At 71.9% G+C, this 111,956-nt stretch carries 106 protein-coding genes and 2 tRNA genes (1 of these 108 only partly in view); 48 read left to right on the forward strand and 60 right to left on the reverse strand.

Annotation, left to right across the window (positions count from 1 at the left end):
- Positions 1-409: 409 nt before the first annotated feature.
- From BSZ37_RS17030 to BSZ37_RS17060, 7 genes are all read right to left on the reverse strand, one after another.
- Entirely contained in the window at positions 410-1,822 is a 1,413-nt protein-coding gene (locus tag BSZ37_RS17030; RefSeq protein WP_095511704.1) for a hypothetical protein, read from the reverse strand.
- Between the two features lie 34 nt (positions 1,823-1,856).
- Positions 1,857-2,564: a hypothetical protein gene (locus BSZ37_RS17035; protein WP_095511705.1), complete on the reverse strand. Its 708-nt coding sequence runs from the start codon at positions 2,562-2,564 to the stop codon at positions 1,857-1,859.
- 27 nt (positions 2,565-2,591) lie between these two features.
- The gene (locus BSZ37_RS17040; protein ID WP_095511706.1) at positions 2,592-3,281 is read right to left on the reverse strand and encodes a hypothetical protein; all 690 of its coding nucleotides are present in this window, start codon (positions 3,279-3,281) and stop codon (positions 2,592-2,594) included.
- Positions 3,282-3,441: 160 nt separating this feature from the next.
- Complete coding sequence (locus BSZ37_RS17045; protein WP_095511707.1) at positions 3,442-5,406, reverse strand: GspE/PulE family protein; 1,965 nt, start codon at positions 5,404-5,406, stop codon at positions 3,442-3,444.
- Between the two features lie 51 nt (positions 5,407-5,457).
- Positions 5,458-6,816, reverse strand: coding sequence for a type II secretion system F family protein (locus BSZ37_RS17050; protein WP_095511708.1), 1,359 nt, complete (start codon positions 6,814-6,816; stop codon positions 5,458-5,460).
- A 449-nt stretch (positions 6,817-7,265) separates the two neighbouring features.
- Entirely contained in the window at positions 7,266-7,697 is a 432-nt protein-coding gene (locus tag BSZ37_RS17055) for a hypothetical protein (RefSeq protein WP_095511709.1), read from the reverse strand.
- Between the two features lie 116 nt (positions 7,698-7,813).
- On the reverse strand, positions 7,814-8,260 hold the full coding sequence (locus BSZ37_RS17060) for a hypothetical protein (RefSeq protein ID WP_095511710.1): 447 nt from the start codon (positions 8,258-8,260) through the stop codon (positions 7,814-7,816).
- A 374-nt stretch (positions 8,261-8,634) separates the two neighbouring features.
- On the opposite strand from BSZ37_RS17060, the gene BSZ37_RS17065 reads away from it, so the two are divergent.
- Together BSZ37_RS17065 and BSZ37_RS17070 are read left to right on the forward strand one after the other, a co-directional pair.
- Positions 8,635-9,090, forward strand: coding sequence for a DUF4342 domain-containing protein (locus BSZ37_RS17065; protein WP_095512438.1), 456 nt, complete (start codon positions 8,635-8,637; stop codon positions 9,088-9,090).
- 61 nt (positions 9,091-9,151) lie between these two features.
- Positions 9,152-9,925, forward strand: coding sequence for a TIGR02757 family protein (locus BSZ37_RS17070; protein WP_095511711.1), 774 nt, complete (start codon positions 9,152-9,154; stop codon positions 9,923-9,925).
- 163 nt (positions 9,926-10,088) lie between these two features.
- Here the strand turns inward: BSZ37_RS17070 and BSZ37_RS17075 are convergent, their stop codons facing one another.
- The 8 genes from BSZ37_RS17075 to nth all read right to left on the reverse strand — a co-directional run bounded on the left by BSZ37_RS17075 (position 10,089) and on the right by nth (position 17,527).
- Positions 10,089-10,634, reverse strand: a complete 546-nt coding sequence (locus BSZ37_RS17075; protein WP_095511712.1) for a flavin reductase family protein — start codon at positions 10,632-10,634, stop codon at positions 10,089-10,091.
- Between the two features lie 95 nt (positions 10,635-10,729).
- Positions 10,730-11,905, reverse strand: a complete 1,176-nt coding sequence (dnaJ, locus tag BSZ37_RS17080; protein WP_095511713.1) for a molecular chaperone DnaJ — start codon at positions 11,903-11,905, stop codon at positions 10,730-10,732.
- A 50-nt stretch (positions 11,906-11,955) separates the two neighbouring features.
- Positions 11,956-12,522: a nucleotide exchange factor GrpE gene (locus BSZ37_RS17085; protein WP_179299721.1), complete on the reverse strand. Its 567-nt coding sequence runs from the start codon at positions 12,520-12,522 to the stop codon at positions 11,956-11,958.
- 115 nt (positions 12,523-12,637) lie between these two features.
- Positions 12,638-13,702: a heat-inducible transcriptional repressor HrcA gene (gene hrcA, locus BSZ37_RS17090; RefSeq protein ID WP_095511715.1), complete on the reverse strand. Its 1,065-nt coding sequence runs from the start codon at positions 13,700-13,702 to the stop codon at positions 12,638-12,640.
- Positions 13,703-13,778: 76 nt separating this feature from the next.
- Complete coding sequence (locus BSZ37_RS17095; protein ID WP_095511716.1) at positions 13,779-14,273, reverse strand: DUF2231 domain-containing protein; 495 nt, start codon at positions 14,271-14,273, stop codon at positions 13,779-13,781.
- A 94-nt stretch (positions 14,274-14,367) separates the two neighbouring features.
- Positions 14,368-15,888 (reverse strand): 2,3-bisphosphoglycerate-independent phosphoglycerate mutase, encoded by a 1,521-nt coding sequence (gpmI, locus tag BSZ37_RS17100; protein WP_095511717.1) that lies wholly within the window; start codon positions 15,886-15,888, stop codon positions 14,368-14,370.
- A 60-nt stretch (positions 15,889-15,948) separates the two neighbouring features.
- Complete coding sequence (gene mscL / locus BSZ37_RS17105) at positions 15,949-16,485, reverse strand: large conductance mechanosensitive channel protein MscL (RefSeq protein ID WP_218830544.1); 537 nt, start codon at positions 16,483-16,485, stop codon at positions 15,949-15,951.
- 199 nt (positions 16,486-16,684) lie between these two features.
- Positions 16,685-17,527, reverse strand: a complete 843-nt coding sequence (nth, locus tag BSZ37_RS17110; RefSeq protein ID WP_218830545.1) for an endonuclease III — start codon at positions 17,525-17,527, stop codon at positions 16,685-16,687.
- Between the two features lie 270 nt (positions 17,528-17,797).
- Here nth and BSZ37_RS17115 point away from each other — a divergent pair, with 270 nt between their 5' ends.
- On the forward strand, positions 17,798-19,012 hold the full coding sequence (locus BSZ37_RS17115) for an Lnb N-terminal periplasmic domain-containing protein (protein WP_095511719.1): 1,215 nt from the start codon (positions 17,798-17,800) through the stop codon (positions 19,010-19,012).
- A gap of 48 nt (positions 19,013-19,060) precedes the next feature.
- Positions 19,061-19,486, forward strand: a complete 426-nt coding sequence (locus BSZ37_RS17120) for a BLUF domain-containing protein (protein ID WP_095511720.1) — start codon at positions 19,061-19,063, stop codon at positions 19,484-19,486.
- Positions 19,487-19,584: 98 nt separating this feature from the next.
- Here the strand turns inward: BSZ37_RS17120 and BSZ37_RS17125 are convergent.
- The 4 genes from BSZ37_RS17125 to BSZ37_RS17140 all read right to left on the reverse strand — a co-directional run bounded on the left by BSZ37_RS17125 (position 19,585) and on the right by BSZ37_RS17140 (position 22,577).
- Positions 19,585-19,657, reverse strand: a tRNA-Glu gene (locus tag BSZ37_RS17125).
- Between the two features lie 33 nt (positions 19,658-19,690).
- Positions 19,691-19,764 (reverse strand) — tRNA-His (locus BSZ37_RS17130).
- An 89-nt stretch (positions 19,765-19,853) separates the two neighbouring features.
- Positions 19,854-21,125, reverse strand: a complete 1,272-nt coding sequence (locus tag BSZ37_RS17135; protein ID WP_095511721.1) for a M16 family metallopeptidase — start codon at positions 21,123-21,125, stop codon at positions 19,854-19,856.
- 93 nt (positions 21,126-21,218) lie between these two features.
- The gene (locus BSZ37_RS17140; RefSeq protein ID WP_095511722.1) at positions 21,219-22,577 is read right to left on the reverse strand and encodes a M16 family metallopeptidase; all 1,359 of its coding nucleotides are present in this window, start codon (positions 22,575-22,577) and stop codon (positions 21,219-21,221) included.
- Positions 22,578-22,737: 160 nt separating this feature from the next.
- Here BSZ37_RS17140 and BSZ37_RS17145 point away from each other — a divergent pair, with 160 nt between their 5' ends.
- Positions 22,738-23,181, forward strand: coding sequence for a glutaredoxin family protein (locus BSZ37_RS17145; RefSeq protein WP_179299722.1), 444 nt, complete (start codon positions 22,738-22,740; stop codon positions 23,179-23,181).
- Between the two features lie 40 nt (positions 23,182-23,221).
- Here the strand turns inward: BSZ37_RS17145 and rfbC are convergent, their stop codons facing one another.
- From rfbC to BSZ37_RS17170, 5 genes are all read right to left on the reverse strand, one after another.
- Entirely contained in the window at positions 23,222-23,764 is a 543-nt protein-coding gene (rfbC, locus tag BSZ37_RS17150; protein ID WP_218830546.1) for a dTDP-4-dehydrorhamnose 3,5-epimerase, read from the reverse strand.
- Between the two features lie 22 nt (positions 23,765-23,786).
- Entirely contained in the window at positions 23,787-25,067 is a 1,281-nt protein-coding gene (locus BSZ37_RS17155) for a class I SAM-dependent methyltransferase (protein ID WP_095511724.1), read from the reverse strand.
- Positions 25,068-25,107: 40 nt separating this feature from the next.
- Complete coding sequence (locus tag BSZ37_RS17160; RefSeq protein ID WP_095511725.1) at positions 25,108-26,187, reverse strand: NAD-dependent epimerase/dehydratase family protein; 1,080 nt, start codon at positions 26,185-26,187, stop codon at positions 25,108-25,110.
- Between the two features lie 171 nt (positions 26,188-26,358).
- Positions 26,359-26,649 (reverse strand): hypothetical protein, encoded by a 291-nt coding sequence (locus BSZ37_RS17165; protein ID WP_095511726.1) that lies wholly within the window; start codon positions 26,647-26,649, stop codon positions 26,359-26,361.
- Positions 26,650-26,860: 211 nt separating this feature from the next.
- Positions 26,861-27,619 (reverse strand): WecB/TagA/CpsF family glycosyltransferase, encoded by a 759-nt coding sequence (locus BSZ37_RS17170; protein WP_095511727.1) that lies wholly within the window; start codon positions 27,617-27,619, stop codon positions 26,861-26,863.
- Positions 27,620-27,790: 171 nt separating this feature from the next.
- On the opposite strand from BSZ37_RS17170, the gene BSZ37_RS17175 reads away from it, so the two are divergent.
- From BSZ37_RS17175 to BSZ37_RS17195, 5 genes are all read left to right on the forward strand, one after another.
- Positions 27,791-28,918, forward strand: a complete 1,128-nt coding sequence (locus BSZ37_RS17175; protein ID WP_179299723.1) for a glycosyltransferase family protein — start codon at positions 27,791-27,793, stop codon at positions 28,916-28,918.
- Positions 28,919-29,174: 256 nt separating this feature from the next.
- Positions 29,175-30,491, forward strand: coding sequence for an aminotransferase class I/II-fold pyridoxal phosphate-dependent enzyme (locus tag BSZ37_RS17180; protein ID WP_095511729.1), 1,317 nt, complete (start codon positions 29,175-29,177; stop codon positions 30,489-30,491).
- A gap of 78 nt (positions 30,492-30,569) precedes the next feature.
- On the forward strand, positions 30,570-31,700 hold the full coding sequence (locus tag BSZ37_RS17185) for a GNAT family N-acetyltransferase (protein WP_095511730.1): 1,131 nt from the start codon (positions 30,570-30,572) through the stop codon (positions 31,698-31,700).
- 52 nt (positions 31,701-31,752) lie between these two features.
- The gene (locus BSZ37_RS17190; RefSeq protein ID WP_095511731.1) at positions 31,753-32,928 is read left to right on the forward strand and encodes an NAD(P)/FAD-dependent oxidoreductase; all 1,176 of its coding nucleotides are present in this window, start codon (positions 31,753-31,755) and stop codon (positions 32,926-32,928) included.
- A gap of 9 nt (positions 32,929-32,937) precedes the next feature.
- Positions 32,938-33,489, forward strand: coding sequence for a hypothetical protein (locus BSZ37_RS17195; protein ID WP_095511732.1), 552 nt, complete (start codon positions 32,938-32,940; stop codon positions 33,487-33,489).
- On the opposite strand, the gene BSZ37_RS17200 is transcribed toward BSZ37_RS17195, so the two are convergent.
- Entirely contained in the window at positions 33,423-34,118 is a 696-nt protein-coding gene (locus BSZ37_RS17200; protein ID WP_179299724.1) for a response regulator, read from the reverse strand. The genes BSZ37_RS17195 and BSZ37_RS17200 overlap by 67 nt on opposite strands.
- Positions 34,119-34,343: 225 nt before the next feature.
- Here BSZ37_RS17200 and BSZ37_RS17205 point away from each other — a divergent pair, with 225 nt between their 5' ends.
- The 3 genes from BSZ37_RS17205 to BSZ37_RS17215 all read left to right on the forward strand — a co-directional run bounded on the left by BSZ37_RS17205 (position 34,344) and on the right by BSZ37_RS17215 (position 36,870).
- On the forward strand, positions 34,344-35,504 hold the full coding sequence (locus BSZ37_RS17205; protein ID WP_095511734.1) for a sensor histidine kinase: 1,161 nt from the start codon (positions 34,344-34,346) through the stop codon (positions 35,502-35,504).
- A gap of 13 nt (positions 35,505-35,517) precedes the next feature.
- On the forward strand, positions 35,518-36,132 hold the full coding sequence (locus BSZ37_RS17210; RefSeq protein ID WP_095511735.1) for a response regulator: 615 nt from the start codon (positions 35,518-35,520) through the stop codon (positions 36,130-36,132).
- A gap of 126 nt (positions 36,133-36,258) precedes the next feature.
- Complete coding sequence (locus BSZ37_RS17215) at positions 36,259-36,870, forward strand: hypothetical protein (RefSeq protein ID WP_095511736.1); 612 nt, start codon at positions 36,259-36,261, stop codon at positions 36,868-36,870.
- Positions 36,871-36,971: 101 nt separating this feature from the next.
- Here the strand turns inward: BSZ37_RS17215 and BSZ37_RS17220 are convergent, their stop codons facing one another.
- Positions 36,972-37,601, reverse strand: a complete 630-nt coding sequence (locus tag BSZ37_RS17220; protein ID WP_095511737.1) for a DUF6992 family protein — start codon at positions 37,599-37,601, stop codon at positions 36,972-36,974.
- 46 nt (positions 37,602-37,647) lie between these two features.
- On the opposite strand from BSZ37_RS17220, the gene BSZ37_RS17225 reads away from it, so the two are divergent.
- Entirely contained in the window at positions 37,648-38,157 is a 510-nt protein-coding gene (locus tag BSZ37_RS17225) for an FxsA family protein (protein WP_095511738.1), read from the forward strand.
- A gap of 102 nt (positions 38,158-38,259) precedes the next feature.
- On the forward strand, positions 38,260-39,177 hold the full coding sequence (locus BSZ37_RS17230; RefSeq protein ID WP_095511739.1) for a DMT family transporter: 918 nt from the start codon (positions 38,260-38,262) through the stop codon (positions 39,175-39,177).
- A 56-nt stretch (positions 39,178-39,233) separates the two neighbouring features.
- On the opposite strand, the gene BSZ37_RS17235 is transcribed toward BSZ37_RS17230, so the two are convergent.
- The 6 genes from BSZ37_RS17235 to BSZ37_RS17260 all read right to left on the reverse strand — a co-directional run bounded on the left by BSZ37_RS17235 (position 39,234) and on the right by BSZ37_RS17260 (position 46,238).
- A complete protein-coding gene (locus BSZ37_RS17235; RefSeq protein ID WP_095511740.1) occupies positions 39,234-39,833 on the reverse strand; it encodes a signal peptidase II in 600 nt (199 codons plus the stop codon).
- Positions 39,834-39,883: 50 nt separating this feature from the next.
- Positions 39,884-43,150 carry an isoleucine--tRNA ligase gene (gene ileS / locus BSZ37_RS17240; protein WP_095511741.1) on the reverse strand — a complete coding sequence of 1,089 codons (3,267 nt, stop codon included), beginning with the start codon at positions 43,148-43,150 and terminating at the stop codon, positions 39,884-39,886.
- A gap of 121 nt (positions 43,151-43,271) precedes the next feature.
- A complete protein-coding gene (locus BSZ37_RS17245; protein WP_095511742.1) occupies positions 43,272-44,108 on the reverse strand; it encodes a purine-nucleoside phosphorylase in 837 nt (278 codons plus the stop codon).
- 68 nt (positions 44,109-44,176) lie between these two features.
- Positions 44,177-45,184, reverse strand: coding sequence for a DivIVA domain-containing protein (locus BSZ37_RS17250; RefSeq protein ID WP_095511743.1), 1,008 nt, complete (start codon positions 45,182-45,184; stop codon positions 44,177-44,179).
- Positions 45,181-45,468, reverse strand: coding sequence for a hypothetical protein (locus BSZ37_RS17255; RefSeq protein ID WP_095511744.1), 288 nt, complete (start codon positions 45,466-45,468; stop codon positions 45,181-45,183). Before BSZ37_RS17255 ends, BSZ37_RS17250 begins: the two co-directional genes overlap by 4 nt.
- A 44-nt stretch (positions 45,469-45,512) precedes the next feature.
- Positions 45,513-46,238, reverse strand: coding sequence for a YggS family pyridoxal phosphate-dependent enzyme (locus tag BSZ37_RS17260; RefSeq protein WP_095511745.1), 726 nt, complete (start codon positions 46,236-46,238; stop codon positions 45,513-45,515).
- Positions 46,239-46,396: 158 nt separating this feature from the next.
- Between BSZ37_RS17260 and BSZ37_RS17265 the strand changes: the two genes are divergently transcribed.
- Entirely contained in the window at positions 46,397-46,579 is a 183-nt protein-coding gene (locus BSZ37_RS17265) for a hypothetical protein (protein WP_143537708.1), read from the forward strand.
- On the opposite strand, the gene BSZ37_RS17270 is transcribed toward BSZ37_RS17265, so the two are convergent.
- Positions 46,576-47,172: an AMIN-like domain-containing (lipo)protein gene (locus BSZ37_RS17270; protein WP_095511747.1), complete on the reverse strand. Its 597-nt coding sequence runs from the start codon at positions 47,170-47,172 to the stop codon at positions 46,576-46,578. The two genes, BSZ37_RS17265 and BSZ37_RS17270, sit on opposite strands and share 4 nt — an antisense overlap.
- 94 nt (positions 47,173-47,266) lie before the next feature.
- Here BSZ37_RS17270 and BSZ37_RS17275 point away from each other — a divergent pair, with 94 nt between their 5' ends.
- Positions 47,267-48,064 (forward strand): TIGR00266 family protein, encoded by a 798-nt coding sequence (locus BSZ37_RS17275; RefSeq protein ID WP_095511748.1) that lies wholly within the window; start codon positions 47,267-47,269, stop codon positions 48,062-48,064.
- Between the two features lie 27 nt (positions 48,065-48,091).
- Here BSZ37_RS17275 and BSZ37_RS17280 read toward each other — a convergent pair whose 3' ends face one another.
- Together BSZ37_RS17280 and BSZ37_RS17285 are read right to left on the reverse strand one after the other, a co-directional pair.
- Complete coding sequence (locus BSZ37_RS17280; RefSeq protein ID WP_095511749.1) at positions 48,092-49,243, reverse strand: tRNA-queuosine alpha-mannosyltransferase domain-containing protein; 1,152 nt, start codon at positions 49,241-49,243, stop codon at positions 48,092-48,094.
- Positions 49,244-49,293: 50 nt separating this feature from the next.
- Positions 49,294-49,527 (reverse strand): hypothetical protein, encoded by a 234-nt coding sequence (locus tag BSZ37_RS17285; protein WP_095511750.1) that lies wholly within the window; start codon positions 49,525-49,527, stop codon positions 49,294-49,296.
- Positions 49,528-49,590: 63 nt separating this feature from the next.
- Between BSZ37_RS17285 and BSZ37_RS17290 the strand changes: the two genes are divergently transcribed.
- Positions 49,591-50,307: a ComF family protein gene (locus BSZ37_RS17290; protein WP_143537709.1), complete on the forward strand. Its 717-nt coding sequence runs from the start codon at positions 49,591-49,593 to the stop codon at positions 50,305-50,307.
- 27 nt (positions 50,308-50,334) lie between these two features.
- Here BSZ37_RS17290 and BSZ37_RS17295 read toward each other — a convergent pair whose 3' ends face one another.
- Positions 50,335-50,946 (reverse strand): ABC transporter ATP-binding protein, encoded by a 612-nt coding sequence (locus tag BSZ37_RS17295; RefSeq protein ID WP_218830547.1) that lies wholly within the window; start codon positions 50,944-50,946, stop codon positions 50,335-50,337.
- Positions 50,947-51,018: 72 nt separating this feature from the next.
- Between BSZ37_RS17295 and BSZ37_RS17300 the strand changes: the two genes are divergently transcribed.
- From BSZ37_RS17300 to BSZ37_RS17355, 11 genes are all read left to right on the forward strand, one after another.
- Positions 51,019-51,612: a superoxide dismutase family protein gene (locus tag BSZ37_RS17300; RefSeq protein ID WP_095511752.1), complete on the forward strand. Its 594-nt coding sequence runs from the start codon at positions 51,019-51,021 to the stop codon at positions 51,610-51,612.
- Positions 51,609-52,439, forward strand: coding sequence for a DUF5715 family protein (locus BSZ37_RS17305; RefSeq protein WP_095511753.1), 831 nt, complete (start codon positions 51,609-51,611; stop codon positions 52,437-52,439). The genes BSZ37_RS17300 and BSZ37_RS17305 overlap by 4 nt, the downstream gene beginning before the upstream one ends.
- A 77-nt stretch (positions 52,440-52,516) precedes the next feature.
- Positions 52,517-53,452 carry a DUF5715 family protein gene (locus BSZ37_RS17310; RefSeq protein WP_095511754.1) on the forward strand — a complete coding sequence of 312 codons (936 nt, stop codon included), beginning with the start codon at positions 52,517-52,519 and terminating at the stop codon, positions 53,450-53,452.
- A gap of 78 nt (positions 53,453-53,530) precedes the next feature.
- Positions 53,531-55,873 carry a DNA polymerase domain-containing protein gene (locus BSZ37_RS17315; protein WP_095512442.1) on the forward strand — a complete coding sequence of 781 codons (2,343 nt, stop codon included), beginning with the start codon at positions 53,531-53,533 and terminating at the stop codon, positions 55,871-55,873.
- A gap of 334 nt (positions 55,874-56,207) precedes the next feature.
- Positions 56,208-56,771, forward strand: coding sequence for a fasciclin domain-containing protein (locus BSZ37_RS17320; RefSeq protein ID WP_095511755.1), 564 nt, complete (start codon positions 56,208-56,210; stop codon positions 56,769-56,771).
- 102 nt (positions 56,772-56,873) lie between these two features.
- Positions 56,874-57,554, forward strand: a complete 681-nt coding sequence (locus BSZ37_RS17325) for an NAD-dependent epimerase/dehydratase family protein (protein ID WP_095511756.1) — start codon at positions 56,874-56,876, stop codon at positions 57,552-57,554.
- 125 nt (positions 57,555-57,679) lie between these two features.
- Positions 57,680-58,213, forward strand: a complete 534-nt coding sequence (locus BSZ37_RS17330; protein ID WP_095511757.1) for a fasciclin domain-containing protein — start codon at positions 57,680-57,682, stop codon at positions 58,211-58,213.
- 195 nt (positions 58,214-58,408) lie between these two features.
- The gene (locus BSZ37_RS17335) at positions 58,409-59,848 is read left to right on the forward strand and encodes an undecaprenyl-phosphate glucose phosphotransferase (protein WP_095511758.1); all 1,440 of its coding nucleotides are present in this window, start codon (positions 58,409-58,411) and stop codon (positions 59,846-59,848) included.
- A 64-nt stretch (positions 59,849-59,912) separates the two neighbouring features.
- Positions 59,913-60,923, forward strand: a complete 1,011-nt coding sequence (locus BSZ37_RS17340; protein ID WP_179299725.1) for an SGNH/GDSL hydrolase family protein — start codon at positions 59,913-59,915, stop codon at positions 60,921-60,923.
- Positions 60,924-60,968: 45 nt separating this feature from the next.
- Positions 60,969-61,796 (forward strand): hypothetical protein, encoded by an 828-nt coding sequence (locus BSZ37_RS17345; RefSeq protein ID WP_095511760.1) that lies wholly within the window; start codon positions 60,969-60,971, stop codon positions 61,794-61,796.
- A gap of 658 nt (positions 61,797-62,454) precedes the next feature.
- Positions 62,455-64,509, forward strand: a complete 2,055-nt coding sequence (locus tag BSZ37_RS17355) for an ABC-F family ATP-binding cassette domain-containing protein (RefSeq protein WP_095511762.1) — start codon at positions 62,455-62,457, stop codon at positions 64,507-64,509.
- Between the two features lie 66 nt (positions 64,510-64,575).
- On the opposite strand, the gene BSZ37_RS17360 is transcribed toward BSZ37_RS17355, so the two are convergent.
- The 5 genes from BSZ37_RS17360 to BSZ37_RS17380 all read right to left on the reverse strand — a co-directional run bounded on the left by BSZ37_RS17360 (position 64,576) and on the right by BSZ37_RS17380 (position 69,388).
- Positions 64,576-65,499 (reverse strand): FAD-dependent oxidoreductase, encoded by a 924-nt coding sequence (locus BSZ37_RS17360; protein ID WP_095511763.1) that lies wholly within the window; start codon positions 65,497-65,499, stop codon positions 64,576-64,578.
- A gap of 259 nt (positions 65,500-65,758) precedes the next feature.
- The gene (locus BSZ37_RS17365; RefSeq protein ID WP_143537711.1) at positions 65,759-66,223 is read right to left on the reverse strand and encodes a hypothetical protein; all 465 of its coding nucleotides are present in this window, start codon (positions 66,221-66,223) and stop codon (positions 65,759-65,761) included.
- A 188-nt stretch (positions 66,224-66,411) separates the two neighbouring features.
- Positions 66,412-67,464, reverse strand: a complete 1,053-nt coding sequence (locus BSZ37_RS17370; RefSeq protein WP_095511765.1) for a beta propeller repeat protein — start codon at positions 67,462-67,464, stop codon at positions 66,412-66,414.
- Positions 67,465-67,528: 64 nt separating this feature from the next.
- Positions 67,529-68,251 carry an SDR family oxidoreductase gene (locus tag BSZ37_RS17375; RefSeq protein WP_095511766.1) on the reverse strand — a complete coding sequence of 241 codons (723 nt, stop codon included), beginning with the start codon at positions 68,249-68,251 and terminating at the stop codon, positions 67,529-67,531.
- Between the two features lie 294 nt (positions 68,252-68,545).
- Positions 68,546-69,388, reverse strand: a complete 843-nt coding sequence (locus BSZ37_RS17380; RefSeq protein ID WP_179299726.1) for a hypothetical protein — start codon at positions 69,386-69,388, stop codon at positions 68,546-68,548.
- Positions 69,389-69,458: 70 nt separating this feature from the next.
- On the opposite strand from BSZ37_RS17380, the gene BSZ37_RS17385 reads away from it, so the two are divergent.
- Positions 69,459-70,238 (forward strand): TrmH family RNA methyltransferase, encoded by a 780-nt coding sequence (locus tag BSZ37_RS17385; protein ID WP_179299727.1) that lies wholly within the window; start codon positions 69,459-69,461, stop codon positions 70,236-70,238.
- Positions 70,239-70,310: 72 nt separating this feature from the next.
- A complete protein-coding gene (locus BSZ37_RS17390; protein ID WP_095511769.1) occupies positions 70,311-71,588 on the forward strand; it encodes a hypothetical protein in 1,278 nt (425 codons plus the stop codon).
- 36 nt (positions 71,589-71,624) lie between these two features.
- Here the strand turns inward: BSZ37_RS17390 and BSZ37_RS17395 are convergent, their stop codons facing one another.
- The gene (locus BSZ37_RS17395; RefSeq protein WP_095511770.1) at positions 71,625-73,511 is read right to left on the reverse strand and encodes a DUF294 nucleotidyltransferase-like domain-containing protein; all 1,887 of its coding nucleotides are present in this window, start codon (positions 73,509-73,511) and stop codon (positions 71,625-71,627) included.
- A 128-nt stretch (positions 73,512-73,639) separates the two neighbouring features.
- Between BSZ37_RS17395 and BSZ37_RS17400 the strand changes: the two genes are divergently transcribed.
- Entirely contained in the window at positions 73,640-74,884 is a 1,245-nt protein-coding gene (locus BSZ37_RS17400; RefSeq protein WP_095511771.1) for a hypothetical protein, read from the forward strand.
- Positions 74,885-74,963: 79 nt separating this feature from the next.
- Positions 74,964-75,635, forward strand: coding sequence for a uracil-DNA glycosylase (locus BSZ37_RS17405; RefSeq protein ID WP_095511772.1), 672 nt, complete (start codon positions 74,964-74,966; stop codon positions 75,633-75,635).
- A gap of 4 nt (positions 75,636-75,639) precedes the next feature.
- Here the strand turns inward: BSZ37_RS17405 and BSZ37_RS17410 are convergent, their stop codons facing one another.
- From BSZ37_RS17410 to BSZ37_RS22195, 4 genes are all read right to left on the reverse strand, one after another.
- The gene (locus BSZ37_RS17410) at positions 75,640-76,968 is read right to left on the reverse strand and encodes a M24 family metallopeptidase (protein ID WP_095511773.1); all 1,329 of its coding nucleotides are present in this window, start codon (positions 76,966-76,968) and stop codon (positions 75,640-75,642) included.
- A 115-nt stretch (positions 76,969-77,083) separates the two neighbouring features.
- A complete protein-coding gene (locus BSZ37_RS17415) occupies positions 77,084-77,278 on the reverse strand; it encodes a hypothetical protein (protein WP_095511774.1) in 195 nt (64 codons plus the stop codon).
- 42 nt (positions 77,279-77,320) lie between these two features.
- The gene (locus tag BSZ37_RS22190; protein ID WP_179299728.1) at positions 77,321-77,752 is read right to left on the reverse strand and encodes a type I restriction enzyme HsdR N-terminal domain-containing protein; all 432 of its coding nucleotides are present in this window, start codon (positions 77,750-77,752) and stop codon (positions 77,321-77,323) included.
- Entirely contained in the window at positions 77,749-78,198 is a 450-nt protein-coding gene (locus BSZ37_RS22195) for a hypothetical protein (RefSeq protein ID WP_179299729.1), read from the reverse strand. Before BSZ37_RS22195 ends, BSZ37_RS22190 begins: the two co-directional genes overlap by 4 nt.
- Before the next feature lie 411 nt (positions 78,199-78,609).
- On the opposite strand from BSZ37_RS22195, the gene BSZ37_RS17425 reads away from it, so the two are divergent.
- On the forward strand, positions 78,610-79,755 hold the full coding sequence (locus tag BSZ37_RS17425; RefSeq protein ID WP_095511776.1) for a S66 peptidase family protein: 1,146 nt from the start codon (positions 78,610-78,612) through the stop codon (positions 79,753-79,755).
- On the opposite strand, the gene BSZ37_RS17430 is transcribed toward BSZ37_RS17425, so the two are convergent.
- The 7 genes from BSZ37_RS17430 to BSZ37_RS17460 all read right to left on the reverse strand — a co-directional run bounded on the left by BSZ37_RS17430 (position 79,752) and on the right by BSZ37_RS17460 (position 88,070).
- Positions 79,752-80,357, reverse strand: a complete 606-nt coding sequence (locus BSZ37_RS17430) for a DUF421 domain-containing protein (protein WP_179299730.1) — start codon at positions 80,355-80,357, stop codon at positions 79,752-79,754. The two genes, BSZ37_RS17425 and BSZ37_RS17430, sit on opposite strands and share 4 nt — an antisense overlap.
- 55 nt (positions 80,358-80,412) lie before the next feature.
- The gene (locus BSZ37_RS17435; RefSeq protein ID WP_095511777.1) at positions 80,413-80,925 is read right to left on the reverse strand and encodes a metal-dependent hydrolase; all 513 of its coding nucleotides are present in this window, start codon (positions 80,923-80,925) and stop codon (positions 80,413-80,415) included.
- Between the two features lie 93 nt (positions 80,926-81,018).
- Entirely contained in the window at positions 81,019-82,941 is a 1,923-nt protein-coding gene (gene murJ / locus BSZ37_RS17440) for a murein biosynthesis integral membrane protein MurJ (RefSeq protein ID WP_095511778.1), read from the reverse strand.
- Positions 82,941-83,396 carry a type II 3-dehydroquinate dehydratase gene (gene aroQ, locus BSZ37_RS17445; protein WP_095511779.1) on the reverse strand — a complete coding sequence of 152 codons (456 nt, stop codon included), beginning with the start codon at positions 83,394-83,396 and terminating at the stop codon, positions 82,941-82,943. The genes murJ and aroQ overlap by 1 nt, the downstream gene beginning before the upstream one ends.
- 324 nt (positions 83,397-83,720) lie before the next feature.
- Positions 83,721-84,599: an MBL fold metallo-hydrolase gene (locus tag BSZ37_RS17450; RefSeq protein ID WP_095511780.1), complete on the reverse strand. Its 879-nt coding sequence runs from the start codon at positions 84,597-84,599 to the stop codon at positions 83,721-83,723.
- Positions 84,589-84,885, reverse strand: a complete 297-nt coding sequence (locus BSZ37_RS17455; RefSeq protein ID WP_095511781.1) for a hypothetical protein — start codon at positions 84,883-84,885, stop codon at positions 84,589-84,591. The genes BSZ37_RS17450 and BSZ37_RS17455 overlap by 11 nt, the downstream gene beginning before the upstream one ends.
- Before the next feature lie 83 nt (positions 84,886-84,968).
- Positions 84,969-88,070 (reverse strand): Rne/Rng family ribonuclease, encoded by a 3,102-nt coding sequence (locus BSZ37_RS17460; RefSeq protein ID WP_095511782.1) that lies wholly within the window; start codon positions 88,068-88,070, stop codon positions 84,969-84,971.
- A 638-nt stretch (positions 88,071-88,708) separates the two neighbouring features.
- Between BSZ37_RS17460 and BSZ37_RS17465 the strand changes: the two genes are divergently transcribed.
- The 5 genes from BSZ37_RS17465 to BSZ37_RS17485 all read left to right on the forward strand — a co-directional run bounded on the left by BSZ37_RS17465 (position 88,709) and on the right by BSZ37_RS17485 (position 93,893).
- Positions 88,709-89,860 carry a citrate synthase gene (locus tag BSZ37_RS17465; protein ID WP_095511783.1) on the forward strand — a complete coding sequence of 384 codons (1,152 nt, stop codon included), beginning with the start codon at positions 88,709-88,711 and terminating at the stop codon, positions 89,858-89,860.
- Positions 89,861-90,125: 265 nt separating this feature from the next.
- Entirely contained in the window at positions 90,126-90,530 is a 405-nt protein-coding gene (gene sdhC / locus BSZ37_RS17470) for a succinate dehydrogenase, cytochrome b556 subunit (RefSeq protein WP_095511784.1), read from the forward strand.
- A 55-nt stretch (positions 90,531-90,585) separates the two neighbouring features.
- Entirely contained in the window at positions 90,586-91,170 is a 585-nt protein-coding gene (locus BSZ37_RS17475; protein WP_095511785.1) for a succinate dehydrogenase/fumarate reductase transmembrane subunit, read from the forward strand.
- Between the two features lie 81 nt (positions 91,171-91,251).
- Complete coding sequence (gene sdhA / locus BSZ37_RS17480) at positions 91,252-92,994, forward strand: succinate dehydrogenase flavoprotein subunit (protein ID WP_095511786.1); 1,743 nt, start codon at positions 91,252-91,254, stop codon at positions 92,992-92,994.
- Between the two features lie 188 nt (positions 92,995-93,182).
- Entirely contained in the window at positions 93,183-93,893 is a 711-nt protein-coding gene (locus BSZ37_RS17485) for a succinate dehydrogenase iron-sulfur subunit (protein ID WP_095512443.1), read from the forward strand.
- Here BSZ37_RS17485 and BSZ37_RS17490 read toward each other — a convergent pair.
- Both BSZ37_RS17490 and BSZ37_RS17495 read right to left on the reverse strand, forming a co-directional pair.
- Positions 93,877-94,494, reverse strand: a complete 618-nt coding sequence (locus BSZ37_RS17490; RefSeq protein WP_095511787.1) for a transposase — start codon at positions 94,492-94,494, stop codon at positions 93,877-93,879. The genes BSZ37_RS17485 and BSZ37_RS17490 overlap by 17 nt on opposite strands.
- Before the next feature lie 45 nt (positions 94,495-94,539).
- Positions 94,540-94,758: a COG3415 family protein gene (locus BSZ37_RS17495; RefSeq protein ID WP_095511788.1), complete on the reverse strand. Its 219-nt coding sequence runs from the start codon at positions 94,756-94,758 to the stop codon at positions 94,540-94,542.
- A gap of 167 nt (positions 94,759-94,925) precedes the next feature.
- On the opposite strand from BSZ37_RS17495, the gene BSZ37_RS17500 reads away from it, so the two are divergent.
- Together BSZ37_RS17500 and BSZ37_RS17505 are read left to right on the forward strand one after the other, a co-directional pair.
- Positions 94,926-97,616, forward strand: coding sequence for a hypothetical protein (locus tag BSZ37_RS17500; protein WP_095511789.1), 2,691 nt, complete (start codon positions 94,926-94,928; stop codon positions 97,614-97,616).
- A 136-nt stretch (positions 97,617-97,752) separates the two neighbouring features.
- Complete coding sequence (locus BSZ37_RS17505; protein ID WP_095511790.1) at positions 97,753-98,244, forward strand: hypothetical protein; 492 nt, start codon at positions 97,753-97,755, stop codon at positions 98,242-98,244.
- 203 nt (positions 98,245-98,447) lie between these two features.
- On the opposite strand, the gene BSZ37_RS17510 is transcribed toward BSZ37_RS17505, so the two are convergent.
- Positions 98,448-99,449 carry a lytic transglycosylase domain-containing protein gene (locus BSZ37_RS17510; protein ID WP_095511791.1) on the reverse strand — a complete coding sequence of 334 codons (1,002 nt, stop codon included), beginning with the start codon at positions 99,447-99,449 and terminating at the stop codon, positions 98,448-98,450.
- A 192-nt stretch (positions 99,450-99,641) separates the two neighbouring features.
- On the opposite strand from BSZ37_RS17510, the gene BSZ37_RS17515 reads away from it, so the two are divergent.
- Entirely contained in the window at positions 99,642-101,057 is a 1,416-nt protein-coding gene (locus BSZ37_RS17515) for an adenylate/guanylate cyclase domain-containing protein (RefSeq protein WP_095511792.1), read from the forward strand.
- Entirely contained in the window at positions 101,054-104,569 is a 3,516-nt protein-coding gene (locus BSZ37_RS17520; protein ID WP_095511793.1) for a two-component regulator propeller domain-containing protein, read from the forward strand. The genes BSZ37_RS17515 and BSZ37_RS17520 overlap by 4 nt, the downstream gene beginning before the upstream one ends.
- Before the next feature lie 4 nt (positions 104,570-104,573).
- On the opposite strand, the gene BSZ37_RS17525 is transcribed toward BSZ37_RS17520, so the two are convergent.
- Positions 104,574-105,329 (reverse strand): hypothetical protein, encoded by a 756-nt coding sequence (locus BSZ37_RS17525; RefSeq protein WP_143537713.1) that lies wholly within the window; start codon positions 105,327-105,329, stop codon positions 104,574-104,576.
- 94 nt (positions 105,330-105,423) lie between these two features.
- Between BSZ37_RS17525 and BSZ37_RS17530 the strand changes: the two genes are divergently transcribed.
- The 5 genes from BSZ37_RS17530 (at position 105,424) to BSZ37_RS17550 (ending at position 110,226) form a co-directional block, all read left to right on the forward strand.
- Entirely contained in the window at positions 105,424-105,954 is a 531-nt protein-coding gene (locus tag BSZ37_RS17530; protein ID WP_095511795.1) for a cyclic nucleotide-binding domain-containing protein, read from the forward strand.
- Positions 105,947-107,077, forward strand: coding sequence for an AI-2E family transporter (locus BSZ37_RS17535; RefSeq protein ID WP_095511796.1), 1,131 nt, complete (start codon positions 105,947-105,949; stop codon positions 107,075-107,077). Before BSZ37_RS17530 ends, BSZ37_RS17535 begins: the two co-directional genes overlap by 8 nt.
- A gap of 80 nt (positions 107,078-107,157) precedes the next feature.
- Entirely contained in the window at positions 107,158-107,976 is an 819-nt protein-coding gene (locus BSZ37_RS17540) for an MBL fold metallo-hydrolase (protein WP_179299731.1), read from the forward strand.
- A 141-nt stretch (positions 107,977-108,117) separates the two neighbouring features.
- Positions 108,118-108,291, forward strand: coding sequence for a hypothetical protein (locus tag BSZ37_RS17545; RefSeq protein ID WP_218830549.1), 174 nt, complete (start codon positions 108,118-108,120; stop codon positions 108,289-108,291).
- A 225-nt stretch (positions 108,292-108,516) separates the two neighbouring features.
- Complete coding sequence (locus BSZ37_RS17550; protein WP_095511799.1) at positions 108,517-110,226, forward strand: acyl-CoA carboxylase subunit beta; 1,710 nt, start codon at positions 108,517-108,519, stop codon at positions 110,224-110,226.
- A gap of 66 nt (positions 110,227-110,292) precedes the next feature.
- Here the strand turns inward: BSZ37_RS17550 and BSZ37_RS17555 are convergent, their stop codons facing one another.
- The 3 genes in view from BSZ37_RS17555 to BSZ37_RS17565 are tightly spaced (at most 59 nt apart) and all read right to left on the reverse strand, a layout consistent with a single transcriptional unit that may run on beyond the window.
- Positions 110,293-110,700: an AtpZ/AtpI family protein gene (locus BSZ37_RS17555; RefSeq protein WP_095511800.1), complete on the reverse strand. Its 408-nt coding sequence runs from the start codon at positions 110,698-110,700 to the stop codon at positions 110,293-110,295.
- 2 nt (positions 110,701-110,702) lie between these two features.
- Entirely contained in the window at positions 110,703-111,155 is a 453-nt protein-coding gene (locus tag BSZ37_RS17560; RefSeq protein WP_179299732.1) for a bactofilin family protein, read from the reverse strand.
- A 59-nt stretch (positions 111,156-111,214) separates the two neighbouring features.
- Positions 111,215-111,956, reverse strand: partial view of a M23 family metallopeptidase gene (locus BSZ37_RS17565; RefSeq protein WP_218830550.1) — the 3' portion only. The gene runs 161 nt beyond the window's last position; 742 of the gene's 903 nt are visible here — the last part of the coding sequence; the start codon falls outside the window, past its right edge — the gene reads right to left on this strand; its stop codon occupies positions 111,215-111,217.

A 111,956-nucleotide genomic window follows, 5' to 3' on the forward strand; every position in this document is an offset into this window, starting at 1 on the left:
CGGAGGGGGCCGAGGAGAAGGTGGGGGACGAACTCACGGGGGTAGGGGGGCGTCGCTGGGGCCGTCGCAAGCGCCGCGCCAGCGGCACGGGGCCCCCAAACGGCCCGTCCGGTATCGTCCTGCCCCCTGTGCCGACGTGCTTTCGACCCATCGGCGGCACGATTGGTAATCCCGGCGTGCCCCTCCCCCGCCCCATTCCGTCTCAGGAAGGGACGCCGGTCCCGTTCTGAGAGCGCGCGCCTTCCGCCCCCCGGCGACGCGGCGTCTCGTTTCCAGAGCGCGGACGCATTCCGACTCCGGAGGAGTCCGGCCTGGACCACATCACGCGCACGGGCCCCTACGCACGTGGGGGCGGCCGGGCGATGCCGGCCGCCCCCACGGGGTCAGGCGTCGGAGGCGGGAGGCCTCGCTAGTTCGTCCGGCACGCCAGCACGATGTCGTTGTGCTTCCGGAGGTGCGTGTTCGTAGCCGGGTCGGGCAGGCAGAGGAGTTGCTCGTTCGACTCGTTGCCCGGCGGCCGGTGGAGCACGGGGTTCTTCCAGTTTTGGCGGCACTGGCAGGCGAAGTCGTTCGTCGGGTCACTCGGCGGCGGCTCGGTCGGCGGTGGCTCGGTCGGCGTCGGCTGGGTAGGCGGCGGCTCGGTCGGCGGCGGCTCCGTGGGCGGGGGCGTCGTCGGCTCGTCGTCGGGGTCGTCGTCGGTGGGCGGCGGCGTGACCGGCTGGTCGGGCACGTCGTCGTGCTCCTCCCCGCAGTCGTCCTGCGTGTTGTAGTACTGGTTGAGCTTGCCCTGGTAGTTCGCGTCATACGGGCTGATCACGCCGACCTCGATGACTTGATCGGAGAAGTCAGGGCGGTTGCCGTAATCACGGAGGACGCGGTAGCCTTTGCCGTCGACGTCGGGCCAACCGAGGCCGTCGTAGCCGTACATCTTGAGCGCCTGGAGGCTCTGCACCGGGTTGTCGGAGCCGGGCCGGTCCCACGACGTGTTGTGGATGTCCTCCCAGCCGACGCGCCAGACGTTCCGCTTGTTCGGACGCTTCTCGACGAAGGCCCAGATGTCCTCGTGGGCCTGGTCGAGGTTGCCCGCCTCGACGTCGAGCGCGCGGTGGATGTAGTCGAAGCCGGTCAGGCCGTAGGAATACTCTCGGGCGTACTCCCGGAGCTCGCACTCCGACATGCGCGACGACGGGCGCATGGAGCAGTTCTGGTCGACGGCGATGTAGAAGTTGAGCTGGGTCCCGGGCTCGGCCCACACAAGACGGGCCGGACGGGCCGTCCGACGGTCCCGGTTGTCGGGCGCGAAGAGCATGATGGGCTCGGGCACGTCGCCGTCCTCCATGTCCATGGTGTACATCTCAAGGAACACGGCCGAGCAGTAGCCCGCCATCGACTCGAGGAACGAGACGTCGACGATCCCGCCGCGCTCGGCGATCATCACGTACACCCGGTACTCGTCGTGCATGGTGTACTCGGCGTCGCCGAATTTCCCAGTCGCCACGATGCGGACGCTGTGCCCCGACGTCGGGTCGGCTCGGACCGTGTACTCGCCGCCGGCGAACCGGCCCGTCGAGTACGTCCCGCTCCGGCCGGCGTTGCCCGGGCCATTAAAGGCGTGAGCCCCGGCCAGGAGTTCGTCGCCATACGCCCGGAGCTCGCCCATGCCGACGTTGAACGCGGACGCGGCGATCTCGCGCGCGATGACTTCTTCCTGGTACGCCCGCTGGTCCTTGGACGTCCGTTCTTCTGTGATCGTGGTGTTGTACAGTTGCTTGGTCAGCACGAGGCCGGAACCGAGCACCAGTACGAGAAGAGCCTTGCCCATGGTGGGGATGGTCTATGAGGAAAGGGAAGCGCGCTCAGTTCTCGAGCGATGGCGGCGGCGTCCAGTACGGACGCACTTTGAGGGTTTTCACCCAGTACAGTTCGCGCAGGTAGTTGTCCGGCTTCAGCACGTACTCGGGGACGACCCCGAACCGGACCCGGATGTAGTCGACCTTGTAGACGTCGATGTCGTTGGCCGGGTCGTCGTCGATCCGGGGGGTCTCTCCCATCCGATCCAGCAGGTCGATCTGGAAGAAGGAGAGGGTCCCGATGCTCCACGTGTTGTGGACCCAGTCGTCGTCGGCGATGCTCGCCAGCGGGGGCGGGACGTCGTGCGCCGGGAAGTCCACGACGACGGAGTCGCGGTGGACCTGGTACATCTGGTACGTCGTGTCGCGGAACGTGGCGAACTCCGTCTCGACCAACCGGTACCGCTTAAAGATTCGGGACTGGTCGCCGTTCGTCGCGGTGGTGTCGCTGTAGAACACCCACTCGGTGGCGTTGCCCGTCTCCGGGTCGACCGTCGGCTCCTCGAAGCGGTACATGTTGGTACCGAAGTTGGCCCCGATGTCCATGATATCGCGCTCGACCCACTGGCCGAACACGAGCGTCTTGGCCTTGACCGAGTGCGAGGCGACCTGCTCGATGCTCGCGTGCTGAGACCGGACCTGCGTGACCTGGAGGCCCAGCAGGAGGACGCATGCGACGACGATCGCGACGAGGTTGTCGAGGATGAACTGCATGGGGGTGGGGGCTCGGGGAGCGAGCGCCTAGGGGTTCGGCGTCTGGTCGTGCGGCCCGCCGCCGCCACCGCCGCCGCCACCCTCTCCGTAGGTCGGGTCGTAGTACGGCGAGTTCTCGTAGTCCATCTCGGCCTTGATCGGGTCGTAGGACACGACGCGGGTGGCCCGGTAGACGCCGTTCTCGTCGCCCGCGAACGGCGAGCGGATGTCGATGAGGATCCGCTTGTGGCGGGTCGGGGCAGACGCCTCGGCCATGCTCTCGGGGTTGTCGACGTAGTAGACCTGCATCCGGACCTCGAACGGGAGCTTCCGGTCGTGCGAGAGGGCGATCTCGACGTCCCGCCATCCGTCATCGTCGATGTCGTTCGGGTCCCAGGCCACGTCGTCGACGTCGTCGCAGTCGGGGGTATTCGCCGGCTTGAGCAAGTCGCACCCGTCGGTCCCGCGGTCCGTCGCGCCGAACGTCGTCCCCTCCGTGAACTCGTCGGGGTCCTCCGGCACGTTCCCGTTCTCGTCGCTGATGGCCGACGGCGTTGACTCCTCGTCGAACGACCGGCCGTCGACGAACGCGAGGACCTCCGAGGCGAGGCCCGCGGCCGCCAGTTCGACCTCGTCCGACACGAGGTTGTTGTGCGACCGGAGCGTGAGCCGCTGCTGGTTGAACGTCAGGAACGACGCGAGGACGAGCGCGAGGAGGGCGAGGAGGGTTTGTGGCATGAGCCTGCCGAGTGAGCCGGCACGAAGGTGACTCGGGGTGTCGGCAGGGCGCTAACCCTTTTGAACCTAACGGGTCAATTTGACGCGCCCGGGTTCCATCTGAGGGCCGGGCAGCGTCTCCCGTTCCTCAGGGAACGCTCCACGGGGCCGAACCGGCGGGCTAGTGCTCGCCCGCCGTGACCCGCATCATCTCCTCCAGCGAGACCTCCCCGCGGAGCACGAGGACGCGAGCCGACGCCTGGAGCGTGAGCATCCCCTCGCTCTCCCCGATCCGCCGGATCTCCTCCTCGTTGATCTCGCCGCCCGCCGACACGATCGAGGCCTGGATGGCCGGCGAGAAGTACAGGGCCTCGGCGCACGCGCGGCGGCCCTTGTAGCCCTTCCCCTTGCACGTCGAGCAGGACGAGCCCGTGTTGGCCTCGTAGATCTGAGCCTCGGCGATCTCCTCGGGCGTGAACCCGAGCTCGGCCATCATGAGTTCGTCGCGCTCGGCCATCGGCTTGCGGCAGTCCGGGCAGAGCGTCCGGATGAGCCGCTGGGCCACGACGAGGTTGATGGCGTAGGCGATGAGGAACGGCTCGAGGCCCATCTTGTAGAGCCGCGACACGGCGCTCGGCGCGTCGTTCGTGTGGAGCGTCGAGAACGTGAGGTGGCCCGTGTTGGCCAGCTTGATCGCGAGCTCGGCCGTGTCCTTATCGCGCATCTCGCCGACCATGACCACGTCGGGGTCGTGCCGGAGGATCGCGCGGAGCGCCTGCTCCAGCGACAGCTTGTGGCTCAGCTTGATCTGGCGGACGCCCGGGATGATGTACTCGACCGGGTCCTCGACCGTGAGCACGTTGACCTCCGGCGTCACGACGTTCGAGAGCGCGGCGACGAGCGTCGTCGACTTGCCCGAGCCCGTCGGGCCGGTCAGGATGACCATCCCGTGCGGCCTCCGGATGGCCTGGTTGAACTTCTCCAGCGCGCCCTCCAGCAGCCCCAGCTTGCCTAGGTCCGTGATGACCTTCCGGTCGTCGAGGATCCGGATGACGATGGACTCGGCGCGGACCTCCGGGTTCGCGTTGGCGATCGGGAGGATCGAGACGCGGTAGCGGATGAGGGTCCCGTCGATCTTGCGCTGGATGAACCCGTCCTGGGCCATGTCGCGCTCGAACCGGTCGACGTTGAGTGAGGCGTCCTTGAACACGGCTAGGAGCGCCTCGGGGTGCCCGCGCGTCTCGGTGTGCCAGTGCGCCAGGCGGCCGTCGACGCGGAAGTGGACCTCCGTCTGGCGCTTCGCGTTCGGCCAGATGTGGATGTCCGAGGCCCCCATCCGGACGCCCTCGACCAGGATGGCCTCCGTCAGGTTGAGGAGCGCCGACTGCGAGATCTCGGCCTCTAGGGCGTCCTCGTCGACGAGCCCCTTCTCCCCGCTCTCGAACGACACGCCGAAGTCGACGTCGGGCGCGTCGGACTCGGACAGCCGCTCGAGGTACTCGTTCTTGCGCGGGAACGCCTCGACCAGCACGCGGTCGACGACGTCGCCGGGCGCGTAGCACAGCTCGAACCGCTCGAGCTCGAGGCTGTTGATGACCTTCTGCAGCTCCGGCCGCATCGGGTCCTCCGTGATGAAGACGAGCTTGAGGATCCCCGACGGCTGGTCCTGCGCGTAGGCGTACGGGACCGCCTTGAGCTCGATGAGCTTGTCGCCGAGCCCCTCGTCGAACGACTCGATGACGGTCTTGGCGAACTCGGCCTCGGGCTCGCGGTCCTTGACCGGCGCCAGCCGGAAGGCGTACGTCGCCGCCGCCTGCTCGAACACGTGGTTCCGGTCGACCCCCTTGACCGTCGTGAGGCTCCGCCAGAGCGGCGTCCGCCCGCCGGCCTGCTTCCGCTCGGCCTCGGCGGCCGTGACCTGCTCGGCCGTGACCAGCCCGCGCCGGAGCAACGCCTGCACGACGCGGTCCTGGACGTGGGAGTAGGCCTGGTCCTGGGCGACCGGAGCGGCCGGCCCACCGACCGTCCGGGCGACCGCTGCGTGGGGCGAGCCCGCGGCGGGGGGGGCACCGGCCACGCGGGCCGCGTCCGGGCGGGGCCCGGGGACGACGGCCGAGGGGCGCGGGGGAGGAGAGAGCGGTGGCATGGGGAGCGTGAGTCGGTCCGGGGGACGGATGGTGGATGGGCGGCTCTGGGGCTAGCCGCCCATGCCCATCATCTCGTTCGAGGACGGGCGGATGAGGGCGGTCTCGGCCGAGAGGACCGTCAGGAACCCGACCATGAGCCCGATGAACAGGCCCACGAACGTCTGGATCGTCTCGACGGCGGTCTTCAGCTTGAGCGACGTCTCGCGCTCGTAGTAGTCGGCCATCTGCTGGGCGCTCTTCCGGACGGCGCCCGTCTCGGCGCCCGTCTTGAAGCGCGACAGCGTCATCGGCGTGAACACGCCGGCGGCCTCCATCGACTCGACGAGGCCGGCGCCCTTGCCCATCATCGCCGGGATCGTGATCGTCTTGATCCGGTGCTCCATGTACGGGTTGCCGGCCGCCTCGGCGGCCACGCGGATGACCTCGAGGTTCTCGCCCGAGCCCGAGTACAGGATGGCGAAGACCCGGCAGAACACCTCGATGTTCAGCTTGTGGAGGAGCTGCCCGATCACGGGGATCTTGATCATGTACTTCGCGATGAGGTACTGGCCCTTCGGCGTCCGCGCCCACGCCACGAAGGCCACGATGGCGACGAGCGTGATCACGCCCATGAGCCCCATCCACTTGTCGAGAAACGCGCTCATTGCCAGCGAGAACGTCGTCAGCGGCGGGAGCTCGATGCCCTCGAACGAGGCGAAGAGCCCGGCCGTCTCCGGGACGATGTACCAGACGTACCAGATGAACACGCCGATCGTGGCGAGGATGGTCACGGCCGGCATGATGAGCGCGCTCTTGACGCTCTTCTTGAACTCGTCGCGGCGCTCGAGGAAGCGGGCCGTGGCCTCGTAGATCTCGGCCATGTTGCCCGACTGGCTCGCCACGCCGAGCATGTACGCCGTGAACTTGCCCAGGCTGTCCTGGTGTTTCATGAAGGCCTGCTTGGCCTCCATCCCGCCCTTCAGGTCGGAGGCGATGTCGCGGAGGATCTGCTTCAGCGACTTCGAGGAGATGTCCGTCATGAGGAGGTTCATGACCTCCGTGAACGCCATCTTCTCCATGAGCAGGTTCGCCGCGAGGCGGACGAACATGATCACGTCGCCCGTCGGCGGCTTCGGGCTGTAGTTGATGAGGTTCTTCTGGATCGAGACGACCTCCATCCCCATCCGCTCGAGCGCGCTCCGGATCTCGTCCTCGGCGTACGCCTTCTGCTCGCCCGTCACGACCTTCCCCGACGGGTGCTTGATCTTGTACTTGAAGATCATCCGCTGCTCGAGGTCCCGGAGCGTAAACGTGTGGCGCTCCGAGAGCGCCTTGACCTTCTTCTGGGCCGCCTTCTTGTTCGGGGCGTAGACCGTCCCCTGGACGGTCTGGCCACCTTGGGCGACGCCGTTGAAACGGAACTCGGGCATGAGGGCTCGGAGGGGGGCCGGTGGTATCGACGGACGACCGCGCCGGCTTAACGGCCCGATGCGGGTCGTCTGGAGGACATCCCCGGCCGGTGAGCCGTCCCGCTCTGAGACGCGGCATCGGTCCCCTCCCCTACTCGTCCGACTCCGGCCCGGGCGCCCCCGAGGCGGGCCAGGGTAGACCGCACGCGCTCGTGGGCCTAGAGCCGGCCGAGACGTCTCGCCATGCGCCACCGCCGTCGCTCCGTCCGCCTCGCGCGCCACGACTACGCCCACCCGGGCGCTTGCTTCGTGACGATCTGCACCCACGGTGGCGCCACCTCTCCCGCCGCGGCGGATGCTTCGCCCCTACCGGGCGCCGCGCGATCGCCGCGCGGCCGTCGGGCACCGGGGTCATCCGCGACCGGGCCGGTCCGCCTCGGACGCCCGCCGAGGCGGGCCGGGCCAGGCGGCTACGCGTCGGTGCCGGGCTCGTCGTCCAAGCCGATCTCGCCGTCGAACGAGATGTCGCTGCCGACCACGTCGTACTGGTCGATGAACATGCGGACGGCGACGCCCTCGTAGCGGTCACTCACGCCGGTAACCTCGAGCCGTGTCGGCGTGGCCTCGGTGATCCGGAAGCGCCCGCGGACTGTGGTCGAGTCGAGCCCGAGCGTCTGTAGCCCGCCCTCCGCCAGCCGTTCGTACGACATGTTGCCGCCGTTGTACGGGTCCTGTGTGATCTTCCACTGGACGGCCGACCCGGTGATGGCAAGGCCCCGGTCGAGGAGCGCGTCCGCCTCGTCCTGCCGGAAGCCTTTGTCGAGCATCGGGAAGGCCGCGGAGATGGAGAGGGCGACGAGGACGACGCCAATGACGAGGAGGAGGAGCTGTTGCTGTCCCATGGGAGTGGGGTCGGGAGAATCGAACGAGACGACGACCTCAGAACCAGTTCGCCCCCGCCAGAACGAGTCTGACGGGGGCGAAGCGAGCCTGGACCCGGGAGGGCTCAGGGGCTGGACTACGCCTCGTTGGCGCAGGTGTCCGAGTTGGTGACCGTGGTCGTGATGTCGCTCGGGCCGGTGCCATCGACGACAGCCTGGACTGTGTTCTTGGTCTCGCTGTTGCAACCGATGATCGTAACCGTAGCGGCATCGCCGGTCCCAGTCACCGTCAAGCCGTAGGAGCCGTTGAGGTTACCGTACGCGCCGGTGGCCGCGTCATTCTGGCCAAGCGTGTAGCCGAGGCTCGTAAGCGTGACGCCCTCGAAGGAGCCATTGCCACCGCCGAACGCCGTCGGCTTGAGGTTCCAGGCCTGCGCGTCGGAAGCGATGCGGATGACGTCGTTCGTGATCGCGTCGGAGTTGGCCTTCTTCTGGTTCTCACCGAAGGCCTGGATGCCCACGACGACGGCGAGGCCGACGATGACGATGCCGAGGACGAGGAGGAGGAGCTGCTGCTGTCCCATGGGAGTGTGGTGTGGTGTTGAGGCGGGGGCGCCCCGGGTGGTTGAGTGCCCCCCTGCGAGAGCGTCGGGGCGGTTGAAGCGGCGGCCTTACAGGACCGCCAGGGGTTCGGTCGGCTCTTCAGCCAGGGCCGTGCCCGTTTGTCGATGGACGCCGGCCCCACCGCTTCACCGTCTGCGTAGCGTCCGCTTTTCTACGGTTTTCGGCCGATTAACCGCCCTCAAGGCCCACTCCGCCCGCCTCGGGGGCGTCGGCGACGCCCGGCCGGCGGTGGTTCGATTCGAAACGGACCGGGAGGAATCCCCTCCCCGAGGGTCCGTTTCGGAACCGTCGGGCCCCGCCAGCCGTGGGCACGCCGCACCCTCTCCACCTGTCCATGCCCGACTCGACCGACCCCCAATCCACCGTCCCCCAGTCCAGCGACGAGCCGACCCTCCAGTCCGAGGCCCAGCGCCTCGCCGACGCCGCCCGCCACCGGGCCACCGAGGCCGTCGAGGAACTGAAGGTGGCGTCCAACCAAGTCGTCGACAAGGTCCGCGAGTACATCGAGGACGCCAACGTCAAGCGCGTCACGATCAAGCGCCAGGGGAAGGTCCTCCTCGAGATCCCCCTGACCGTCGGCGTCGGGGCGGGCGCGGCGGCGCTCCTGCTCAACCCGGTCCTCTCGGCCGTCGGCGCCCTCGCGGCGCTCGTCTCCGACGTCACGCTCGTCGTCGAGCGCGTCGACGGCGCGGCGGCCGACGAGCACGTCGCGAACGTCAACGCGCCCGAGGCGAACGACAACGCCGGCGACGACGCGGCCGACAAGACCGTCGGCAAGCCGAACGAGTAGGCCCTCCCCCGCCCCGTCTCGCCGCGCGGGCCGTTCGTCGGACGGCCCGCGCGTGTTCTGTATGGACCTCGACGACGCCCGCGCCCTCCTCGACCCGCTCGTCGAGCGCTACGAGCGGACGGCCTTCATCGACGACGACCCCGTCTCGGTGGTCCACGCCTTCGACGACCCGGCCGACCGCGAGGTGATCGGGCTGTACGCGGCGATCCTCGCGTGGGGCCGCCGGTCCGTGATCCTCTCGAAGCTGGCCGAGCTCGTCGACCGGATGGACGCGCGGCCGGCCCAGTTCGTCCGCACGTTCACGCCGTCGAAGGCCGACCGCCTCGACGGGTTCAAGCACCGGACGTTCTCCTCCGCCGACGCCGTCGCCCTCACGCGCTCGCTCCGCGCCGCGATCGACCGCTACGGCTCGCTCGGTGATCTCTTCGCAAGCGGCCTCGACCCTGACGACGACGTCGGACCGGCGATCCAGCGCTTTTCCGACACCCTCCTCACCATCGTCCCCGAGGCAGGCATGCGGACGAAGCACCTCGCGCGGCCGTCGACCGGGAGCGCGTGCAAGCGGCTCGCGATGTACGCCCGGTGGATGACGCGGCCCGGCCCCGTCGACCTCAGCGTGTGGGCGGGCGTCCGGCCCGACCAACTCGTCATCCCGCTCGACATCCACACCGGCACGCAGGCGCGGAGGCTCGGTCTGCTGGAGCGACGCTACGACGACTGGCGGGCCGTCCAGGAGCTCACCGACGTCTGCCGGGCGCTCTGCCCTGAGGACCCCGCGCGCTACGACTTCGCTCTGTTCGGATTGGGCGCGTACGGGGGAGAGCCCATCGGGTAATTGGGTGAGGACAGATCGGGTGATTGGAGTGCCATCCGGTCTGCCTCGGCGTCGAGGTGAGCGGTACGGCCGCCCAGTGCGCATTCTGCCAGAGATGACTCGCGACTACCAACAGAGTCCGCAGGCGCCCCGATCACCAATCACCCGATCGCAACTCGCCCATTCAGACCTCGCCGCCGACGCCTCGGTACGTCTGCTGGTAGTAGAGGAGCGGCTCGCGGCCGGCGCCCTCGATCACGTGGGTGACCTCGCCGACATAGACGGTATGGTCGCCAGCCTCGAACCGCGCGTGGGGCTGGCAGAGGAGGACGCCGAGTGAGCCGCGCAGAAGCGGCGGCCCCGCCCCGCGGAGGTGTCCGAACGGGGCCAGCTGGTCCTCCCCGTCGAGGTCGGGCACGGCGAAGTGGGCCGCGACGTCGGCCTGGTCGGCGGCGAGGAGGTGGACGGCCCAGTCCTCGGCCGCGGCGAGCGCGACGTGGAGTTGCGTCCCGTGCGTGACGTTGATCGAGACGAGCGGCGGGTCGAGCGAGACGCTCGTGAACGAGCCGATCGTCGCCCCGCGGGGGCCGTCGTCGGTCTCCGTCGTCACGACGACGACCGGCGAGGGGAGGTCGCGGAGCGCGTGCCGGAGCGCCTCGCCCGTCGCGGGCACGGTCTCCGGGCACTCGGACGCGCGGTCGGCGGGGGGCGGGGTCGTCGCGGTGGCCATGTCGGTGGGACGACCGACCGCGGGCGGGGGTCCCACCCTCCTCCCCTCGACGGCTCCCTGAGCGGAGCCGATGGGCCGAGGCGGCCGGAGGGACGCTAGCCCGCAAAGGCGTCCTTGACCCGACCGAAAAAGCCCTTCTTGTCGCGCGTGCCCGGCGCCGGCTTGAGGTCGGGCTCGAGGCGGAGCTGCTCGAGCGTCTCGCGGAGCGGGCCGGAGACCTGCTCCGGCGTCCAGACGTGGACGCGGACCAGTTGGTCGCCGCGGCGGCCGCCGCCGACCTCGGGGAGCCCGCGGCCCCGCATCCGCAGGACGCGGCCCGACTGGATGCCGGGGTCGATCTGGAGCTTGGCGCGGCCCCGGAGCGTCGGGACCGTGGCCTCCGTGCCGAGCGCGGCGTCGGGGAACGAGAGGTAGAGGTCGTAGACCACGTCGAGCCCCTCGCGCTGGAAGTGCTCGTGCGGCTGCTCGTCGATCTCGACGCGGAGCGCGCCGGCCGCGCCGCCGCGGACGCCCGCGTTGCCGGCGCCCCGGATCTGGAGGTAGTGCCCGCCGGAGACGCCGGCCGGCACCTCGACGGTCACGCTCTCCTCGCCCTTGACGCGGCCCTCGCCCTCGCAGACGTGGCACTTCTCGTCGATCGTCCGCCCCTCGCCCTCGCACGTCGGGCACGGCTGGACGTTGACGAACTGGCCGAAGAACGACGTCGACACCTGGCGGACCTCGCCGGAGCCCTGGCACGTCGGGCACGTCGAGTACCCGCTCTGCTTGTCCTCGGCGCCGGTCCCGTCGCAGTGGTCGCACCCGACGAACTTCCGGAGCTTGAGCTGCCGCTCGACGCCCTCAGCGACCTCCTCCAGCGTCAGCGCGAGGCGGACGCGGAGGTCGGTGCCGGGGCGGCCCTGGCCGCGGCGCTGGCCCGGCCGCCGGCCGAACACGTCCTCGAACCGCCCCTCCCCACCGAAGATGTCGGAGAAGGCCGAGAAGATGTCCGAGATGTCGGTGAACCCGGTGGGGCCCTGGCCGCCCGCGCCCCCGTTCAGGCCGGCCCGGCCGAACCGGTCGTAGCGCGCGCGCTTGTCGGGGTTCGAGAGGATCTCGTAGGCCTCGGCGGCCTCCTTGAAGTTGGCCTCGGCCTCGGCGTCGCCGGGGTTCCGGTCTGGGTGGTACTGGAGCGCCTTCTTCCGGTAGGCCTTCTTGATCTCGTCGGCCGTCGCCGTGCGGGCGACGCCCAGGACGTCGTAGAAGTCTCGCTCGGCGGTGTTGGCGGGCATGGACGGATCGGGGGGACGAAACGGAACGCTACGAGGCGGACACGCGGCGGTTACTCCGCGACGATGACGCGCGCGTGACGGAGGACGCGGTCGCCGAGGCGGTAGCCGGGCTGGATCTCGGCCAAGACCGTGCCGGACTCGGTGCCCTCCGGCGCCGGCTGCTGCATCATCGCCTCGTGCTCGTGCTCGTCGAACGGCTTGCCGACCGCCTCGATGGGCGTCACGCCGACCCGCTGGAGGGCGTCGGAGAACTTCTGGAACACGAGCTCGATGCCCTGGCTGAGGGCGTCGAACGACGGCGACCCGGAGTCCTGCTGCGCCGCGCGCTGGGCCGCGTCGAGCGAGCGCGTGAGGTCGTCGTAGACGTCGAGAATGGGAATCAGGACGGCCCGGCGGCCCTGTCGGACGGCCTCCTCGCGGTCGGTGAGGGACCGGCGGCGGTAGTTGTCGTACTCGGCCGTAAGACGGAGGAGCCGGTCCTGGAGGCGGTCGATCTCTTCGGCGGCACCATCGGAAGCCTCGGGCGCATCGCCGGCGTCGGCGACGTGCGCGTCCGGCTCGGCGACGGCCTCGTCGTCGAAGTGGGCGTCGGAGGGGGAGAAATCGCGGTCGGCCATGCGGGGGGGAGAGTGGACCGTCGCCGGCAACATCGGAAGGTCCGGCGGCGGGGTCGAACGAAACAGGTGGGAAATGGGGGCGAACGCCGGAAGGACGGACCCGCCCGGCGGCGCGCTAGTCCGGGGGCGAGTCGCCGAGGAGCCGGGCCACGTACTCGACGAGGCCGACGGCTCTGGAGTAGTCCATCCGCGTCGGGCCGAGCACGGCCACGGCGCCGACGCTCTCGCCGACGCGGTACGGTGCCGTGACGACGGAGTACGCCGGGCCGTCCTCGACGTCGGGACGCCCCCGCTCGACCTCGCGGCCGATCAGGACGACGGCCCGGTCCGCCTCGGTGGGGTCGACGAGGCGCGGGCGCTCGAGGAGGTGGACCACGACGTCCTCGCTCTCGACGAGCTCGATCACGTCGCGGACCCACTCGGGGCGCGCGAACTCGGGCTGGGCCACGAGGTGCTGCGCCCCACCGATGGCCGCCCGCCGCGCCGGCGTGGACTCGCGAAAGAGCGTCTTCCCATCCCGGAGGACGACGCGAACGATCCCCGTCCGGTCCTCGTCTTCGAGGTCGCGGACGCGCTCGCGGCCGGTCCGCCGGATCTCCTCCAGCGAGTGGCCCGCCAGGCGCTCGTTGAGCCGCCGGACGATGCCGTCGACCGCCTCGGGGCGGACGTCGACGTCGACCTCGGCGGCGACGGTCCGGGCGAGCCCGCCGCGGAGGGCGAGGACGAACAGGACGCGCGCGCCGCCGAGGGGCACGACCTCGATCCGCTCCAGCACGCCCGTCGACAGGCTCGGGGTGAGGACGACGCCGAGGAGCTGGCTCAGGCGCCCGAGCACGCGGCTCGTCTCTCGGGCCACGGCCTCGAGGTCGCCGAGGCGGCGGCGGACGCTCTCGCGCAGGAGGCCCGCCTCGCGCTCCGAGAGCCCCGTCACGTCCATCAACCCGTCGACGTAGAGCCGGTAGCCGAGCTCGGTCGGGACGCGACCGGCCGACGTGTGGGGGTGGCCGAGGTAGCCGGCCTCCTCGAGGTCGCGCATCGTGGCGCGGACCGACGCGCTCGACAGTTCGACCTCGTCGGCCAGCGTCTTCGACCCGACCGGGGAGGCCGTGTCGATAAAGTGCTGGACGACGCGCCGGAGCACGTCTTCCTGGCGGGTGGTGAGCGGGGCGGGGTCGGTCATGGCGGCAGAGAGAACGAATCTAGCCGCTCGCTCGTCCCCTGGAGGTCCGGCCTCCCCGGACGTTTTCACCGACGCCTTACCGAGGCACGCCCCAGACCATGATCCCGCCGAGGTGGGCCGTCCAGGCGACGAGCGCGGCGGCCAGGACCGCGGGCAGGACGACGAGCAGCCGGCCCCACAGCGGCTCCCGCTTCCGGGGCGGCGGGGCCTCCTCCCCGTCCTCGACAGGTTTCGGGCGGCGGAGCCGGGCCGCCGAAACGACGCCGAAGGCGACGGCCGCGAGCGCGCTCGTCCAGATCGTCCACTCCGCCCCCGCCTCGTGCCGCTCGACGACCTCCTCGACGATGGGGTCGCCTTCGACGGCGTTCTCGAGGGCGTGTCCGGTCTCCTGTGCCACCCACGCGCTGACCGTCCCGAGCACGAACAGGATCAGCCCGGCCTGCCGCCATCCCGCCCGCCCGAGCACTAGGTACAGCCCGGCCGCGCCGGCCCCCAGCAGAATCAGCACGAGCGGAAAGTGGACCGCCAGCGGGTGGAGGAACGGGATCTCGTACTGGGCGATGAGGTCCATGGCGCGGGGGGTCTCGATTCCTGCGTCTCGCTCGACGGCCCAGCGTGTGTCGTGTTGCGGAACTGGGCCGCAGGGTCACACAACGCGGACCGTGCTACACGTCGACGAGGGGCGTGCCGGTCATGGCGTCGGGAGCCTCGAGGCCCATCAGCGCGAGGATCGTCGGGGCCACGTCGCCCAGCTTGCCGGGACGGACGGGGCCGTCGAACCCGGGCGCCTCGATGTGGTGCGGGACCGGGACCGTCGTGTGGGCCGTGTGCGGCGTCCCGTCCGGGTTCCGCATCCGGTCGGCGTTGCCGTGGTCGGCGATGACCTCGATGGAGTAGCCCTTCTCCCGGGCCGCCTCGATCACGACGCGGGCCGCCTCGTCGACGGCTTCGACGGCCTGTACGGCCGCCTCGAACACGCCCGTGTGCCCGACCATGTCGGGGTTGGCGAAGTTGAGCACGACGAGGTTCGGCGCCTCCTCGCGGATCGCCGCCGCCACGCGCTGGGCCAGCTCGGGCGCGCTCATCTCGGGCTGGAGGTCGTAGGTCGCCACCTTCGGGCTCGGGACGAGCACGCGCGACTCCCCGTCGTACTGGACCTCCCGGCCGCCGTTGAAGAAGAACGTGACGTGCGGGTACTTCTCGGTCTCGGCCGCGCGGAGTTGCGTGAGCCCGGCGCGCGCGACGACCTCGCCCAGCGTGTCGTCGAGGTTGGCCTTCTCGAACACGACGGGCACGTCGAACGCCGCGCTGTACGGCGTCATCGTGACGTAGTGGAGGTCGAGACGCGGGCCGCGCTCGAAGCCGTCGAAGTCCGCGTCGGTGAACGCGTGCGTGAGCTGGCGGCCGCGGTCGGAGCGGAAGTTGAAGAACACGACGGCGTCGCCGTCGCCGACCCGCGTGCCCACCCCGTCGCCGAGGACGCCGGGCTCGACGAACTCGTCGGTCGTGCCGTCGGCGTAGCTCTGCTGCAGGTAGGCGGCCGGATCGTCGTAGCTCGTCCCCTCCCCTTCCGTGAGGAGCCGGTACGCCTTCTCGGTCCGCTCCCAGCGGTGGTCGCGGTCCATCGCCCAGTACCGCCCGACGACCGACCCGACCACGCCGACCCCGGCCGCCTCGATGGCCGCCTGGACGTCGCGGACGTAGCCGGCCCCCGCCTCGGGCCCCGTGTCGCGCCCGTCGGTGAACGCGTGGACGACGACGCGGTCCAGGCCCTCCTTGGCGGCCAGGTCGAGCAGCGCCGCGAGGTGGGCGAGGTGGGAATGGACGCCGCCCGTCGAGACGAGGCCCATGAGGTGGAGCGTCGACTCGTTCGCCTGGGCGTGCTGGACGGCCGCCCGGAGCACGGCGTTCTCGGCGAGCGCCCCCTCCTCGATGGCCTTGTCGATCCGCGTGATGTCCTGGTACACCACGCGCCCGGCGCCGAGGTTGAGGTGGCCGACCTCGGAGTTCCCCATCTGCCCCGCCGGCAGCCCGACGGCCCGGCCGGACGCCTCCAACGTGGAGCCCGGCGTCGCGGCGAAGAACGCGTCGAGGAACGGCTTCTCAGCGGCGTCGATGGCGGAGACCGACGGGTCCTCGGCGATGCCGTAGCCGTCGAGGATGATCAGGATGTGGTTCTGAGGCACGGGGCGGGGCGGGGATGAGGCGGGCGGAACGCCGAGCGCGCGGACGGGCTCCGTCGGACGCTACGCCGAGGCCGGCGTCCCCGGTGTGAGGGCCGCGTCAGGATTCAGCGGGCCGCCGTCGGTGCCGAGGAACGACGTGCAGTGCGCGCACCGGCTGGCGGCGTACGGGACCGTCTCGCGACAGTAGGCACACTTCTTCGTGGCCGGCTGGTCGGGCGCGTCGGCCTGCCCGAACTCGTCGCGGATCTCCTCCGACGCCCGCCGGACCGCCCGGACCAGGACGAACACGGCGACGGCCACGACGAGGAACGTCAGGAGGTGCGTCAGGAACGCGCCGTAGTTGAGCGTGACCGCGCCCGCCTCGGTCGCCGCCTCAAGCGTGGCGTACGGCCCGGCCGCCGCGTCGCCCTCGCGCAGCAGGAGGTAGTAGTCCGAAAAGTCCGTGTCGCCGAGGACGAGCCCGATCGGCGGCATCAGGAGGTCGTTGACGAGCGACTGGGCGACGGTCGTGAACGCCGCGCCGACGGTGAACCCGATGGCGAGGTCGACGAGGTTGCCGCGGAGCGCGAACGTCTTGAAGTCGGAGAGCAGGGCCATCGGGGGGTCGGGCGAGGCCCGGTGCATCGGGTGATCGGGCGAGGGCAGATCGGGTGATTGGGATGGCGGTCCCTCACCGCGGCTCATCGCAGGACGGACGCCACCAGCCGAGCGCGAGCGCTCACAAGGTGCCTCTGCCGAGGGGGTGGCGCCACCCCGTACCGACGGGCGCCCCAATCATCCATCACCCGATCGCACCTCACCCGATCCGGTAATCTTTGACCTTCCTGGTCGTCCGGCCGGTCCGGGCGTCGAACACGTTCATGGAGCCCGTCCAGGGGTCGGCGATCTGCTCCGTCCCGTAGCGGTCGGTCTTCGTGGCCGGCTCGTCGAAGTAGCGGCCCGCGGTCTTGGAATAGTAGCGGCCCCGCTTCGGGTCGAGGCCGGAGAGCGGGTCGGGCAGCTTCTGGAGGGCGGCGTAGTAGTCGCAGAGGTCCGTGAGCGGGCACCGCTCGCACTTCGGGGCGCGGGCCTCGCAGGTGTAGCGACCGTGGAGGATGAGGAGGTGGTGGGCCTCGCCCCAGTCCTCGCGCGGGATCACGCGGCGGAGGCCCTTCTCGACCGCCAGCGGCGTCGGCTGGTCCTTGACCAGCCCGATCCGGTTCGCCACTCGGAACACGTGCGTGTCGACGGCGATCGCGGCCTCGCCAAAGGCCACCGCGACGACCACGTTGGCCGTCTTCCGCCCGACCCCGGCCAGCGTCGTCAGCTCCTTGTGCTCGCGCGGGACCTCGCCGCCGTACTCGTCGCGGAGCATCCGGGCCGTCTTGGCGAGCGCCTTCGCCTTGTTGTTGGGGTACGAGACCGAGCGGATGTACTCGAAGATCTCGTCGGCCTCGGCCTCGGCCATCGCGGCGGCATCGGGGTAGGCCTCGAACAGGGCCGGCGTCACCAGGTTGACCCGCTTGTCGGTGCACTGGGCCGAGAGGATGACGGCGACGAGGAGTTCGAACTCGCTCCGGAACTGGAGTTCGGTCTCGGGCGCGGGGATCGCCTCGCGGAGACGGTCGAGGACGCGGGCGGTCTTTTCGGTTCGGGTCACGGGCGGATCGAGGGCGCCTCGTCTCCCCATGTCATCCTGAGCGGAGCCGCGCAGCGGCGGCGCAGAGGGATCTCCGCCGAGCACGTCGCCCGGCAGGGCTCCACTGGCCGTGCGCGACGGAGATCCTTCGACTCGCTCCGCTCGCTCAGGATGACATTCGGAGTGGGCGAAGAGCGAAAGGGCTGAGGGTCTGAAGATCCTACCGCAGGGGGTGTTCCGCCGAGGTCCCCGAGGGGACGCCCGCCCCAGCGTCGCCCGGTAGCTTCCGGCATGCGCCTCCTCCCCGTCCTCCTGCTGACCGCCGCACTGGCGTTCACCGTCCGCGCCCAGCCCGCCGACTTCCCCGGCCTCGGCGCCGAGGTGGGCGCGGTCGGGCTGTCGGACTCCGCCCGCGTCTCGCTCCTCACGATGCTGCCGGGCGACGAGGTGTACAGCCTCTGGGGCCACAACGCCATCCGCATCGCCGACCCGGCCTCGGGCATCGACCGGGCCTACAACTACGGGACGTTCGACGCGAGCCAGCCCCACTTCGTCCTCCGGTTCCTGTCGGGCCGACTGAACTACCTCCTCGACACGGCCCCGTTCGACTACGAGCTCCGGCGCTACGCGGCACAGGGGCGGCCCATCGTCGAGCAGACGCTCGACCTCCGCCCCGAGACCGTCCGCGCGCTTTACGACCTCCTCGAGACGAACGCGCTGCCCCAGAACCGGGACTACCGCTACGACTTCCTCCGCGACAACTGCTCGACGCGGCTCCTCGACGTCCTCGACGCCGCGCTCGCCGAGACGGGACGGCCCGTCGTCGCCCTGCCCCCCACCGACACGGCCTCGACCTTCCGCGACGACGTCCGCCGGTACATGGTGGGCGACCCGCTCGTCGACGTCGGCACGGCGCTCGGCCTCGGGCTCCCGATGGACCGGGTGCCGACGCGGCGCGAGGCCGTCTTCCTCCCGCTCGCCCTCGCCGAGGCGCTCGACGGCGCGACCGTCGCCGGACGTCCGCTCGTGACCGAGCGCGACACGCTGTTCTGGATTGAGGGCGCCGGGCTTCCCGAACCCGCCTTCCCCTGGCCAGCCGTCGTCACCTGGGGCCTGCTCGTCGTCGGGCTGGCCGGCGCCGTGTTCGGGTCGCGGCTGCCCACCGGCCTCCGCCGCCTCGGCCGCCTCGCCGACGCCCTCCTGTTCGCCGCGGCCGGATTCGCCGGGACGGTCCTCCTCCTGCTCTGGACGGCGACCGACCACTACGTCACCGAGGCCAACGTCGAGCTCCTCTGGCTCTGGCCGACGCACCTCGCGTTCGCGATCCCGCTCCTCCGCGTCGACCTCCCCCCCGTCTGGCGGCGCTACGCGCTCGCCGCGGCTGTCGTCGCCGCCCTCTCCGTCGTCGTGTGGATCGCGGCGCCGGAGCCCGTCCACCCGGCCACGCTCCCCCTCGCGCTGCTGGTGGCGGTCCGCGCCGGGGATCGGTCACGGGGGAAAGCCTGAAACGGCCTGCAGGACGGACTTCCCAGCCTTCCCGCCCGTTGGCCACACATGTACGCTCTCCTCTACCGCTCCCGCGCCCGCCCTGGCCTTCTGGCGTCGGATCTGAACCACATCATCGAGACGGCGGAGGCCCGCAACTCCGACCTCGACGTGACGGGCCTGCTCCTCTACGGCCAACTCGCGGTCGTGCCCGGCGCCCCTGGCGAGTTCGTCCAGTGGATCGAGGGGACGGAAGAGGCCGTCGAAGGCCTGTACGCCGAGATCGCGACCGACAAGCGCCACTTCGACCCCGAGGTTCTGGCTCGCGGCCCCATCCGAGAGCTCCAGGGCGCGAACGGCGCGTTCGTGCCGTCGGGGCGGCTGTTCCCGACTTGGTCGATGGGACTCGTCCGTCTCTCCGAGTTGCCGGCGACGCTCTCGGGCTTCCTCGAGTTCGCTCGCGACTGGGACCGGCAGGTCGCGACGATGGCGTAGCGGCGGGCTCGTCCGGGGCTCCACGCGGGCCGGCATCCTCCTCGGCGCCGAGGAGGGCTCACAACAAACGCCCGCCGCCAAGGAGGCGCCGGGCGGGGTACCGCGTACGGGATTTGAACCCGTGTTACCGCCGTGAAAGGGCGGCGTCCTAAACCCCTAGACGAACGCGGCAGGGGCCGCTCGCACCCGAAGGCGGAGCGGCGGGGAGACTAGTGGGAATTGAACCCACGACCTCCAGGGCCACAACCTGGCGCTCTAACCAACTGAGCTATAGCCTCCGTGTCCCGTTAAGGAACGGACCGAAAAGGTACGCGCGGCGTCGGCGTCCGCTTTGGGAGCCCGATTGAAAATCCGCGAAGCACGCTCGTCACGACTCCGGGAGCGTACCGGCGATCGTCTCGTGGAGGTCAGCCGGACGGAGGTGGCGGCGGACGGCGGCCGTGACCTCGTCGGTCGTGAGCGCCTGGACGAGGTCCGGGTAGCGGTCGAGGTAGCCGACGTCGAACCCGCGCTCGGCGTTGACGAGGAGCCGCGCAGCGACGCCCGCCGTCGTCGCGAGGGCCACGACGTGCTGGCCGGCGAGCGTCGTCCGCGTGGCGGCGAGGGCCTCCTCCCCCACCCCCTCGTCCACGAAAGCCTCCACCTCGGCGCGCGTCGCGGCGATGCCGCGGTCGAGGTTCTCCTGGCTCAGCGTGACGTTGACACGGAGGTGCCCGTCGTGGCGGACGCTCGGCCCGCCCAGCGACGCGCCGATCCCGTACGTCAGCCCCTGCTCGTCGCGGACCGTCTGCATGAGCCGGCCCGAGAAGTTGCCGCCGAGGGCGAACACGCCGGCGAACGCCGCGAGGAAGTCGTCGCTGTCGCGGCGGAGGTCGACGGCGTGCCCGAGGCGGACGTCGAGGTTGCGGCGGTCGGCCATCTCGACGACCGTCCGGCCCGGCGGCTCAGGGGCCGCCTCGGCGTCGAAGACGGGGGACCGCCCGTGCGGCGGCCAGTCGCCGAGCGACGCCGCGACGGCGGCCTCGACGGCCTCGGGGTCCACGTCGCCCACGAACGCGATCGTCAGCCCGTCGGACCCGACGTGGTCGGCGTGGTACTGGCGGACGGCCTCGGGCGTGACGGCCTCGACGGCCTGGAGCTCGGCCTCCGGCGCGAGCGCGTAGTTGGGGTGGGCCGGACCGTAGAGCCGCCGTGCGAGCGCGCCCGACGCCTGCGACCCCGTCGACTCGAGCGACCGCCGGACGCCCGCGATGGCGCGGACGACGGCCTTCTGGACCTCGTCGGCGTCGAGGGCCGGCGTCCGGAGCTGCTCGGCGAGAATGGCGATGACGTCAGCGAGGTCGTCGCGGAGGGCGCGGCCGGCGAAGCCCATCCGGAGGCCGTCGGAGTAGAACGAGACCTGGGCCCCGCGGCCTTCGAGGGCCTCCGCGATCTCGAACCGGTCGCGGGTCCGGGTCCCCTTGTCGAGGAGGTTCGCCACGAGCGACTGGACCACGTCGTCGGCCGCGCCGAGGTCGGGCGCCGCCTCGAACGAGCCCCGGAAGCTGACCACGTCGCGGACGCCGGTGTGGAGGAGGAGCAGCCGGGCTGAGCCGGCGGTGGCGTCGTGAACGCGGGGGGCGAGGTGGACGTCGGACAAATCAGAGGGGAAAGCAGGAGGGCTACACGCGGCGGGCCGGGCGGTGATCCGGCCGGGACTGCCCGCCTCGGGGGAGCGCGGGCCGAGGCGGGGCTACGCCTCGTCCGGCACGTACCACGCCACCGTCAAGCGGTCGTTGTCGAGGACCGACGCGGCGGCGGCCTGGACGTCGGCGGCGGAGACGGCCTCGATCCGGTCGCGGTAGTCTGCGAAGAGCGTCCAGTCGCCGACGGCGACCGCCTCGTTGATCTGCGAGACGACGGCGTACGGTCCGTCGCGACCGAAGGCCTCGTCGGCGACGACTTGGCGGCGGGCGCGGGCGAGCTCGGCGTCGGTGACCCCGTCGTCGGCGACGGCCTGGAGCGCGGCCTGGAGGGCCGCCTCGGCGGCGTCGTGGGCCACGTCGGGCGCGAGCGTGGCGTAGGCGATGAACAGGCCGGGGTCGCGGAGCCGCGGGAAGTACGCGCTGGCCGACGTCGACAGCCCCGCGTCCGTGAGCGCGCGGTAGAGCCGGCCGCTCTTGCCGGCGGCCAGGACCTGGACGAGCACGTCGAGGGCGTCGGCGGTGTCGTCGAGGCCGGCGGGGGCCTTGTAGGCGAGGAGCACGGCGCCGAGCTCGCCGGCCTGGCGGACCACGACCCGCCGCTCGCCGCGCTGTTCGGGCTCGCGGGTCACGGCCGCGTCGAACGGGCGGTGGACGAGCGGCTCGGGCGCGTCCGGGGCCGCCTCGGGGCCGGCGGCGAGCGGCCCGAAGTGCCGGTCGAGCAGGTCGAGGGCCTCGGCCCGGTCGAACTGGCCGGCGACGGTCGCCGTCGCGTTCTGCGGCCAGTAGTAGGTGTCGTAGAAGTGGCGGAGGCCCTCGGCCGTGACGGTCTCGACGTCGCTCCGCCAGCCGATGACGGGGTGACCGTAGGGGTGGGCGTGGAAGGCCGTCGCGTAGGTCGCGTGGAGCAGCTTCCGGAGCGGCTCGTTCTCGCCCCGGTCGAGCTCGTTGAGCACGACGGTCCGCTCGCTCGCGAGGTCCTCGTCGCGGACGCGCGCGCCGCGCATCCGGTCGGCCTCGATCTCGACGGCCTTCTCGAGGTGCTCGCTCGGGAGGAGCGCGTAGTAGTTCGTCCGGTCGTACCACGTCGTCGCGTTGATCTGGCCGCCGAGCGACTGGAGCACCTGGAACACGCTCGTGCCGAGGTCGCGGTTGAACCGCTCCGAGCCCTTGAACATGAGGTGCTCCAAGAGATGCGTCGCGCCCGTCAGCCCGGCCCCCTCGTTCCGGCTCCCGACGCGGTACGTCACCTGGAAGGCGACGACGGGCACGGCGGCCTCGGGGGCCAGCAGGACCGTCAGCCCGTTCCGGTGGCGGTACTCCTCGACGCCGCCGGCGGCCCGGACGAACTCGAAGGCGGCGTGATCGACGGGGGCGTCGGTCTCGAGGTCTACTTCTGCGGACGGCATGCAGTCGGGGACTGGGGCCGCGTACGACGGTCCGCCTCCGCCGCGGATCCCGGCCCCCCGCCCGACTCGGGTGCGAACGCACGGGGCTGCGTCGTCATATGAGGAGACAAGCCGGGCGGCCTCCCCGCCGATACCTTCTCTCCGACGACCTCCCCCCACCATGCGCGCCCCCCTCCTCTTCGTCCTCGCCCTCGCGGTGCTGGCCGGCTGCAAGCTGGAGCCGAGACAGCCCGTCGGCGCCGCCGAGCCCACGGCCGAGGGCGTCGCCCCGGCCCCGATGCCGGACCGGCCTCCGCCGCCGGGCACCCAGCCCGCGCCTCCCCCCGACGCCCTCGTCAATACGACGACGGCCGACGGGAAGGCCGCCGTCGTCCTCTACGTCACGGAGTGGTGCCCGTACTGCCGCGCCGCGCGTGAGTACATGGCGGCCGAGGACATCCCGCACGAGGTCGTCGACATCGAGAAGGACGAGGCCGGGGCGCGCGAGTACCAGGCCCGCGGGGGCACCGGCGGCATCCCGCTCGTGGCCGTCGGGACGAGCGTGATGGAGGGCTGGAACGAGGACATCGCCCGCGACATGCTCGACAAGGGCGGCTACGACTGATGGGCCGGCCCCGCCCGCCTCGGCACCGAGGCGGGCGGGGTCAGACCCACGGGTAGCCGGCGTCGCGCGGGTGGATCACGCGGACCTCGGCGGGCCACTCGATCCCGAACGCCGGGTCGTCCCACCGCACGCCGCGGCCGGCGTCGGGCGCGTACGGCGCCGAGATCATGTAGAACACCTCCGTCGCGTCCTCCAGCGTGAGGAAGCCGTGGGCGCAGCCCTCGGGCACGTACAGCGCGACGCCGTTCTCGGCCGTCAGCGTCTCGCCGTGCCACTGGCGGAACGTCGGCGAGCCCGGCCGAAGATCCAGGCACACGTCGTAGAGCGCCCCGCGCGTGCAGCGGACGAGCTTCGCCTCTTCGTACGGCGCCGCCTGGTAGTGCATCCCGCGCAGCGTGCCAGCGGCGGCGTTGTACGAGACCGAGCACTGCGCGACCACCCCGTTCAGCCCGGCCTCCGCCAGCACCGCGCCGTCCCACGTCCGCGCAAAGTGCCCTCGGTCGTCCGCGTGCCGCTCCGGACGGACGACGACGCAGCCGGGGATCTTCGTTGGCTCCAGGTTCATGTCTCGGGGGTCGATCATCCGGTGCCCCAGCCCCAGACGATCAAAAGACCTCGATCTCCGGAATCGGCACGACGAACTGGCCGCCCCACTCCCGGATGCCGGCCATCTGGGCCGAGATCTCGTCGCGGAGGTTCCACGGCAGGATGAGCACGTAGTCCGGGCGGGTCTCAAAAATCCGCTCCGGCGCGTGGACGGGGATGCGGGCGCCGGGCGTGTAGGTCCCCTGCTTGTACGGGTTCCGGTCGACGGTGTAGTCCAAGAGATCGGTCCGGATGCCGCAGTAGTTGAGGAGCGTGTTGCCCTTGCCGGGCGCGCCGTAGCCGACGACCGTCTTGCCGTCGCGGCGGGCCCGGATCAGGAAGTCGAGGAGGCCGCGCTTCGTCTCGCGCACCTGCTCCGCGAACCGGGCGTACGTCGCGAGGTCGTCGACGCCCCAGGCCTGCTCGCGGGCTCTGAGTTCGATCGCGCGGGCGGTCAGCGGCTTCGAGGCGTCGGCCGCGTGGCGGGCGTAGATGCGGAGCGACCCACCGTGCGTCGGCAGTTCCTCCACGTCGAACAGGACGAGTCCGTGCCGCTCGAACACGCGCTCAACGGCCGTGAACGACAGGTACGAAAAGTGCTCGTGGTAGATCGTGTCGAACTGGTTGTGGTCGACCAGTCGCACGAGGTGGGGGAACTCGGCCGTGACGACGCCCGCGTCAGCCAGGAGCACCGCGAGGCCGGCGACGAAGCTGTTGAGGTGGGGCGTGTGCGCGAGCACGTTGTTGGCCGCGATGACGTCGGCGCGGAGCCCCTCGGCGCGCATGGCCCGGGCCTCGTCCTCCCCGAAGAAGGCCACGCGGGTGGGCACGCCCTTGGCCCGGGCCGCCTCGGCGACGTTGGCGGCCGGCTCGACGCCGAGGCACGGGATGCCCCGCGCCACGGCGTGCTGGAGGAGGTACCCGTCGTTCGACGCGACCTCGACCATCAGCGAGTCCGTCCCTAGCCCGAACCGCTCGGCGACGGCCGCGACGTAGCGCTCGGCGTGGGCGACCCACGAGTCGGAGTACGACGAGAAGTAGGCGTACTCCCCCTCGAAGATGGCCTCTGGCGGAACGACCTCGTCGATCTGCACGAGCGAGCACTCGTGGCAAACGAAGGCGTGGAGCGGGTAGTACGTCTCGCCCTGCATCAGCTCCTCGGGCCGCACCACATTCTGGCACGGCGGGCTCGACCCGAGGTCGACCATCGAATAGCGGAGCGGCGTCCCGCACGAGCGGCACGGGAAGCCCTGGTCGGGGACGTCGGCGGGGAGCGCACGGACGGAGTCGAGGACTTGCATGGGACCGGGAGGAAGCGACGCGGGGCGAGGGCGGACCGGGCTAGGCGTTGGCGAGGGCGGGCGCCGGGGTGGCCGCGCCGTCGCCCGAGGCGGGCCAGGTCGTCCGGCGGAGGTCGGGCGCGAGCGCGCCGGAGGCCAACAGGCTCTCGAGATGGGCGATCCGCGAGTAGCGCGGCCCCTCGAAGACCTCCGGCGGGAGGTCGAGCCCTTCCAGGGCGTCGCGCACCTGGCGCACGCCGTCGCGGACGGTCCACGTCGGGCGCCAGTCGGGCAGGCGCTCGGCGATCTTGGCGAAGCTCACGCGGTACGAGCGCGTGTCCGGCGAGGCGCCGTCGGCGAACGTGACCTCGCAGCCGGGGACCTCGTCTCCCACGATCGTCGCCACGTCGCGGATCTGGTAGTTCTCGCCCTCGCGCCCCACGTTGAACGCCTCGTCGTGGACGGCCTCGCGGGGCGCCTCCAGCGCCGCGAGCACGGCCCGGCTCACGTCCTCGACATGGACGAGCGGCCGCCAGGGCGTCCCGTCACTTTTCATCCGGATGGCGCCGGTCGACACCGCCCAGGCCGTGAGGTTGTTCACGACGAGGTCGAACCGGAGCCGCGGGCTCACGCCGTAGACCGTCGCGTTGCGGAGGTAGACCGGCGAGAAGCCGTCGCTCGCGAGCGGCCGGATGCCCGCCTCGGCGTCGACCTTGGCCTGGCCGTAGGGCGTGACGGGGCGGAAGGCCGCCGTCTCGGTCACGGCGTCCTGGCCGGCCGCGCCGTAGAGGCTGCAGGAGGAGGCGAACACGAACCGCGACACGCCGGCCTCCCGTGCGAGGGTCGCGAGGCGGACGCTGGCGTCGGCGTTGATGGCCTCCGTGAGGCCGGGCCGGAGGTTCCCGAGCGGGTCGTTCGAGAGGTTCGCGAGGTGCACGACGGCGTCGAACCCGTCGAGGTCGGCGGGGATCGCATCGCGGACGTCGCGACGGACGCCGGGGACGGGATCGGGCTGGAGGCCGAAGGCGCACGCCGAGAACAGACCGGCGTCGAGGCCGCGGACCTCGTGTCCGGCGTCGCGGAGGATCGGAGCGAGGACGGTGCCGATGTAGCCGTCGTGGCCCGTGAGGAGGATGCGCATGAGAACCAGAGGGGACGGCGGGCGCTCGGGCCAAGACCGTTCCACCTGCGGCGCGCGCCCTCTAGTCGCCCCAGACCGAACGCGACCGTTCCCGGACGTCCCACCCGATCCGAAACGAAACGGGGCCGCCCGGATCGTCCGGACGGCCCCGAGGGCTGGGGTCGATCGCGGTCAGGCCCGCGAGATGTGGACCTCGTACTTGTCGTCGTCGACGCGGCGGCTGTTGACCTTGTGCTTGCCCTCGAAGTTGCGCCGCATGTAGTTGCGGACGCCCTGGACCTCGTTCTTGCTCGCCTGGAACGCGAGGACCTTGTCCTCCCCAAGCTCCTTGAACTGGTCGCCGATGGGCGAATACTTGCTACGGCGGGTCCCCCGTGCGCTGCGACGCTCGACGGCCTCCTTCGAGGAGAGGGTCTCGAACTCGAACGGGGTGCTCTTGCGGGATGTGCGGGCTTTCGCCATGGTGATAGGTGGTGTGGAGTGCGGAAGTCCGTGTCGCTTCCGTATTCCATGATACCCCTTCTCTAGCATGTGTTCCCAACGTGCCACGTATCCCGTCCCTACTCTCTCGCTCGACTTCCACTATACCCAGTAGATCCTGGGGCCCTCTCCGACCGTGACAGGAGCACTATTCAAGGGCAAATGAGAGACCGTCCTCCACGGGGCGAGCGTCTCACGTGAGCGACGGAGACGGCTGGAGGACTCGCTCTCGGGCGGTCGAGAGGACGAACCGCGGGACGACGCGGCTGTAGCGGCGCCAGAGCCTCCGGGGCTCCATCGCCAGCCGGAACGCCCATTCGAGCCCCGCCTGCTGGAGGACGGCCGGCGCCTGCCGAAGCAGCCCCGCGTGAAAGTCGAAGGCGGCCCCCACACCGAGGCACACCGCGCCGATGCGGTCGGCGTGGTCGGCGCACCACCGCTCCTGACGCGGACACCCGAGTCCGACGAACACGATCCGGGCGCCGGAGTCGCGGAGCCTCTGGACGTCGGCCTCGTCTTCCTCAGGGCTGAGGGGACGGAAGGGCGGCGAGATGGCCTCGACGATCCGGAGGCCCGGCGCGCGCAGCGGGAGCCGCCGCCGGAGCCGATCGATGACCTCCGGCGACGAGCCGTAGAGCGCGACCGGTACGGCGTCCCCGGCCGCGCGCCGCGCGACTTCCAGCATCGTGTCCGGACCGTAGACGCGGTCCGGTTGGTCCCCGCCGCGCGCGCGCATCTCGCGCACGATGCTCATCCCGTCGGGCAGGTTGAGGTCCGCGCGGTTGAGCGCGTCGGCGAACGAGGGGTCGTCAAGGGCCTCGACGACGCTGTGAGCGTTGGAGAAGCAGGCGTAGCGGGCCTCGCCGGCGCGGGCCCAGTCGAGGATCTGGTCGGCGGACTGGCCGGTCGAGCGCGCGTCGAAGCGGACGCCGAGGATCGAGATGGCGGACATGGGAATCTGTGGGGACGACCCGACACGGGCGAATCCCGGTCCGCAGGCGCCCTGCCCCCCTCCCGAGCCCCCCTGCGTCACGGAGCCTGCCCACCTCGGGGAAGTGAACGACCGGGGCGGGAGATCCCGGAGTTCGATCGCGCCGCCGGAACGGCCCCTCCCGGCGGCGGGTTGATTGACTCCCCTTCTCGCTGCCCCTCTTCCCCGCTGGCCCACGTCGTCTACGCGCTCTGCGGCCACGGCCGCGGGCATTCGTCACGCGCGCGCGCCGTCGCCGAGGCCCTCCGCCCGCGCGGCCACCGCGTCTCGTTCGCCGCCGACACGCCGGCCGCCGACCGGCTGTCGGAGGCGGGCGCCGTCTACCGCGTGCCCGGCCTCCGACAGGTCCTCCGCCGCAACCGCGTTCGGATGCTGGCCACGGCCCGCGCCAACCTCGACCTCACGTGGCGGAGCCCCGAGATCATCGCCGAGGCGGCCCGCTGGCTGGAGCGCGTCGGCGCCGACGTGGTCGTGGCGGACCACGAGCCGTTCGTCGGGCGAGCCGCCGCGTCGGTCGGCGTGCCGGTCGTCGCCCTCAGCCACCAGCTCGTGCTGACCGAGGCCCGGCCGCGCGCACCGCTCCGCCACCTCCCGGCCGCGCTCGGGACGGCCCTCGGCATCGGCATCCTCGCCCCGCCCGGACCGGCCGCACAGGTCGTCCCGTCGTTCTTCTTCCCGCCACCGCGGGCCGGGAGCGACGCCGTGTTCGTCCCGCCGATCCTCCGCAACGACGTGCTGGCGGCCCGGTCGCGCGCCGGCGGCCGGCTCCTCGTCTACGTCAACGAGGGCGACGGCATGACCCCCCTCCTCGACGCGCTCGCCGAGGTCCGCGTGCCCGCCGACGTGTACGGGCTCGACCCCGACATGGAGGCCCCGGAGGGCGTCCGCCTTCGCGCGCCGTCGCGCGCCGGCTTCCTGGCCGACCTCGCCGCGTGCCGCGCCGTCGTCGCCACGGCCGGCTTCACGCTGCTGTCCGAGGCGCTCCACCTCGGCAAGCCCGTGCTCGCCCTGCCCAACGCCGGGTTCTTCGAACAGACCGTCAACGCGCTGGCGCTCCGTGACCAGGGGCGTGGCGAGGCCGTGTTCGGCGACCTCACGGCCAAGGCCCTCCGAGGCTTCTTGGACCGCGCCGAGGCATACCGGCGGGGCGCAACTTCGGATGGGGCCGTCGGCCGTGAGCAGGCCGCCGACGCGATCGAGCGGGTCCTCGGCATCGCCCCCCGCTGCGCCGTTCCCGAACCGCTCGCCGAGGCGGCCTAGCTCGTTCCGCTGGCGGGGATGTGGGCGAGGGAGATGGGACCGTGGCCGAGCAGGCCCGAGTCGTCAGGAAGCTCCCGACTCTGGTCCTGTAGTCAGTTCGTGAGCGCCTCGAGAACCACTCAGGGGCACGGGTACGCGTCTCTGCCCGTTCCCATCTCCCGACCCCACACGCCCCGCCCGGCCCCTTCACCGGGTATTGCGGCGGCCCGGCGGAGGCCGCGGGTATCTTCAGCGGTTGCCGCCCCGGCCCTCGCCCATGACCCTCCCCGACTTCCACGGCCAGCAGCCGACCGGCCCCACGCCCGACCCCGCGTCGCGGCCCAAGGCCTCGGTCTTCGACAAGGCCACCCGCTTCTTCGACCCGGAGGGCGACTACGTCAAGGTCACGGAGGCCGGGCTCTACCCCTACTTCCGGGCCATCGAGGTCAACGAGGGGAGCCGGGCGGTGATGGACGGCCGGGAGACCATCATGGCCGGGTCGAACAACTACCTCGGCCTGACGAGCGACCCGCGCGTGGTGCAGGCGGCGAAGGACGCCGTCGACCGGTACGGGACGGGGTGCACGGGGAGCCGCTTCCTGAACGGCACGCTCGACCTCCACCTCGAGCTCGAGGAGCGCCTCGCGGCGTTCATGCGGAAGGAGGCCTGCGTCCTGTTCTCGACCGGCTACATGACGAACCAGGGCCTGCTGCAGTCGGTGGCCCAGCGCGGCGACGTCATCTTCTCCGACAAGGACAACCACGCCTGCATCCTGGCCGGCCAGCAGGTCTCGGCCGCCGAGACCGTCCGCTACCGGCACAACGACCTCGACCACCTCCGGACGTTCCTCCAGCGGACCTCCGAGGAGCGGCCCGAGGCGGGCAAGCTCATCGTCACCGACGGCGTGTTCTCGATGTCGGGGACGCTCGCGAAGGTGCCGGAGCTCGTGGCCCTCGCCGAGGAGTTCGGAGCGGCGCTGATGCTCGACGACGCCCACGCCGTCGGCGTCGTCGGCGACGGCGGGCGCGGCTCGGCGAGCGTGTTCGGGCTGGAGGACCGGGTCGACCTCACGACGGGGACGTTCTCGAAGAGCTTCTCGTCGCTCGGCGGGTTCGCCGTGGGCGACGAGACCGTGATCGAGTACGTCCGCCACACGGCCTCGACCCACATCTTCTCGGCCTCGATGCCGCCCTCGGCCGTGGCGACGGTCCTGGCCTGCCTCGACATCCTCGAGACGGAGCCCGAGCGGCTCGACCGGCTCCAGGAGATCTCGGACTTCATGCGCGACGGGTTCCGGGCGCTGGGCTTCGACGTGTGGGCCTCGCAGACGCCGATCATCCCGGTCGTCATCGGCGAGATGTACCGGTGCTTCGAGTTCTGGAAGGACCTCCTCGACGCGGGCGTGTTCGCCAACGCCGTGATCCCGCCGGCCGTCCCCAAGGGCCAGTCGCTCATGCGGACGAGCTACATGGCGACGCACACCGACGCCGAGCTCCAGACGGTCCTCGACGCGTTCGAGCAGGTCGGGCTGAAGCACGGGATCATCGCGCCCGGCGGCAAGCCCGGGCCGGCGATGACGAACGGGCGGGCCTAGCTCTGCCCGCCTCGGCCCCGAGGCGGCGGGGGCCGATGGGCGGCGGGCGCTAGCTTCGGGCCGGCTCCCCTCTGCCCCATGCCCGACGTCACCGTCCGCCCCGTCCGCTCTGCCGCCGACCGAAAGGCGTTCCTCGACTTCCCGTACGGCCTCTACGCGGGCGAACGGCACTTCGTCCCGCCGCTGCGGATGGACCAGAAGAACGTGCTGGACCCGACGAAGAACCCCTTCTTCGAGCACGGGGCCGTCGAGCGGTTCCTGGCTGAGCGCGGCGGCGAGGTCGTCGGGCGGATCGCGGCCATCGAGAACGGGCAGCACCTCACGAAGTACGCCGACGGGAACGGCTTCTTCGGCTTCTTCGACGTGGTCGAGGACTACGCCGTGGCCGAGGCGCTCCTCGACGCCGCGGCCGGGTGGCTCCGCGAGCGCGGCCTCACGGGCGTCCGGGGGCCGACGAACCCGACCATGAACGACGTGGCCGGGCTCCTCGTGGGCGGCTTCGACCGGCCCCCGTCGATCCTCCTCCCGTACAACTTCCCGTATTACGAGGGCTTCCTCGAGCGGTGGGGCTTCGCGCGGGCCATGACGATGTGGGCGTTCTACGTCCACGAGGCGTACATCAACAAGGACCGGATGGAGCGGGGGGCGCAGATCGTCCAGCGCCGGAATCCGGGGATCACGGTCCGCTCGCTCGATCCGAAGCAGTTCGACGAAGATGTCGCGGCGGCGATGCGGATCTACAACCGGGCGTGGGCCGAGAACTGGGGCCACGTGCCGTACACCGAGCCCGAGGCCCTCCACCTCGCCAAGGAGATGAAGCCGGTGATCGAAGAGGACCTGTTCCTGTTCGCCGAGCTCGACGGGGAGCCCATCGCGTTCGCCGCCTCGCTGCCGAACCTGAACCAGGCGCTGAAGCACCTGCCGCGCGGCCGGCTCGCCTCGCTGGGTCTGCCGAAGGTGCTGGGCACGTGGAAGCTCGGCGGCGTCTACGAGATCCGGATGGCGCTGATGGGCGTCCTCCCGGAGCACCGGAACCTCGGCCTCGACGCGCTCCTCATCCACCACACGATCGTGAACGGCCAGCGCGACGGGTACCAGGCGGCCGAGCTGTCGTGGGTCCTCGACGTCAACAAGCCGCTCATCAACGCGCTCGAGAAGCTGGGCTGCACGCGGGACAAGGAGTACGCGATGTTCGAGGCGAGCCTGTGAGGGACCGGGGACGCGGGACGCGGGATAGGAGCCCCCTCCCCTCTCTCTCCTGATGCCGACGTTGCTGATCGTCGGCGGCGGCCACGCGAGCCTGCCGCTCCTCGCCCACGCCCGAAAGCTCGCCGAAGCGGCCGGGGCCGAGGTCGTCCTCGTCTCCGACCGGCCGGAGCTGTGGTACTCGGGGATGACGCCCGAGTGGCTCGGCGGCGTCTATACTCGCGCCGACGTGACGGTCCCGCTCGGGCCGATCTGCGAACGCGAGGGCGTCCGGTTCGAGGTCGGCCGCGCCGTCGCCATCGACCGCGACGCCCGAGAGGTCGAACTCGCCGACGGGCGTCGCGAGCGCTACGACGTGTTGGCGATCGACATCGGCGCGGTCAACCCGGGGCGGGACGAGGGAGACGGGACCGTTCGGACGAAGCCGCTGTGGCGGATCGAGGACCTCGGCCGGTTCCTGGAGGAGGACGCCTCGGACGGCGCCGACCGCCGGCTCGTGATCGTCGGCGGAGGCGCGGCGGGCGTCGAGGTGGCGCTCAATGTGACCGCCCGGCCCGGCCTCGGCACACTGGGGGTCATGGTCGTCGAACCGGCCGACCGGCTGTGCTCCGGCCTCCCCGCCCGGTTCGGCGCCTGGGCCGCCGACGCGCTCCGCCAACGCCGCGCCACCCTCCGCCTCGGGAGCCAGGTCGAGACGGCCGACACTGACGGCGTCCGGCTCCGGTCCGGCGAGACGCTGCCGGCCGACGCCGTGCTCTGGGCCACGGGGTCGGTCGGTAGCCCGCTGCTCGGCGAGGCCGGACTGGCCGTCACCGAACGGGGCTTCGCGCGGGTCGACCGCGGCCTCCGGTCCGTGTCGGACGGGCGGATCTTCGTGGCCGGCGACGCCGCAGCGGTGGAGGGCCACGAAGACTTGGCGCGGATCGGCGTCCACGCCGTGAAGCAGGGGCCGGTGCTCCGCGAGAACGTGGCCCGCGCGCTCGCGGCGCTCGCCGACCGGCGCGATCCGGCGGGCGCCGGGCTCCAGCCGTTCCGCCCCTACCCCGTCGCCCCCCTCCTCGTCTCGACGGGCGAGCCGACCGCGTGGTGGCTGGCGGGGCCCGTCGCGCTCCACAACGGGCCCGTCCTCCGCCTCAAGCACGCGGTCGACCGCCGCTGGATCGACCGGTATCGCGGCGGGGCCTCGTACGACGGCCACTGGGACGCCCGGAGCGCGTCCGGCCGGGGCTAGACTTCGGGCATGCCCCCCCGGCTCTCCCTCTTCCTGCTCCTCGCCGTCGCAGCTTGCCAGTCGGGGGACCGTTCGCCCCCCCCGACTGAGGCGGCCGCCCCCGCCTCGGCAGAGGTCCGGACCGACACCCCCCGGGTCGCGACGCCGCCGACGCCGTTCGACGCGGCCGAGGCCGTGTTCGACACGACGGAGCCGCCGGAGACCGTCGTCGAGATTCCTCCGACGCCGCCGTCGAGGCGGCCGGACCCGGCCCCGCGCCCCTCCCCTCCGACGCCCGTGCCGCAGGGCCCCGCCGGAAACTGCGACGTCCGCCGGACCGAGAGCTTCTGCTTCACCTACACCGGCGACGGCTGGACGCCCGAGACCGCCCGCGCCCAGTGCGCGAGCGCGCCCGACGCGTCGTTCTCCGCCGGCGCCTGCCCGACGACCGCGCGCATCGCCACGTGCACGTTCACGCGCGACTCGGCGCCGGGCCGCGAGATCGTCTACACATACTACAGCCCGTACGACCCGACGCTGGCGGCGCTCGCGTGCCCCGGCACGTTCGAGCGGATCGAATAGGCGTGGCCCCGGTCCTCGCTCACGCGGCTGGAGCGGATGAGCCCGAGGCCCCAGCCGTGCGCGAGCGCCTCGTACCACGAGCTGGCGCCGAGCTTGACGTAGAGTCCCGAGAGAACCTCCATGGCTGACTCCGCGCTCGTCCCGAGGGAGAGCGCGAGCGTTTCGGGCCGACCGCCCGTCGCGAAGTGCCGGAGCGCCTCCGACTCGTCGGCCGTCAGGAGCGCAGGCGTGTCGAGGGCAGCGGCGAACCACCGGCTCTCGCCTGCAGCGACTGCCCAAATTGCCTCAGCGATCTCCGAAACGGGCGCCTCCTTCGAGAGGTACCCGGCGGCGCCGGCCCGGAGGAGGTGGGCCACGTGGACGGGGTCGTTGTGGGACGAGAACGCGAGGACGCGACAGGACCCGGCGGCGACCCGCGCGGCCACCTCGACGCCGTCGATCCCGCCGGCCAGTTCGACGTCGAGGACGAGGACGTCGGGCTGGACGGACCGGACGAGGCGGACGGCCTCGGTGCCCGTGGCCGCCTCCCCGACGACCTCGATGCCCGGGGAGGCCCCGAGGGTGGACCGGAGCAGGGCCCGGAGGAGCGTGTGATCCTCGGCGAGGACGACACGGAGTGGGGTGTTCATCGATTCGTGGGCCGATTCGTGCGAGTGCCACAGTGTATCCCGCTGCCCTGGGTGTGCCATGGGCGTGGCCCGGGATCGCGGCTGTGCTTCCTGCACTAGTGCCCTAGCCCCCGGAACAGACGCCCGGGAGGGCGCCGGTCCGACTACCTTCCTCCCCCGACCCCACCCACTGTGCCCCGCCCGGCCCCTCGTCTCCCATCAGTTCGCTGCCTCGCTGCGCTCAGCTTGCTCTTCGCCGCGTGGATCATGAGTCTGCCCGCTCTGGCTCAATCGAGTTCGGGCGGTGTGGTTGTGGCCGGATCCGGTCTCGATGGACAGACAAACACCCTGTTCCGGTTTGAGGTGATCGAGAACGGGGTCGTCCGCATCGAGGATATGGGAAAGGCCACCGGACCGATCGATCCCAGGGACGGGCCGCCTGTGATGCCGGATTCTGCGCGCTCTGAGATGAGCCTATCCGAAGCGACGATGTCGTTGATCCTCGAGCGGATGCAGGAGGCGAACAGCGACGGACCACCTTCACGCCAGTTTGGTTTTCATCTCGAACGTGAGCGTTTGCGGCTCCAATTCGACCAGGGCCTCCCCATCTGGTTGGCAGTCCTAGGGACAATCGCTCTTCTGGGGACTGGCGGCACGGTTGTCGGCATTGCCCTGACGCGGAAGGAACGGAGGCGCTTGGCGGAGGAGGCAGCTTCCCGACAGCGCGCCCTGCATGCTCGTGAAGCCGAGCGGACGCGGATCGCACGCGAGCTCCACGACGGCCCACTCCAAGATGTCCACGCGCTGCGGCTTCTCTCCGGTACACAGAACGATGTGCTCGGGGAGGAGGCAGGCCGCATCGCACGCGAGCTCCGCGCGATCGCTGAGGGGCTACGACCGCCGGCTCTCGGCCGGTTTGGGCTCGCGGCAGCCCTCTCCGCCCACGCGAACCGGGTGAAGGAGCGGCACAAGGACGTGGCGGTCGCCCTCGATCTGGACGAGGACGACACGGGGCCGAACGCGATCCCCGACGTCGCACGCTCGGCCCTCTTCCGCATCGCCCAAGAGTCGATCACGAACGCGATCGAACATGGCAACGCCTCCCGAATCTTAGTCCGCCTCGATCTACCGGAAGCCGGGGGCCCCATCGTGCTCGACATCCAGGACAACGGCGAAGGCTTCCCCTGGGCGACCACTCTGCCGGACTTCGCTGCGCTCGCCGATGACGGCCACTTCGGCCTCGTCGGCATGCACGAACGCGTCGCGGCCATCGGCGGCACCCTCGTCATGGACTCCAACGGACTCGACGGCCGAGGCGCCCACGTTCGCGTCACTCTTCCCGACCTCCGCCGTATGGGCCTCTCGGACCCGCCGGTCCATCGCCCGCGCCACTTCGTCCCCGCCTAGCCCGGTCTGGATCATGTCTGCCGTCCCGCCAGTCCGCACCGTCCTGATCGACGATCACCCCGCCCTCCGCGCCGGCGTCCGCGCCGTCCTCGAGCAGACCGGCCGCATCGAGGTCGTCGCGGAGGCGTCGGATGGGGAGCGCGGCGTGGAGATCTGCCAGCGGCTGGAGCCGAACGTGGTGCTTCTCGACATGGAGATGCCGGGGATGGACGGGATCGCCGTGGCCGAGCGCCTCCGCGAACTCGCCGTCCCGACCCGTGTCCTGGCCTACTCCGCTTACGACGACGCGGCTTACGTCACGGCCATGCTCCAGGCGGGCGCGGCCGGGTACGTCACGAAGGACAAGCCCATGTCGCTCGTGGCCGAGGCCGTCGAGGCCGTCGCCCGCGGCGAGGGCCGGTGGTTCGTGAGCATCACGCCGCCGAACCCCGTCGACATCCCCATCTCGGACCGGGAACTCGACGTCGTCCGGCTGATGGCCCGGGGACGCGACAACAACGAGATCGCCGACGAACTCGGGATCTCCCCCAACACCGTTCGGAACCATGTGTCCGCGGCGTACGAGAAGCTCGGCGTATCCTCTTGGAGGCAGGCCGTCGCCTGGGCGTGGGAGCACGGGCTCGTGTAACCAACCGCCCTGAGCGGGTCTCGTCTCGAGCTTGGTGCGTGGGTACTACGGAAATCACGAGTCGCGCGCCATTGTGTCGGTGCTAGAAGGGGGTAGGCTCTAGTGCCTCACGCTCACGCCCCCACCATGCGCCCACGCTATAGCCTCCTCGCCCTTGCCGCCTTCGGCGTCCTCTTCGCCGGGTGTGACACGGCCCCCACCGCTTCGGACACGGCTGAGACCGTCCGCCTCGACGTCCAGGCCGCGCCCACGGGCGACGTCCTGTACGACCTCACGCCCCTCCGCCAGGGGGAGTCGTTCGACGTCGCGCTCGACGTCGGCGTCGACGACCTGACGCTCCGATCGACTCGCACGAGCGCCGGCTATGAGCTCGCATACGTCCCCGGCGAGATCAAGCCCGAAACCGTCGTGGTCTCCTACTTCGCCCACGGCGTCATGGTCGCCCAGTCGACGACCGACGGTGGCGAGCCAGTCGTCGCTGGCGCGGCCGCGGAGGGCCCCGATTCGTGGCACTACGTCTGGCGCGACGGGTCTTGGATCATCGCCAAGGACTACAACAACGACCTCACCAACGGCGACACCACCCCGTTCACGCTTCCCTCGGGCGAGGTCATCGAGGTCTCCGACGTGACGTTCACGCTGGTCGGCCTCGACACGCCGGCCCCGCAGGGCGTCCGGTTCGACGCGCCGCAACCGGTCGACGTCACCGCCCAGGCCTTCGGGCGCCCGCTCCGGTAACGGCCCCGACGGGCCCACCGCACGGTCTCGCGAGGCCCCGCTGCTCGGCAGCGGGGCCTCGCTCCGTTCTGTCGAGGTCGTCCGCCTCGGCGCCAAGGCGGTCAGAGCGGGAGGACCAGAACGATGCCCGACCCGGACACGGCGAGGTCCACCCGGCTGGCGACCTCGGTCAGCGCGCCGAGGCGGTCGCGGGTGCCGAGATACGCGACGCCGTCGAGGACGAACAGCCCGGCGCCCTGGAGCACGAGTGCGGCGCCGTGCCCACGCCACGCCGCCGGGTTCGCGACGCCACGGCCGGCGACGGCCAACAGCGTGCCGCCGACCGCCGCGTACCCCACGTTGAGACCGAGGTTGAGGAGGAGCACGTCCGCGTAGCCGTTCTCGGTGGCGAACGCCTGCGCCCAGTCTGCCGAGACATCCCCGAGGCCGGACATGAGCCCGACCGTGGCGATGCCTACGTTCACGACGCCCCACGCGCCCGACTGGAGCCCAAACGCCCACCGTCCCGGCTGGTCACCCCGATCCGACGCCAAGACCAGCGTCGCGCCACCGACGGCGTTCGCCAGCCCCCACGCGCCGACGCGCCACAGGTGGGCCTGCTGGTCCGTGCGGAGCGCCTGGGAGAGCGCCTCGACGTCGGGCCCCGAGAGGCCGGACTGGCCGGCGGCGACCGGGACGAACGTCAGAAGAGCGGCCGCAACGAGAAATGGGCGGACCCGGGACGGAGGCACGGAGGTTCGGGGAGGGCGCGTTCGCTCCAACCCCACCTGCCCGCCCGTGTTCGGCCGCCTCCTCCTGCTGTTCCTCATCGTCCCGCTCGTGGACCTCGCCCTGCTCGTCACGGTCGGCGAGCGGATCGGGCTGCTCCCGACCGTCGGCATCGTGGTGCTGACGGCCGTGGTCGGGTCGTGGCTCGCGCGGCGGGAGGGGACGGCGGCGTGGCGGCGCGTCCAGCAGAAGCTGGCGACGGGCGGTGTCCCGGGGCCCGAGCTCATCGACGGGGTCGTGATTCTGGTGGCCGGCACGCTCCTCCTCACGCCGGGATTCCTGACGGACGTCGCCGGCCTCCTCGGCCTGTTCCCGCCGACGCGGGCGATCGCCCGTCGCAGCATCAAGAAACGGTTTGAGCGCGCCGTCCGAAGCGGGAGCGTCCGCGTGGTCGCAGGCGGGCCAACGGGCACGCCGTTCGGGCCGTTCGGCGCGGCCCGTCCGCCCGTGGTCGAAGACGCCGAGGTGATCGACGACGGCTCCGGCACGCCCACCGAGGCCGACTCTCCCACGCGGTAGCGCCCGCCTCGGCGAGGGGATGGGGACGGTCGTCGGCGCGTGAGGGTCGCGTCAATCGCGCGGCCGCACCGAACGGGAGCCGCGCCGCGCCGTTGCCGCCGCATGCCGCCCTCCCCGCCGGCCGCCGACGCGGCCCTGTCCGACGCCGACCTCCGCCGCGAGCGGACGTGGGGGGTCGCCAACATGCTCGGCGCCGCGCTCGGGTTCAGCCTCATGGGGCTGGGCGTCAAGCTGGCCTCGGCGACGTTCCCGGCCATGCAGATCGTGTTCGTCCGGTCGGCCTTCATGACGGCCGTCACGGTCGCCGCTCTCCGCCACGCGGGCGTCTCCCCGCTGGGCGTCGACCACCGAACGCTGGCGCTCCGCGGCGTCTTCGGCGCCGTGGCGCTGAGCTTGTTCTACATCGGCATCAGCCGGCTGCCCCTCGGCGACGCCGTCACGATCCAGTACACCGCCCCCGTGTGGACCGGGCTCGTCGCGGCACTCCTTCTCGGCGAGCGCCTCCGCCCGATCGTGCTCCTCGGGACGTTCCTGTCGCTGGCCGGCGTCGTGCTCGTGGCCAAGCCGAGCGCGCTGTTCGGCGCCGACGCCGCGCTCGACGGGTGGGGCGTCGCGGCCGTGGGGAGCGCGGCGGTCCTCTCCGGGTTCGCGTACACGTTCGTCCGGAAGCTCCGCCAGACCGACCGGCCGATGACCATCATCTTCTACCTCTCGTGGATCGGGCTCGCGGGGGCGGCGCCGTTCGCGCTCGGCGGCACGTGGGTCTGGCCGACGGGCTGGGACTGGCCGCTCCTCCTCGGCATCGGCCTCGCGACCCACGCCGGGCAGGTCGGGCTGACGAAGGGGATGGCCCGGCTCGAGGCCGGGACGGCGTCGTCGATCGGCTACCTCCAGGTCGTGCTGGCGTTCGTGTGGGGCGCCCTCGTCCTCCACGACCCGATCGACGGCCTGAGCCTGCTGGGCGCCACGCTCGTCGTGTCGAGCGTGCTCCTCGTGGTCCGCCGCGCGCGCTCAGGCTGAGGCGGTCCGACTCCCCGACGACGCCGACACGGAGGCCCGGCCGGCGTGGGCTCTCGCTACGCTTCGGGCGAGGGCTCCGTGGCCGGCTCCGGATCGGGCACCGTGGCCGTCGCCTCGCGCGCCTGCATGGCCTCGTGGAAACGGCCCTGAGTGAGCAAGATCAGCACCACCCCGGCGATGATCGCAACGTCGGCGATGTTGCCGATGGGGAACAGGGCCACGTTCCGCCCGAATATCTGGCCCTGGTACACGTCGAAGTGGATGAAGTCGACGACGCAGCCGTAGAACAGGCGGTACGAGTCGGGCGGCGACGGCGGGCATTCGCCGAACGCGACGCCGTAGAACACCCGGTCGATGACGTTCCCGAGCGCGCCGCCGAGCACGAGCGCGAGGGCCATCCGGTACCCGAACGGCGCCCACCGCACGCGCCGGAGGTACACGAAGATGAGGACCGTCGCCGCGATCGAGAACAGCGTCAGGAACAGCTTGCTCCCGACCGTCAGCCCGAACGCCATGCCCGGGTTCTCGGTGAACGTGAACCGGAAGAGCTGCCCGACGACGGGGATCGACTCCCCGAGCTCCATGTTGTACTTGACGACCAGCTTGGTGATCTGGTCGACGACGACGAGGGCGAACGTGGCCCAGAGGACGCGCATGGATTCGGTCGGGTGAGGGCGCCCAACGGGCGGAAAGGGACGGGCGGGTCCTAGAGCTTGCGGACGGCGACGGGGAACGACTCGCCGCCGATCTCAACGTCGCGGACGAGGTCGCCAGCGGGCGTCTCTGAGACGACGAGCGACTCGGCCAGGGTTTCGGCGCGGACCGGATCGGCGAAGGCCGGAGCCAGCCCCCCGGTCGCTCCGGCTCCCCCCGCCTCGGCGCCGAGGCCGACGTAGCGGGCCAGGGCCGGCGTCGGGGCGAACTCGACGGCGATCCGGTCGGCCACGTCGAAGCCGGCCTCCTTGCGGAGCTGCTGGACGCGGTTGACGAACTCGCGCATGACGCCCTCGGCCCGGAGCGCGTCGTCGAGCGTCGTGTCGAGCGCGACGGTCACGACCAGCGTCGCGCCGCTCGGATCGATGAGCGTCTCCTGCCGCACGACGCGCCCCTCTACGCCCTCGGACACGACCTCGAGGTCGCCAGGCTCGAGAACGACGGACCCGCTCGGGAGCAGCAGCTCGAGCGTCCCCTCCGTCTCGTAGCGCGTGACCGAGTCCGTCTCGAGCAGGCGGATGGCGGCGTTCGCCTCCTTCATCTGCGGACCGAGCCGTCGGCCGAGCGCCTTGAAGTTCGGCTTCGCGCTCTTGACCACGACGCCCGAGTCGCCCGATGCCGTCTGGAGCGCCTTGACGTTGACCTCGTCGAGGACCACGTCCTCCACGCTCCGGAGCACGGCCTCGTCGACGCCCCCGACGCCGGTCACGACGAGCAGCGACGCGAGCGGCTGGCGGACGTTGATCGCGGCCTCGTTGCGCAGGGCGAGCGTCGCCGTCGTGACCGCGCGGGCGAGCGCCATCCGGCCCTCCAACTCGGCGTCGTGAGCCATCACGTCGGGCACCGGGTACTCCTGGAGGTGGACCGAGGCGGGCCCACCCAGCACCTCGTAGAGCCACTCGGCCACGAACGGCGCGACCGGCGCCATCATCCGGGACACGGCCTCCAGGCTCTCCCAGAGCGTGTCGTAGGCCGCGCGCTTGTCGGCGTCGTCGGCGCCCTTCCAGAAGCGGCGGCGGGAACGGCGGAGCCACCAGTTCGAGAGGTCGTCGACGAAGCCCTCGACGGCGCGGGTCGCGCGCGTCGGGTGGTACGCGTCGAGGGCCTCGACGGCCTCCGAGAGCGTCGACTGGAGCCGGCTCACGATCCAGCGGTCGAGCTCGGTCCGCTGGTCGAGCGGGACCGCCTCGGCGGCGTCGCGGACGTAGCCGTCGAGGCCGGCGTAGGTCGCGAAAAAGCGGTAGGTGTTGACGAGCGTCCCGAAAAACTTCCGCGTCGTCTCCTCGACGGCCGCGTCCGAGTAGCGGAGGTCCTCCCACGGCGGGGACGCGGACATCATCGTCCACCGGATCGGGTCGACGCCGTGGCGCTCGATGGCGCCGAAGGGCTCGACGGCGTTGCCCTTCGACTTCGACATCTTCTCGCCGTTGGCGTCGAGGACGAGCCCGTTGACGACGACGTTCTTGTACGCCAGCCGGTCGTCGACGAGCGCGGCGATGGCGTGGAGCGTGTAGAACCACCCGCGCGTCTGGTCGACGCCCTCGGCGATGAAGTCGGCCGGGACGTTGGCCTCGAACCGCTCGACGTTCTCGAACGGGTAGTGCCACTGGGCGAACGGCATGGCGCCCGAGTCGAACCACACGTCGAGGAGGTCGGGCACGCGGCGCATGGTGCCGCCCTGGCCGTCGGGCCACGTGATCTCGTCGACGTACGGCCGGTGGAGGTCGAGCCCGTCGTCGCCGAGGCGGGGGTTGAGGGCCTCGCGCGGGAAGTGCCCGCCAGCCTTCTCGCGGAGCTCGGCGATCGATCCGATCACCTCGATGAGTTCGGGGTCGCGGTCGCTCACCCAGATCGGGAGCGGCGTCCCCCAGTACCGCATTCGAGAAATCGCCCAGTCGACGTTGTTTTCGAGCCACTGCCCGAACCGGCCCGTCCCAATGCCCTCCGGCTGCCAGTTGACCTGTTGGTTGAGCTCGACGAGGCGGTCCTTGATCTCGGTCGTCCGGATGAACCAGCTCTCGACCGGGTACTGCATCAGCGGCGTCCCCTTCCGCCAGTCGTGCGGGTAGTTGTGGACGTAGCTGTCCTCGCGGTAGAGGAGGCCGCGCGCGGCGAGGTCGCGGATGATGGCGCGGTCGGCGTCCTTGAACCACATCCCGCCGATACCGCGGAAGTCGTCGGCGAAGCGGCCCTCGGCCGTGACCGGGTTGAGCGTCGGGAAGCCGTGCTTCTGGCCCGTCGCGAAGTCGTCCATGCCGAAGGCCGGCGCGGTGTGGACGATGCCCGTGCCGTCCTCTGTCGTGACGTAGTCGGCCGAGACGACGCGCCAGCCGTCGACGTCCGTGAGGTCCTCGCTGAGGTCCCACATCGGCTCGTAGCGGAGCCCGACGAGGTCGGCGCCCGTCATCTCCTGGACGACCTCGTAGTCGCCCTTGAGGATGGACGACGCCTGGCTCTTGGCCACGATCAGGAACTCCTCGTCCTTGGAGCCATCTTCCTGCTCCACCATCTGGCGGGCCTTGACGTAGTGGATCCGCTCGCCGACGACCATCGCCACGTTCGACGGGACGGTCCACGGCGTGGTCGTCCACGCGAGCAGCGACGTCCGCGGCTCCTCGACGAGGTGGGCGCGGACCACGATCGACACGTCCTGGACCTCCTTGTAGCCGAGCGACACCTCGTGCGACGACAGGACGGTCCCATTCGCCGGGCTGTACCACTGGATCTTGTGGCCCTTCGAGAGGAGGCCCTTGTCCCAGATCCGCTTGAGGAGATTCCAGACCGACTCGATGTAGTCGTTCTCGAACGTGACGTAGGGGTCGTCGAGGTCGACCCAGTAGCCCATCCGCTTGGTCAGGTCGTCCCAGAGGTCCTTGTAGCGGAGGACGGACTCGCGGCAGGCCGCGTTGTACTCGGCCACGCCGTACTCCTCGACCTGGTGCCGGCCCTCCAGCCCGAGCTCCTTCTCGACCTCGATCTCGACCGGGAGCCCGTGCGTGTCCCACCCCGCCTTCCGATCGACGCGGAAGCCCCGCATCGTCTTGTAGCGGCAGAACAGGTCCTTGATGGTCCGGGCCATCACGTGGTGGATGCCCGGCTTGCCGTTGGCCGTGGGCGGCCCCTCGTAGAACACGAAGTGGGGCGCGCCCTCGCGGATGTCGAGGGACTGGCGGAACGTGTCCTCGGCCTCCCAGCGGGCCAGGACCTCCTCCTCGACGGCGACGGGGTCGAAGCGGTCGACCTCGGGATAGCGGGGCATGTCGGACGTGCGGATCTCGGGGCCGGGAAGCTACCCCGCTCGCCCACCGGCCGACATGAAGCCCGGCCCGATTCCCCGACGCCCGACAGGGCCCGCCTCGACGCCGAGGCGGGCGGAGTCGCTACGCCAGCGACGCGACCACGTCGCCCATCAGCGTCGTCAGCTTCGGCTCGGCCTCGGCGGCCGCGGCGAGGACGTCCTCGATGGAGACCGGCTCGAGGGCGTCGGGGAAGCACTCGTCGGTGACGACGGAGATCGCGAGGCACCGGAGCCCCTGGTGCCGGGCGACGATGACCTCGGGGACCGTGCTCATCCCAACCACGTCGGCGCCGATGCCTCGCAGGAACCGGTACTCGGCGCGGGTCTCGAGGTTGGGCCCGACGACAGCGACGTAGACGCCCTGCTGCAGCCGGATGCCGCGCTCCAGCGCCGCCGCCTCGGCCGTGTCCCGGAGCTCGCGGTCGTACGGCGCCGACATGTCGGGGAACCGCGGGCCCCACTCGTCGATGTTTGGCCCGGTGAGTGGGTTGGCGCCCTGGAGGTTGATGTGGTCCGTCGTCAGCATGAGGTCGCCGCGGCGGTACAGCGGGTTCATGCCGCCGGCCGCGTTCGAGATCAGGAGCGCCTCGACGCCCAGCGCGGCCATCACGCGGACAGGCAGCGTGATCTGCCACGCGCTGTAGCCCTCGTACAGGTGGAACCGGCCCTGCATCGCCAGCACCTCGACGCCGCGGAGCGTCCCGGCGATGAGCCGGCCGTCGTGGCTCTCGACGGTCGAGAGCGGGAAGTGCGGGATCTCGTCGTACGAGAGGGTCTCGCGGGCGTCGATCTCCTCGGCCAGCTTGCCCAGCCCGGTCCCCAGGATGATCCCGACGCGGGCCGAGTCGCCCACGCGCTGGCGGAGGGCGTCGGCGGCCTCCTGGACCTGAGCGCGGGCGGTGTCGATGTCGGGCGTCATAAGGGCGTCAGTCGTAGATCGTGGGGACGAGGGGTCGCGCCAAGATCCTACGCCCGACGCTCCGCGCCCTAGTCGAGATCGTCGAGAATGCGGCGGATGCGCTCGCGCTCCTCGTCCGAGGCGGCCACGCTCCGCTCCTCGCCCGTCACGAGCGAGCGGAGGTCCCACCCGCCGGTGACGGCGGGGCGCGACGGCGGCGCGGCGGGCTCGTCCTCGTCGGGCTGCTCAGGGGCGGCGGCGTACGCGCCGGGGAGCGGCGCCTCGGGCGCGGCCGGCTCCACGTCGGCATCGTCCTCGATCGGGTCGATCGGCGCATTGAGCGGCGTTTCCGCAGCCGGAGACTCGGCCTCGACGGACGTGTCGGGGTACTCGGGCGTCGTGAACGGCGGGGGGGCGACGGGCTCGGGCTCGGCGGGCTCCGGGGGCGTCGGCGGGCGGACCTCGGCGACCGGCTCCGGCGCGTCGTCGAGGTCGGCAGAGGGGAGGCTCGCGTCAGCGGCCTCCGACTCGTCGTCGTCCGAGTCGTCGAGGTCGTCGGGCGGGTCGATCGGGGCCTCGAGGCGCGACTGTGCGGGCGGGAGCTGCCCGCTGACGCCGGCCGCCTGCAGCTTGATGAAGCCGACGGGGTCGTCGCCCTGGAACTGGGCCAGCACCTCGAGCTCCGAGAGGAGGAACCCGCGGAGCCGGGCGGCCACCTCGGCCTGCCGCGACGAGAGGCGGACGAGGTCCTGCCGGAGCCCGTGCCGCTCGCGCTCGGCGTCGCGGAGGATCACCTCGGCGCGGAGCTCGGCGTCCTGGATCATCAGGCGGGCCTTCTCCTGGGCCGCCGCCTCGGCCCGCTTCGCCGACTCGCGCGCCGACTCCAGCGCCTCTTGGAGCGCCAGTTCGACCTTCTCGTAGTGGACCAGCTTGGCTTCCGTGTCGCGGGCGCGCTCCTCGGCGCGGCGCGCCTCCTCCTGGACCTCCTCCAAGCGGTCGGCCACCTGCTTGAGGAAGAGGTCGACCTCGGTGGGGTCGTAGCCGCGGAAGCCCTTGTCGAACGCTTTCCGTCGGACGTCGAGAGGCGTGAGGTTCATGGCCGGTCGGGGGTGGCGGGCGGGGCGACGCGGCGGACGCGGCGGCGCGGGCGCCGGTCGGTCGGCGCGTCGGGCCGGCCGTCGGCGGGCACGGGGGCCTCCAGCGAGTCGGCGAGGGCGTCCGCCCGGCGGACCGCGTCGAGGGCCTGTCCGACCCGGGCCTCGACCTCACTCAGACGAGCGGCGGCGCCGGCCGCGCGTCCGCGGACCCGGGACCACCGGATCAGCAGCACGACGAGGGCCGCCGCGAGGAGCCCGTTGAGGACGAGGAGGGGGACGAACATGATCACGAAAGGTACGCCACCGTACGCACGCCCCCCCGAAACGTTCAGCGCGGCCCGAACAGCGCCGAGCCCACCCGGACGTGCGTCGCGCCCTCTTCGACGGCCACCTCGTAGTCCCCGCTCATCCCCATCGAGAGGACCGACAGCGGGATCGGTGAGCCCTCGTAGAGCTGGCGCAACGTGCGGAATGCGGGACGGACGACGCGCTCGAGGTCGTCATCGTCCTCGGCGATCGCCGCCATCCCCATCAGACCGACCGGGCGGAGGTGGCCGCGCTCGGCGGCCGTCTGGAGGAGGTCGTACGCGTCCTCCGGCTCGACGCCGTGTTTGGCGTCCTCGCCCGAGATGTTGACCTGGACGAGGACGGGGAGCACGCGCCCGGCGTCGGCGGCCTTCTTCTCCAACGCCTTCGCGAGGCGGACCGAGTCGAGCGCGTGGAACAGGTCGGCGCGGGCGGCGGCGTCGCGGGCCTTGTTCCGCTGGAGCGACCCGATGAGGTGCCACCGAACGTCGCCCCCGTCGGCTTCGCCAGGGATCGCGTCGGACTTGTCGACGAGCTCCTGGACGCGGTTCTCGCCGAGGTCGCGGAGGCCGGCGGCGATCGCGGCGCGGACCGTCTCGAGCGGGTGCGTCTTGGTGACGGCCACGAGCGTGACGGCCTCGGCGTCCCGCCCGGCCCGGTCGGCCGCCTCCGCGATCCGTCGGCGGACGTCGGTGGCGCGCTCGGTGATCTGGTCGACGAGGTCGGGGGGGGCAGTCTCGGTCGTCATGCGGTGCGTACCCGGCCGTAGCCTCGGGGATCCAGTCTCGATCTGGGACGGACCCGTTCCGTTTCTACCTGCCTGCATCGACTGAACCGACCTGAGCGGCACTGCGGCCGGATGGCCCGATTGTTGGGATTCCACGAACCGCACCGCCGATGGCCGCCATGCCCGCTCCGACCCAGACCGCGCCGACTCTCCGCTGCGCCCTCGACCGGGCCCGCGCCGCCTGGCTGGCGGGCCACGCCGGGGCCTGGGAGCGCTACTGCGCGTGCCTTCGCCAGCTAGAGCAGAAGACCGCCCGGCCCCGCGGCTCTCGCCGATCCCTCCGCCCCGGCGCCCGCGCCTAGCGAGCTGGGTGCCGCAGGTCGACGGCGACGCGCGGCGGCCCGTCGAGCGTCGTCACGCGGACCGGCTCGGGGGACGACGCGGCGACGACCCACGACACCTCGCCCTCGAAGTCGCACGTCCGCGCCAGCGCGAGCGCCGTCGGCAACCCGAGGTCGCGCGTGGCCGGATCGACCGTGGCCTCGCCCGCCGCGGTGTGCGCGCGGGCCCCCCTGAACCGGACGAGCAGCCACCCGTCACCTGGAAGCTCCACCACCTCGCCCGAGCCGCACGCCCGCACCGGCCGGTCGACGTACTCGACGTGGACGGCGGGCCGGACGGACTCGAACTCGAAGGCGACCCGATCGTAGCCGTCGTGCGTGGCGACGCGGACGTCCGTCAGCACGGCCTGCCCCTCGCCAGAGGCACCGAGGTCGACGATGCCGGAGGTCCAGTCGGAGGCGTCACGCGGCGCGCGAGTGGGGCCCTCCGGCGCGTCGGTGCCGTCCGCCTCCGGGGTCGGAACGGAGACGTCAGCCTCCGGCGCTGCGGGCACCTCGGCGGGCTCGCTGGCGCAGGCGGCGAGGAGGAGGGCGAGAAGGAGGAAGCGAGGCATCGGACCGTGGGATGTCGTCGCCAATGTCGGGCCGCACGACGGGCCTAGGGCCGTTTTGCCGTAGAGTGGGGCGAACCCCCTCCCCTACCGCGCCATGCCTGTCCACGACATCGACTACCGCCTCATCGGCGACGACCTCCAGATCGTCGAAATCGAGCTCGACCCCGGCGAAGCCGTCCGCGCCGAGGCCGGGGCCATGCTCTACATGGACGGCGACATCACGATGGACACGGGCACCGGCGGCGGGTTCATGAAGGGGCTCAAGCGCCGGATCGCCGGCGAGAGCTTCTTCATCACGTCGTTCACCAACGACGGGCGGTCGAAGGCCCGCGCCGCGTTCAGCGCGCCGTACCCGGGCAAGGTCATCCCCATCGACCTCGGCGACTACGGCGGGCGGTTCTTGTGCCAGAAGGACACGTTCCTCTGCGCGGCCTCCGGCATCGAGATCGAGGTGGCCTTCACGAAGAAGATCGGGGCCGGTCTGTTCGGCGGCGAGGGCTTCATCCTCCAGAAGCTGACCGGCGACGGCCTCGCGTTCTGCCACGCTGGCGGGACGATCATCGAGCGCGACCTCGCGGCCGGCGAGACGCTCCGCGTCGACACCGGCTGCCTCGTCGCGTTCTCCGAGTCGGTCGACTACGACATCCAGTTCCAGGGCGGCTTCAAGAACGCGCTGTTCGGCGGCGAGGGCCTGTTCCTGGCGCGCGTCGAGGGCCCGGGCAAGGTGTTCCTCCAGAGCCTCCCGTTCTCGCGCCTCGCGGACCGGATCGTGGCGGCGAGCCGGATGTACGGACGGAAGGGCGAGTCGTCGGGCGGCAGCAACGCGCTCGGGGCCCTAGGCGGGCTCGCCGCCGGCGGCCTGCTGGGTGGCCTCCTCGGCGAAGACAACTAGCGCCCGGCTCCGTCCGCCTCGGTGGGCTCACGGGCCGACCGAGGCGGGCGATGCCACGCTCTCGAAGAGGGCGTCGAAGCGGGGCGCCATGAGCGGCCACGCGAGGTCGGCGGGGACCTCGCGGAGGACGTCGCCCGGAAGCGGGTGGGCGTCGCCGCGGAGGATGGCGCGGAGCGTCTCGAAGAGGGCGTCCTCCGAGTCGTAGAGGACCGGCGCGTGGAGGAGCGGGCGGTGGAGCCGCTCCGGGATCAGCTCGGGGTAGGTCAGCCGGTTGGGCAGGAGCGGGTGGCAGCCGCAGTGGATGGCCTCCAGCATCGAGATGCCGAAGAACTCGTGGACCGACGTCGAGACGACGACGTCGGAGCGCCAGAGGAGCGCGGCGTAGTCGGCGAACGACTCGGCGTAGCCGTAGTGGAGCACGCGCTCGGCGTAGCGCCGGAAGCCGGCCTCGAACGCCGGCGGCTGCTCGGCGAACGTCTTGCCGGCGAGGATCAGGCGGAACCGCTCGCCGGCGTCGTCGAGCCGGTTCATCACCCGGAAGAAGGCCTCGGGGTTCTTGTCGTACTCCCAGCGGTGGTTCCACAGGACGACCGGAGGGCCGGGCTCGCGCTGGCGTCGCGCCTCGGCGGCCGGCCGGGCCGCGTCGAGGCCGGCGAGGTCGAGCCCGAGCCGGAGCACCCGGCTCTTCTCGCGCAGCGCCGGGAGCTCTCCGACGTGGGCGTAGTCGGGGAACCGCCGGAGGAGGTCGGGGAGCGCGCCGAAGAACTCGTCGCGGTGGAACCGGCTGTTGAACACGACGCGGTCCGCCGTGAGGGCCGAGAGGTAGTTGATCCAGGCGTACGTGTAGTCCCGCTCGCGCCCCTCCTTGAGCGGGTACGTCAGCTGGTTCTCGTGGAAGTAGAGGACGACCGGGACGTCGGCCAGCACGTCGCGCGTGAGCGCGAGGAACGCCGGCACGTTGACCATGTCGGTCGCGAACACGAGGTCGGGCCGCCAACCGTCGGCGAGCAACGCGCGCGTCTTGTCGGCGAGCGTGACCGCCCCGCCCTGCATCCGCCACTTCCAGTACCGCGCGGCCATCTCGACCACGCGGACGTCGTGCGCGCTGTGTGCGATGAGCCCTGTGAGGAACCGCTTGTGGGACCCTCCGAACCAGGGCTCGAGCGCGAGGACGTTCATGAGTGAAGGGCAAAGGGAGATGGGCGACGAGTCCCTTTACTCATCACGGGTCATCCACCCCCCGCCAACTCGGCGTCGAGCGCCGTGGCTTCATCGTCGGTCGTCGGACGGACGATGGCGATCTCGCGGACCTGGAGCGCCTGCCGGAGCCGTGCGTCCTTGACCTCGGGCGCCGTGACGGGGCGCTCCTCGCCCGCGGTCATGTGGAGGGTCCGCGTATCGAGGCGGAGGTCGAGCGCGTCCTCGGACACGTTCTTGATGATCATCCCTCGGCGTTCGGGCATAGGAGGCGGGCTTGGACGGGAAAGGGGTGGCCAAGATATTGCGTGGCGCCCGCCCGAATCCGTGTGACTTCGCCCCGCCCCCTCCGGTCCACCGCCCACCGCCTCGGCAGACTCGCCCGCGGGCTCGTGGACGGCCTCGCGGGCCTGGCCTACCCGGCGCTCTGCCTCGGCTGCGAGGCCCGCCTTCCCGACCCCGTCGACGCGCTCTGCGCCACGTGCCTCCGTGGCCTCCCCCGCGCCGACGCCGAGGCGGTCACCCGACTGCTTGCCCACGACCCGGCCGTCGGGGCCGCCGTCGCGCTGTGGGCCTTCGACCCGGGCGGGACCGTCCGCCGCGTCCAGCACGCGCTGAAGTACGGGGGCCGGCCGGCGCTCGGCGTCCCACTTGGCCGTGTGCTCGGGCTGGCGGCCCGCGACGCCGGCGTGTCGGTCGAGATCGTCGCCCCGGTCCCGCTGGCGCGGCTCCGGTCCCTCGACCGCGGCTACAACCAGTCGGCCGCGCTCGCCGAGGGCGTGGCCGCAGCGCTGGACGTGCCCGTCGCCGACCTCCTCGTCCGCACCCGACCCACGCGGTCGCAGGCGGCGCTCTCGGCGAGCGCCCGCCGCGAGAACGTGGCCGGCGCCTTCGCCCTCGCCCCCGGTGCCGATGTCTCGGGCCGCCGTGTCCTTCTGATCGACGACGTCCTCACGACCGGCGCCACGCTCGCCGCCGCCGCCCGCCCGCTCGCCGAGGCCGGCGCTCGCGTCGACGTCGCCGCCCTCGCGCTCGCCGGGGCGTGAGGCGAGGGGCCACCGGCCACGGGCGAGCTACCCCAGCTCCACCCGCCTCGGGCACAGCGCGGCCTCAGCCGGGTCGTTCGTAGCGAGGACCACGACACGTGAGCCGTCGGCGACGAGAGAGGCCGTGAGGTCGCGGCCGGCCGCGTCGAGCGTGGCGCCGGGCTCGTCCAGCAGGAGGACCGGCGGGTCGTGGACGAGCGCGGTCGCGAGGCGGAGCCGCTGGCGCATCCCGGTCGAGAACGCCGCGACGGGGTCGTCCATCCGCCCCCAGAGGCCGACGCGGTCGAGCGTCGCTTCGACGCGGGCCGCGGCGTCGGGGAGCGCGCGGGCGCGGGTGAGGAAGGCGAGCGTCTCACGCGCCGTGAGCGCGTCGTAGAGGTCGAGGGCGGGGGCCACGTAGCCGACGCGGAGCGGCACGTCGCGGGCCGGAATCGTGGCGCCGTTGATCTCGAGGCGAGCCTCGCCGCCGGTCGGGGCCAGGAGCCCGGCGAACAGGAGGAGGAGCGTCGACTTGCCCGAGCCGTTGGCGCCGAGCACGGCCAACGGGGCGCCGGGCTCGACCGCCACCGTCAGACCATCGAAGAGCCGCCGACGGCCGAAGCGCATCGAGAGCTGGTCGGCGGCGAGACGGGCGGGCACGGGGCGGTCGGGGGGGACCGGAGAAGCTACCGACGGGCAGAACAGACCCGGCGGCCCGTCCGTACCGCCCTCATGCGCCCCGCTCACCCGCTCTCTCTCGCGGTGGCCCTGGCCCTCGCCGCGACGGCGTGCGAGCCGGCCCCGCCCGCGCCCGCCCCCGTCGTCGCGGCCGACTCGATGGGCATGGCCTCCCCCCTGCCGCCAGACACGGTCGACGTGCAGGGGGTGACCGAGGCGCGGGCAGTGATCGCCCCGGTCGGCGACGGTGAGGTGGAAGGCGCGGTGACGTTCACGCGAGTGGCCGGCGGCGTCCGCGTCCACGCGTCATTGGAGGGGCTGAGCGCGAGCGACTTCCACGCCCTCCAGGTCCTGCGCGGCCGAGACTGCGACGCGGACCCGACGGTCCACCTCGGGGCCGAGGCGGGCGCCCCGCACGGGGGGCCGTATTCGCCTCCCGGCCTCCGCCACGCCGGCGACCTCGGCAACGTCCGCGGCGACGACGGCGACGGGCGCTACGACCGGATCGACCCCGAGCTCTCGCTCGATGGCACGGCGTCGCTCGTCGGGCGCGCCGTCGTCCTCCGCGCCGGGCGCGACGACGCGGCCTCGCCCGACGGCGCCGCGGGCGACGTCATCGGGTGCGGCATCGCCGAGAGGGTCCGATGAGGCAGGCCGCGCTTCCCCTCGCCGCTCTCGTGCTGGGCCTCGGACTCGGCTGGGTCCTCCACACCCAGACCACGCCGCCCGCCCCCCCGCCGCCGCCCGCCGCCGGCACCGCCCCCGCCGTCGACTCGCTCGAGACGTTCGTGGCGCGGCTCCGCGGCCGGTTCGAGCAGCTCCGCGAGCCGACGTCGTTCGAGGAGAACCGCCTCCGCCGGCCGAGCACGCCGTCGTACACCGAGCACCTCGACATGGCCGACTCGCTCGGCGTGCCGCCGCTCGAGAGCGAGGCCGACCTCGACCGCCACCTCCGCACGGGCGAGCTCGTCCCGCTCGTCGACAACGAGTACTACGTCCTCCGCGTTCTGGAGCACTCGAAGCCGTTCGTCCGCCCCCTCATGATCGAGCGGCTGGAGGAGATCGGCGAACGGTTCCAGGCGGAGCTCGCGGAGGCCGGGCTCCCGCCGTACCGGTTCGCGATCTCGTCGGCCCTCCGGACGGCCGACCTCCAGGACGACCTCCAGCAGTCGAACCGGAACGCCGCGACGGGCCGCTCCAGCCATGAGTACGGCGCCTCCGTCGACCTCGTCTACACGCGCTACGCGCTCTGGCCGACGGCCGCCGACACGCTCACGGTCCCGTTTTCCGACGCCGCCACGCCGACCGCCCAGCGCCTCGCCATCCGCTGGGCCGACGACCTCGCGGGGACCTACGACGACCGCCTGTTCGGCGCGCTGGCGCGTGTGCTCGGGAGGATGCAGGACGAAGGCGAGCTGCTGGTGCTGCTGGAGGACGAGCAGCCCGTCTTCCACATCACGATCGACGGCGAGTAACGCGCTCGCGAAGAGCCGACGCCGCGGGAACGATCCGGCCGGACGTCCTTTTCCTCGACTCGTCCCTCCGCCGCTCCGTGTCCGCCTCCCCGCCCGACGTCCAGCCTCTCATCGAGCCCCGGCCGGATTCGGAGCCGATGGCGCCGCTGCCCCCACGCCCGCGCTACCGCAAGAAGCGGTGGTGGGCGGTCGGCCTGGGGCTCGCTCTCGTCGGGGCCGCAATCGTGTTCGGGGTCCGGACGAACCGGGGGATCGAGGCCACCTTCGCGGTCCAGGAGCGGTACGTCGCCGAGGTCGAGCGCGCGTTCGAGTCGATCCCGATGCTCTCGGACGAGGAGATCGCCCTCCTCCGCCGCTCGCGGAACGCCCGACACGTCGAACTGGCCGAGACGTTCGGCGTCGGCCCGCCCGACACGCGCGCCGAGGCCGACAGCCTCGGCGACCGCTACGCCTTCGTCACGATCGAGACGGACTCGCTCTACACGGTCCTCCCCGGTGAGTACTCGGTCCCCCGCCTCACGCCGAGCGCGGCGGCCTCGCTCGACAGCATCGCCGTCCGGTTCCGAGAGAAGCTGGACCAGCGGGGCCTCCCGCCGTTCCGGTTCGCCGTCTCCTCGGTCTGGCGGACGGGCGCCGACCAAGCGGCCCTCCGCGGCGGCAACGTCAACGCCGCCGCCGGCCGCTCCAGCCACGAGTACGGGACGACGTACGACATCACGTACAACCCGACGCGCTACTCGCCGGCCCCCGACGCGCTCCCGCCGCCGCCGCGCGTCGACGACCGCGTGCCCGGCTTCCTGCACGAGGTCGTCCGCGAGCGGCTCGTGGCGGAGCAGCGGGCCGACCTCGATCGGCTCGCCGCCGACTACCCGTCGCGGCTGACGGCGGCGCTCGGCCGCGCGCTCATCGAGTTGGAGGACGAGGGCGTGCTGGCGGTCGTCCGCGAGCGGCGCCAGCCGGTGTACCACGTGACGGTCGCCCGGCGGCTCGTGCCGCGCCCCGCCGCCGAGTAGCCCCGCCTCGGCGCCGAGGCGGAGGGAGCCGGGGCGGGTGACGGAGCGTCGTCGTCGCTGCGGGGTAGGATGGCCGAGATGCCCGCCCTCGACGCCCCCGACGACGACGCCCTCCTCTACGGCCACGACCCGGCCGAGCGGATCGTCGCGCTCCACCCGGTCGGGCCGGCCGCGATGCGGCTCTACCGCCGCCGCTCGCCCACGGAGGTCACGACCGAGGACGTCCGCGTCCACCCGTTCTTTTTCCTGTCGGATGTCGACCTGCTCCGCGGCTTCCCGCGCGACCGGTTCCAGTTCCAGGAGCTCGACGGCGCCGGCTTCTTCCGGTACGTGGTCGCCTTCCCCGACCGGAACAGCTACTTCGACGCGCTCCGCCACGTCGAGCGGACGACGGAGACCGAGAAGAGCCGTCCCGACGAGGTCTACCTCCCCGGCTCGCCCGAGCAGCAGTACCTCATGCAGACCGGGCGGACGCTGTTCAAGGGGATGGACTTTTCCGACCTCGTCCGCCTCCAGCTCGACATCGAGGTTTACAGCCCCGAGGGGTTCCCGCAGGCGACGACGCCGGAGCACCGCGTGATCCTCGTCGCGCTCAGCGACTCGACCGGGTGGAATCGGCTCGTCGGCGCCCCGGGCATGACGGAGGAGGAGGTCCTGCGCGAGACCCTGAGCCTCGTCAAGGAGCGCGACCCCGACGTCATCGAGGGCCACAACATCTTCGGGTTCGACCTGCCGTACGTGTTCGAGCGGTGCCGTCGGCACGGCATCCCGGTCGACCTCGGGCGCGACGGGAGCCTCCCCCGCTCCTACCCGACCTCGATGCGGTTCGCCGAGCGGTCGGTCGAGTTCGAGGCCGTCGAGATCGCCGGGCGGCACGTCATCGACACGCTCCACCAGGTGATGGCGTTCGACGTGTTCAAGCGGGACCTCCCGAACTACACGCTCAAGGGCGCGGCGAAGTACTTCGGCTTCGCCCCGGAGGGCCGGACGTACGTGCCGGGCGACGAGATCGCGCACGTGTGGGACACCGACCCGCACCGGCTCATGGAGTACGCCATCGACGACGCGACGGAGACGGAGCGGCTGGCGCGGCACCTCAGCGGGAGCACGTTCTACCTCACGCAGATGGTGCCGATGCCGTACGCCCAGGCCGCCCGCACCGGCCCGGCGGCGAAGGTCGAGGCCCTCTTCGTCCGCGGCTACCTCCACGCCCGCCACAGCCTCCCGCGCGCCGACTTCGGCTCGCAGGTCGTCGGCGGCTACACCGACGTGTTCGTGACCGGCGTCGTCGGGCCCGTCGTCTACGCCGACGTCGAGAGCCTGTACCCGTCGATCATGCTCCACTACGACGTCCAGCCGAAGGGCGACGCGCTGGGTCTGTTCCCGCGCCTCCTCCGGCGCCTGACGGACCTCCGGTTCGAGACGAAGGACGCCATGCGCGAGGCCGACGACGCCCACGACCGCGGCGAGCTCGACGCCCGCCAGTCGGCGTTCAAGATCGTCATCAACAGCTTCTACGGGAACATGGGCTTCGGCTACGCCCTGTTCAACGACTTCGCCGAGGCGGACCGGGTCGCGCGGACGGGGCAGGAGCTCCTCCGCCAGATCATCCGGCTGGCGCGAGACGCTGGGGCGAAGGTCGTCGAGGTCGACACCGACGGCGTCTTGTTCATCCCGCCGGACGGCGTGGAGGGCGAAGCCGCCGAGCGCGCGTTCGTCCGCGACCTCAGCGAGCAGATGCCGGAGGGGATCCGGATCGGGTTCGACGGCCGCTTCCGGCGGATGCTCTCGTACAAGAAGAAGAACTACGCGCTCCTCGACTACGACGGGCACCTGAAGTTCAAGGGGTCGAGCCTCGTGTCGCGCTCGTCGGAGCGGTTCGGACGGCGGTTCGTGCGCGAGGCGATCCGGCTGCTCCTCGAGGAGGACGTCCGAGCGCTCCACGACCTCTACCTCCGACACCGGCGCCAGATCGAGGCCCACGACTGGTTGGGCGTCGAGAGTTTCCAGCGCGTCGAGACGCTGAAGGCGTCGATCGAGCAGTACGAGCGGGCGGTCGCCGCCGGCGAGCGGACCCGGAGCGCGGCCTACGAGGTCGCCCGGCAGGAAGCCGAGCGGACCGGACGCCGGCCTCGCATCGGCGACCGGGTGGCGTACTACATCGCCGAGGGGGGCGGGCGCGTGTTCGAGGCGGCCAAGCCGGCCGAGGCCTGGGACCCCGAGGCTCCCGACGAGTCGACGGCGTTCTACCTCGACCGCCTCGACCAGCTCGCGGGCCGGTTCGAGCCGTTCTTCGAGACCGCGGCCCAGTTCCAGCTCGTGTTCTCGGAGGAGGACCTGTTCGGGTTCGACCCCGCCTCCGTCCGCCTCGTCGTCCGCGAGCGCGACCCCGACGAGGTCGAAGACGACGTCCCGTTTTGACGCCATGGGGATTCCCCCGGTGCGTCTTGTAAGACAAACTCCGACAAGCCCGTAAAGGGAGTTCGAAGCGCTGACAGCGGAAGAACTGCACGGAGCACACGTCCGTGCGCATCGGTGGCTCCACCCGACAGCCCCATCATGAACCGATTCCTGACCCTGCTCACGCTCTGCCTTGTGCTGATCGTCGTCTTCATCGCGGCGACCTGAGGTCCTGACGCGGCCCTGTAGGTGAAGCGCTGACGGCGGCGTCGGCGCAGGACACGTCGGTGGCTAGGGGGCGAACCCGGGAGGTCTCGGGCTCATGCAACGAGTCCATTCCACAACGCCCTCCCTGATGTCTCGCACTCTCTCCCTCGGCGCCCTCGCGCTGGCTCTCGCCGTTGCCCCCGGCTGCATGTCCTCCGCCTCGATGAACGGGTCGGCGGACGCCGGCGGCGCCTCGGCCGGCGTGATGGTCGGCGGCGCCATGATGCTGCCCTCGCAGACGCTCGTCGAGAACGCCTCCGGCGCCTCGAACCTCACGACGCTCGTCTCGGCCGTCCAGGCCGCCGAGCTCGTCGAGACGCTCAGCGGCGACGGGCCCTTCACGGTGTTCGCCCCCACCAACACCGCCTTCGGCAAGGTGCCGGAGTCCGCGCTCAACACGCTGCTGATGCCGGAGAATCAGGCCCAGCTCCAGGGCGTCCTGACCTTCCACGTCGTCCCGGGCCGCCTCTCCGCTGCCGACCTCCGCGACGGCCAGACGCTCACGACCGTCAACGGCGAGACGCTCACCGTCACGAAGGCGAACGGCCAGGTGATGATCGGCAACGCCAACGGCATGGCGACGGTCACGCAGGCCGACGTGTACGCCTCGAACGGCGTCGCCCACGTCATCGACTCGGTCTTGATGCCGTAGGGCCGGGACCATCGGGTCGCGCGGCGGAGCCTCCTGACCGCCGCGGCGTTCCGAGCGGGGACGGCCTCCGGGCCGTCCCCGTGTTTCGTTTCCCCCGCTTCCATGGCCGACCGCACCGTCCTGATCCTCGGCGCCACCGGACTCGTCGGTCACCACGCGCTCCGGCGGTTCGCCGCCGACCGCCGGTGGGCCCGCGTCGTCACGCTCGGCCGTCGCCCCCTCGAGACCGCCGGCCCGACGCACGAGGACCACGTCGTCGACTTCGACCGCCTCGACGAGCAGGCCGAGCTGTTCGCCTGCGACGACCTCGTCTGTGCGCTGGGCACGACGATGCGGCAGGCAGGCTCCGAGGAGGCCTTTCGACGGGTCGACCTGGAGATCCCGTTCGAAGCCGCGCAGCTGGCCCACTCGGCTGGCGCCGCGCAGATGCTCCTCGTGAGCGCGCTCGGCGCCGATTCCGAGTCCCGGATCTTCTACAACCGGACGAAGGGCGAGGCCGAGCGGGCCGTGGAGCGCGTCGGGTTTGGGGCCCTCCAACTCCTCCGGCCGTCGCTCCTCGCGGGCGACCGCGCGGAGGCCCGCTGGGGCGAGCGGCTGGGGCTCGCGGTGCTCTCGCCGCTCGTGCCGGTCCTCCGGGGCCCCCTCGCCGCCCTCCGGCCCACCGAGGCGGACGATGTCGCCGCGGCGCTCGTCGCGATCGCCGGCGCCCGCCCGACGGGCCGCCACGTCTACCGCCCCGGCGCGATCCGCCAGTGGGCCGGCGACCGGGGGGCGGACTCCTAGCGGGGCATCGGGGAGGGCACCAGAGTCCCCAGGATCGTGTGAGGACGGCCTCCAGAGGCGCTGTGGGTGGACCACGCCCGGACGAAGCCCCGTTGGCCTCTTCCTCTCCCAACCCCTCCCCTCTCATGCGACGCCTCTCTTTCCTCCTCCTCGCCCTCGCCGTCGCCGGTTGCTCGACCGGCCAGATGAACACCGACAACGACCTCCAGGGCGACCTCCGACTGAACGCCGGTGCGCTCTCGGCCGATCAAACGATCGTCGAGAACGCGATGACACAGCCCGAGCTCTCGACGCTCGTCGCCGCCGTCCAGCGGGCCGACCTCGTGAGCGCGCTCAACGGCCCCGGCCCCTACACCGTCTTCGCCCCGATCGACCCGGCCTGGACGATGGACCTCGGCGAGATCGACGACGACCAGCTCGCCGACGTCCTCACGTATCACGTCGTGGAGGGTGACTACCGATCCACGGAGCTGACCGACGGCATGACGCTCGAGACGCTCAACGGCGAGGAGCTCACCATCCAGACGCTCCAGAACCGCGACCCGATGATGAAGGTCGACGACGCCGACATCGTCTACGCCGACATCGAGTCGAGCAACGGGCGGGTCCACCTCATCAACCTCGTCCTCGACCCGACGCGCGGCAGCGGCGCTCAGTAGCCCCCGCCTCGGGTTTCGCTTCGCGGGCCGTCCTTCGGTGCGGCCCGCGGTCCGTTTGTGCGAAGCCCGGGAGGGGACGTCCGCGTGCCCTGGCATCTAACGTGGGATGCCGTAGTTTCGGCGTGGACCTTGCCCCGCCGCATCTGACTCGTTGAGACGCTCCTCCGCTCTCCCGCCCCGGCCCGTCCGGGTCCGATGCTCCGCGAACGCAGCCTCCTCCTCCAGCGCCTCCTCTTCGGCGCCGACCTCGCGCTGATCGCCCTGGCCTGGGTGATCGCCTGGGTCGTCCGGTTCGAAGTGCTCACGCCGCCCCAGTGGGTGCCGCTGAGCCAGTACCTCGGCTTCCTCCCGTTCGTGCTCGCGGTGTGGGCCGGCGTGCTCCTTGTGTCCGGGTTGTACCGGACGCGCCGCGCGCAGCGGCTGACGTTGGTGGCCTACGCCGTGGCCCGAGCGGTCGCGCTCGGACTCGTGGTCTCGCTCGGCGCGCTGTTCTTCTACCGCGAGTTCTCGTTCTCGCGCCTCCACGTGGGGCTGTTCGCCCTGATCGCGTCGGTCCTGCTCGTGGGCCTCCGGTTCGGGATCTACACGGTCCTGCGGCGGGGCCGGCAATCGGGCAAGAACGTTCGCCGCGTGCTGATCGTAGGGGCCGGGAAGGCCGGCCAGCGGCTGGCCCGCGCGTTCCGGCACTACCCGTGGATGGGCTTCGAGGTCATCGGCTTCCTCGACGACCGCGAGGGGGCCGTCGAGGCCGAGCCGCCGGACCCGCTCTACCCCGAGGTCGTCGAGCGGCCCGACGTGCTCGGCCCGGTCTCGGCCGTCGCCTCGCTCCTCGACCGGCACGCGCCGGAGGGCGGCGGCGGGATCGACATGGTGTACGCCGCGCTCCCGCTCTCGGCGGCCGACAAGATCCAGGAGGTCGCCGATGCCTGCGCCCGGCACACGGCGCACCTCTGCCTCGTGCCCGACCTGTTCGGCCTCGACCTCCTCAACAGCCGGATCTCCGACGTCGACGGGCTGCCGGTCATTCACCTCATGGACGAGGCGCCGCTCGACATCCGCCAGGTGATCAAGCGGACGGGCGACGTGGCGTTCTCGCTGGCGGCGCTCGTGCTCCTGGCGCCGGTGCTGGCCGTGATCGCCGTGGCCGTCAAGCTGTCGTCGCCGGGACCGGTCCTCTACCGCCAGACGCGGATGGGGCTGAACGGGCAGAACTTCGAGATCCTCAAGTTCCGCTCGATGCCGGTCGACGCCGAGGCCAAGACGGGCGCCGTGTGGTCGACGAAGGGCGAGACGCGGGCGACGCGGGTCGGGAGCTTCCTGCGGCGGACGAGCCTCGACGAGCTCCCGCAGTTCTGGAACGTGCTCATGGGCGACATGTCGGTCGTCGGACCGCGGCCCGAGCGGCCGGCGCTCATCGAGGACTTCCGGCACCAGATCCCGGGCTACATGCTCCGCCACAAGACGAAGGCCGGCATCACAGGCTGGGCCCAGGTCCACGGGTGGCGGGGGGACACGAGCCTGACGAAGCGGATCGAGTACGACCTGTACTACATCCAGAACTGGAGCCTCTGGCTCGACCTCAAGATCGTGGTGATGACCGTGTTCAAGGGGTTCGTCCACGAGAACGCCCATTGACGGAGACGTTCAAGGCGGCAGCCGGGTGCGCCCGCCTCGGGACCGAGGTGGAGGGGGGCGGGGCGTGAGTCTCGGGCGGCTCGCCCGGGTGGTGGCGATCAACGCGGTGGGCGTAGCGTCCCTGCTGCTGATCCTCGAGGGCGCCGTGCGGTGGCTCCGCCCCGACATCCAGCCGGCGGGGACGGAGGCGAGCGTCCTCCTCGACGACGCGTTCCTCGACGCCGAAGGCGCGACGGTCGGATTGAGACCCGGTGCCGAGGGCGTCGCCAACGGGGCGCCGGTCCGCGTCGACGCCGAGGGGTTCCACGTCTACGCCGGCAACCGCGCCGTTCCGGACTCGGCCGGCACGTGGCTGTGGCTGGGCGACTCGGTCCTGTTCGGCGTCGGCGTTCCGGCCGACTCGACGCTAGCGGGGCGGCTCGCGCTCCGGCAGGACACGGCGCGCGTCCTCAACCCGGGCGTCATCGGGTGGGGCCCCGCCGACTACCGCCGCCGCCTGGACGCCGCCCTCGCCGAAGGCCTCCGGCCCGCCCGCGTCACGGTGCTCTGGTGCCTCAACGACGCGCTCCCGCCCCGCCCCCTCGTCGCCGAAGACGCGCCCGCCTCCGTGGCGGTGTGGAGCCGAGCGAAGGCGTGGCTCAACGTCCACTCGCGGCTGTACCGGCTGGCGAAGGACGCCGCGCTCGACCGGCCGGCGCTCTACTTCGAGCACGACCGCCGGCTCTACGAGCCGCTGGCGGACGCGTCCTCGGGCCGGCCCGAAGCGCCGGTCGACCGGGCGCTCGGCCAGCTCTGGGCGATGCGGGACACCCTCGACGCTTGGGGCATCCCGTTCGACGTGGTCGTGGCGCCGTACGAGCCCCAGCTCCGACCCGGCAGTCGGGCGCCGCAGCTCGCGCTCGTCCCGGTCCTCGACTCGCGCGGCGTCCCGACGCTCGACCTCCTCGACGCCTTCGCCGAGGCAGCCGAGGACGACCCATCGGCGCTGTACCTGTGGTCCGACGGGATCCACTTCTCGAGCCGCGGCCACGCCGTCGCCGCGCGCGCCGTCGCCGAGTGGGACCCACGGCCCTAACGGAGGGCGGTCGTTGTAGGTTGGCTCCGTTTCGTCCGTCGATCCATGCGCATCGCTGCCCTGGTCCTGTTCGCCCTCGCGGCGCTCCCGGCCGCTGGCCAGAGCTACTTCCCGCTCGGCGACGACGACCAGTGGGAGTACGGCTACGTCCTCGACCCACCGTTCTCGGACCCCGACACGATCCGCTACGAGCGCCGGGTGGCGGAGCGCGTGGTGGTCTCGGACACCGCGTACGCTGTGATCGACCTCCCCGCCCTCCCGACGGACACCTTCCGCGTCGACCCTGAGGGCCGCGTGTGGGGGCGGTGGTATGGCCGCGACGCCCTCTTCCTCGACGTTTCCCGCTCCGACGGCGAGAGGTACGAGTTGCCCGAGTCCGACGGCTTCGCGTACGTCGTGACGGTCCGCCGCCCCGTGTCCGTCACAGTCCCGGCCGGGTCTTTCGAGGACGCGGTCGAGTTCTCGTTCGACATCCCGGACGTGTTCGACGACGAGTTCACTGTGCTGCTGGCGCCTGGCGTCGGTGTGGTCTCCGGATTCTCGCTCTACAACAACATGGGGGACCTGTTCGCCGCGACGGTCGACGGCCAGAGGGTCACGTCGTCCGAGCTCGGCCCATCGGAGACCGACGTCAGGGCCTTTCCCAACCCGTTCCGCCGGTCGCTGACGGTGACGCTGCCGGCGGGAATGTGGCACCACACGGTGGTCCTCGACGCGCGGGGCCGGGCGGTCGCGACGCTCGACGCGAGCCGCTGCGGGCCGGGGAGCTGCGCGCTCCGGTGGGACGGGGCGGGCCACCCGCCCGGGATGTACGTCGTCCACGCCGAGGGCGCGGCGCGGACGGTGGCCGTGCCCGTCGTCCTCACCCGCTAGCCCCGCCTCGACGCCGAGGTGGGCCCCGTAGGCGCTTGGGCTCTACTCCACCCGCGTCAGTGTGTCGATGCCGGTGGCCCCCTCCTGGTTCTCCCAGCGGACCTCGATCCGGTCCGGGCTGATGCTCGTCGTCCGGTGGGTGACGGTGTAGCCCGTGCTCGGGACGTCATAGGCCGGGTGAGCGCCGCGCCGTCGTAGCCGACCGACGTGACGTCGAAGACTTCCCCGTCGGAGTCGACGACGCCGACCGCGTAGCCGTCGGCGCCGGGCGAGATCGTGTGGGTGGCCCCGCCCTCGTCCACCCAGACGCCGAGCAGCCGCTCGTCGAGGTCGGCGCCCGTCGGGCCGGAGGAGGCGCACGCGGGGAGGACGACGGCGGCCAGGACGACGAGAAGGAATTGGATCGAGGTCGGCGCGGGGACGGACGCGAGGGGCATGGCGAAATGCGGGGGATGGATCGGGGCCGCGCGAGGCGAACGGCGTCCGAGGGTACGCCCCTGCCAAAGCCGTCGCCCTCCCCTCTACCGGGGAGCCGACCCGGTCCGCCTCGGCGCCGAGGCGGAGGAGGCCAGGGCAGTCCACGGGCCCCCGTTCCGCGCGGTCTTCGCCCGTCGGGCCCCGATGGCGGGCTAGCTTTCGGCCGACTTCCCCCCGGCCCATGCTCGTCCTCCGCGACCTCCACCTCGCCTTCGGCGGGCGCGTCCTCTTCGACGGCCTGAGCTGGACGGTCACGGCCGGCCAGCGCGCGGGGCTCGTGGGGCCGAACGGGGCCGGCAAGTCGACGCTCCTCCGCGTGATCGCGGGCGAGCAGTCCGTCGACCAGGGCGAGGCCGTCTACGAGGGCGGCGCGAGCGTCGGCTTCCTCCGCCAGGACACGCAGGAAGAGGACCTCTCGATCTCCCCCCTCGAGGAAGCGCTCCACGCCTTCGACGACGTGCTCCGGCTCGAGGCCGAGGCCGAGCAGCTCACGACGCAGATGGAGGAGCATCCGGACCACACGACGGACGCCTACTTCACCCTCGTCGAGCGCTTCTCGAAGATCCAGGACCGCCTCGTGACGCGCGAGTCGCACACGGCGGAGGCCCGCGCCGCGACGATCCTCTCCGGCCTCGGGTTCTCCGAGGAGGAGATGCGCCGGCCGCTCTCGACGTTCTCCGGCGGCTGGCGGATGCGCGTGGCCCTCGCCCGCCTCCTCCTCGGCCAGCCCGAGGTCCTCCTCCTCGACGAGCCAACGAACCACCTCGACATCGAGTCGATCGACTGGCTCGAGAGCTACCTCACGACGTACCCCGGCGCCGTCGTCCTCGTGTCGCACGACCGGTACTTCCTCGACCGGATGACGACGTCGACGGCCGACCTCATCCGCGGCCAGATCGACACGTACGCCGGCAACTACTCCTTCTATCTCGAAGCGCGACAGGAGCGTCGGATCCACTGGCAGGCGCGCTACGACAACCAGCAAAAGGAGATCGCCGAGGCCGAGCGCTTTATCGCCCGGTTCCGCGCCAAGGCCACGAAGGCCAAGCAGGCCCAGAGCCGGATCAAGATGCTCGAGCGGATGGAGCGGATCCCGCCGCCGCCGCCCGAGGCCACCTCGATGCACTTCCGGTTCCCGGAGCCGCCGCCCTCGGGCCGCCAGGTCATCGAGCTCACGGAGTTCTCGAAGACGTACCCCGCGCCGGAGGGCGGCGTGACGAAGGTGTTCGACCGAGCCGGGCCCCTCGCCCTCGAGCGCGGCGACAAGGTGGCGCTCGTCGGCAAGAACGGCGCCGGCAAGTCGACGCTGGCGCGGATGCTGCTCGGGACCGAGCCGTTCGAGGGCGAGCGGACGCAGGACCGCCGCGCCGAGATGGCCCACTTCGCGCAGCACCAGGCCGAGGCCCTCGAGCCGAGCCACACCGTCCTCGGGTCGCTCCGCGAGAAGTCGCGCGGCCACTCCGAGACCGAGCTCCGGTCGCTCCTGGGCGCGTTCCTGTTCACGGGCGACGACGCCGAGAAGTCGGTCTCGGTCCTCTCGGGCGGCGAGCGCTCCCGGCTGGCGTTGGCGCGGACGCTGCTCAGCCCGGCCAACGTCCTCGTCCTCGACGAGCCGACGAACCACCTCGACATCGTCTCGAAGCAGGTCCTCGCCGAGGCGCTCCGCCAGTACACCGGCACGTTCGTCCTCGTCAGCCACGACCGCGCGTTCATCGACGACGTGGCCGAGTCGATCTGGTACGTCGAGCACGGGACGGTCCAGACCTACCGCGGGACGTACTCCGAGACGCAGTGGCAGCGCGAGCACGGGACGGCCTCCCGGCTCGGCACGCCCGCCTCGGGCGACGGCGCGGCCGGCACGCCGAGGCGGACCGAGCCGGCGCCGAAACCGACCTCGAAGACGTCGTCGGGCGGGAAGAAATCGAAGGAGGAGAAGCGCCGCGAGGCCGAGGCCCGGAACAAGCTGTACCGGATGATGAAGGACGGCACGGTCCCGCCGGCCAAGGAGCTCGGCCCCGACCTCGCCGCCCGCGCCCTCGAGCTGCTGGAGGGACAGGTCGAAGAGCAGGAAGCCACTGTCGCCGACCTCGAGAAGAAGATGGCCGACCCGGACCTCTACGCCAAGCCGGCCGAGTTCCAGACCACGATGGAGCGGCTCCAGAAGGCCCAGTCCGAGCTCAAGGCGCTCATGGGCCGCTGGGAGCGGCTGGCCGCCGAGGTCGAAGCGCTCGCCTAGCCCCGCCCGCCTCGGCGCCGAGGCGTGCGGGCTACCCTTCCACCCAGCCCCACCGCGTGCGGCAGGTCAGACGAGGCGTGCCACCTCCTCCGCGCAGCCCCACGACAGCGTCACGCCCGAGCCCCCGTGCCCGTAGTTGTGGATGACGCGCGTCCCGCCGACCCTCTCCTCCTCCAGCCGCACCGTCGACCGGCACGGCCGAATCCCGACGCGGTCGGCCAGCACCGGCGCGCCGGCGAGTTCCGGCACAAGTCGCTCGCACCGCTGGCGGAGGGCCTCGGCCGTCGCCGGATCGACCGTGGCATCGTCGGCGTGCTCGTCGGCCGTGCCGCCCAGCACCACGTCGGACACGCGGGGGATGACGTAGGTCGGGCCGGCGTCGTCGATCAGAAACCGCGTGACGGCGGGGGCGCGGACCAGCTGAATCTGTCCGCGGACGCCGTAGACCTCGGCATCACGGGCGACCTCACGCGCCGCCAACCCGGTGCAGTTGACGACCACGTCGGCCATTTCGCGCGTCTCGTCGAGGGAGGAGATGGCGCGCTGGCGGATCGAGACGCCCTCCGCCTCGGCGCGGCGGCGGAGCCAGCCGAGGTACACCGACATGTCGACGACCGGCAACCGCAGCGCGTAGCCGTCCGCCATGCCCGGCGGCAGCTCGAACGCCTCGGCCCGCCGGAACCCGGGGACGGCCGCCTTCCACCACGGGTCGGGCACGGGCTCGCGGAAGACCTCCAACCCGTCGCGCATCACGACGCCCGTTGCGGGGTCGTCGGAGAGCCGGACGAACGCTCGGAGGCTGACCGCGCCCCACTCCAGCACGCGGTCCCGCGGATCAGCACGGTACGGGTACCAGACCGCCGCGGCAACGGCGGAGACGGTCTCGGCGGGCGGGTCGCGGGTCCAGATCTCGACGGCGTGCCCGGCCTCCCGCAGCCGGAGGGCGGCCGAGAGCCCCGACACCCCGGCGCCGATCACGAGGACGTGCACGGGCGTGCGGATGGGTGGACTCTCAAGCTACCCGATCACGGGACCCGCCTCCGCCCCACACTCCCCGCCTCGGTGGTTCGGTGGGATCGCCAGCGTCGCCTACTGATGGACCGAGGCGGGCGAGGTCGCCGGCTCAGGAAGTTACTCGCCGGACCACGCTGTACGAGCAAAGGTCGTTCACCCGCGAGGGGTTGCGCCCGACGCGCCGTGGACTGTCACCCATCAGACCGGTCCGACCTGATACCTATCAGCCCGGCTCTTACAGTGGCAAGACACCTTGCTTCGACAGCCTCTTTGCGATCGAGTTGATCTCAATCATTACGGCAACGCAGAGCTTCTCAACCAGTGACTTTATAGTCCCGATGTCTTCCTTCGACAACCGGTGGAGGTGGGGTTGCTTAACTGATACCGACCAGGCGGACCAGCGGCCGTCCCGTTCCCTGATTCCAACCTCATGTACGTCCGAGTCAGAGTGTGCGTAGACCTTCCGCCTCATCTCGAGTAGCCGTAGATGCATAGCCTCCTCCTCGTCGCTCAACTCTCTTCTCAACCGCTTCGGCAGGATCGGCAGTTTGTGCCCGTCACCGATGCTTGAGACGAACGAGCGGGCGTACGAGATGGCCAGCGACTCGAAGCAAGCGTCAGATATGAATGATACCGAGAGAGGCGTCTCAGACCCCGGCGCGCCGTCAAACATGCGGAAGTGCAGCAGGTCGTCCGTCAACTGTCGGAGGCAAATCAGATCACCCTGAGCGACACCCAACCGTTTGAGTAGAAGTAGCTCATTTCGCTGTCGATTAGTCACGCCTGTTGATCCCTAGAACCAGTGACTCGGCTTCGGGGCGAGTCACCAGACCTAATGACTGATCACCAAATGTAGCAACCGATCTCTACAGCTGGTGACCGTCCCGTTCAAAGACGCACCCGCACGATCCGCCCCTCCGGCCCCACGAGCCACGCTGCCTCAGCGGACGCCGCCGCCACGCCCCAGAACGTCCGCTCGTCTACCAGCGTCCACGACCGGCCGTCGTCGCGGCTGAGGCCGACGCCGCCGGGGCCGACGGCGAGCACGGCGTCGGTGCCCGGCACGTAGGCCGCGCCGTAGGCCGCGCCCGCGAACGGGAGGCGCCCGCCCGCCGTCCACGTCACGCCGCCGTCGGCCGTGAGGGCGACCGCCTCGGCGACCGCGTCGGCGTCCCCGATGTCGCCGCCGACGGCGACGCCGTGCCGGTCGTCTCGGAAGGCGACCGAGGCGGCGCCGGCCGCCTCACCGGCCACGATCGGGAGGTCCGAGGCGGCCCACGTCGTCCCGCCATCCGTCGTGCGGAGGACGCGCGCCGGGTCGGCGTTGCCGGTCGCGATCCAGGCGAGCCCGTCGCCGCGCGTGGCGACGCAGGTGCCGGAGGCCGCGAACCCGCCCTCTCCCTCCCCCGCCGCCGGGAGCGCCGAGGCGGGCACGAGCGCCCACGTCTCGCCGCCGTCGGCCGTCGTCCGCACGCGGAGCTCGCCGTCGACCGAGTCGCCGTAGAGCACGCCGCGCTCGGCGTCCCAGAACGAGAGGCAGTCGTAGAACCCGTCCGGCTCGTCGTTCACGAACACGGTCCGCCACGAGGCCCCGCCGTCGGTCGTCTTGGCGATCTGCGACGACGCGCCGGGCCCGATCGCGAGCGCCCACGCCGTCTCGGAGTCGAGCGCGACGACGTCGCGGAACTGGAGCGTGTCGGCGCCCGGCGTCGTGACCGGGACGGCCTGCCACGTCGCCCCGCCGTCGATGGTTTTGACGACGGTGCCCCCGGCGCCCGAGGCCCAGACGACGCCCTCGTCCACGGCATGCGCGGCGATGAGGAGCACGTCGACGCCGGAGTCCTGATCCGACAGACGCGGCGGGAGGACGGAGCCGCTGAGGCCGGCGATCCCGCCGCAGCCGGAGAGGAGGACGACCGCGAGGGCGAGGAGGAGACGCATCGAGAAGAAGGAGAGTGGCGGACGGAGGATAGACGACGCGGCCCGGCGGCGCCCGCCCCACCCGCTAGCTCTTCCGCCCCACCATCGGCCGGAGGACGACCTCCGAGATCAGCGTCTGGTGGGGCGACGCCACCACGTGGTGGATCGTCTCCGCGATCGACTCCGGCGACATGGCCGTCGGCTTCGGGTCGGACCCGCCGAACTCCGTGGCGACGGAGCCCGGGTACACGCAGCTCACCTTGATCCCGAACGGCCGGAGCTCCTTCATGATGGCGTCCGAGAACCCGCGGAGCCCGTACTTCGAGGCGTTGTAGGCGCTGAGCTCCGGGTTGCCGATGAGCCCCGCGATGCTGGCGACGTTGACGATGAAGCCCCCCGTCTCGTCGGCTCCTCGCGCGTCGCCCTGCCTCTTCATGTGCGGCACGGCCGCCCGCGTGCAGTGGAAGACGCCCGACAGGTTCGTGTCGATCTGGGCGTCCCAGTCGTCGAGGTCGAGGTCATCGACCGGGCCGAAGCGCCCGAGGCCGGCGTTGTTGACGAGCACGTCGAGCTGGCCGAGGTCGCTGGCCACGCCGTCGATGGCGTCCTTGGCCGCCTCGGCGTCGGCCACGTCGCAGACGACGGGCGTGAAGCCGTCGCCGAACGTCTCGGCGAGGCGGTCGAGGTCGTCCTTCGAGCGGGCGAGCCCGGCGACGCGGGCGCCGGCGTCCAAAAAGCGGCGGGCGGTGGCGAGGCCGATGCCCCGACTCGCGCCGGTGACGACGACGACGGCATTCGTGAGGTCCATGTCTGAGAGGGGTCGGTGTGGATGGGCCCGTGGGACGCGAGCCCGCCGTCGGTGATTCCCTCCCGCCCCCCTGTCCGCCTCGGCGCCGAGGCCGAGAGGGTCGAGCTCACGTCACGGGCCACAGCCTCTCTCCGTGTCATCCTGAGCGAAGCGAAGGATCTCGTCGGGCCCGACCGGGATGCCCGTCCTGGCTGCCACGCCGAGCGGAACGAGATCCTTCGCCGCTACGCTCCTCAGGAGGACAGGGCGGAAGGCAACGCCCTCTCACAGGCGGGCTCGAGAGGACGGGCGAGGTCACTCCTCCGGCTCGTCCGCCCCGACGCGGACCGAGGAGACCTCCATCGTCATCTCGTTGATGCCCTCGGCCACGATCCGCTGCTGCGCTTCGAGGTCGGCCATCTGCTGGTCACGCTCGGGGCTCGCCGGCTCCATCTTCAGCCGCTCGATCGCGATCCCGATCTGCCCGCCCATCACCATCCGGTCGGCGTCGTCCATGGCCTGGTTCATGCCCGTCTCGACCTGCTGGACCGTGTGTGGAAGCACGACCCCGTCGGTCTCCTGGAAGTCGCTGTAGATGATCCGGCTCGTGATCGGCTGGCGGAGCGTGTCGGCCGAGACGACCTGGTAGATCTCGAGGACGTCGAACGTGCCGGCGTCGACGTAGACCCGGAACTCGCGGGTCTCGGTCGTGTCGCGCGTGGCGAGGCCGGGCTCGCCGAACAGGGCGCCCGGGTCGTCGGTGGTGAGACCGTAGGCGCGGCGGCCGTCGCGTGTGAGCGGTCCGCTGAGGGCCGCCCCGCGGAGGCCGGCCGCGAGGCGCGGCACGTTGGGGACCTGGACGTAGAGGAGCTGCGCCTCCGCCCGGGGCGTGGCGTCGCCCGCCGCCCGGATCTCCGGCGTGCCGAACTGGTCGAGGCCCGTCGTGTCGTCGGAGCGCGTGTAGCGCGCCTCGGCCCCCGCCGCCGTCACCGTGAAGGCGTCGACGTCGCCGAGGTTCGCCTCGTAGCGGAGAAGCATGGCGTCGGCGACGGCGTCGGCCGTCGCGAGGTCCTCGGTCGGGAGGTCGGGCGCGTCGTCCCCGCAGGCGGCGAGCACGAGGAGGGCCGGGAGGAGAGCGAGGCGGGCGAAGCGGGGCATCGGGGGCGTCGGGGCGAGCGTCGAAGCTACGCCGGGCCTCGGGCTAGCTTTCGGAACCCACCGACTCCTCATGCTCCCGCCGCCCCCGTTCTTCGACCTCCCCGACGCCGTGCCGGTCGGCGACGTGACGTACCCGGCCGAGACGGTCCGCACGATCCTCGACCCGTACCTCACCGACGAGCGCCGCGACCGGATTGCCGCCGTCGCCGCCGCGCGGGCGTTCGGCGTCGTGCCCGTGTTGGAAGGGCTCGTCGACCCCGGCAACGTGAACGCCGTGCTGCGGAGCGCCGAAGGGCTCGGGTTTGGCGCGGCCCACGTCGTCGCGCTCGAGGGCGACGCCGCCGACCTCGCGGCCCAGATCCGCGGCGGCGAGGACGAGCCGACCGTCGCAGACCGCCGCGCCACACGCCGCGCCAGCCAGGGCGCCCACAAGTGGGTCGAGCTCCGCGCCTGGGACGACCCCGCCGCCTACGTCCGCTGGGTCCACGAGCACGGCGGCAAGGTCGCCGTCACCGCCCTCCGCGACGACGCGCTCCCCATCGACGCCTGGGACTTCTCGCAGCCGACCGCCCTCGTCGTCGGCAACGAGCACGCGGGCGCCAGCGAGGCCATGCTGGAGGCCGCCGACGCCGCGCTCCTCCTCCCCCTCGACGGGTTCGTGCAGAGCTACAACGTATCGGTCGCCGCCGCGCTCGCCCTCTACCACGCCCGCGCCGACCGCCTCCGCCGGTCCGGCCGCCACGCCGACCTCGACGACGACGCTCAGCGCCGCCTCCGCGCCCACTACACGGCCCGCGCCGTCCCCCTGGCGGAGGCGCTCCTCGCCGAGCACGTTCGCCGGGGGACGTAGCGAATGGGCGGACCGACCCATGCCCGGTCGCGCCCGCACCCGTACGCTTCGGTCCCGACCTCCACCCAACCGATGCCGCGCCTCCTCGCCCTGTCCCTCCTCGTCACGCTCGCCTGGGGCTGCGCCTCCGCCGAAGACGCCTACGTCGACGGGATGGAGTACGAGACGGCGGGCGACTACGCCGCCGCGGCCGACGCCTACGCGACGGCGCTCGAGCGCGACCGGAGCCTGCCCAACGTGGCCGGCCGGCTGGCCGTCGCCGGGCGCGAGGCCGTCCGCCGCTGGATCGCTCAGGCGAACGCCGCCGGCCCCGAGCCCGCCGCTGACGCCTACCTCGCCGCCCAGGCCCTCGTCGACCGCGCGGCGGCCGTCGGCGTGGACCTGGAGCGGCCGGCGGCCTTCGAGGCCAACCGCGAGGCGGCCGTGTTCGCCGCTCTCGAGTCGGTCTACGCCGACGCCGAGGCGGCCTATGACGCGGGCGACTACGCGCGCACGCTCGACCGGACGCGCCGCGCCCGCCGCTACGCGCCCGACGTCGAGTGGACCGCGGCCCTCGACGTGCTGGCCGTCGACGCCCACACGGCGTGGGCGGAGGCCGACCTCGACGCCGGCCGGTTCCGCTCGGCCTTCGCCCGGATCGAGTCCGCGGCGGCCCTCGGCCCGGGCCCCGACCGCCGCGAAGCGCTCGACGCCCTTCGGGCCGCCACCCTCGACCTCGGCGCCGTCGTGGCCGCCGTCCTCCCCGCCGAGGGCGACGACGACGTGCCGGAGGTCTTCCTTCGCGACCTCACCGACGTCCTCGCGGAGGACCACCTCGCCGGGACCGACCCGTTCGTCGTCCTCGTCGACCCCGCCGACGTGCGGCGGTGGGCGCGCGAGCGGCGCGGCGGGCCCGACCTCAGCGACAGCCCGCGCCGGCTGGCCGACGCCGCCGCCGACCTCGGCGCCGACCTCGCCACGATCGCCGTCGTCGACCGGATCACGGAGCGCGAGGTGGCCGGCGACGTCCGGACCGAGCGGGCCCGCGTCCGCGCGACCAACGCCGCCGTCACGTACACCCTCCGCCGGATCGACCTCACGCTCGATGCCGAGGCCGACGTGGTCGTGGTCGACGCCGCCGGGCGGACCGTCTGCGACGCCGCCGTCCGCGCCGACGGCCGGGCCTCGTACGACCGCGCGAGCTACGCCGGCGACTGGCGCGAGCTCGACCTCTCGCGCTCCGCCCGCGCCGCCTTCGCCGACGACGGGGCCGACCGGGCCTACGCCGACGCGCTCGACGCCCTCCGCGACCGGCTGGCGGCGGCGCTCGCCGCCCGCGCCGGCCGCTGCCTCTCCCCGCTCGTGCCGTAGCTCCGCCCGCCTCGACGCCGAGGCGGGCGGGGTCGGCTACAGCCCGTAGTGCTTGCGGACGGCCGACTGCGCGCTCTGGACCGACTTCAGCGTCTCCTTGAGCAGGTTCTGCTGGCTCTTGTGCATCGAGTCCGGGTCGATCAGATCCGTCGGGCGCTCGCCGCGCTCGGCCGCCTGCATCTGCTCGCGGAGGTGGAGGTCGACGAGCGTCGTGAACGGCGGGACGAGGGCCTTGGCCTGCGCCCGCAGCGGGTGCTCGCTCTTGGCCACCTGGCGGAGCCGGTCGAACGTGTTCGTGGAGTCGAGGTAGCCCGCGTCGAGCGCGAGCGCCCGCCCCATCCGGACGACCGGCTGGATCACGCGCGCCCGGAGGTCGAGCCCCGTCCGCCCGTCGATCTCCTCGACCTCGACGCGGCCGAAGGTCGAGAGCGGGAGGTCGGTGCGGGCGCCGTCGCGGGCGAGGATCGCCGAGAGCCGCTGGTTGGGGAGGTGCGCGCGGATGGCCGCGCGGAGTGGGTCCACGAGCTCGGCGTCGCCGTAGAGCGCGCGGAGGTCGAAGCAGAGCGCGCCGCGGGCCGTCGCGCCGGCGTCGGCGCCCGAGGCCCACGCGTCGAACGCCGCCGTCCACTGGGACACCGGCTGGCGGAACGCGGCGTGGCTGGCGTCGATGCCGTTCTCGGGGTCGCCGTAGCCGCACTGCCGGAGCGCCTTGACGACCCGCGTCGCCAGCTTCTCGTAGTACGCCGCGGCGCGGTCGGCGCTCTGGGGCTCCGGGTCGGCGTAGACGAGGCCGTTGTCCTGCCACGCCTTCAGCACCGACTCGCGGCGGCCGGCGGCGCCGAACGCGATCCAGGCCCACGGCCCGTCGTAGGCCTCGTCGCCGAGCTCCTCGCGGAGGTCACGCTCGACGGTCGAGAGCACGCGGCGCTTGAGCTGGTCGTCGATCTCGGTGACGAGATCGAGCAGGTCCTCCGAGTGGACGCCCTGGTGGTAGAGCCGGTACAGGCGCCGGTTCGAGTCGGCCCGGAGCGCGGCCAGCTCCTCCACGGACTGCGCCCGCTCCAGCCGCTCGGTCGTGGCGACGGGGTCGAGCCCGCGGAAGTGGGACACGTCCTCGGCCGTGAGGAGCCCCCGGAGCGCCCCGCTCTCGCCGTCGACGACGACGATCCGGCGGATCCGCTCGCGCATCATGGTCCGCATGGCGTCGTAGAGCCGCTCGTCGGTGCGGAGCGCGATGGGCGGGCGCTCGACGAGGTCCATGGCCGGGCTGCCAGGGTCGCCGCCGGCCGCGAGCACGCGCTCGACGAGGTCGCCCTCGGTCACGAGCCCGACCGGCGTCCCGTCCTGCACGAGGACGACGGCGTCGGCGTCGGTCCCGGCCATGACCTGGGCCGCCTCGCGGACCGTCGCGCCGACCTCGACCGTCGGCGGCTCGGCGCGGAGGACGCCGCCGAGCGTCGTGTCGAAGAGGAGGAACGCGCCCGAGGCGTCGATGTCCTCGTCCAGCGTCCGGACGTACCGCTTGATGTCGGCCTCGAAGTAGGCCTTGAACGTGTCGTTCTCCTTGACGAGCCGCTGGAAGCTCTCGGCCGCGATGAGCGCGCACGACGTCTGCTCCACGGCGCGGGCCTCGTACGGGAGGGCGCCGCCCTGGAGGAGGCCGTACGCCCCGAAGTGGGCCCCCGCCCCGGCCATGTTGATGGTCCGGCCGCTCTCGGCCTCTTCGAGGCGGACGAGCCCCTCGGTCACGACGTAGAGCGCGCGGTGGATGTCGTCGCCCTGCTGGAGGATGACCTCGCCGGGGGCGTACAGCTCGAGCGTCATCTTCTGGAGCAGCGACTGGCGCTCCTCGTCGGAGAGGATGTCGAACGGTTCGGTCTCGGCGAGGAGCTCGGCGATCTGGGCAGACAGCGACGGGGCCATGCGGACGGGTAGGGGGGAGAAGGGCCGGGGCGGCTAGGACGCGGGGCCGCCGGGCCGGATCCCCCCGCCGGTCCCGCGGGCGCCCCCGACGCTTGTGGCCTAGACTCTGCTGGTCTCCCCCCGACCCGATGCGCCGGCTCCTCGCCCCTCTCTGCCTCCTCACGCTTACCGCTACGGCCCAGCCCGGCGACCGCCTCACGACCTACGTCGACTGTCCCGGCTATGTGCCGGGCTGCGACGTGGACTTCTTCCAGACGGAGGTCGGCTTCGCCCGGTTCGTCCGTAACCCGACCGTGGCCTCGGTCTACGTCCTGATCGTCGACGAGGACACGGGCGGGGGCGGCGAGCGCTACACGCTGTTCTTCGAGGGGCGCGGGGCGGCGGCCGGACGCCGCGACACGCTCGTGACCTCGGCGCCGCCGGCCGCCAGCGACGACGACCAGCGCCGGGCGCTCCTCGGCCGGCTCGCGCTCGGCCTCGCCGGCTTCGCCTCCCAGACGTCCCTCGCCGACCGGATCTCGATCGCGTACGACGCCCCGGAGGGCGCCGAGGCGGCCACGGTCGAGCCGGTCCGCGACCCGTGGAACAGCTGGGTCTTCGAGATCGACGGCAACGCCAACTCGAACGGCCAGTCGCAATCGCTCTCCTACAACCTGTTCGCCGGCATCCGGGCCTCGCGCGTCACCGATGACCTCAAGGTCTCGGTCCGCCCGCGCGTGCGCTACAACCGCAACGAGTTCACGCTCAACGACGACAGCACGTTCGTCAGCGACAACGCGAACTTCGGGCTCAACGCCCGGGCCGTCGCCAGCCTGACCGACCACTGGTCGGCTGGGGCCCGGGTCGACGGTTCGCGCGACACGTTCTCGAACTACGCCCTCCGCGTCCGCGCCGCGCCGGCCGTCGAGTACAACCTGTTCCCCTACGCCGAGTCGACGCGGCGGCAGGTCCGGCTCTTCTACGAGGCCGGCGTCGAGTGGGCGACGTACCAGGACACGACGGTGCTCGGGCGCACGGCCGAGGTGCTGCCGGCCCACGAGGCCGGCGTCGCTGCGGAGTTTGCCCAGCCGTGGGGCTCGGTCGACGTGTTCACGCGGGCGTCGCAGTACCTCTCCCGGCCCGACAGGTACAACGTCTCCGTGGGCGGCGGGGTCGAGCTCCGGGTGTTCCAGGGATTCAACGTCGAGGTCGACGGGTTCTACGAGTTCGTCCGCGACCAGATCAGCCTCCGCGCCGAGCAGGCCGCCGACGGGCAGGTGCTGACCGGCGACCAGGAACTCCCGACGGGCTACCAGTACTTCGTCTCGGTCGGGTTCTCGTACACGTTCGGGTCGATCTACAACCAGGTCGTCAACGCGCGCTTCGGGGACTGAGAGCGCGGAGTTGACCGAGTCGTCAAGCCCCGCGGGACGGGCGCGGTCGTTCTTGGCATCCCGCGCCCCGCCCGCCCCGATGCCCGACTGGTCCACCCGCCTCCGCCGCCTCTTCGCCGCCGAGCTCTACGACGCGCCCGCGGGCGACCGGATGTTCAACCCGTACCGCGACACCGACGGGCACGACGCGCCAGACGCCCCTGCCCTGCGCCGCGGGAACCTGGAGGCCGCCGTCGACGCCGTGGCTCGGTCCGCCTCGGGCGGGCGCCCGGAGGTGCTGGTCGTGGCCGAGGCGCCGGGCCCGTGGGGCTGCCGGTTCTCCGGCATCCCGTTCACCAACGAGCGCCAGCTCCTCGACCCGGCCTTTCCCGTCGACGGCCAGCCCACGTCGCTCCGCTTCGCCGAGGCGGGCGAGCCGATCAACGAGTACAGCGGCTCGATCTACTGGGACGCCATGCTCCCCCACTGGGGCCGGTTCTGGACCTGGAACGCCGTCCCGATGCATCCGCACAAGGCCGGCCAGCCGCTCACCATCCGGACGCCCGGCGTCCGGGAGGTCCGCCGGTGGCACGACCTGCTGGCGAGCGTCGTGGAGGCCACGGAGCCACGGGCCGTCGTCGCCGTCGGGCGAAAGGCCGAGGGGGCGCTGGACGCCATCGGGGCGGGCCCGACGTACGTCCGTCACCCGTCGCAGGGCGGGGCGACCCTGTTTCGAGAAGGCATCGCCGAGATCTGGGACGCGCTGAGCTGACGGGCTACTCAGTTCGCGGAATCAGGAGGAGCGCGGTCTGCCGACCGTCGAGGTACGTCACCGCCTCGCCGTCGAACACGGCGTCCTCCTCCAGCATGAACCGGACGCGCTGGCCGCCCCACTCGGGCACCGCGACGGCCGCGTTGAGCTCGATGGAGTGGGCGGTGCTCGCGTAGAGGGGGTAGTCGCCGCGGCCGGGGACGCCGCCCTGCTGGTCCCACAGCCCGATCGTCGGGCCGGCCCCGTGCCCGTGGAACCCGATCGGGTGCGTGTAGATCGTCGCGTCGAGGCCGTCGGCGTCGGAGGCCGCGAGGGCGGAGGCGAGGATCTCGTTGCCGGTGCGGCCGGTGGCGAACGCGCGCGTGAGGTGGTCCTGCACGCGGTTGGCCGCGGCGAGGCCGTCCACGAGGCCCCGCGGTGCGGCCGTCTCGCCCGGGCGGAGGACGTAGGCCATCTGCTGCGTGTCGGTGTGGAGCCCGAGGTACTCGATCCCGAAGTCGACCCACACGAGGTCACCGGGGCGGATGACGGACGTCGCGTCGCGGCTCGAGAAGTCGCCGTCGCGCTCGCCCGCCTCGGCGCGCTGGACGGAGACGCCGGGGTGGAACCACGCGTCGAGTCCGAGACTGCGGACGCGGTCGCGATACCACCACGCGAGGTCGTCGGTGGTCGTGACGCCGGGCGTGATGGCGGCCTCGCTGAGGCCCTCGTGGAGGATCGAGCGGGCGAGCCGGACGACCGTCGGGTACACGGCCAGCTCCGCGGCCGTCCGCGCCTCCAGCCAGCCGACGGCGAGCGCGTCGGCCGGGACGATCCGGGAGCGGACCCGCTCGGGGAGGGCGGTGATCAGCCCGTCGACCTCGGTGTCCGTCATCCCGTCGGCGAGGGCGAACGTGGCGGACCGGTTCACGGCGATGACCTGGGGGTCGCGCTCGGCGACGATCTCGGCCACGCGCGCCCACTGGTCGGGCTGGATCTCGGGGTCCCACGCCCGTGGGAACGGGCCCACGTCGTAGCGCGCGACCGCCATCCGCTCGACGCGCTCGCCGTCGTCGTGGAACACGAGGACCGTCCGCCTGCGGGCCGACTGCCACGTCGCGGGGAGCATCGTCTCGAGGACCGGGTCCTCGTTGTACTCGCGGCCCGACACGATCCACAGGTCGACGCCGGCCCGGCGCATCAGCGCAGGGACGAGCGTGTCGAGCCGGTCCTGGAGCCACGCGTCGCGGACCTCGGCGCGCTCACGCATGGAGAGGACGCCGGGGCGTTCGGCCTGGGCCCGGGCGAGTGGCGCGGCGAGGAGGATCAGCAGGACGAGACGGACGGCGGGCATGGCAGGCGGGGAGCGAAGCCCCGAACCTCGCGCCGCGCGGCCCGCTCCGCCAGTGGAATCCGCCCCCGGCCCAGCCCGCCTCGGCCCATCCGCCGCCCCACCGAGGCGGAGGGAGTCACACCCAGAGCGTCCCGACGAGGACCGCCAGCCCCACCGCGATCCACTCGGGCGGCAGGGCCCGCACGGCGCCGACGACCGCGCCCAGCGCCCGGCTCTCGCCCGACGCCTCGCGGACGCCCGCCCGGGCGCTCAACACGATCCCGATCACGAGCCATACAACGAACGCGGTCAATACGAGGGCGGCGACCATCGGCGTGCAAGGTGGGAGCGCGTCGAACGGCACTTGCCGCCGTCAGGTCCCGGCGCCGAACTCCGGGATCGCCTCCACGAACGTCCACCCCGACGGCCCCGCGACACAGCAGTACCGCGCCGCGCCGTTGTCGACGACGAGGACGGGCGCGGCCAGGACGGCGTTGTAGCGCGCGAGTTGGTCGAACGTCGCCTGCGTGATGGGGACGCCGGGCGCCTTGCACTCGGCCAGGAGCGCGGGGCGCTGGTCCCGGCCGTAGGCCACGACGTCGGCCCGCCACGTCTTGCCGCCGTACGGCACCCCGCGCTCGACGGCGAGGAGGCCCGCCGGGTAACCGAGGCCGAGGAGGTCGACGAGGAGCCGCTGGCGGACGCCCTCCTCGGGCGTCAGCGCGACCCACCGGCGGCGGACCGGGTCGTGGACGAGCGTCCGCCCGCCGTCGGTGCGGGTGCGGAGGCCGCCGCCGTCGCTCACGCCGCCGCCTTCTCGGCGCGGCGGAGGAGCGCCCGGTGGGCGCCGACCCAGTGGTCCGCGTCGCGCGTCATCTTGGCGATCGTGACGTCGGCGAACCGCGGGATGAGGCTCACGAGGACTGGCACGACGGCGTCCCAGTCGTCGGCCACGACGAGCGCTTCGAGTTGGTCGGCCGTCTGGGGCGCCCAGCGGTAGTCGGCGCGGAGCTTCTCGGACTTCCGCCAGTAGTTCCGGTCGTCCCAGGACTGGGCGGCGTCCTCGATGGTCTCGCCGATGCCGCGGAGCTGGTAGACCAGGTAGCCGACGAGGTCCTTCGCCTCGGGGTCGAAGGCGCCGGCGGCGAGGCTCGGGCGCTCGGCGAGCAGCCGGAGGGCCTCGGCGGACGCGCGGGTGTGCGCGCGGCGGCGCTTGGCCGGCGTCTCGCCGGCGTGGATGATGCGGGCCACAGGATGTCGGGGGGAGACGCGCAAAGGTAGCGGTCAGGCGTCAAGGTGTGGGGGTGAGCCGTCGCTGACGGAGTGGACCCGACAGTCCAGAGCGCAGCGCACCCGTCCGACCGCATCCGCCCCCATCGTGTCATCCTGAGCGGAGGGCGCAGCCCGGAGTCGACCGCGAAGCGACGGCGCAGCCAAGGATCTCTGGTGAGCACCGCTTCGGTGCACGCTCTCGGTACCAGCCGGAGGCCGAGTCACACCACCGATCTTTCGACTCGCTCCGCTCGCTCAGGATGACACTCCCGATCCGTCGCGCCCGCCTCGGCGCCGAGGCGGAGGGGGCCGGACGCAGAAACGGCGGATGAAGAGCGCACGGGAGGGGGACAGAGCGCGTTACGTTGAGCGCCCGCGCTCGTCCCCCCGATGGTCCGCCCCCCTTCCTCTCGCCGCGACGCCCTGCGGATGCTTGGCCTCGGCGCGCTCGGCCTCCCACTGGCCGGGTGCGGCGCGGCCCTGTGGCCGGGCACGAACGAGACGCCGCCGATCCCGCCCTCCCCGCCTCCGCCCCTCTCGACGGTCCCCGTCGAGGCGGCCGAGGTCGTGGCCGCGCCCCGCGGCGACCGGATCGAGCGGATCCCCTCCGAGCGGCCGGTGCTCCTCCCGAACCGGCTCCAGGCCGGCGGGACGATCGCGCTCGTGTCGCCGGCCGGCGTCCTCCGCTCGCGGAGCCAGGTCGACGAGGCCGAAGACGCCCTCGAAGACCTCGGCTTCCGGACGACCGTCGGTCGCCACGTGCTCGACCGGAACGGCTTCCTCGCCGGCTCCGACGCCGCGCGCGCGCGCGACCTCATGGACGCCTTCCAGGACCCCGACGTCGACGCGATCGTCGCCATGCGCGGGGGGTGGGGCTGCGCCCGCATCCTCCCGTTTCTCGACTACGACGAGATCGCGGCGAACCCCAAGCCGCTCGTCGGCTACTCGGACATCACGGCACTCCTCCTGGCGATCTACGCCCGCACCGGGCTCGTGACGTTCCACGGGCCCGTCGGCGTGTCGACGTGGCGCGGGCTGACGCGAGAGAGCTTCGTGCGCGTCCTCGTCGACGGCGAGCCGCCCGTGATCGGACCCGAGACGCGGTCGAACCGGGACCGGACGCGGGCCGTCCGGCCGGGCGTCGCGGAGGGGCCCGTCGTCGGCGGCAACCTGACCGTCATGTCGGCGCTGGCGGGCACGGGCTTCCTGCCGGACTTCGACGACCACATCGTCTTTTTCGAGGAGGTCGGCGAGGACTCGTACCGGATCGACCGGATGCTCGTGCAGCTCCAGTTGGCAGGCCTCCGGGAGCCAGCGGGCCTCGCCTTCGGGCAGTGCTCGAACTGCGGCGACGGCGGCTCGTCGTGGACCGCCGAGGAGACGATCCGGCGCTGGCTGGAGAGCTACTCGTGCCCGTCGGTGCTGGGCGCGCCGATCGGCCACGTGTCGCCGGTGTACACGATGCCGGTGGGCCTCCGGGCCCGCCTCGACGCCGAGGCGGGCACCCTCGAGTACCTCGGCTCGCCGGTGGCCTAGCCCGCGAGCGGCCCGCGCGTCGGGTTCGTGAAGGGCCCCGTCGGGTTCCCGGTGTCCCAGTGCTCGGCGGCGCCGGACACGCCCGCCATCGCTGCGGCGCCCTCGACAGCCGTCTCGTCGCCGGCCGGCACGCGCGCCAGGACCGAGAACGCCCCGTCGGACTCGAGCACGACGGCCGCGACGCCGTCGGTCCCCGCGTGCCCGGCGTCGCGGATCGCCCCGCGAATCTCCTCCCGCGTGACGCGCTCTGCTCGCATCGGTCCGTCGAGGTACGTCCCGTCGTGGAAGACCAGCGTCGGCTGGGACTTGACGAGCGCCTCGAACCGGTCCGACCGGACCGAGAGCCACGTGACGGCGGCCTGGAGCGCCACGAGCGTCGCGACCGCCCCGACGCCGTTCACGACGGGCGCCGTCGAGAGGAGCGTCGAGGCCACGATCGACCCGATGGCGACGGTCACGACGAAGTCGAACGCGTTCATCTTCGCCAGCGTCCGCTTGCCGCCGAGGCGGAGGACGAGGATGAGGAGCGGGTACGTCAGGACGGCCGACAGGAGGACCTTCCCGAGCGAGGCCCAGGAGTCGAACAGGACGGCGGCGGGCATGGCAGGGGGCGCAGGCGGTCTGTGCGTACGCGGCGCCCCGCCCGGGCGGTCCGCGCTACCAGCCCGCCCCGCGCCGCCGGCCCGGCAGGCGGACCACGAGGCCGTCCATCACGAGGTGGCTGAAGTAGCCGACGACGGCCGCGCCGTAGAACGGGAGCCCCGCGAGCGGCTGTTCCGGCCGGAGGACGTACGGCAGGACGAGGAACGGGCTCGGGATGAGGAGCATCGCCCAGTACGTGTGCGTCCACCCGCGGTGCTTGCCGAGCGCCGGGAGGATGCAGAACAGGCCGAGGTAGGCCGCCTCCTGGAACTGGCGCGTCGCGATGAGCACGACGTCGACCACGAAGAAGAGGAGGTAGAAGAGATTCTGCCCCTTCGAGTTCGTGTCGACGTCGGGCCAGAGGCCGAACATGAGGCACAGCCCGAACAGCGCGGCCGGGTACGCGACCAGCTCGACGTCGGAGAGCTGGCGGTACGCCTGGTCGACGGAGAAGACGAGGGCGAGGGCGGCGAGGTAGAGCCCGAAGAAGACGGTGGCACCCGCGAGGTGCCCGCGGTAACCGGCCATGGCGTGGGGGACGAGGGGCCGGAGGGTACGGGCATCGGGCGACGAGGTGGCGTCACCCCCTCCGCCTCGGCGCCGAAGCGGGCAAGGTTGGCGCTACCGCTTCAGCCGTCGGAGGAACCGGCCGAGCCACGCGTCCGACTCGTCGAAATCGAACAGGTGGCCGAGGGTCAGGTAGCTCAGGCCGTACACCGCGATCACGCCGATGCCGTAGGCCCAGATCGGGAACGGCTCGGCCGGGACGAGCCAGCGGATCGCAGCGGTCGGGATCGCCGCCAGACCCGCCAACCCGAGCATCCGGAGCCCCGCGGCCCACGGCAGGCGGAACGCCGCGTCGTGCTGGCGGAGCGCGCCGACGAGCCGCCATAGCTCGACCCACGCGCCGACGGCCGAGCCGAGGGCCAGCCCGACGGCCCCGAGGCGGAGCGGGTCGCCCTCGGACGGGATCCCGAACACCTCGTTCACGCTGAACCGGTCGAACCAGAACATCAGCCCGGCCCCGATGAGCGCGGAGACGACGACGCGCCAGACGGCGATCTTCGCGGGCGTCTTCGTGTCGTTGAGGGCGTAGAACGCGTTCTGCAGGAGGCGCCCGGCCGTCGTCGCGATCATCCCGAGCGAGTAGGCCATGAGCACGAGCGTGACCTGCCACGTGTCGTCGAGGTCGAACTGGCCGGTCTGATAGAACGCGCCGACGACGAGGAACCCGAAGCCCAGGTACCCCACGACCGTCGGGATGATGAGGTAGAGGATCTGGCGGACCGAGCCGGCCACGCGCGTCAGGAACCGGTCGAGCTCGGTCGGCGAGATCCGGCTGAGCTCCGGGAGCTCACTCGCGGCGACGCTCATCCCGAAGAGCGAGATCGGCAGGAGGTAGAGCGTCTGGGCGTAGCCGATGGCGCCGAGCGCGCCGGCCGCGACGAACGTCGAGAGCCAGAAGTCGAGGTAGCCCGAGAGCTGGTACGCCCCGCGCCCGAGCACGACCGGCACGAACGCCCGGATCCCCTCGCGGACGCCCTCCACCTGGAGCGAAATCGTCGGCCGGAACCCCTTCATCAGCTTCAGCGCCGTCGGGAGTTGGACGAGGAACTGCAGCACGCCACCGGCCACGCCACCGATGAAGACCGCCACCAAGAGCCGGCTGAGCTGATCGGCCGGCACCACGTCGAGCGCGCCGATGCCGAGCGGGTCGTCGAAGATCAGGTACGCTCCGCCGAAGAGGGCCGCAAGCAGCGCGACGTTCCAGGCGACCGGCGCGAAGTAGGACAGGAGGAACTTCCGGTGGCTGTTCAGCACGCCCAGGCACCACGCGCTGAGGACGAGGAACGCCGTCATCGGGAACGTCAGCCGCGTGACCTGGACCGCGAGGTCGTAGCGGTCGATGACGATGGTGCCGGCCTGGAGCTTTTCGGCGTCCTGCAAAAAGCCCGACGCGATGACGGCGACGAACGGCTCCGCGAGGAGGACGCCGAGGAGCGCGGCCCCGAAGGCGACGGCCGCCAGGAGCCCGAAGATGGCGCCCGCGAACCGGCCGGCGGCCTCCTCCCGGCCCTCCTCCAACATCCGGCTGTAGATGGGGATGAACGACGCCGAGAGCGTCCCCTCGCCGAGGAGGTTCTGGAGGAAGTTGGGCGCCCGGAGCGCGAGGCGGTAGACGTCAGCGAAGGCGCCGGAGCCGAAGAAGAAGGCTACGGCGCGGTCACGGACGAGCCCGATCACGCGGCTGGCGAAGATGCCGGCGGCGACGAGCAGCGCGCCTGAGCCCGCGCCGCCAGCCCTGTCCGCCTCGACGTCTTTGCGGGCGCGGTCGGCCGCGAGGGCGTCCTCGGCGTCGGAGCCCGGCGCAGCGTCGGCCTCTTCCAACGTCTCGGCGCCGTCGGCCGGCGCGCTCAGGCCGGACGGGTCGAGGTTGGCGTCCGGGGAGGGCTCGTTCTGCGGCTCGGCGACCGACTCCGGCGACCGCCGGGGCGCGTCGCCGGGTTCCTCCGGCTCGTCGGGCTCCGTGCGTTCGTCGGCCATCAGCCCGTCTTGCGTTCGAAGTAGCCGACGGCCATCGTGTAGCCCGCCACGCCGAAGCCCGTGATCAGCCCGGCGCAGACGGCCGAGAGCAGCGACGTGTGGCGGAAGCTCTCGCGGGCGTACACGTTCGAGATGTGGACCTCGACGACGGGCGTCGAGATCGACGAGATCGCGTCGCGGAGGGCGACCGACGTGTGGGCGTACCCGCCGGGGTTGAACACGACGCCAGCCGTCTCGACAGTGTCGGCGGCGTGGAGCGCGTCGATGAGCGCGCCCTCGGAGTTGTGCTGGGCGAACCGGAGCGCGAGGTCGGGGAAGCGCTCGCGGAGCGTCGACTCAACGTCGGCGAGCGTCAGCGACCCGTAGACCGCGGGCTCGCGCTGGCCGAGCCGGTTGAGGTTCGGCCCGTTGAGGACGAGGATGCCGGGGCGCGGCGGGGCTGACGAGTCGGGCATCCGGCCAGGGAGAGGGGCCTCCGAAGGTAGCGCCAGCCCGAGGGCGGCTGGGGATCCGGGGACGGAGACCGGGGAGCGAGCGAAGCGACCGGACGAGTCAAGCCCAGCGTCGAAACGAGCCACCTCGTCCTCCTGTCATCCTGAGCGGAGTCGTGCAGCGGCGGAGGGACGGGTCTCGCCCAACTCGTGCGGTTCGCCCGTGACAGGCGCAAGGCCCACCGATACGAGACCCTTCGCTCCGCTCAGGATGACGGTCCAGAAGCCCCCCCCCGCGACTCGCTCCGCGTCGGCGCCGAGGTGGGCGGGGCCAGACAGACGATGCCCTCACGCCTCCGTCCCCGCGACCTCCAGCACGAGCCCGTCGTACGCCAGTCGGACGCCCGCCGGCAGTGACGCGTCGGCCTCGGCGTGCGTCACCGAATGGGTCACGTGGACGAGCCACGTCTCGCGGGCGCCCACCGCAGCGGCGACCTCGGCCGCCTCGGTGAACGTGAGGTGCGTCGGGTGCGGCTCCGGGCGGAGCCCGTCGAGGACGAGGACCTCCACGCCCGCCAGCGCCGCGCGCACCTCGCCCGGCACCTCGCCGACGTCCGTGAGATAGGCGAACGCGCCGATCCGGAGGCCCAGCACCTCGAACGAGCCGTGCGGCGCCCGCAACGGCGTGACCTCGACCGCAGCGTGTTCCAGCGATCGGCTCGACACGGAGAACGGTCCGTCGACCGGGTGGAGGTCGAGGAGCGAGGCGCCCGGGTACGTCCGGTCGAAGATGTACCGGAACATCCCGTGGAGCGCCTCGGCCGTGCGGGGAAGCGTGTAGACCGGGATCGGCGCGCGGTTGCGGAAGAACAGCGGCCGGAGGTCGTCGAGCCCCACGACGTGGTCGAAGTGCTCGTGCGTGACCACCAGCGCGTCGACGGCCGCCACGCCGTGGCGGAGCGCCTGCTGGCGGAAGTCCGGTCCGGCGTCGATCTGGAGGTGGACGTCGCCCCCCTCGGTATGAGCGACGACGTGGGCCGAGGTGCGGAGGCGCGCGTCGCGTGGGTCCGAGGAGGCGCAGACGGCGCAGTCGCACCCGATCACGGGGACGCCCGTGGAGGTGCCGGTGCCGAGGAGCGTGACCGTCAGCGGAGGCCCGGGGGCCGCGCGCGGCGATGCCCCGGCGTCCCCCGCCTCGGCGCCGAGGCGGGCCGGGTCAGTCGTCATCGGCGACCTCGGCGGTCTGGCCGGCGTCGGCCTGCGCCCACGCGTCCTCGAGCGCGGCGCGGACGGCCGGGCGGAGGTACAACTCGTCGGCCCCGCCGTGCTCGCGGAGCGCGGCGGCGAGGACGGCGGCCTGGGCCTCGTCCGGGTGCTGCCGGTTGAGCACCACGACCGCCTCGCCGTCGACCACGCAGAGCCCGCCCCGGAACGGACCCCGCTCGCGCCGGACCCGCACGCCGAGCTGGCGCAGGGCCTCTTCGAACGCGGGCACGACGGCGGAGGGCTTCATGGGGCACGATGGGGACGGGAGGGACTCGGGGACCAGGGAGGTTCGGCTCGAACCCCAGTCCCTCGTTCCCGGTCCCCTGTCCCTTACGCCGAGTACTTCTTCAGCAGCGACCGGCCGGACTTCTGGTCGCGCACGTCGAACGCCAGCGGGTCGACGGCGGCGTCCTCCTCCAGCACGAACGTGATGCCGCGGAGGGCGAGCCGCCAGCGCGTCAGCGGCGACGGGAAGCCGCGCCGGAGGTACGCCCCGAAGAGGGGGTGCACCTTGACGGCGATCGGCCGGCGCTTGTAGCGCTCGTCGACCGTCTGGCGGTAGTGGTCCAGCCAGCCGCGGAGGCGGCCCGAGAGAGCACGCGGGGTGGCGTCCTCCGGCGCGACCGACGGCCGCTCCGGCGCGGGCTGCGACCGCTCCGGCGACCGGTCCACCTGCGGCTCGGCCTCGGCCACGGGCACCTGGCCCTTCCGGACGATCTCGCCGGCGCCGGCGGCGGCGGCGGCCTCCGCCGCGTCGAGCGGCTCGCCGTCCTCGTCGGTCGCCTGCGTCGTGATCGACGGGCGGAGCCGCTGGCGCGTGATCTGGACGAGCCCGAAGTCCGACATCGGGAGGAGCTTCGTGACGGCGCGGTCGCGCTTGAACGCCTCCTTGAGCGCGTCGGTCACCTTCTTCCGGTCCCGGTCGTACTTCAGGTCGATGAAGTCGACGACGATGATGCCGCCGAGGTCACGGAGCCGGAGCTGCTTGGCGACCTCCTTGGCCGCCTCGACGTTGACGTCGATGAGGTTCTGCTTCTGGCTCTTCCCGCGGCCCGCGCGGCCCGAGTTGACGTCGACCACGTGCATGGCCTCCGTCGTCTCGATGAAGAGGTACCCGCCGCCCTTCATGTTGACGCGCTTCGAGAACGCCTCCTCGACCTGCTTCTCGATGCCGAGCGAGCGGAAGACCGGCGAGCGGCCCTCGTGGAGCTCGACCTTGTTGGCCATCGACGGCGCCACGGCCTTGATGTAGGCCTGGACGTTCCGGAACACCTTCGGGTCGTCGACGAGAATCCGGTCGTAGTCCTCCGAGAACAGGTCGCGGATGACCGACGAGACCATGTTGACGTCCTGGTACAGCAGGACGGGCGGCTCGGGCTGCTCGTCCAGCTTGTCCTGGATCTTCCGCCACTTGTCGATGAGCAGCTTGAGGTCCTGGTCGAGGCTCTTCGCGTCGCGGCCCTCGGCGACCGTCCGGACGATGACGCCGAACCGGTCGGGCTTGAGGCTCGACGCCAGCGTGCGGAGCCGGCGGCGCTCCTTGGCGCTCTCGATCTTCTTCGAAACGGCGACGTAGTCGGCCGCCGGGACGAGGACGAGGAAGCGGCCCGCCAGCGAGAGGTCCGTCGACACGCGCGGCCCCTTCGTGGAGATGGCCTCCTTCGTGATCTTGACGATCACGCGGCCGTTCCGCTTGAGGAGCTCCTCGTTGGGCGGGATCGGGACGTTCGACTTCGACTTCGAAGACGTCGACCGGCCGCGGCCGCCCTTGTCATTCCGGTCGTTGCGATCGTTCCGGCCGCCGCGCGGGGACCGGTCTCGGCCCTTCGACGACTCGTCCTTCTTCGACTCGGACGTCTGCGAATCGCTCTTGGGGGCGTCACTCTTGGAGCGCCCGCCGCGCGTCCGGCGGCGCCCGCCGCCCTCGGAGTCGTCCTCCGACGTCTGGCCGTTGTCACCGGAGCGGCCTCGGCTCGACCCGCCCTTGGAGGGCTCGTCGTCGCTCTTCTTGCTGCGCGAACGGCGACGCGAGTCGGAGTCGGTGTCCGTCTTCTGGTCGCTCTTGCTCGACTCGTCTTGGCCCTGGTCTTCCGACGAGCCGCTGCGCGTCCGGCGGCGGCTCCGGCCTGTCGAGTCGTCCGACTCGTCGTCCGAGGCGGACCGGGCCGAGCGCGACGGCCGGCTCCCGCCCGTGAGGTCGAGCGTGGCCGGGAGCGGCTTCCGGCCGCTCTCGTCGTCCTCGACCTTCTCTTCGAGGTTCTGAACCGGATCCGCCGGTCGGCGGCTTCGGCCGGTCGGCGAGACCTTGCCCTTCGGCGACGGGTCCTGCCCGTCGTCGACGTTCTTGTCGTCGACCTTCTCGTCGGCGGTCTTCTTGCTCTTCCCCCTCGACTTGGCCCGCGAGTCCTTCCGCCCCTCCTGGTCATCGTCGGAGTTGGAGTCGTCGGCTCCAGAGTCGTCGGACGCCTTCGACCGGCCGCGCCCGCGACCGCCCCGGCGACGGCGACGACGCGACCGCTTCCCGCCGCTGGAATCGTCGTCCCCGCTCTCGGCGTCGTCGGCCTCGGCCTGATCGCCGGCCGCCTCGTCCTGTGCAGTGGGCTCTTCGGTCGGGGCGTCGTCTTTCGACTGGCCGTCTCGGTCGGAGCGGCCCTTGCGAGAACGGCGGTTCTTGGGCGCCTCGTCGCTCGACTCGTCGTCCGCCGGGTCAGCGGCCGGCGCCTCGGCGTCCGGCGCCTCCGCCTTGGCCTCCTTGGGGGACCTCGTCTTCCGTCGCGCCTTCGGCTTGGGCTCGTCGTCCGTCTTGGGCGCGTCCGCCTCGGGCGTGTCGTCGGCCGAGTCGTCGGCGGGCTCGGGCTCGGGAGCGCGGCGGGACTTCGGCTTGGAGCGAGGCTTCGAGCCCGACGTCAGGTCGAGGACGGACGGGAGCGGGCGGCGCTCCTCCTCTTCCTCCTCCTCCTCGCGGCGGCCCTTGCCGCGGCGTCCGCGGCCTCGGCCCCGCCCACGGCCCCGCGAGCGGCGGCGCGAGCGGCGCGGCTTGTCCTTGTCGTCCTCCTCCTCGTCGCCGCCGGACTCGACCTCGAGGGCGTCCTCAACGTCGGGCTCGTCCTCGTCGTCGGCGACGCGCTTGGACGGGGCCAGCGACAGGACCGGCTCGTCGAGCCCGGGGACCTCCTCGCCGGCGAGCGCCAGCAGCTGGGGGAGGTTGTCGGTGAGGTCGGAAAAGTGCAGGAAGCAGTCCTGCTTCTGCCCGACGTCGACGAAGGCGGCCCGGATGGCGGGCATGACCTTCTGGACGCGGCCGAGGTAGACGTTGCCGATCGTCCGGACGTTATCGGGGTTCTCGACGTAGAGTTCGACCAGTTCGCCGTTCTCGACGATGGCGATCCGCGAGCGGTCTTTGCTCGCGTTGATGACGATTTCCTTCTTCAAAAGATGGGGGGGCGACGCGCCGGCGCTCGGGCGCGCGGCTCGGCCGGGGTCCTCGACGGAGCGATCCGTCGGGGAGGCCGGGGGCTCGCGCGGCGCGGCGCCGGGCCGTCGGCCGGCCTCGGTCCTCGGGGACCGGGGCGCCGGGAGCCAGGGCGCGCGCGGGGCGGGGCGCAGTGGGCCGCGGGACGCACGCGGCCGGTCGGGCCCCCGGCCGGAGGGCCAGGAGCGCGGCCCAGCGGGCGACAACGCGGACGATGGAGAGCACGACGTGCGACATGGGGCGCAGGTCCGGCGCGGGCGCCGGAGGCCGAGGACGGCGGACCGCGTCGGTCCGGGGCCGCTCGGGCGCGAACGAGTGGGTGGGCCGCCCCGAACCCTCAGGCCGGGCACGGTCCACGTGGGAAGGTACGCCGGCCTCGACGGGAGCGTGCGAAGAGCCCGTGCGACCGCCATCGGAGCGCCGGCCCGCCCGCCCCGCCGCCCGAGGCGGGCCATCTCCATCCTGAATCCTCTGAAACCGGCCCCCGTCCGTGGTTTCGTCTCTGTTGACGAGTGAACCCGGCGTGCCCGACCGGGGTAGGTGCTCGACCGATCGTTTTTGACCGCGTGGCCTCCGGGTCCCGCCCTTCCCCCGACCGATGTCCCAGACCGACGCCCCCGCCCCCACCCAGTCCCGCGGCCTCGAAGGCGTGACCGCCCTCGACACCGAGCTCTCGTTCATCGACGGCCAGAAGGGCGAGCTGCTCTACCGCGGCTACGGCATCCAGGACCTCGCCGAGAACACGTCGTTCGAGGAGACGGCCTACCTCCTCTGGAAGGGCTCGCTCCCGACGCAGGCCCAGCTCGACGAGCTCAACGCGCAGCTCCGCGAGGCCCGCCCGGTCCACCCCGACCTCCTCGACCACCTCCGGCACCACACGCCGAAGGACGCCAACCCGATGGCCGCCATGCGGACGGCCCTCTCGATGCTGGCCGCCTATGACGACGAGGCCGACGTCATGGACGCCGAGGCCAACTACCGCAAGGCGGTCCGCCTCACGGCCAAGCTCCCGACGCTCGTCGCGGCCTTCGACCGGATCCGGAAGGGCCTGGACCCCGTCGCCCCGAAGCAGGAGGGCTCGACGGCCCACGACTTCCTCTACATGCTCAACGGCGAGGAGCCGGGGCCGGCCGCCGAGGCCATCATGGACGCGGCCCTCGTGCTCCACGCCGAGCACGGCCTGAACGCCTCCACGTTCACGGCCCGCGTCATCAGCTCGACGTTGAGCGACATGTACTCGGCCGTCGTCGGGGCCATGGGCGCGCTCAAGGGGCCGCTGCACGGTGGGGCCAACATCGAGGTCATGAAGACCCTCCTCAAGCTCGACGAGTCGGGCCAGAGCGCCCAGGACTTCGTGGACGAGAAGCTGGCCAAGAAGGAGAAGATCATGGGCATCGGGCACCGCGTCTACAAGACGCTCGACCCGCGCGCGGTCATCCTCCGAGACATGCTCGAGGACCTCTCCGAAGAGAAGGGCGAGACGAAGTGGCTCGAGATGTCCGACACAATCCGGACGACGGTCAAGGAGACCAAGGGCCTCGACGCCAACGTCGACTTCTACTCGGCGAGCGTGTACTACCTCCTCGGCATCGAGACCGACCTCTACACCCCGATCTTCGCCATCTCGCGGATGACGGGCTGGACGGCCCACCTCCTCGAGCAGTGGGAGGACAACCGGCTCATCCGCCCGCGCGCCGAGTACGTCGGCCCGCGCGGCCTGACGGTGACCCCGGTCGCCGAGCGCGGCTAGCGCCGACCCCGCCCGCCTCGGCACCGAGGCGGAGCCCGCGGGGCGCCCGGATTCGGTCCGGGCGCCCCGCCGTCGTTCGGGCCGCGGCCGCGGTCGTGAACTCGCGGCGGAAGCGCTGCCGAGCGTCACCGGCGCCCCTGCGAAGTCCCGACGAGGAGCGGGAACGGGCGTACTTTGGAACCGTCGCGCCCCGTACTTTCACTCCAGAGTGAAACCTCGCACGGGGCCGCCGGTTGCCCGCCCCCGTCCTTCCCCTCCCCCCGTCATGGCCGTCGCCGCCGACCGCACGTCCGTCGCCAGCCGCCCCGTTCAGCGTTACAAGCTGCGCGTGGGCATGTTCGCGTGGATCCTCCACCGCCTGACCGGGCTGGCCCTCGTGGGCTACCTCGTGCTCCACGTCTGGGGGCTCAAGGCGATCACGAACCCCGAGGCCTACAACGCCCTCATCACGAGCTACCACGCGCCGATCTTCAAGGTCGGCGAGTTCCTGCTCCTGGGCGCCGTGATCTACCACGCCCTGAACGGGCTCCGGATCGTGCTCATCGACTTCGTGGGGTGGAGCCCGAACCAGAAGCGGCTGTTCTGGACGCTCGGCGCCGTCGCCGCCGTCCTGTTCGCGGTCGGGGGCTACCCGTCCATCGCCGCCCTCGTCGACCACCTCAACGGCTAAGCCGCCCCGCTGGCGGCGCCCGCCGAGGCGGGCCGCCAGCGCCGCGCCCAATCTCATGGCAAGCAAGTACGGCCGCACCGCCCGCTCCAGCGCGTTCCAGTGGTTCGCCCACCGGATCACGGGGACGTTCCTCATCTTCCTGCTGATCACCCACTTCTGGGTCCAGCACTACGACCGGACCACGGCGAGCATCTCGCACTCGGTCGTCACGGCCGACGAGGCCGAGGCGGGCGTCCTCCCGCGTTACTCCGAGGAAGCTGCCGAGGCCGTCCGGGCCTTCGAGGCCCGCGACGCCGCGCCGGCGACGCCCGACGCCCCGCGCGTGGTCCCGGCCCAGATCGGCGACCCCGAGGGCGACGCGCCGGGCCCGACGCACCCGCCTGGCGAGGTCGCCGGCCCGACGCCCTACGAGGTCCTGATGCTCCGCCTCGGCGACCCCGTCTACGCGGTCCTCTGGAAAGGCTTCAACCTCCTGTTCCTGGCGTTCGCCCTCCACCACGGGTTCTACGGGCTCAACAACGTCCTGACCGACTACATCCGGAACGACATGGCCCGCGTCGGCGCGACGGCCCTCTCGTGGACGCTCGCCCTCGTGCTGTTCGTCGTCGGCGCCTACTCCGTCATCGTGGCGGGCCTCTAGCGAGGCCGGGACGAGCGACGAGGAACTGGGGACGCCTCCCCGCCTGGTCCCGAGTCCCCACCGTCCCCAGTCCCCCATCCCATGACCTTCACCCACGACATCGTCATCGTCGGCGCCGGCGGCGCCGGGCTCATGGCCGCGCTCTACGCCTCGGAGGGCGGGGCCGACGTGGCCGTCGTCTCGAAGCTCCACCCGCTCCGCAGCCACACGGGCGCCGCGCAGGGCGGCATCGGCGCGGCCCTCGGCAACGAGGAGGAGGACCACTGGCTCTGGCACGCCTTCGACACGACGAAGGGCTCGGACTACCTCGGCGACCAGGACGCCATCGAGCAGATGTGCCAGGACGCCCCGCGCACGATCATCGAGCTCGAGCACTACGGCGTCCCGTTCTCCCGCACGCGCGAGGGCAAGATCGCCCAGCGCCGGTTCGGCGGGCACACCCGCAACTTCGGCGAGGCGCCGGTCCGGCGGGCCTGCTACGCGGCCGACCGGACGGGCCACATGATCCTGCACACGCTCTACGAGCAGTGCGTCAAGAACAAGGTCACGTTCTACGACGAGTTCCAGGTCCTCGATCTCGTCGAGAGCCCGGACGGCGAGGGCATCGCCGGGTGCGTGGCCTACGAGATCCTGACGGGCGACGTCCACACGTTCCACGCGGCGGCGACGTGCTTCGCGACGGGCGGCTACGGCCGCGCCTTCAAGACTACGTCGAACGCCCACGCCGGGACCGGCGACGGGTTCGCCCTCGCGCTCCGCGCCGGGCTCCCGCTCCAGGACATGGAGTTCATCCAGTTCCACCCGACCGGCCTCTACCGCCTCGGCATCCTTATCACGGAGGGCGCGCGCGGGGAGGGCGGCATCCTCCGCAACTCGGAGGGCGAGCGGTTCATGGAGCGCTACGCGCCGACGGTCAAGGACCTCGCGCCGCGCGACATGGTCTCGCAGTGCATCTACAAGGAGATCCGCGAGGGCCGCGGCATCAACGGCAAAGACCACGTCGTCCTCGACATGACGGGCGTGGGCAAGGACGTCCTCGAGCACAAGCTGCCCGAGATCTCGACGTTCAGCCGCGTCTACCTCGGCATCGACCCGGTCAAGACGCCGATCCCCGTCGCCCCGACGTGCCACTACGCGATGGGCGGCATCCCGACGAACATCGACGGGCAGGTGACCAAGAGCGCCGACCGGAGCGACACCGTCGAGGGCTTCTTCGCGTGTGGCGAGGCCGCCTGCGTGTCGGTCCACGGCGCCAACCGGCTGGGCACGAACTCGCTCCTCGACCTCGTCGTCTTCGGGCGGCGGACCGGGATCGAGATGGCCAGGCAGGTCAAGGCCGGCGCCGAGCGGCTCCCGCTCCCCGAAGCCCCCGAGAAGCGGACGCGCGAGATGCTCGACTCCATCCTGTCCCGCACCGAGGGCGAGAAGGCGGTCGCCGTCCGGACCGACCTCCAGGAGACCATGATGAAGAACGTCTCGGTTTACCGGACCGACGAGACGCTCGAGGAGGCCCTCGGCGACCTCCAGACGCTCCGGGCCCGGGCCGCCTCGGTGACGTGCCAGGACAAGGGGACCCGGTTCAACACGGACCTCATGGACGCCGTCGAGGTCCAGTTCATGGTCGACTACGCCGAGGCCATCACGGTCGCCGCCCGGAACCGGACCGAGAGCCGCGGCGCCCACCTCCGCGAGGACTACTCCAAGCGGAACGACGACGAGTGGCTCAAGCACACGCTCCTCTGGAGCGACCAGCAGGGCCAGACCGAGATCGGCTACAAGGACGTCATCATCACGCAGTTCCAGCCCAAGGAGCGCAAGTACTAGAGAGCTCGGAGTTCAGAGTTCGGAGTTCAGAGTTGGACGCCACGAACTCCGAACTCTGACCTTCCACCTCCGAACTCATGGCAGACACCCTCACCGCCGATCAGACTCCCGACACCATCGAGGACCGCGTCGAGGACGCCGAGTCCGGTCGGAAGCCGCGCCGCCGCGCCGGCGGCAACGCGCCGACGATGACGCTGACCGTCCGGGTCAAGCGGTTCAACCCGGACACCGACGAGCGCCCGCGTTGGGACGAGTACGAGGTCCCGGCCGAGGCCATGGACCGGGCGCTCGACCTGCTCCACTACGTGAAGTGGCACCTCGACGGGACGCTCACCTTCCGGAAGAGCTGCGCCCACGGCATCTGCGGGTCCGACGCGATGAAGATCAACGGCGAGAACCAGCTCGCCTGCTCGGTCCTCGTCCAAGACCTCGGGCTCAAGGACGGCGACACGGTCACGTTCGAGCCGCTCCCGGCGGCGCCGGTGCTCAAGGACCTCGTGATCGACCAGTCCCGGTTCTTCGACAAGTACCGGGCCGTCATGCCGTGGCTCATCAACGACGAGGCCGTCCCGGTCAAGGAGCGGACGCAGAGCCCGGAGCAGCACGCGATCATCGAGGACGCCACGAAGTGCATCATGTGCGGGGCCTGCACGCACTCGTGCCCGAGCACCTGGGCCGACCCCGACTACCTCGGTCCGGCCGCCATGCTCAAGGCCTACCGCTACGTCTTCGACAGCCGCGACACCGAGGCCGAGGAGCGGCTGAAGGTGGTCGACTCGAAGGACGGCCTGTGGAAGTGCTACACCATCTTCAACTGCGTCCAGGCGTGCCCGAAGGGGATCGACATCACGCGCTGGCTGTCGGCGCTGAAGCGGAAGGCCGTCACGACGCGGTACTAGCCCCGCCCTCTCCGCCTCGGTCTCCTCGTGGAGCCGCCGAGGCAGACGTTCTCCCACCCCGAATCCAGTTCGCCGCGTCGGACGCCGTGACCGTCGCCGCCGCCTCGGTGATCGCGGTGTCCGACACCTCCTCCGTCCGCGCGGCCAGTCCCCGTAGGTGGGACGTCAGCTTCGACCCCAGCTCCTCGATCGTGTTGTACTCGGGGCTGGACGGCGGCACGGAAAGCACCTGGCGCCCCGCCGCCTCGATGCCCACCCGGACCTCCGGTCTGTGCACCGAGAGGGGGTCGAGCACGACCACCTGACCCGGCCGCAGCACGGGCACCAGCGCCTCGCGCACGACCGCGAGGAAGCGGGCCCTCGTCGTCCCCCCGCCGACCCGGCGGTCGAGCACGAGGAGGCCGTCGAGGGTCATCGTCCCCGTCAGCGTCGTGTTCTTCCCCCAGCCGCCCGGTGCGTAGCCGACCACGCGCGTCCCGCGTCGGGAGCGGCCGTGTTGCCGAGCCATCGCGACGTGCGAACCGGTCTCGTCGAGAAACACGAGCCGCCGCGCGTCGAGCGAGGGCCGACGGGCTGCGAACGCCTCACGTCCCTCGACCACGGCCGGGCGGACTCGCTGGTCGGCCCGGAGCGTCTTCTTTGAGCGTCACCCGGCCGCGACGAGGACCCCGTTGACCGTCGAGCGGGTGACTTCGACGCCGCACTCGGCCGCGGGCCGCTCCTGAAGTTCCTCGCGGGTGGCGTCGGACCCGTCGACCCGGGCCACGAGCGCGGCGCGGTCATCGTCGGACAGCTTGGCTGGTGCCCCACCCCAGTGGCCGACGGGCCCGGCCGTGCCGTGGGCGCGCCAGCGGTGGGAGCGCACGGCGGCACACGGGATCCAATCTGGGCAGTCTCTACCCATGCCGACTACGGGGCAGTGGGCCTAGCGTGGGGGCAGCCCCGACGAACTGCCATCAGAACTCGTGTGGTCGCACGATGAGATCGCCCGGATCAGCCGGGAGCTTACGCGTCCAGCCACCCCCACCCCTCATGCACCGTACGTCGCGCCTCCTTCCCGCCCTTGTCCTCGCCGCCCTGCTGGCAGTCGTCGCCAACGCTCAGACGGCAGGCGACTGCGCCCTCGGCTCGGCCGACGCCACTCTTGACATTGGTGGCGTCCATGCGGCCCTCTACAACACGGGAGGCCTCTTTTGGCGAGATGCCGGCTATCAATACGAGGTCCCGGCCGGCAGCGGGATACATGCGATCTTCGCCTCCGGGCTCTGGATCGGCGGGCTCTATGACGGGAACGAAAACGACCTGCGGTTTGCTGGCGCCACCTACTCCGACAATGAGTTCTGGCCCGGCCCGCTCGGCGCGGACGCTGACATCAGCCCTAGCGATTGCGCTGCGTTCGACCGGTTCTGGACGGTCAACCGTCAGGACATCGTCGACTACAGGACGAGCGGCACCGCCACGCATGATCTCGTGACTTGGCCCATCGCGCAGGGCGCCCCGTTCTATGTCGACGCGAACGGAAATGACCAGCGCGACCCGAACGAACCGCGAGTCGAGCTTGACGTCGATGACCCGGGATACAGCAAGGCGATCGGGGGAGGCCGTCATATCGACCTTGAGGCCGGCGAGCGGCCGGACATCGTCGGCGACCAGGGGGTCTGGTGGGTCATGAATGATGCCGGCAACGCCCACGATTGGAGTGGCAAGACGCCGCTCGGGGTCGAGGTGCGTGTGCTGGCCTACACCTTCGACAGCTCCTCGCCGGACCTCACGACTCATACCTTCTACGAGTACACGGTCGTCAATCGGAGCGACACGCCGATCACCGAGACCCGAATCGGTATGTGGGTTGATCCTGACATCGGTAACCCCTCCGACGACTACGTCACCTCCGACCCCACGCGCGGGATGCTCATCGCCTACAATGGCGACGAGGACGACGAGTATTCGTCTGGCTACGGCGAAGACCCGCCCGCGCTTGGGATCGACATTCTCAGTGGCGCCGGCGCCGCCATGGGGTTAAATGGGGCAAGCCTAGCGGGGGCGCAAGACCGCGGCCGCGCGTCGTACCGCCTCATGCAGGGCCTCTGGACGGACGGGACCCCGATGACAACCGGCGGCGACGGCTACAACCCTGGGAGCACTGACGTCACCTCGTGGATCTTCAATGGGGACCCCGTGACGTACTCGTTCTGGACCCAGGAGAACGTCGACGGCGAGGGCACCCGGGTCGAGCCGGGCGACCGCAGTGGTACGATCTCGACAGGCCCGCTGGTGCTCGCGCCAGGAGAGCCGGTTCGGTTCGACATCGCCATCCTGTTTGCCGGCGCCGGCCCGGCCGGGACCCGGTTGGCCTCGGTCCAGCGGCTCCGCGACATCAGCGACGCCGTCCAGGCGGCATATGACGCGGGCGGAGCGCGGGCGATCTCGGAGGCCCAGATCAACTACACCCCACCACCGGCCGTGCCCTCGGCCGCTCCCACGCTCCTCGCCCCGGCTGACGGCGCCGAATTCAACGACGACACGCCCGCCTCGGTCACCTTCGAGTGGACCGCCGCAGAAGGCGCCGACGCCTATCGTCTCACCTTCCCTTCTGGCGACTTCCACACGACCGGGACGTCTCTCACGATCGCAGCCGAGGACCTGCCGGACGGCCTTCCCGTTACCTCGTGGTCGGTCATGCCGCTGAACTGGGGCGGCGAGGGCCCTGAGTCCGAGGTCCGCGAGTTCTCGTACCTGACGTATCGGCCGGACGTGCTCGCCCTCGCCAGCGGCGCCCCCGCATTCGTAGAGGTCACCGGCCCCGGGGGGGTGGATCCCTGTGGCGCAGACGCCGCTTCGACGGGCGGCTGCGACGAGGTCGGTGGAAACGCCATCTACTCGTCGTACAACGGGACGGCCGACTACGTCGGTTACCACGTCGGCGATGGCCCCGAGGCCAGCCTCGGTGCGTTCGCCCCGAAGGACTACGAGATCCGGTTCACCGACGAGGGATCGTACGCGTACTACGGGTTCACGTCAGGCATTGCGATCGCGGTCCCGTTCGAGGTCTGGGACATCGGCCTCACGCCCCCGGGCGCAGACAACGACCCGTCCGACGACGTCCAGATGATCCCCCTCCTCTACGCCGACGGCGGCGTCGAGTGCGAGTTCGGGTACTTCGGGCCGACCCAGTTCGGGCTCGGCAACATCACGCAGCGGATCTACGCCTACTACCCGACGACGTCGTACGGCGACTGGGAGTCGGCGATCGAGCCGCTCGTGAGCGCGGACCCGAATGGGTGCCCGACGGACCCCGCCACAGCGGGCCCAGCTGGGCTCATCGACTTCGACCGCGGACGGCCGCTCCAGCGCTTCGTGATGGAGCAGACGGGCGTGGGGATCGACGAGCTCACGGGCACCGTCATCCGGTTCTACACCACCGATCCTGTCGTGGTCCCCGTCGAGCGCGGCCCAAACGCCATGGGCCTTTCTCTTGCAGTCCACCCAAACCCGATCAGCAGGGCGGCCTCGGTCCCGTTCGGGCTGGCGGCGCCCGGCGACGTCAGGCTCCGCGTGGTCGACGTGCTCGGCCGCGAGGTTGCCGTACTCGCTGACGGGGCCCACGCGGCCGGCGAGCACCGCGCAGCGCTGGACGCGTCGCGGCTGGCAACTGGCGTCTACGTCGTCGTGCTCGACGCCGACGGGCGTCGAGCGACCCGAACGATCACGGTCGTGCGGTAGCCTTTCCCGCTTCTGTGTCTCTTCGAAGCGAGCGGGACACTCCCGCGCCCCGCTCGGAATGGCCGAGCGGGGCGCGCTGCGTCTGTGACAGGTCTCGCGACAACGTCGCGTACCCTGGACGCACTCTCCTCGACCCATGCGCCCTTTCCTGCTCCTCCTCGCCCTCTCCCTTCTTCCCGTCGCAGACGGAACCGCCTCCGTCATGATCGATGGCGATCCCGCGGCCTCGTTCGACGACGGCCATGCCTACGTCCTCGCCCTCGACGGCTTCGGCGTGTTCGCGCTCGCCACGGCCCCGCTCGACGGCGGGTCGTGGGCCGTCCCCGACGACACGCCGTTCGCCTACGTCGAGGTGCGTGTGTTCGGCGGGATCCACGAGGGCGAGGTCGCCCTCGGCGACGGCGCCTCCGTCGTCCCGATGCGCTGGGGGCCGGGGGGCACGCAGGTCGAGGACGCCCCAGCCTACGTCGATTCGGAGGGCACGCTGGCGTTCGCGTCCGTCACCGACAGCCTCGTGACCGGGACGATGGCCGGCACGCTCACGCGATTTGACGCGGACGGCACCGAGACGCGGGCGCCGTTCGACGCCTCGTTCCGCGCCGTCCCCGGGCAAATCCCTCCGCCCTAGCGCAGTGTCGGCCCGCCTCGGTTACGGGCTGGGCACGAACGCCGCCGCTCGTCCGTACCTTGCAGTAGCACTCGGCCCCGCCGGGTGACTCTATAAACAGGGACCTCCCTGCTTGCCAGCCCGTCCGACCCTAACCGGTCGGGCGGGTTGTTTTTTGGGGGCCGCGGCCGACTCCCCCGGCCTCGGGCACGAGGCGGGCGGGTTCAGGCCTCGCGCGCGCCCATCGCCTCGGCGACGGCGAGGAAACGGGGGACGTACTCCGCGGTCTCGCGCGGGAGCGCGTCGCGGACGTCCCAGAACGTCGGCTCGCGGCCGAGTTTGTCGCGGGCCTCGCGCACGATCCGCTCGACACGCCCGACCCCGCAGTTGTAGGCCGCCAGCGCGAGGTGCCAGTCGCCGTCGAAGCGACCGCCGAGCCAGCGGAGATAACGCGCGGCGGCGTCCGTCGAAGGGCCCGTCTCGAAGACGGACAGCGAGTCGAGGCCGTAGTCGGCGGCCGTCTCGGGCATGAACTGCCACAGGCCCCGCGCGCCCGCCCAGCTCTCGGCGCGCGGGTTCAGGGCGCTCTCGATGACGGCGACGTACTGGAGGTCCTCGGGCACGCCGCGGCGGGCCAGCGTATGGCGGATCTGGCGGAGGAGCGAGCGGTTGCGACGGACGGAGCGCGTGAGACGGCCCGCGGCGCCGCGCTGGCGCTCGACCTCGGCGGCGGCCTCGGCGGGGTAGAACAGCCACGCGGGGCCGGCGGCGCGCTCGGCCTCGGCCCGCTCGGCAGCCACGACGGCCGGGTCGCGGAGGGTGGGGGCGTAGTTGGGGCCGAGGGCGGCGAGGGCTGGGCCGCGGAGGGCGGCCCACTCGGCGGGCGCGAGGGCGCCGTCGGCGACGGGCCCGTGGTGGGCCTCGTACGCCGCCTGCGCCCGGAGCGCGAGGGCGCGGAGCGAGATCGCGGCGGCCGGGTCGGACGAGAGGGCCTCGACCGCGCGGACCGCCTCGTCGGCGAGGCCGGCCGCCACGGAGGGGTCGGCTTCGGACTCGGCCGCCTCGACGGCCTGACGGGCGCGGACGACGGCGCGGGCCCAGGCCAGCGGGTCGTCGGGGGACGCCGTTTCCGTCGAGTCGCCGACGGCCGCGGTGCGGGCGCTGGCAGACGGCCCGAGGAGGGCGAGGACGGACAGAGCGGCGATGGCGGCGCGGAGCGTCGGCATTCGGTGTGGTGGGATCGCGGGAGGAGAACCCCGGGGCGGGGGCCGTCCGTATCTCGGTGCGGCGCGCCGGCCGAGGTTTCACCGAGTCCGTGCGGGAATCCAAAGGTACCGGACACTCGCGGGGCCGTGGGGCGTACGGTCCGTCCGCCGCTACTTTCGAGCCGCCCGCAGGCCAGTCCCCCCCTTCCGTCCATGTCCGAGGTCCCTCCTTCCGAGGCCATCAAGATTCTGTTCGTCGACGACGAGCCAGACCTGGTCCCGCTGATCCGGCAGAAGTTCCGGTCGCAGGTCCGGTCCGGAGAGGTCGCCCTCGTGTTCGCATCCGACGGCGTCGAGGCCCTGGAGCACCTCCAGGAGGACTCCGACATCGAGGTCGTCGTGACCGACATCAACATGCCGCGGATGGACGGGCTGACGCTCCTCGGCGAGCTCAGCGACCTCGGCCGCCGCACGCGGGCCGTCGTGGTCACGGCCTACGGCGACATGGAGAACATCCGGACGGCCATGAACAAGGGCGCGTTCGACTTCCTGACGAAGCCGATCGACATGGACGACCTCCAGATCACGCTCGCCCAGGCCCGCGAGGCCGTCGAGCGCGACCGCGAGGCCGACCGCGTCCGCCGGACCATCACGCGGTATCTCTCGGACAAGATCGCCCGGGCCGTCCTCGCCGACCCCAGCGCCACCGGGTCGAGCGAGAAGCGCGAGGTGTCCGTCCTGATGTCCGACATCTCTGGGTTCAGCCAGCTCGCCGAGCGCCTGGAGCCGGAGCGGGTCGTCGAGCTCCTCAACGTCTACCTCGGCGCCATGACCGAGGTGGTCGACGACCACGAGGGGGCCATCGACGAGTTCATCGGCGACGCCGTCCTCGTCATCTTCGGCGCGCCGCTCGAGATGGACGACCACGCGACGCGCGCGACGGCCTGCGCCGTGGCGATGCAGACCCGGATGGGCGCCGTCAACGACGAGCTCCGGTCCCGTGGCCTGCCCGCCCTCGAGATGACGGCGGCCGTCAACTCGGGCGAGGTCGTCGTCGGGACGATCGGGTCGGAGAAGCGGGCCAAGTACGGGGTCGTGGGAAGCGCCGTGAACCTGACGGCGCGGATCCAGACGCTGGCCGTCCCGGGGGAGGTGCTCATCTCGGACCCGACGTACCAAGCGGCCGGTGGCGAGAGCGGCCCGCTCAAGCTGGAGGGCACGCGGCGCGTGTCGCTGAAGGGGTTCGCCGAGCCCATCGCCATCCACAGCGTCGAACGCGTCGAGGGCGAGCACGGCGGCGCCGTCCCCCACGACGAGGACGCCCTCGCGCCGCTCGACGACCCGCTTCCGTTCGACCTCGCGGTCCTCGACGGCAAGGAGATCACGAACGCCGACCACGCCGGCGAGGTCGTCGCCCTCTCGCAGACCGGCGCCCGCGCGCGCATCGGGACCGACATCGACGCCCGCACCGACGTCCGCCTGACGTTCGCGCTCGAGAGCGGCCCCGCCACGCTGTACGCGAAGGTCCTGGACGTGGTCGACAGTGGGGACGGCAACTGCGAGGCCCACCTCCGGTTCTCGTCCGTCCCGCCGGCGGCGACGGAGGCCTTCGCTCGGATCCTGTCGTGAGCCGTCCCCGTCTGCTCGCCAGCGTCCTCGCGGCCGTCGCCACCGCGTCGATCGCCGTCCTCGGGCCGTCGCTCGTCCGGGCCCAGCCGGACGACGCGCTCCCGGACGACGACGCGATCACGTTCCGGCACCTCACGGTCGAGAACGACCTCCCGAGCAGCGCGATCCTCGACGTCACGCAGGACGCGCTCGGGTTCGTCTGGGTCGGGACCGACGAGGGGCTCGTCCGCTACGACGGGTACGAGATGGTCGAGTACCGCCGGACGGCCGACTCGACGTCGTTGAGCGGCAACGTGATCCAGGTGCTGGAGCCCGCCGACGGCGGGGCGCTCTGGGTCGGCACCGGCGCCGGCCTCAACCGCTACGACCCGTCCACCGACCGCTTCCTCCGCGTCTCGGGCCTCCCCTCCGACGACGTCATCGCGCTCGAGGCCGACGGCACCGGCAACGTCTGGGTGGGGACGTCGTCCGGGCTCGCGTTCGTGGAGGCCGACGGGACCGTGGCCGGCGTCGAGCGCCACGACGCGGCCGACCGGGCCAGCCTCCCCGACGACACCGTCGAGGCGCTCCACCTCGCGCAGAACGGCGACCTCTGGGTCGGCACCGGCGACGGCCTCGCGCGCCGCCGCGACGGCGCGTTCCAGACCGTCCGCCCCGACTCGCTCCTCGGCGCGTTCGCGGTCACGGCCATCACCCCGAGCAGCCGCGGGAGCCTCCTCCTCGGCACGTTCGGCGACGGGCTCCTCTCGTTCGACCCGAGCTCGGGCGCGTTCACCCGCCTCGACATCGGGACCGACATCAACGCGCAGAACGTGACCGACGTTCACGAGGACCCGAGCGGGACGGTCTGGGTGGGCACGCTCACCGGCGGCCTCCGCCGGCTCACGCCCGGGGTCGAGGGCGTCCGCGTCTACCAGGCCGTCGCGGAGGACCCCGGATCGCTTGTCGACGACGACGTGTCGGCGCTCCACGAGGACCGCCAGGGCGTCCTGTGGGTCGGGACGTACGGCGGGCTCGACCGGTTCGACCGGGCGCGCGGGACGGCCGTCCGCCTCCGCCACACCGACGACCCGGCGTCGCTGGCCAGCAACGACGTCCGCGCCGTGCTGGCGGCCCGCGACGGGACGCTCTACGTGGGGACCGACCGGACGCTGGACCGGAGCGCCGACGGCCGGACGTTCGAGCACACGGCCATCTCCGACGCCGATGGACTCAACGAGCACCCCGTCCGTGCGCTATACGAGGACCGCGAGGGGACCGTGTGGGTCGGGACCGAGGGTGCCGGTCTCCACCGCGTCGGCGCCGATGGCGAACTCCGACGCGCGGGGGGGCTGAGCCAGCGGGGCGGCGAGTACGCAGTGACCTCTCTCTTGGAGACGGAGTCCGGTGACTTCTGGATCGGGACGCTCACGGGTGGCCTCGTGCGCTACGATCGCGAGGAGGAGACCGCCGAGTTCCTGACCCGCGCCGCCAACGGACTCAGCAGCGACCGCGTCCGGGCGCTAGTGGAGGACGCCGACGGGCGCCTCTGGGTGGGCACCGACGCCGGCCTCTGCCGCCTCGACGTGGCGGGCGGGGACCGCGCCACGTGCCTCCGCGCGGCGGCCGAGGACCCGACGCGTCTCGCCAGCGACGACGTCCTCTCGCTCCATGCGCGATCGAACGGCTCGTTGTGGGTCGGGACGGCGGGCGGGCTCCACCGGCTCGACACCCGCGACGTCGGAGCCGGGTTCACGCGCTACACCGCGGACGAGACCGACCTCCCCGACGACGTGGTCTACGCGATCGTTGAGGACGACGCCGGCTTCCTCTGGCTGAGCACGAGAGGCGGGCTCACCCGATTCGAGCCGGTCACCGAAACGTTCTACCGGCGCCTCGAAGGGCAGGACGCCCAGCGCGCCCTCAGTGGCGCCGCCACCCGCGCGCCCGACGGCCAGCTGTTCTTCGGCAGCGAGCGCGGCCTGCTCGCCTTCTACCCGCAAACGCTGGCCGCCCGCAACGCCAACCCGCCGCAGCCCGTGATCACAGGCGTCGAAGTCAATGGTCAGCCCGTCGCGCCGGGCGGCGAGGACGACTTCATGGAGGCGGCGGCCCCCGTCGCCGAGGAGATCACCCTCGGCCCGGACGAGAGCTACATCACGATCCAGTACGCTGGCCTCCACTTCTCCGACCCGGCGCAGAACCGCTACCGCTACCGCATGGAGGGCGTGCTCGAGGGCTGGGACGAAGTCGGGACCACGCGCAGGGCGACGTTCCCCGACCTCGACCCGGGCCGGTACACGTTCGAGGTCCAGGCCGCCAACGCCGACGGCGTGTGGAGCGAGCAGAGTGCCACCATCGACATCGTCGTCCACCCGCCGTGGTGGCGGACGTGGTGGGCACTGCTCGGGTTCGCGGGCCTCGCCGTGTTCGCCCTCGTCCGCGCCGACCGGTGGCAGCGGGCGCGGCTGCTGCGCCAGGAGCGCGAGCGGGCCGAGCGCCGCGAGGCCGAGCTCCGCGCCGAGACCGCCGAGGCCGAGCAGCGGAAGGCGTCCGCCGAGGCCGCCGCGCTCAAGGCCGAGAACGACCGGAAGGCCGCCGAGCTCGAGCGGACGCGCGAGGTCGAGGACGCCAACGCCAAGCTGGCCGCGGCCAACAGCCAGCTCGAGACGTCGCTCCGCGACCTTAAGGCGACGCAGGCCCAGCTCGTCCAGAGCGAGAAGCTCGCGTCGCTGGGCCAGCTCACGGCCGGGATCGCCCACGAGATCAAGAACCCGCTCAACTTCGTCAACAACTTCGCCGACCTCTCGGTCGAGCTCGCGCAGGAGCTCCGCGAGGAGATGGCCGAGGCGCCCCACCGGCCCGTCGGCGAGGTGCTCGACGAGGTGGGCGACCTGATCGAGGACCTCCAGGAGAACGCCCGGCGGATCCGCGAGCACGGCCAGCGGGCCGACCGGATCGTCCGCTCGATGCTCCTCCACAGCCGCGGCGGGTCGTCGGAGCGCGGGCGCGTCGACCTCGCGCGGTTCATCGACGAGTACGCCAACCTGGCCTTCCACGGCGCGCGGGCCAACGACTCGGACTTCAACGTCGAGATCGAGCGCGACTTCGCCGACGACACGGGCGAGGTCGAGGTCGTGCCGCAGGAGTTCGGCCGAGTCCTCATCAACCTGCTCACGAACGCGTTCCACGCCGTCCAGAAGCGGGCTGCGACCGCCGGTCCCGACTTCTCCCCCACCGTCACCATCCGCACCCGCCGCGAAGGCGACACCGTTCACCTCGACGTCGAGGACAACGGGACGGGCATCCCGGACGAGGCGAAGGGTCGAATCTTCGAGCCGTTCTTCACCACGAAGCCGACCGGCGAGGGCACCGGCCTCGGCCTCTCGCTGGCCCACGACATCGTCACGGGCGTCCACAACGGCTCGATGTCGGTCGAGAGCGTCGACGGCGAGGGGACGACGTTCCACATCGCCCTGCCCGTCGCCACGGAGGCGCCCGCGTCCCTCGACCTCGACGCCGAGGCGGAGTAGGCCGCTACTGCGACGCGAGCTCGCGGACGCGGAACGAGCCGACCCCGCGACCACGCACGGCGATGGTCCCACGCGGCACCTGCGTCGTGAGGATCGGCTCGACCTCGACCCAGTCGGCGCAGATCGGCGCGTCGAGCTCGACGTCGAACGGCGGCGGGGGCGTCATGCGGAAGCCGGCGCACCCGCCCGCGCGGCGCCCCCCGTCCCCGTCGGAGTCTGACACGACGATGTAACGGCCACGGTCACGGATGACGTGGGTCGAGCCCGTGTCGCCCTCGCCCGTGCCGGCGCTCGTCTCGCGCCGCTGGCCGCGCGCTCGGCCGGCCTCGAAGCCGAGGCGGGCCTCGAACACGACCTGCCCCCCGAACTTGTAGCGGACCGCCGCGGCCGTCACGCCGAGGAGCCCAGGGAAGTCGAACCGGAGGTCGACACGGCCGTCGCCGACGCCCTCGTTGTAGAGCGCCGTCACGACGTCGTCGCCGTCGCGGACCTCGACGCCGAACCGCGTACCGGCCGGCACCGCGAGGGGATCGATCTGGACGTCGACCCGGTCGGGTGTGCCGTCGACGACGAACCCGCCCTCGCGCGTGCCGCCCAGGCCGGACACGACGAGCGCGCCTCCCTCGACGGCGAGCGTGGCGTCGCCCTCGGCCTCGACCTCGACGCCCTGGAACGTCGTGGGCCCAGGTGCGGGGCCGGGCCCGTCGGTGTCACAGGCGGCAAGGACGAGGCCGGCGAGGAGCAGGAGGAGGCGTGGCATGTCGATCCGGAACACTTAGGGGAAGGCTACGAACGCCTGCGGATCAGGTCCGGCCCTATCATCGTACAGGCGGGCCCTCCCCCCCGACACGCCCATGCAAAGCCTCTGGAAGAGCCTGCTCGGCGGCGCCTCCGGCGCCAACGAGGACGACCTCCTCGGGGCGGTCCCCCTGTTCGAGGACCTCACCTCGCGCGAGCTCGACGCCGTCCAGCGGCTGCTCCACCGTCGCGACTACGTCGCGGGCGAGTCCATCTTCATCCAGGGCGAGCCGGGGCTCGGGATGTACATCATCGTCCGCGGCGCGGTCTCGATCCAGTCTGAGCCGAGCGGCCGCGAGTTGGTCGAGCTGGTCGACGGCGACTTCTTCGGCGAGATCGCCCTCCTCAACGAGGTCATCCGGACGGCGACGGCGCGGGCGAAGACCGACTGCACGCTCCTCAGCCTGTTCCAGCCGGACCTCCTGAGCCTCCTCGACCGCAACCCGCGGCTCGGCGTGAAGGTGCTCCTGTCGCTGGCGCGGCTCGTGGGCCTCCGCCTCGTCGAGGTCTCGGACGAGGTCGAGTCGCTGACGCGCGAATGCGAAGAGCTCCGCGAGGCCGCGGGCGTCGCCGACGGGGATGGCTGAGACCTTCGCCGAGGCGCCCCCGGCCGAGGTCCACTCCGCCCCAGGTCCGGCTCGACCGGCCTCCCCCGTCCCGCCTGAGGCCGCCCAGGGCCCTCCGGTCCCGGCCAGCCACCTCAGCCGTTGGGTGTGGCTCCTCACGCTCGTCGGCGTCGTGGCGCTCGTCGCGGTCGCCACCGACATCGCGGGGCTCATCGTGCTCGGGGCCGTCGCGGCCTACCTCTTGGTCCCGCTCGTCAATGGCCTCGAGCGGAGCGGCGTGGGGCGGACGCAGGCGACGACGCTCGTGCTGGCCGTCCTCCTCGCCGTGACCGGGCTCGTCGTCGCGCTCGCGCTCCCGGCCGTGATCGACCAGCTCGGCTCGCTCCAGGACCGGTGGGAGAGCGGCGAGCTGCTGGGGCTGGTCCGCGACATGGAGGCCGCGCTGGCCGCCAAGCTCGGGTTCGTCGAGCCCAACGACCTCGGCCTCGTCGCCTCGGTCCGCGAGGCGATCCGCGCCGACACCGGCCCGCTCATCGGCTACGTCCCCGACGCGCTCGAGACGATGGGCAACGCGTTCATCGTCCCCTTCGTCCTGTTCGCGCTTCTGAAGGACGGCCCGACGCTCCGGAAGCGGCTCCTGTCGGTCGTGCCGAACCGGTACTTCGAGTTCGCGATGACCGTGTTCTACAAGGCCGACGCCCACCTCGGCGGCTACCTCCGCGGGCAGGCCCTCATCGCCGTCCTCGTCGGCGCCTCGACGGCGCTCGGCCTCGCCCTCCTCGGCGTCGACTACTACCTCGTGCTGGGGCTCGTGACGGGCCTGGCCAACTTCGTCCCGTACGTCGGGTTCGTCGTCTCAGCGGCCCTCTGCGTCGTGGTCTCGATCGTGACGACCGGCGGCACGTCGCAGGTGGCGGCGGTGCTCATCCTGTTCGCCGTCCTACAGACCACTGAGAACGTCGTGTTCCAGCCGTGGATCACGGGGAAGAACGTCTCGATGCACCCGGTGATGGTCCTGCTGGCGATCCTGGTGGGCGGGCGCGTGGCCGGCGTCATGGGGATGGCGCTCGGCGTGCCCGTCGCGGCCGTGCTGAAGGTGGTGTTCCTGGAGACCGTCGTAGGACTCCGCCGCTACCACCTGTAGAGCCGCTCCCCAAGCCGCCGTCGCGGCCGTTCGCGAGTTTCCTTCCGTCGATGCAACCGTCCGCCTCCGAGTCCCCCCGCATGACCGTCCGCTTCTGGGGCGTCCGCGGCTCGATTCCGACGCCCGACCCCGGGTTCCTCGGCGTCGGCGGCAACACGGCGTGCGTCGAGGTCCGCGCGGCCGACGGGACGGCGCTCGTGCTCGACGCGGGGACCGGCATCCGTGGGCTCGGGTACGCGCTGGCGGCCGAGGCCGCCGGCGAGCCCGGCGAGGTCCACCTCGCCCTCTCCCACTTCCACTGGGACCACCTCCAGGGCCTCCCGTTCTTCGCCCCGCTCTACGCCCCGGGCCAGACGGTCCGGTTCTACGCCGCGACCGACGACGACCGGATCCACGCGCTCCTGCGAGGCCAGATGACGTCGCCGTACTTCCCGGTCCCGTTCGGCGACCTCGCCGCGGCGACGGAGACGGTCCGCGTGCGCGACGGCGAGCCGTTCGAGGTCGGCCCGATGACCGTCCGGCCGTTCCCGGTGAACCATCCGCAGGGCGCCCACGGCTTCCGGATCGAGGTGGACGGGGCCTCCGTCGTCTACGCGACGGACTACGAGCACGGCTCGGCGGCCCACGACGAGGGGCTCCGCGAGGTCGCCCACGGGGCGGACCTCCTCATCTCGGATGCCCAGTACACGCCCGACGAGTACGCCCTCCGCCGGGGCTGGGGCCACACGACGTGGGAGCACGCGACGGCGCTCGCCACGCGCGCCGAGGTCGGCCAGCTCCTCCTGTTTCACCACGACCCGTCGCACGACGACGACGCACTCGGCCGGATCTGCGGCCTCGCGAAGGAACGCTTCGCCGAGACGGGGCTCGCGACGGAGGGATTGGAAGTCGAGCTATAGACGCCGTTTGGGGCCTCGGAGGTACCAGCCTCAGCAGGGGATTCGTTGTCTGGGAGCGGCTCTGGGCCGTACATTCCCTACACACGAGCACTCAACCGTCCAGGCCGGACACAGCCACACGATACCATGGGCAAACAGCGCATGACCGACAACTGGGAGCGCATGAAGGCGCAGATCCTCTCGACCTGGGGCGACCTCGACGAGTCCGAAATGAAGAAGGCGCGGGGCAACCTCGGCCAGATGGTCAACCTCATCCACTCCCAGACGGGCGAGGACCGGCAGGTCATCATGCGCAAGATGTCGGCCTTCCTGTAGGGGGACCGTCCGGCCGGCACGCCGGCCTCCCGACTGAGCGGCGCGCTCCCAGACCGGGGCGCGCCGCTTTTTTTGCCCCCCGGCGACCCGCTCCGCCTGGCCCCGAGGCGGACGGGGCCGGCCGAACCGCGTGCCGCGGTCCGTCGTCCGCCGTGTGGGGTCCGCGCCGTCTTCGCTCGAAGCGCTTCCGGCCCCCGCTAGCTTGCCGCCCCCTCCCCCGCGTCCATGTCCGTGATCGCCGCCCCCGACCGCCCGTTCCCCCTCGGCTCGCCCGCGCCCGACGACGGGCCCCAGCGGGAGGCCTACGACCGGCGCGTCGCCTTCCACCGGCGCCAGCTCGACGCGCTGGAGCAGCAGGCCGCCGAGATCCGCCGCGGCGGCGGGACGCGGGCCATCCAGCGCCAGCACGACCGCGGCAAGCTGACGGCGCGTGAACGAATCGACGCGCTGCTGGACGACCCGGCGGACTTCCGAGAGATCGGCCTGTTCGTGGGCCGTGGGATGTACGAGGACGAGGGCGGCTGTCCGGCCGGCGGGACCGTCATGGGGCTCGGCCACGTGTCGGGCCGGCTGTGCATGATCGTCGCCAACGACTCCACCGTGAAGGCCGGCGCGTGGTTTCCGATCACGGCCAAGAAGAACCTCCGCGCGCAGGAGATCGCCCTCGAGAACCGCGTCCCGATCCTCTACCTCGTCGACTCGGCCGGCGTGTTCCTGCCGATGCAGGACGAGATCTTCCCGGACCGCGACCACTTCGGGCGGATCTTCCGCAACAACGCTCGGCTGAGCGCGCTGGGCGTGCCGCAGATCGCGGCCATCATGGGGAGCTGCGTGGCTGGCGGGGCCTACCTCCCGATCATGTCCGACGAGAGCCTGATCGTCGACGGCACGGGCTCCGTGTTCCTGGCCGGCCCGTTCCTCGTGCAGGCCGCGATCGGCGAGGAGGTTGACGTCGAGACGCTGGGCGGCGCGACGACGCAGACCGACATCTCGGGCGTCTGCGAGTACAAGATGCCGGACGACGAGACGTGCCTCGCGACGGTCCGCGACCTCGTCGCCGGGCTGGGGCCGCTCCCCCGGTTCGGGTTCACCCGCGACGCGCCCGAGGCGCCCGCCTTCGAGCCGGAGGAGGTCTTCGGCGTCTTCCCCGAGAGCCGCCAGCAGCCGTACGACACGCGCGAGCTCCTGGCCCGGATCGTCGACAGGGACTCGTGGACGGAGGTGAAGGCCGGCTATGGGCAGACGCTCGTCTGCGGCTACGCCCGCCTCGACGGCTGGTCGGTCGGGATCGTGGCGAGCCAGCGGCAGGTCGTCCGCGCGAAGGCGCCGAAGGGGAAGGCGGCCGAGATGCAGATCGGCGGCGTGATCTACGGCGACGCGGCCGACAAGGCGGCGCGGTTCGTGATGCAGTGCAACCAGAAGCGGATCCCGCTCATCTTTTTCCAGGACGCGACCGGCTTCATGGTCGGCACGCGGGCCGAGCAGGGCGGGATCATCAAGGACGGGGCGAAGCTGGTCAACGCCGTCGCCAACTCGGTCGTCCCGACGTTCACGGTCGTCGTGGGCAACTCGTTCGGGGCGGCCAACTACGCGCTCAACGGCCGGGCCTACGACCCGCGGCTGATGCTCGCGTGGCCGAGCGCGCAGATCGCGGTCATGGGAGGATCGCAGGCGGCCAAGACGCTCCTGAGCATCGAGGAGCGGAAGCTCCAGAAGCAGGGGATCGAGCTCTCCGACGCCGACCGCCAGGCCCGACTCGACGAGATCGAGGCGCGCTACGCCGAGCAGACGACGCCGGTCTACGCCGCCGCCCGCCTGTGGGTCGACGCCATCATCGACCCGCGCGAGACGCGCGACTGGCTGGCGACGGGCCTCGAGATGGCCGACCACAACCCGGACATGGCGGACTTCAAGGTCGGCGTCCTCCAGACGTGACAGGAACCGGGAAAGAGGGAGGCGGAACCGGCAGAGGGCGGACTCGCAGTCTGCCCTCCCCAGTTCCTACTTCCGATTCCCCTCCTTCGCCATGCGGAGGACGAGGACCATCACGCCGACCATCCCGAGGCAGGCGCCGACGATCGTGCCCCAGGGCGTGATGTCGAGCCACCGGTCCACGACGATGCCGAGGCCGACGAAGAACACCATCGCCGCGCCGATCTGCATGCCGGTGCCGAGGTGCTCGCCCGCGGCCCGCATCCCGTCCCCGTAGGCGTCGCCGACGCTCCCAGGGGTCACGCGCTTGTTGCGGTAGCCGGCCGGGGGCGGCTCGATCTCGTCTGCCTCGAGGTCGCGGTCGGCCCACTTGGCCTGCCACTCGCGGTCGGCCTCCTCGAATCGGTCCGGGGCGTCGGCCCAGGGGTCGTCGCGGTCAGGCGGTCCGCCGTCGGGGCGGTCGGGGGCGTCGGCCACGGCTAGGCAGCGTCGGCGCCCTTGCCGACGGCGCCGACGACGGCCGCGCCGCCGCGCTCCGGCTTCCGGTCGCTCGACGCCGACGCGCCCGCCGACGCGCCCATCTGGCACTGGCCGTTGAACGTCGCGCCGTCCTCGACGACCAGCTTGCCCGTGCGGATGTCGCCCTCGACGACGGCCGAGGACTTCATCACGAGCCGCTCCTTGACCTTCACCTGGCCGCGGACGGTCCCCGCGATCTCGGCGCTCGTCGACACGACCTCACCGTCGACCACGCCGCCGGCCATCACCATCGTCCGCCCCTCGACCTCGACGTTCCCCTCGACGGTCCCGGAGATGTTGACGTTGCCGCTCGATCGGAGCGTGCCCTCGACCGTCGTCGAGGCGCCGATGATGTTGTGCTGCTCGGCGGGGTTGCTGCTGGCACTTACGGGGAGCGCTCGGGTCTTGGCCATGTCGTCTGTGGAGTCGGAGCGGAAGAGGGCCATGGTGGTGGGGGGCCGGGCGTCGGCGCTCAGGGGGCGACGAGCAGGGCGGCGGGGTCTTGCGCGAGCCCGTCGCGCCACACCTCGAAGTGCAGGTGGGGCCCGGACGTGATCTCGCCCGTGTTCCCGCTCAACGCGACCGTCTCCCGCGCGCGGACCCGCTCGCCGACGCGTTTGAGCAGCCGGCTGTTGTGTTTGTACACCGAAAGGTAGCCGCCCGGGTGCTGGACGGCAATCGTGTGGCCGCCCTGGTGGGTCCAATCCGAGAAGACGACGTACCCGTCGGCGAAGGCACGGACGTCCGTGCCGACGGTCGCGGCGAGGTCGAGGGCGAAGTGGCCGCGGGCCGCGTCGAACCCGCGCGAGGGCACGCCGTCGACGGGCGGGAGGGCCGGGAGGCGGAGGCCGTCGAGGTAGGCGCGGGCCGCCCGGGCGTCGCGCTCGGCGTCGGTGGCAGGCCCGAGGGTGCGGAGCGGGAGCGCCGGCTGGGCCTGGTCGCCGCCGGCGACCGGCGGGCCCGCCTCGGGCGCGTCCGGGAGGGAGTCGGGGTCGGGGAGCGAGAACGCGGCGGGGTCGAGTACGTCGTCGCCGAGGTCGTCCATCTCGCCGGTGATGATGGCCCGGAGCTGGGCGATCTGCTGGTACTGGAGCGCGAGCGAGTCCTCGAGCGCCGCCGCCCGCTGGGCGTTCGTCTCGGCGACGCCGCGGAGCTCGCCGGTGCCGGGCCCGAGGATGAGCCCGCGGAGCGGCGTCAGCACGATCGCCGCCACC

The organism is Rubrivirga marina, from assembly GCF_002283365.1.
In the GTDB taxonomy this organism is placed as follows: Bacteria; Bacteroidota; Rhodothermia; order Rhodothermales; family Rubricoccaceae; genus Rubrivirga; species Rubrivirga marina.

Excerpts from the sequence above, each read along its gene's own strand:
- BSZ37_RS17030 (WP_095511704.1), bottom strand. The coding sequence starts at position 1,822 with ATGGGCAAGGCTCTTCTCGTACTGGTGCTCGGTTCCGGCCTCGTGCTG.
- BSZ37_RS17035 (WP_095511705.1), bottom strand. The coding sequence starts at position 2,564 with ATGCAGTTCATCCTCGACAACCTCGTCGCGATCGTCGTCGCATGCGTC.
- BSZ37_RS17040 (WP_095511706.1), bottom strand. The coding sequence starts at position 3,281 with ATGCCACAAACCCTCCTCGCCCTCCTCGCGCTCGTCCTCGCGTCGTTC.
- BSZ37_RS17045 (WP_095511707.1), bottom strand. The coding sequence starts at position 5,406 with ATGCCACCGCTCTCTCCTCCCCCGCGCCCCTCGGCCGTCGTCCCCGGG.
- BSZ37_RS17050 (WP_095511708.1), bottom strand. The coding sequence starts at position 6,816 with ATGCCCGAGTTCCGTTTCAACGGCGTCGCCCAAGGTGGCCAGACCGTC.
- BSZ37_RS17055 (WP_095511709.1), bottom strand. The coding sequence starts at position 7,697 with ATGGGACAGCAACAGCTCCTCCTCCTCGTCATTGGCGTCGTCCTCGTC.
- BSZ37_RS17060 (WP_095511710.1), bottom strand. The coding sequence starts at position 8,260 with ATGGGACAGCAGCAGCTCCTCCTCCTCGTCCTCGGCATCGTCATCGTC.
- BSZ37_RS17065 (WP_095512438.1), top strand. The coding sequence starts at position 8,635 with ATGCCCGACTCGACCGACCCCCAATCCACCGTCCCCCAGTCCAGCGAC.
- BSZ37_RS17070 (WP_095511711.1), top strand. The coding sequence starts at position 9,152 with ATGGACCTCGACGACGCCCGCGCCCTCCTCGACCCGCTCGTCGAGCGC.
- BSZ37_RS17075 (WP_095511712.1), bottom strand. The coding sequence starts at position 10,634 with ATGGCCACCGCGACGACCCCGCCCCCCGCCGACCGCGCGTCCGAGTGC.
- dnaJ (WP_095511713.1), bottom strand. The coding sequence starts at position 11,905 with ATGCCCGCCAACACCGCCGAGCGAGACTTCTACGACGTCCTGGGCGTC.
- BSZ37_RS17085 (WP_179299721.1), bottom strand. The coding sequence starts at position 12,522 with ATGGCCGACCGCGATTTCTCCCCCTCCGACGCCCACTTCGACGACGAG.
- hrcA (WP_095511715.1), bottom strand. The coding sequence starts at position 13,702 with ATGACCGACCCCGCCCCGCTCACCACCCGCCAGGAAGACGTGCTCCGG.
- BSZ37_RS17095 (WP_095511716.1), bottom strand. The coding sequence starts at position 14,273 with ATGGACCTCATCGCCCAGTACGAGATCCCGTTCCTCCACCCGCTGGCG.
- mscL (WP_218830544.1), bottom strand. The coding sequence starts at position 16,485 with ATGGCCCTGCTCTCCGACTTCAAGACGTTCGCGCTCCGCGGCAACCTC.
- BSZ37_RS17115 (WP_095511719.1), top strand. The coding sequence starts at position 17,798 with ATGCGCCTCCTCCCCGTCCTCCTGCTGACCGCCGCACTGGCGTTCACC.
- BSZ37_RS17120 (WP_095511720.1), top strand. The coding sequence starts at position 19,061 with ATGTACGCTCTCCTCTACCGCTCCCGCGCCCGCCCTGGCCTTCTGGCG.
- BSZ37_RS17140 (WP_095511722.1), bottom strand. The coding sequence starts at position 22,577 with ATGCCGTCCGCAGAAGTAGACCTCGAGACCGACGCCCCCGTCGATCAC.
- BSZ37_RS17145 (WP_179299722.1), top strand. The coding sequence starts at position 22,738 with ATGCGCGCCCCCCTCCTCTTCGTCCTCGCCCTCGCGGTGCTGGCCGGC.
- rfbC (WP_218830546.1), bottom strand. The coding sequence starts at position 23,764 with ATGATCGACCCCCGAGACATGAACCTGGAGCCAACGAAGATCCCCGGC.
- BSZ37_RS17155 (WP_095511724.1), bottom strand. The coding sequence starts at position 25,067 with ATGCAAGTCCTCGACTCCGTCCGTGCGCTCCCCGCCGACGTCCCCGAC.
- BSZ37_RS17160 (WP_095511725.1), bottom strand. The coding sequence starts at position 26,187 with ATGCGCATCCTCCTCACGGGCCACGACGGCTACATCGGCACCGTCCTC.
- BSZ37_RS17165 (WP_095511726.1), bottom strand. The coding sequence starts at position 26,649 with ATGGCGAAAGCCCGCACATCCCGCAAGAGCACCCCGTTCGAGTTCGAG.
- BSZ37_RS17170 (WP_095511727.1), bottom strand. The coding sequence starts at position 27,619 with ATGTCCGCCATCTCGATCCTCGGCGTCCGCTTCGACGCGCGCTCGACC.
- BSZ37_RS17180 (WP_095511729.1), top strand. The coding sequence starts at position 29,175 with ATGACCCTCCCCGACTTCCACGGCCAGCAGCCGACCGGCCCCACGCCC.
- BSZ37_RS17185 (WP_095511730.1), top strand. The coding sequence starts at position 30,570 with ATGCCCGACGTCACCGTCCGCCCCGTCCGCTCTGCCGCCGACCGAAAG.
- BSZ37_RS17190 (WP_095511731.1), top strand. The coding sequence starts at position 31,753 with ATGCCGACGTTGCTGATCGTCGGCGGCGGCCACGCGAGCCTGCCGCTC.
- BSZ37_RS17195 (WP_095511732.1), top strand. The coding sequence starts at position 32,938 with ATGCCCCCCCGGCTCTCCCTCTTCCTGCTCCTCGCCGTCGCAGCTTGC.
- BSZ37_RS17200 (WP_179299724.1), bottom strand. The coding sequence starts at position 34,118 with ATGAACACCCCACTCCGTGTCGTCCTCGCCGAGGATCACACGCTCCTC.
- BSZ37_RS17210 (WP_095511735.1), top strand. The coding sequence starts at position 35,518 with ATGTCTGCCGTCCCGCCAGTCCGCACCGTCCTGATCGACGATCACCCC.
- BSZ37_RS17215 (WP_095511736.1), top strand. The coding sequence starts at position 36,259 with ATGCGCCCACGCTATAGCCTCCTCGCCCTTGCCGCCTTCGGCGTCCTC.
- BSZ37_RS17230 (WP_095511739.1), top strand. The coding sequence starts at position 38,260 with ATGCCGCCCTCCCCGCCGGCCGCCGACGCGGCCCTGTCCGACGCCGAC.
- BSZ37_RS17235 (WP_095511740.1), bottom strand. The coding sequence starts at position 39,833 with ATGCGCGTCCTCTGGGCCACGTTCGCCCTCGTCGTCGTCGACCAGATC.
- ileS (WP_095511741.1), bottom strand. The coding sequence starts at position 43,150 with ATGCCCCGCTATCCCGAGGTCGACCGCTTCGACCCCGTCGCCGTCGAG.
- BSZ37_RS17245 (WP_095511742.1), bottom strand. The coding sequence starts at position 44,108 with ATGACGCCCGACATCGACACCGCCCGCGCTCAGGTCCAGGAGGCCGCC.
- BSZ37_RS17250 (WP_095511743.1), bottom strand. The coding sequence starts at position 45,184 with ATGAACCTCACGCCTCTCGACGTCCGACGGAAAGCGTTCGACAAGGGC.
- BSZ37_RS17255 (WP_095511744.1), bottom strand. The coding sequence starts at position 45,468 with ATGTTCGTCCCCCTCCTCGTCCTCAACGGGCTCCTCGCGGCGGCCCTC.
- BSZ37_RS17260 (WP_095511745.1), bottom strand. The coding sequence starts at position 46,238 with ATGACGACCGAGACTGCCCCCCCCGACCTCGTCGACCAGATCACCGAG.
- BSZ37_RS17265 (WP_143537708.1), top strand. The coding sequence starts at position 46,397 with ATGCCCGCTCCGACCCAGACCGCGCCGACTCTCCGCTGCGCCCTCGAC.
- BSZ37_RS17270 (WP_095511747.1), bottom strand. The coding sequence starts at position 47,172 with ATGCCTCGCTTCCTCCTTCTCGCCCTCCTCCTCGCCGCCTGCGCCAGC.
- BSZ37_RS17275 (WP_095511748.1), top strand. The coding sequence starts at position 47,267 with ATGCCTGTCCACGACATCGACTACCGCCTCATCGGCGACGACCTCCAG.
- BSZ37_RS17280 (WP_095511749.1), bottom strand. The coding sequence starts at position 49,243 with ATGAACGTCCTCGCGCTCGAGCCCTGGTTCGGAGGGTCCCACAAGCGG.
- BSZ37_RS17285 (WP_095511750.1), bottom strand. The coding sequence starts at position 49,527 with ATGCCCGAACGCCGAGGGATGATCATCAAGAACGTGTCCGAGGACGCG.
- BSZ37_RS17300 (WP_095511752.1), top strand. The coding sequence starts at position 51,019 with ATGCGCCCCGCTCACCCGCTCTCTCTCGCGGTGGCCCTGGCCCTCGCC.
- BSZ37_RS17305 (WP_095511753.1), top strand. The coding sequence starts at position 51,609 with ATGAGGCAGGCCGCGCTTCCCCTCGCCGCTCTCGTGCTGGGCCTCGGA.
- BSZ37_RS17315 (WP_095512442.1), top strand. The coding sequence starts at position 53,531 with ATGCCCGCCCTCGACGCCCCCGACGACGACGCCCTCCTCTACGGCCAC.
- BSZ37_RS17320 (WP_095511755.1), top strand. The coding sequence starts at position 56,208 with ATGTCTCGCACTCTCTCCCTCGGCGCCCTCGCGCTGGCTCTCGCCGTT.
- BSZ37_RS17325 (WP_095511756.1), top strand. The coding sequence starts at position 56,874 with ATGGCCGACCGCACCGTCCTGATCCTCGGCGCCACCGGACTCGTCGGT.
- BSZ37_RS17330 (WP_095511757.1), top strand. The coding sequence starts at position 57,680 with ATGCGACGCCTCTCTTTCCTCCTCCTCGCCCTCGCCGTCGCCGGTTGC.
- BSZ37_RS17335 (WP_095511758.1), top strand. The coding sequence starts at position 58,409 with ATGCTCCGCGAACGCAGCCTCCTCCTCCAGCGCCTCCTCTTCGGCGCC.
- BSZ37_RS17345 (WP_095511760.1), top strand. The coding sequence starts at position 60,969 with ATGCGCATCGCTGCCCTGGTCCTGTTCGCCCTCGCGGCGCTCCCGGCC.
- BSZ37_RS17355 (WP_095511762.1), top strand. The coding sequence starts at position 62,455 with ATGCTCGTCCTCCGCGACCTCCACCTCGCCTTCGGCGGGCGCGTCCTC.
- BSZ37_RS17370 (WP_095511765.1), bottom strand. The coding sequence starts at position 67,464 with ATGCGTCTCCTCCTCGCCCTCGCGGTCGTCCTCCTCTCCGGCTGCGGC.
- BSZ37_RS17375 (WP_095511766.1), bottom strand. The coding sequence starts at position 68,251 with ATGGACCTCACGAATGCCGTCGTCGTCGTCACCGGCGCGAGTCGGGGC.
- BSZ37_RS17380 (WP_179299726.1), bottom strand. The coding sequence starts at position 69,388 with ATGCCCCGCTTCGCCCGCCTCGCTCTCCTCCCGGCCCTCCTCGTGCTC.
- BSZ37_RS17385 (WP_179299727.1), top strand. The coding sequence starts at position 69,459 with ATGCTCCCGCCGCCCCCGTTCTTCGACCTCCCCGACGCCGTGCCGGTC.
- BSZ37_RS17390 (WP_095511769.1), top strand. The coding sequence starts at position 70,311 with ATGCCGCGCCTCCTCGCCCTGTCCCTCCTCGTCACGCTCGCCTGGGGC.
- BSZ37_RS17395 (WP_095511770.1), bottom strand. The coding sequence starts at position 73,511 with ATGGCCCCGTCGCTGTCTGCCCAGATCGCCGAGCTCCTCGCCGAGACC.
- BSZ37_RS17400 (WP_095511771.1), top strand. The coding sequence starts at position 73,640 with ATGCGCCGGCTCCTCGCCCCTCTCTGCCTCCTCACGCTTACCGCTACG.
- BSZ37_RS17405 (WP_095511772.1), top strand. The coding sequence starts at position 74,964 with ATGCCCGACTGGTCCACCCGCCTCCGCCGCCTCTTCGCCGCCGAGCTC.
- BSZ37_RS17410 (WP_095511773.1), bottom strand. The coding sequence starts at position 76,968 with ATGCCCGCCGTCCGTCTCGTCCTGCTGATCCTCCTCGCCGCGCCACTC.
- BSZ37_RS17415 (WP_095511774.1), bottom strand. The coding sequence starts at position 77,278 with ATGGTCGCCGCCCTCGTATTGACCGCGTTCGTTGTATGGCTCGTGATC.
- BSZ37_RS17425 (WP_095511776.1), top strand. The coding sequence starts at position 78,610 with ATGGTCCGCCCCCCTTCCTCTCGCCGCGACGCCCTGCGGATGCTTGGC.
- BSZ37_RS17430 (WP_179299730.1), bottom strand. The coding sequence starts at position 80,357 with ATGCCCGCCGCCGTCCTGTTCGACTCCTGGGCCTCGCTCGGGAAGGTC.
- BSZ37_RS17435 (WP_095511777.1), bottom strand. The coding sequence starts at position 80,925 with ATGGCCGGTTACCGCGGGCACCTCGCGGGTGCCACCGTCTTCTTCGGG.
- murJ (WP_095511778.1), bottom strand. The coding sequence starts at position 82,941 with ATGGCCGACGAACGCACGGAGCCCGACGAGCCGGAGGAACCCGGCGAC.
- aroQ (WP_095511779.1), bottom strand. The coding sequence starts at position 83,396 with ATGCCCGACTCGTCAGCCCCGCCGCGCCCCGGCATCCTCGTCCTCAAC.
- BSZ37_RS17450 (WP_095511780.1), bottom strand. The coding sequence starts at position 84,599 with ATGACGACTGACCCGGCCCGCCTCGGCGCCGAGGCGGGGGACGCCGGG.
- BSZ37_RS17455 (WP_095511781.1), bottom strand. The coding sequence starts at position 84,885 with ATGAAGCCCTCCGCCGTCGTGCCCGCGTTCGAAGAGGCCCTGCGCCAG.
- BSZ37_RS17465 (WP_095511783.1), top strand. The coding sequence starts at position 88,709 with ATGTCCCAGACCGACGCCCCCGCCCCCACCCAGTCCCGCGGCCTCGAA.
- sdhC (WP_095511784.1), top strand. The coding sequence starts at position 90,126 with ATGGCCGTCGCCGCCGACCGCACGTCCGTCGCCAGCCGCCCCGTTCAG.
- BSZ37_RS17475 (WP_095511785.1), top strand. The coding sequence starts at position 90,586 with ATGGCAAGCAAGTACGGCCGCACCGCCCGCTCCAGCGCGTTCCAGTGG.
- sdhA (WP_095511786.1), top strand. The coding sequence starts at position 91,252 with ATGACCTTCACCCACGACATCGTCATCGTCGGCGCCGGCGGCGCCGGG.
- BSZ37_RS17485 (WP_095512443.1), top strand. The coding sequence starts at position 93,183 with ATGACGCTGACCGTCCGGGTCAAGCGGTTCAACCCGGACACCGACGAG.
- BSZ37_RS17500 (WP_095511789.1), top strand. The coding sequence starts at position 94,926 with ATGCACCGTACGTCGCGCCTCCTTCCCGCCCTTGTCCTCGCCGCCCTG.
- BSZ37_RS17505 (WP_095511790.1), top strand. The coding sequence starts at position 97,753 with ATGCGCCCTTTCCTGCTCCTCCTCGCCCTCTCCCTTCTTCCCGTCGCA.
- BSZ37_RS17510 (WP_095511791.1), bottom strand. The coding sequence starts at position 99,449 with ATGCCGACGCTCCGCGCCGCCATCGCCGCTCTGTCCGTCCTCGCCCTC.
- BSZ37_RS17515 (WP_095511792.1), top strand. The coding sequence starts at position 99,642 with ATGTCCGAGGTCCCTCCTTCCGAGGCCATCAAGATTCTGTTCGTCGAC.
- BSZ37_RS17525 (WP_143537713.1), bottom strand. The coding sequence starts at position 105,329 with ATGCCACGCCTCCTCCTGCTCCTCGCCGGCCTCGTCCTTGCCGCCTGT.
- BSZ37_RS17530 (WP_095511795.1), top strand. The coding sequence starts at position 105,424 with ATGCAAAGCCTCTGGAAGAGCCTGCTCGGCGGCGCCTCCGGCGCCAAC.
- BSZ37_RS17535 (WP_095511796.1), top strand. The coding sequence starts at position 105,947 with ATGGCTGAGACCTTCGCCGAGGCGCCCCCGGCCGAGGTCCACTCCGCC.
- BSZ37_RS17540 (WP_179299731.1), top strand. The coding sequence starts at position 107,158 with ATGACCGTCCGCTTCTGGGGCGTCCGCGGCTCGATTCCGACGCCCGAC.
- BSZ37_RS17545 (WP_218830549.1), top strand. The coding sequence starts at position 108,118 with ATGACCGACAACTGGGAGCGCATGAAGGCGCAGATCCTCTCGACCTGG.
- BSZ37_RS17550 (WP_095511799.1), top strand. The coding sequence starts at position 108,517 with ATGTCCGTGATCGCCGCCCCCGACCGCCCGTTCCCCCTCGGCTCGCCC.
- BSZ37_RS17560 (WP_179299732.1), bottom strand. The coding sequence starts at position 111,155 with ATGGCCAAGACCCGAGCGCTCCCCGTAAGTGCCAGCAGCAACCCCGCC.